This window comes from Vibrio paucivorans, from assembly GCF_054053395.1.
This window is the reverse complement of the sequence record NZ_CM133231.1, coordinates 1,209,593-1,324,935: the sequence shown is the minus strand read 5'-3', so window position 1 is coordinate 1,324,935 and position 115,343 is coordinate 1,209,593. Positions and strand designations below refer to the sequence as shown.

At 46.0% G+C, this 115,343-nt stretch carries 109 protein-coding genes and 3 pseudogenes (2 of these 112 running past the window's edge); 65 read left to right on the top strand and 47 right to left on the bottom strand.

The features are described from left to right. The 3 genes from ACXABW_RS21400 to ACXABW_RS21390 form a co-directional block, all read right to left on the bottom strand. Positions 1-952, bottom strand: the 5' portion of a protein-coding gene (locus ACXABW_RS21400; protein ID WP_457525465.1) for a FecCD family ABC transporter permease. Its footprint begins 65 nt before the window's first position; 952 of the gene's 1,017 nt are visible here — the first part of the coding sequence; the start codon lies at positions 950-952; the stop codon falls past the left edge of the window. 2 nt (positions 953-954) lie between these two features. Beyond that, on the bottom strand, positions 955-1,848 hold the full coding sequence (locus ACXABW_RS21395) for a Fe(3+) dicitrate ABC transporter substrate-binding protein (RefSeq protein ID WP_457525464.1): 894 nt from the start codon (positions 1,846-1,848) through the stop codon (positions 955-957). Positions 1,849-2,130: 282 nt separating this feature from the next. Then, the gene (locus ACXABW_RS21390; RefSeq protein ID WP_457525463.1) at positions 2,131-2,757 is read right to left on the bottom strand and encodes a LysE family translocator; all 627 of its coding nucleotides are present in this window, start codon (positions 2,755-2,757) and stop codon (positions 2,131-2,133) included. 120 nt (positions 2,758-2,877) lie between these two features. Here ACXABW_RS21390 and ACXABW_RS21385 point away from each other — a divergent pair, with 120 nt between their 5' ends. Further along, complete coding sequence (locus tag ACXABW_RS21385) at positions 2,878-3,807, top strand: LysR substrate-binding domain-containing protein (RefSeq protein ID WP_457525462.1); 930 nt, start codon at positions 2,878-2,880, stop codon at positions 3,805-3,807. A 55-nt stretch (positions 3,808-3,862) separates the two neighbouring features. Here ACXABW_RS21385 and ACXABW_RS21380 read toward each other — a convergent pair whose 3' ends face one another. The 15 genes from ACXABW_RS21380 to ACXABW_RS21310 form a co-directional block, all read right to left on the bottom strand. Further along, the gene (locus ACXABW_RS21380) at positions 3,863-5,557 is read right to left on the bottom strand and encodes an ATP-binding SpoIIE family protein phosphatase (protein WP_457525461.1); all 1,695 of its coding nucleotides are present in this window, start codon (positions 5,555-5,557) and stop codon (positions 3,863-3,865) included. Positions 5,558-5,574: 17 nt separating this feature from the next. Further along, complete coding sequence (locus ACXABW_RS21375; RefSeq protein WP_252032835.1) at positions 5,575-5,874, bottom strand: STAS domain-containing protein; 300 nt, start codon at positions 5,872-5,874, stop codon at positions 5,575-5,577. A 10-nt stretch (positions 5,875-5,884) separates the two neighbouring features. Further along, entirely contained in the window at positions 5,885-7,045 is a 1,161-nt protein-coding gene (locus ACXABW_RS21370; RefSeq protein WP_457525460.1) for a methyl-accepting chemotaxis protein, read from the bottom strand. A 28-nt stretch (positions 7,046-7,073) separates the two neighbouring features. Then, positions 7,074-8,108, bottom strand: a complete 1,035-nt coding sequence (locus tag ACXABW_RS21365) for a protein-glutamate methylesterase/protein-glutamine glutaminase (RefSeq protein ID WP_252032829.1) — start codon at positions 8,106-8,108, stop codon at positions 7,074-7,076. Next, positions 8,108-8,752, bottom strand: coding sequence for a chemotaxis protein CheD (locus ACXABW_RS21360; protein WP_265688819.1), 645 nt, complete (start codon positions 8,750-8,752; stop codon positions 8,108-8,110). Before ACXABW_RS21360 ends, ACXABW_RS21365 begins: the two co-directional genes overlap by 1 nt. Before the next feature lie 17 nt (positions 8,753-8,769). Further along, the gene (locus ACXABW_RS21355) at positions 8,770-9,630 is read right to left on the bottom strand and encodes a CheR family methyltransferase (RefSeq protein ID WP_457525459.1); all 861 of its coding nucleotides are present in this window, start codon (positions 9,628-9,630) and stop codon (positions 8,770-8,772) included. Beyond that, entirely contained in the window at positions 9,615-12,395 is a 2,781-nt protein-coding gene (gene aer2 / locus ACXABW_RS21350) for an aerotaxis transducer Aer2 (protein ID WP_457525458.1), read from the bottom strand. The genes ACXABW_RS21355 and aer2 overlap by 16 nt, the downstream gene beginning before the upstream one ends. 10 nt (positions 12,396-12,405) lie before the next feature. Beyond that, positions 12,406-12,870, bottom strand: coding sequence for a chemotaxis protein CheW (locus ACXABW_RS21345; RefSeq protein WP_252032820.1), 465 nt, complete (start codon positions 12,868-12,870; stop codon positions 12,406-12,408). A gap of 2 nt (positions 12,871-12,872) precedes the next feature. After that, positions 12,873-13,424, bottom strand: coding sequence for a chemotaxis protein CheW (locus tag ACXABW_RS21340; RefSeq protein WP_390903571.1), 552 nt, complete (start codon positions 13,422-13,424; stop codon positions 12,873-12,875). 3 nt (positions 13,425-13,427) lie between these two features. After that, positions 13,428-15,545 (bottom strand): chemotaxis protein CheA, encoded by a 2,118-nt coding sequence (locus tag ACXABW_RS21335; RefSeq protein ID WP_457525457.1) that lies wholly within the window; start codon positions 15,543-15,545, stop codon positions 13,428-13,430. Between the two features lie 48 nt (positions 15,546-15,593). Then, positions 15,594-15,953 (bottom strand): response regulator, encoded by a 360-nt coding sequence (locus ACXABW_RS21330; RefSeq protein ID WP_252032811.1) that lies wholly within the window; start codon positions 15,951-15,953, stop codon positions 15,594-15,596. An 11-nt stretch (positions 15,954-15,964) separates the two neighbouring features. Beyond that, positions 15,965-16,240 (bottom strand): STAS domain-containing protein, encoded by a 276-nt coding sequence (locus ACXABW_RS21325; RefSeq protein ID WP_457525456.1) that lies wholly within the window; start codon positions 16,238-16,240, stop codon positions 15,965-15,967. A 311-nt stretch (positions 16,241-16,551) separates the two neighbouring features. Next, positions 16,552-18,591, bottom strand: coding sequence for a tRNA(Met) cytidine acetyltransferase TmcA (locus tag ACXABW_RS21320; RefSeq protein ID WP_457525455.1), 2,040 nt, complete (start codon positions 18,589-18,591; stop codon positions 16,552-16,554). A gap of 100 nt (positions 18,592-18,691) precedes the next feature. Beyond that, positions 18,692-19,663, bottom strand: a complete 972-nt coding sequence (locus ACXABW_RS21315; protein WP_457525454.1) for a ParB/RepB/Spo0J family partition protein — start codon at positions 19,661-19,663, stop codon at positions 18,692-18,694. 7 nt (positions 19,664-19,670) lie between these two features. Continuing rightward, on the bottom strand, positions 19,671-20,888 hold the full coding sequence (locus ACXABW_RS21310) for a ParA family protein (RefSeq protein ID WP_457525453.1): 1,218 nt from the start codon (positions 20,886-20,888) through the stop codon (positions 19,671-19,673). Between the two features lie 1,223 nt (positions 20,889-22,111). Between ACXABW_RS21310 and ACXABW_RS21305 the strand changes: the two genes are divergently transcribed. Beyond that, positions 22,112-24,082: a replication initiator protein RctB domain-containing protein gene (locus tag ACXABW_RS21305; protein ID WP_252032795.1), complete on the top strand. Its 1,971-nt coding sequence runs from the start codon at positions 22,112-22,114 to the stop codon at positions 24,080-24,082. Between the two features lie 443 nt (positions 24,083-24,525). Beyond that, positions 24,526-24,849 carry a hypothetical protein gene (locus ACXABW_RS21300; protein ID WP_457525452.1) on the top strand — a complete coding sequence of 108 codons (324 nt, stop codon included), beginning with the start codon at positions 24,526-24,528 and terminating at the stop codon, positions 24,847-24,849. Positions 24,850-25,016: 167 nt separating this feature from the next. Here ACXABW_RS21300 and ACXABW_RS21295 read toward each other — a convergent pair whose 3' ends face one another. From ACXABW_RS21295 to ACXABW_RS21285, 3 genes are read right to left on the bottom strand one after another with little or no spacing between them, the layout of a single operon-like run. Further along, a complete protein-coding gene (locus ACXABW_RS21295) occupies positions 25,017-25,490 on the bottom strand; it encodes a transcriptional regulator (protein WP_457525451.1) in 474 nt (157 codons plus the stop codon). Then, the gene (locus ACXABW_RS21290; RefSeq protein WP_457525450.1) at positions 25,487-26,434 is read right to left on the bottom strand and encodes an ABC transporter ATP-binding protein; all 948 of its coding nucleotides are present in this window, start codon (positions 26,432-26,434) and stop codon (positions 25,487-25,489) included. The genes ACXABW_RS21295 and ACXABW_RS21290 overlap by 4 nt, the downstream gene beginning before the upstream one ends. Further along, positions 26,431-27,276: an ABC transporter ATP-binding protein gene (locus ACXABW_RS21285; protein ID WP_457525449.1), complete on the bottom strand. Its 846-nt coding sequence runs from the start codon at positions 27,274-27,276 to the stop codon at positions 26,431-26,433. Before ACXABW_RS21285 ends, ACXABW_RS21290 begins: the two co-directional genes overlap by 4 nt. Before the next feature lie 361 nt (positions 27,277-27,637). Here ACXABW_RS21285 and ACXABW_RS21280 point away from each other — a divergent pair, with 361 nt between their 5' ends. The 3 genes from ACXABW_RS21280 (at position 27,638) to ACXABW_RS21270 (ending at position 28,999) form a co-directional block, all read left to right on the top strand. Next, positions 27,638-27,835 carry a PA3496 family putative envelope integrity protein gene (locus ACXABW_RS21280; protein WP_252032781.1) on the top strand — a complete coding sequence of 66 codons (198 nt, stop codon included), beginning with the start codon at positions 27,638-27,640 and terminating at the stop codon, positions 27,833-27,835. Between the two features lie 141 nt (positions 27,836-27,976). After that, the gene (locus tag ACXABW_RS21275; RefSeq protein ID WP_252032778.1) at positions 27,977-28,186 is read left to right on the top strand and encodes a DUF3283 family protein; all 210 of its coding nucleotides are present in this window, start codon (positions 27,977-27,979) and stop codon (positions 28,184-28,186) included. Positions 28,187-28,282: 96 nt separating this feature from the next. Further along, positions 28,283-28,999, top strand: a complete 717-nt coding sequence (locus ACXABW_RS21270) for a YebC/PmpR family DNA-binding transcriptional regulator (RefSeq protein ID WP_252032775.1) — start codon at positions 28,283-28,285, stop codon at positions 28,997-28,999. A 111-nt stretch (positions 29,000-29,110) separates the two neighbouring features. On the opposite strand, the gene ACXABW_RS21265 is transcribed toward ACXABW_RS21270, so the two are convergent. Next, complete coding sequence (locus tag ACXABW_RS21265) at positions 29,111-29,413, bottom strand: DUF2798 domain-containing protein (protein ID WP_457525448.1); 303 nt, start codon at positions 29,411-29,413, stop codon at positions 29,111-29,113. A gap of 91 nt (positions 29,414-29,504) precedes the next feature. On the opposite strand from ACXABW_RS21265, the gene ACXABW_RS21260 reads away from it, so the two are divergent. The 4 genes from ACXABW_RS21260 (at position 29,505) to ACXABW_RS21245 (ending at position 32,654) form a co-directional block, all read left to right on the top strand. Continuing rightward, complete coding sequence (locus ACXABW_RS21260; RefSeq protein ID WP_252032770.1) at positions 29,505-30,407, top strand: LysR family transcriptional regulator; 903 nt, start codon at positions 29,505-29,507, stop codon at positions 30,405-30,407. Between the two features lie 11 nt (positions 30,408-30,418). Continuing rightward, positions 30,419-31,297 carry an NAD(P)-dependent oxidoreductase gene (locus ACXABW_RS21255; protein ID WP_457525447.1) on the top strand — a complete coding sequence of 293 codons (879 nt, stop codon included), beginning with the start codon at positions 30,419-30,421 and terminating at the stop codon, positions 31,295-31,297. A gap of 84 nt (positions 31,298-31,381) precedes the next feature. Next, entirely contained in the window at positions 31,382-31,870 is a 489-nt protein-coding gene (locus ACXABW_RS21250) for an AAA family ATPase (protein WP_457525446.1), read from the top strand. Further along, positions 31,863-32,654 carry a phosphotransferase enzyme family protein gene (locus ACXABW_RS21245; RefSeq protein ID WP_457525445.1) on the top strand — a complete coding sequence of 264 codons (792 nt, stop codon included), beginning with the start codon at positions 31,863-31,865 and terminating at the stop codon, positions 32,652-32,654. Before ACXABW_RS21250 ends, ACXABW_RS21245 begins: the two co-directional genes overlap by 8 nt. Here the strand turns inward: ACXABW_RS21245 and ACXABW_RS21240 are convergent. Beyond that, positions 32,620-33,630 (bottom strand): GlxA family transcriptional regulator, encoded by a 1,011-nt coding sequence (locus tag ACXABW_RS21240; protein ID WP_457525444.1) that lies wholly within the window; start codon positions 33,628-33,630, stop codon positions 32,620-32,622. The two genes, ACXABW_RS21245 and ACXABW_RS21240, sit on opposite strands and share 35 nt — an antisense overlap. Positions 33,631-33,753: 123 nt before the next feature. Between ACXABW_RS21240 and ACXABW_RS21235 the strand changes: the two genes are divergently transcribed. Then, positions 33,754-34,362 (top strand): LysE family translocator, encoded by a 609-nt coding sequence (locus tag ACXABW_RS21235; RefSeq protein ID WP_457525443.1) that lies wholly within the window; start codon positions 33,754-33,756, stop codon positions 34,360-34,362. Here the strand turns inward: ACXABW_RS21235 and ACXABW_RS21230 are convergent. Then, positions 34,328-35,230, bottom strand: a complete 903-nt coding sequence (locus ACXABW_RS21230; protein WP_457525442.1) for a LysR family transcriptional regulator — start codon at positions 35,228-35,230, stop codon at positions 34,328-34,330. The two genes, ACXABW_RS21235 and ACXABW_RS21230, sit on opposite strands and share 35 nt — an antisense overlap. A 261-nt stretch (positions 35,231-35,491) precedes the next feature. Here ACXABW_RS21230 and ACXABW_RS21225 point away from each other — a divergent pair, with 261 nt between their 5' ends. The 5 genes from ACXABW_RS21225 to ACXABW_RS21205 all read left to right on the top strand — a co-directional run bounded on the left by ACXABW_RS21225 (position 35,492) and on the right by ACXABW_RS21205 (position 39,318). Next, positions 35,492-36,118 carry a LysE family translocator gene (locus tag ACXABW_RS21225; protein ID WP_457525441.1) on the top strand — a complete coding sequence of 209 codons (627 nt, stop codon included), beginning with the start codon at positions 35,492-35,494 and terminating at the stop codon, positions 36,116-36,118. Positions 36,119-36,321: 203 nt separating this feature from the next. Continuing rightward, complete coding sequence (napG, locus tag ACXABW_RS21220; protein WP_457525440.1) at positions 36,322-37,092, top strand: ferredoxin-type protein NapG; 771 nt, start codon at positions 36,322-36,324, stop codon at positions 37,090-37,092. After that, on the top strand, positions 37,092-37,946 hold the full coding sequence (gene napH / locus ACXABW_RS21215) for a quinol dehydrogenase ferredoxin subunit NapH (protein ID WP_457525439.1): 855 nt from the start codon (positions 37,092-37,094) through the stop codon (positions 37,944-37,946). The genes napG and napH overlap by 1 nt, the downstream gene beginning before the upstream one ends. A gap of 145 nt (positions 37,947-38,091) precedes the next feature. After that, complete coding sequence (locus tag ACXABW_RS21210; protein ID WP_252032746.1) at positions 38,092-38,424, top strand: c-type cytochrome; 333 nt, start codon at positions 38,092-38,094, stop codon at positions 38,422-38,424. A 237-nt stretch (positions 38,425-38,661) separates the two neighbouring features. Beyond that, positions 38,662-39,318 carry a Qnr family pentapeptide repeat protein gene (locus tag ACXABW_RS21205; RefSeq protein ID WP_457525438.1) on the top strand — a complete coding sequence of 219 codons (657 nt, stop codon included), beginning with the start codon at positions 38,662-38,664 and terminating at the stop codon, positions 39,316-39,318. 48 nt (positions 39,319-39,366) lie between these two features. Here ACXABW_RS21205 and ggt read toward each other — a convergent pair whose 3' ends face one another. Both ggt and ACXABW_RS21195 read right to left on the bottom strand, forming a co-directional pair. After that, entirely contained in the window at positions 39,367-41,103 is a 1,737-nt protein-coding gene (gene ggt / locus ACXABW_RS21200; protein ID WP_457525437.1) for a gamma-glutamyltransferase, read from the bottom strand. A gap of 287 nt (positions 41,104-41,390) precedes the next feature. Next, positions 41,391-43,052 (bottom strand): methyl-accepting chemotaxis protein, encoded by a 1,662-nt coding sequence (locus tag ACXABW_RS21195; protein WP_457525436.1) that lies wholly within the window; start codon positions 43,050-43,052, stop codon positions 41,391-41,393. A gap of 524 nt (positions 43,053-43,576) precedes the next feature. On the opposite strand from ACXABW_RS21195, the gene ACXABW_RS21190 reads away from it, so the two are divergent. Together ACXABW_RS21190 and ACXABW_RS21185 are read left to right on the top strand one after the other, a co-directional pair. After that, the gene (locus ACXABW_RS21190; protein WP_457525435.1) at positions 43,577-44,251 is read left to right on the top strand and encodes a DUF1254 domain-containing protein; all 675 of its coding nucleotides are present in this window, start codon (positions 43,577-43,579) and stop codon (positions 44,249-44,251) included. Between the two features lie 24 nt (positions 44,252-44,275). Then, on the top strand, positions 44,276-44,605 hold the full coding sequence (locus ACXABW_RS21185; RefSeq protein ID WP_457527166.1) for a DUF1214 domain-containing protein: 330 nt from the start codon (positions 44,276-44,278) through the stop codon (positions 44,603-44,605). Positions 44,606-44,661: 56 nt separating this feature from the next. On the opposite strand, the gene ACXABW_RS21180 is transcribed toward ACXABW_RS21185, so the two are convergent. Then, positions 44,662-45,441 (bottom strand): DUF4344 domain-containing metallopeptidase, encoded by a 780-nt coding sequence (locus ACXABW_RS21180; RefSeq protein ID WP_457525434.1) that lies wholly within the window; start codon positions 45,439-45,441, stop codon positions 44,662-44,664. A 219-nt stretch (positions 45,442-45,660) separates the two neighbouring features. On the opposite strand from ACXABW_RS21180, the gene ACXABW_RS21175 reads away from it, so the two are divergent. The 11 genes and pseudogenes from ACXABW_RS21175 (at position 45,661) to ACXABW_RS21125 (ending at position 55,020) form a co-directional block, all read left to right on the top strand. Further along, entirely contained in the window at positions 45,661-46,290 is a 630-nt protein-coding gene (locus ACXABW_RS21175; RefSeq protein ID WP_457525433.1) for a CatB-related O-acetyltransferase, read from the top strand. Positions 46,291-46,364: 74 nt separating this feature from the next. Then, positions 46,365-46,721, top strand: coding sequence for a YibL family ribosome-associated protein (locus ACXABW_RS21170; protein ID WP_252032690.1), 357 nt, complete (start codon positions 46,365-46,367; stop codon positions 46,719-46,721). A gap of 240 nt (positions 46,722-46,961) precedes the next feature. Continuing rightward, the gene (locus ACXABW_RS21165; protein ID WP_252032687.1) at positions 46,962-47,453 is read left to right on the top strand and encodes a VOC family protein; all 492 of its coding nucleotides are present in this window, start codon (positions 46,962-46,964) and stop codon (positions 47,451-47,453) included. A 68-nt stretch (positions 47,454-47,521) separates the two neighbouring features. Further along, positions 47,522-48,751, top strand: a pseudogene (locus tag ACXABW_RS21160) (hypothetical protein); the annotation flags it as partial. 521 nt (positions 48,752-49,272) lie between these two features. Continuing rightward, positions 49,273-49,716 (top strand): PTS sugar transporter subunit IIA, encoded by a 444-nt coding sequence (locus ACXABW_RS21155; RefSeq protein ID WP_252032661.1) that lies wholly within the window; start codon positions 49,273-49,275, stop codon positions 49,714-49,716. A gap of 12 nt (positions 49,717-49,728) precedes the next feature. Continuing rightward, positions 49,729-51,153, top strand: a complete 1,425-nt coding sequence (locus ACXABW_RS21150) for a PTS mannitol transporter subunit IICB (protein ID WP_457525432.1) — start codon at positions 49,729-49,731, stop codon at positions 51,151-51,153. Positions 51,154-51,198: 45 nt separating this feature from the next. Further along, positions 51,199-52,470, top strand: coding sequence for a zinc-binding dehydrogenase (locus ACXABW_RS21145; protein WP_457525431.1), 1,272 nt, complete (start codon positions 51,199-51,201; stop codon positions 52,468-52,470). Positions 52,471-52,529: 59 nt separating this feature from the next. Beyond that, positions 52,530-53,048 carry an MltR family transcriptional regulator gene (locus ACXABW_RS21140; protein ID WP_457525430.1) on the top strand — a complete coding sequence of 173 codons (519 nt, stop codon included), beginning with the start codon at positions 52,530-52,532 and terminating at the stop codon, positions 53,046-53,048. 9 nt (positions 53,049-53,057) lie between these two features. Beyond that, on the top strand, positions 53,058-53,792 hold the full coding sequence (locus tag ACXABW_RS21135) for a nucleoside/nucleotide kinase family protein (protein ID WP_457525429.1): 735 nt from the start codon (positions 53,058-53,060) through the stop codon (positions 53,790-53,792). A 26-nt stretch (positions 53,793-53,818) separates the two neighbouring features. Then, positions 53,819-54,565, top strand: coding sequence for a PHP domain-containing protein (locus ACXABW_RS21130; RefSeq protein ID WP_457525428.1), 747 nt, complete (start codon positions 53,819-53,821; stop codon positions 54,563-54,565). Positions 54,566-54,756: 191 nt separating this feature from the next. Next, on the top strand, positions 54,757-55,020 hold the full coding sequence (locus tag ACXABW_RS21125) for a DUF2999 family protein (protein WP_252032648.1): 264 nt from the start codon (positions 54,757-54,759) through the stop codon (positions 55,018-55,020). A gap of 101 nt (positions 55,021-55,121) precedes the next feature. On the opposite strand, the gene ACXABW_RS21120 is transcribed toward ACXABW_RS21125, so the two are convergent. Together ACXABW_RS21120 and ACXABW_RS21115 are read right to left on the bottom strand one after the other, a co-directional pair. After that, positions 55,122-57,563 (bottom strand): CHASE3 domain-containing protein, encoded by a 2,442-nt coding sequence (locus ACXABW_RS21120; RefSeq protein WP_457527164.1) that lies wholly within the window; start codon positions 57,561-57,563, stop codon positions 55,122-55,124. A 135-nt stretch (positions 57,564-57,698) separates the two neighbouring features. Beyond that, the gene (locus tag ACXABW_RS21115; protein ID WP_457525427.1) at positions 57,699-58,445 is read right to left on the bottom strand and encodes a FadR/GntR family transcriptional regulator; all 747 of its coding nucleotides are present in this window, start codon (positions 58,443-58,445) and stop codon (positions 57,699-57,701) included. 237 nt (positions 58,446-58,682) lie between these two features. Here ACXABW_RS21115 and ACXABW_RS21110 point away from each other — a divergent pair, with 237 nt between their 5' ends. The 5 genes from ACXABW_RS21110 to ACXABW_RS21090 all read left to right on the top strand — a co-directional run bounded on the left by ACXABW_RS21110 (position 58,683) and on the right by ACXABW_RS21090 (position 63,913). Further along, positions 58,683-59,936, top strand: coding sequence for an allantoate amidohydrolase (locus ACXABW_RS21110; RefSeq protein WP_457525426.1), 1,254 nt, complete (start codon positions 58,683-58,685; stop codon positions 59,934-59,936). A gap of 112 nt (positions 59,937-60,048) precedes the next feature. Beyond that, entirely contained in the window at positions 60,049-61,440 is a 1,392-nt protein-coding gene (locus tag ACXABW_RS21105) for a YfcC family protein (RefSeq protein WP_457525425.1), read from the top strand. Positions 61,441-61,471: 31 nt separating this feature from the next. Further along, the gene (locus ACXABW_RS21100; protein ID WP_457525424.1) at positions 61,472-62,173 is read left to right on the top strand and encodes a DUF1028 domain-containing protein; all 702 of its coding nucleotides are present in this window, start codon (positions 61,472-61,474) and stop codon (positions 62,171-62,173) included. A 101-nt stretch (positions 62,174-62,274) separates the two neighbouring features. Further along, positions 62,275-63,186 (top strand): LysR family transcriptional regulator, encoded by a 912-nt coding sequence (locus ACXABW_RS21095; RefSeq protein ID WP_457525423.1) that lies wholly within the window; start codon positions 62,275-62,277, stop codon positions 63,184-63,186. A 112-nt stretch (positions 63,187-63,298) separates the two neighbouring features. Beyond that, a complete protein-coding gene (locus ACXABW_RS21090) occupies positions 63,299-63,913 on the top strand; it encodes a LysE family translocator (protein ID WP_252032630.1) in 615 nt (204 codons plus the stop codon). 64 nt (positions 63,914-63,977) lie between these two features. Here the strand turns inward: ACXABW_RS21090 and ACXABW_RS21085 are convergent, their stop codons facing one another. Together ACXABW_RS21085 and ACXABW_RS21080 are read right to left on the bottom strand one after the other, a co-directional pair. Further along, positions 63,978-65,348 (bottom strand): L-serine ammonia-lyase, encoded by a 1,371-nt coding sequence (locus ACXABW_RS21085; protein ID WP_457525422.1) that lies wholly within the window; start codon positions 65,346-65,348, stop codon positions 63,978-63,980. Positions 65,349-65,360: 12 nt separating this feature from the next. Beyond that, positions 65,361-66,902, bottom strand: a complete 1,542-nt coding sequence (locus tag ACXABW_RS21080) for a sodium:solute symporter family transporter (RefSeq protein ID WP_457525421.1) — start codon at positions 66,900-66,902, stop codon at positions 65,361-65,363. A gap of 338 nt (positions 66,903-67,240) precedes the next feature. On the opposite strand from ACXABW_RS21080, the gene ACXABW_RS21075 reads away from it, so the two are divergent. The 6 genes and pseudogenes from ACXABW_RS21075 (at position 67,241) to ACXABW_RS21050 (ending at position 73,055) form a co-directional block, all read left to right on the top strand. Next, entirely contained in the window at positions 67,241-68,536 is a 1,296-nt protein-coding gene (locus ACXABW_RS21075; protein WP_457525420.1) for an MFS transporter, read from the top strand. Between the two features lie 103 nt (positions 68,537-68,639). Next, positions 68,640-69,656, top strand: a complete 1,017-nt coding sequence (locus ACXABW_RS21070) for a nuclear transport factor 2 family protein (RefSeq protein ID WP_457525419.1) — start codon at positions 68,640-68,642, stop codon at positions 69,654-69,656. Positions 69,657-69,833: 177 nt separating this feature from the next. Then, a complete protein-coding gene (locus tag ACXABW_RS21065) occupies positions 69,834-70,910 on the top strand; it encodes a porin (protein ID WP_457525418.1) in 1,077 nt (358 codons plus the stop codon). A gap of 225 nt (positions 70,911-71,135) precedes the next feature. Further along, positions 71,136-72,146, top strand: coding sequence for a LacI family DNA-binding transcriptional regulator (locus ACXABW_RS21060; protein ID WP_252032616.1), 1,011 nt, complete (start codon positions 71,136-71,138; stop codon positions 72,144-72,146). A gap of 105 nt (positions 72,147-72,251) precedes the next feature. Continuing rightward, positions 72,252-72,497: a YdcH family protein gene (locus tag ACXABW_RS21055; RefSeq protein ID WP_252032613.1), complete on the top strand. Its 246-nt coding sequence runs from the start codon at positions 72,252-72,254 to the stop codon at positions 72,495-72,497. Positions 72,498-72,651: 154 nt separating this feature from the next. Continuing rightward, positions 72,652-73,055 (top strand): annotated as a pseudogene (locus tag ACXABW_RS21050) (GNAT family N-acetyltransferase). Positions 73,056-73,104: 49 nt separating this feature from the next. On the opposite strand, the gene ACXABW_RS21045 reads toward ACXABW_RS21050, so the two are convergent. After that, on the bottom strand, positions 73,105-73,908 hold the full coding sequence (locus ACXABW_RS21045) for an SDR family NAD(P)-dependent oxidoreductase (RefSeq protein WP_457525417.1): 804 nt from the start codon (positions 73,906-73,908) through the stop codon (positions 73,105-73,107). Positions 73,909-74,184: 276 nt separating this feature from the next. Between ACXABW_RS21045 and ACXABW_RS21040 the strand changes: the two genes are divergently transcribed. Next, positions 74,185-74,901, top strand: coding sequence for a GntR family transcriptional regulator (locus ACXABW_RS21040; RefSeq protein WP_252032605.1), 717 nt, complete (start codon positions 74,185-74,187; stop codon positions 74,899-74,901). A gap of 52 nt (positions 74,902-74,953) precedes the next feature. On the opposite strand, the gene ACXABW_RS21035 is transcribed toward ACXABW_RS21040, so the two are convergent. Continuing rightward, entirely contained in the window at positions 74,954-76,153 is a 1,200-nt protein-coding gene (locus ACXABW_RS21035; protein WP_457525416.1) for an enolase C-terminal domain-like protein, read from the bottom strand. A 287-nt stretch (positions 76,154-76,440) separates the two neighbouring features. Here ACXABW_RS21035 and ACXABW_RS21030 point away from each other — a divergent pair, with 287 nt between their 5' ends. The 7 genes from ACXABW_RS21030 to ACXABW_RS21000 all read left to right on the top strand — a co-directional run bounded on the left by ACXABW_RS21030 (position 76,441) and on the right by ACXABW_RS21000 (position 84,101). Continuing rightward, complete coding sequence (locus ACXABW_RS21030; RefSeq protein ID WP_457527162.1) at positions 76,441-77,847, top strand: PTS transporter subunit EIIC; 1,407 nt, start codon at positions 76,441-76,443, stop codon at positions 77,845-77,847. A 75-nt stretch (positions 77,848-77,922) separates the two neighbouring features. Then, complete coding sequence (locus ACXABW_RS21025; RefSeq protein ID WP_457525415.1) at positions 77,923-78,888, top strand: sugar kinase; 966 nt, start codon at positions 77,923-77,925, stop codon at positions 78,886-78,888. Positions 78,889-78,904: 16 nt separating this feature from the next. Then, positions 78,905-79,543, top strand: a complete 639-nt coding sequence (locus tag ACXABW_RS21020; protein ID WP_252032596.1) for a bifunctional 4-hydroxy-2-oxoglutarate aldolase/2-dehydro-3-deoxy-phosphogluconate aldolase — start codon at positions 78,905-78,907, stop codon at positions 79,541-79,543. Positions 79,544-79,706: 163 nt separating this feature from the next. Continuing rightward, positions 79,707-80,831, top strand: a complete 1,125-nt coding sequence (locus ACXABW_RS21015; RefSeq protein WP_252032593.1) for a carbohydrate porin — start codon at positions 79,707-79,709, stop codon at positions 80,829-80,831. 238 nt (positions 80,832-81,069) lie between these two features. Beyond that, complete coding sequence (locus tag ACXABW_RS21010; RefSeq protein ID WP_457525414.1) at positions 81,070-81,714, top strand: recombinase family protein; 645 nt, start codon at positions 81,070-81,072, stop codon at positions 81,712-81,714. Beyond that, positions 81,711-82,910, top strand: a complete 1,200-nt coding sequence (locus tag ACXABW_RS21005) for a multidrug effflux MFS transporter (RefSeq protein WP_457525413.1) — start codon at positions 81,711-81,713, stop codon at positions 82,908-82,910. The genes ACXABW_RS21010 and ACXABW_RS21005 overlap by 4 nt, the downstream gene beginning before the upstream one ends. Before the next feature lie 33 nt (positions 82,911-82,943). Next, positions 82,944-84,101 (top strand): winged helix-turn-helix domain-containing protein, encoded by a 1,158-nt coding sequence (locus ACXABW_RS21000; RefSeq protein ID WP_457525412.1) that lies wholly within the window; start codon positions 82,944-82,946, stop codon positions 84,099-84,101. 55 nt (positions 84,102-84,156) lie between these two features. On the opposite strand, the gene ACXABW_RS20995 is transcribed toward ACXABW_RS21000, so the two are convergent. Together ACXABW_RS20995 and ACXABW_RS20990 are read right to left on the bottom strand one after the other, a co-directional pair. Next, a complete protein-coding gene (locus ACXABW_RS20995) occupies positions 84,157-86,193 on the bottom strand; it encodes a TonB-dependent receptor domain-containing protein (protein ID WP_457525411.1) in 2,037 nt (678 codons plus the stop codon). A 130-nt stretch (positions 86,194-86,323) separates the two neighbouring features. Further along, complete coding sequence (locus ACXABW_RS20990) at positions 86,324-87,265, bottom strand: LysR family transcriptional regulator (RefSeq protein ID WP_457527160.1); 942 nt, start codon at positions 87,263-87,265, stop codon at positions 86,324-86,326. 177 nt (positions 87,266-87,442) lie between these two features. Here ACXABW_RS20990 and ACXABW_RS20985 point away from each other — a divergent pair, with 177 nt between their 5' ends. The 4 genes and pseudogenes from ACXABW_RS20985 to ACXABW_RS20970 all read left to right on the top strand — a co-directional run bounded on the left by ACXABW_RS20985 (position 87,443) and on the right by ACXABW_RS20970 (position 91,114). Beyond that, on the top strand, positions 87,443-88,363 hold the full coding sequence (locus ACXABW_RS20985) for a siderophore ABC transporter substrate-binding protein (RefSeq protein WP_457525410.1): 921 nt from the start codon (positions 87,443-87,445) through the stop codon (positions 88,361-88,363). 78 nt (positions 88,364-88,441) lie between these two features. Continuing rightward, entirely contained in the window at positions 88,442-89,398 is a 957-nt protein-coding gene (locus ACXABW_RS20980; RefSeq protein WP_457525409.1) for an ABC transporter permease, read from the top strand. Further along, positions 89,391-90,341: pseudogene (locus ACXABW_RS20975) on the top strand (iron chelate uptake ABC transporter family permease subunit). Before ACXABW_RS20980 ends, ACXABW_RS20975 begins: the two are co-directional and overlap by 8 nt. An 11-nt stretch (positions 90,342-90,352) precedes the next feature. After that, positions 90,353-91,114: an iron ABC transporter ATP-binding protein gene (locus ACXABW_RS20970; RefSeq protein WP_457525408.1), complete on the top strand. Its 762-nt coding sequence runs from the start codon at positions 90,353-90,355 to the stop codon at positions 91,112-91,114. A 40-nt stretch (positions 91,115-91,154) separates the two neighbouring features. Here the strand turns inward: ACXABW_RS20970 and ACXABW_RS20965 are convergent, their stop codons facing one another. Further along, positions 91,155-92,183, bottom strand: a complete 1,029-nt coding sequence (locus tag ACXABW_RS20965; RefSeq protein WP_457527158.1) for an alcohol dehydrogenase family protein — start codon at positions 92,181-92,183, stop codon at positions 91,155-91,157. 22 nt (positions 92,184-92,205) lie between these two features. Continuing rightward, the gene (locus ACXABW_RS20960; RefSeq protein WP_252032569.1) at positions 92,206-92,727 is read right to left on the bottom strand and encodes a TetR/AcrR family transcriptional regulator; all 522 of its coding nucleotides are present in this window, start codon (positions 92,725-92,727) and stop codon (positions 92,206-92,208) included. Between the two features lie 197 nt (positions 92,728-92,924). Between ACXABW_RS20960 and ACXABW_RS20955 the strand changes: the two genes are divergently transcribed. Continuing rightward, positions 92,925-93,815 (top strand): homocysteine S-methyltransferase family protein, encoded by an 891-nt coding sequence (locus tag ACXABW_RS20955; RefSeq protein WP_457525407.1) that lies wholly within the window; start codon positions 92,925-92,927, stop codon positions 93,813-93,815. A gap of 63 nt (positions 93,816-93,878) precedes the next feature. Here the strand turns inward: ACXABW_RS20955 and ACXABW_RS20950 are convergent, their stop codons facing one another. The 4 genes from ACXABW_RS20950 to ACXABW_RS20935 form a co-directional block, all read right to left on the bottom strand. Beyond that, positions 93,879-94,214: a NirD/YgiW/YdeI family stress tolerance protein gene (locus ACXABW_RS20950; RefSeq protein WP_457525406.1), complete on the bottom strand. Its 336-nt coding sequence runs from the start codon at positions 94,212-94,214 to the stop codon at positions 93,879-93,881. Positions 94,215-94,246: 32 nt separating this feature from the next. Further along, positions 94,247-94,900 (bottom strand): AcfA family outer membrane beta-barrel protein, encoded by a 654-nt coding sequence (locus ACXABW_RS20945; RefSeq protein WP_457525405.1) that lies wholly within the window; start codon positions 94,898-94,900, stop codon positions 94,247-94,249. 173 nt (positions 94,901-95,073) lie between these two features. Further along, positions 95,074-96,366, bottom strand: coding sequence for a histidine kinase dimerization/phospho-acceptor domain-containing protein (locus tag ACXABW_RS20940; protein ID WP_457525404.1), 1,293 nt, complete (start codon positions 96,364-96,366; stop codon positions 95,074-95,076). After that, positions 96,335-97,006 (bottom strand): response regulator transcription factor, encoded by a 672-nt coding sequence (locus ACXABW_RS20935; RefSeq protein WP_457525403.1) that lies wholly within the window; start codon positions 97,004-97,006, stop codon positions 96,335-96,337. The genes ACXABW_RS20940 and ACXABW_RS20935 overlap by 32 nt, the downstream gene beginning before the upstream one ends. A gap of 236 nt (positions 97,007-97,242) precedes the next feature. Here ACXABW_RS20935 and ACXABW_RS20930 point away from each other — a divergent pair, with 236 nt between their 5' ends. Next, positions 97,243-98,145: a LysR family transcriptional regulator gene (locus tag ACXABW_RS20930; RefSeq protein WP_457525402.1), complete on the top strand. Its 903-nt coding sequence runs from the start codon at positions 97,243-97,245 to the stop codon at positions 98,143-98,145. Positions 98,146-98,189: 44 nt separating this feature from the next. On the opposite strand, the gene ACXABW_RS20925 is transcribed toward ACXABW_RS20930, so the two are convergent. The 6 genes from ACXABW_RS20925 to ACXABW_RS20900 form a co-directional block, all read right to left on the bottom strand. Continuing rightward, positions 98,190-99,512 (bottom strand): hypothetical protein, encoded by a 1,323-nt coding sequence (locus tag ACXABW_RS20925; protein ID WP_457525401.1) that lies wholly within the window; start codon positions 99,510-99,512, stop codon positions 98,190-98,192. Positions 99,513-99,804: 292 nt separating this feature from the next. Next, positions 99,805-100,296, bottom strand: coding sequence for a DUF3299 domain-containing protein (locus ACXABW_RS20920; RefSeq protein WP_457527156.1), 492 nt, complete (start codon positions 100,294-100,296; stop codon positions 99,805-99,807). 72 nt (positions 100,297-100,368) lie between these two features. Further along, positions 100,369-100,860 (bottom strand): hypothetical protein, encoded by a 492-nt coding sequence (locus ACXABW_RS20915; RefSeq protein ID WP_252032549.1) that lies wholly within the window; start codon positions 100,858-100,860, stop codon positions 100,369-100,371. Positions 100,861-100,945: 85 nt separating this feature from the next. Continuing rightward, positions 100,946-103,015: an alkyl/aryl-sulfatase gene (locus tag ACXABW_RS20910; RefSeq protein WP_457525400.1), complete on the bottom strand. Its 2,070-nt coding sequence runs from the start codon at positions 103,013-103,015 to the stop codon at positions 100,946-100,948. Between the two features lie 214 nt (positions 103,016-103,229). Further along, complete coding sequence (locus tag ACXABW_RS20905) at positions 103,230-104,003, bottom strand: hypothetical protein (protein WP_457525399.1); 774 nt, start codon at positions 104,001-104,003, stop codon at positions 103,230-103,232. A 64-nt stretch (positions 104,004-104,067) separates the two neighbouring features. Then, entirely contained in the window at positions 104,068-104,754 is a 687-nt protein-coding gene (locus ACXABW_RS20900) for a hypothetical protein (protein WP_457525398.1), read from the bottom strand. A 365-nt stretch (positions 104,755-105,119) separates the two neighbouring features. Between ACXABW_RS20900 and ACXABW_RS20895 the strand changes: the two genes are divergently transcribed. The 11 genes from ACXABW_RS20895 to ACXABW_RS20845 form a co-directional block, all read left to right on the top strand. After that, entirely contained in the window at positions 105,120-106,403 is a 1,284-nt protein-coding gene (locus tag ACXABW_RS20895; protein ID WP_457525397.1) for a nucleoside permease, read from the top strand. Positions 106,404-106,476: 73 nt separating this feature from the next. Further along, positions 106,477-107,499, top strand: a complete 1,023-nt coding sequence (locus tag ACXABW_RS20890) for an ADP-ribosylglycohydrolase family protein (protein WP_457525396.1) — start codon at positions 106,477-106,479, stop codon at positions 107,497-107,499. Then, entirely contained in the window at positions 107,489-108,442 is a 954-nt protein-coding gene (locus ACXABW_RS20885) for a PfkB family carbohydrate kinase (protein WP_457525395.1), read from the top strand. The genes ACXABW_RS20890 and ACXABW_RS20885 overlap by 11 nt, the downstream gene beginning before the upstream one ends. Positions 108,443-108,512: 70 nt before the next feature. Next, on the top strand, positions 108,513-109,748 hold the full coding sequence (locus tag ACXABW_RS20880) for an L-lactate MFS transporter (RefSeq protein WP_457525394.1): 1,236 nt from the start codon (positions 108,513-108,515) through the stop codon (positions 109,746-109,748). Positions 109,749-109,845: 97 nt separating this feature from the next. Then, positions 109,846-110,592, top strand: a complete 747-nt coding sequence (locus tag ACXABW_RS20875; RefSeq protein WP_457525393.1) for a GntR family transcriptional regulator — start codon at positions 109,846-109,848, stop codon at positions 110,590-110,592. A gap of 343 nt (positions 110,593-110,935) precedes the next feature. Then, positions 110,936-111,889 carry an MBL fold metallo-hydrolase gene (locus ACXABW_RS20870; RefSeq protein WP_252032529.1) on the top strand — a complete coding sequence of 318 codons (954 nt, stop codon included), beginning with the start codon at positions 110,936-110,938 and terminating at the stop codon, positions 111,887-111,889. Continuing rightward, on the top strand, positions 111,882-112,196 hold the full coding sequence (locus ACXABW_RS20865) for a hypothetical protein (protein ID WP_252032527.1): 315 nt from the start codon (positions 111,882-111,884) through the stop codon (positions 112,194-112,196). The genes ACXABW_RS20870 and ACXABW_RS20865 overlap by 8 nt, the downstream gene beginning before the upstream one ends. After that, on the top strand, positions 112,184-113,050 hold the full coding sequence (locus tag ACXABW_RS20860; RefSeq protein ID WP_457525392.1) for a DUF692 domain-containing protein: 867 nt from the start codon (positions 112,184-112,186) through the stop codon (positions 113,048-113,050). The genes ACXABW_RS20865 and ACXABW_RS20860 overlap by 13 nt, the downstream gene beginning before the upstream one ends. Further along, positions 113,043-113,771, top strand: a complete 729-nt coding sequence (locus tag ACXABW_RS20855) for an HvfC/BufC family peptide modification chaperone (protein WP_457525391.1) — start codon at positions 113,043-113,045, stop codon at positions 113,769-113,771. Before ACXABW_RS20860 ends, ACXABW_RS20855 begins: the two co-directional genes overlap by 8 nt. Continuing rightward, complete coding sequence (locus ACXABW_RS20850) at positions 113,768-114,367, top strand: HvfX family Cu-binding RiPP maturation protein (protein WP_457525390.1); 600 nt, start codon at positions 113,768-113,770, stop codon at positions 114,365-114,367. The genes ACXABW_RS20855 and ACXABW_RS20850 overlap by 4 nt, the downstream gene beginning before the upstream one ends. 79 nt (positions 114,368-114,446) lie before the next feature. Continuing rightward, positions 114,447-115,343 carry the 5' portion of a cytochrome ubiquinol oxidase subunit I gene (locus ACXABW_RS20845; protein ID WP_252032519.1) on the top strand. 699 nt of this gene lie beyond the right edge of the window, so 897 of the gene's 1,596 nt are visible here — the first part of the coding sequence; it begins with the start codon at positions 114,447-114,449; the stop codon falls past the right edge of the window.

Here is a 115,343-nt window from a genome sequence, read left to right as displayed (position 1 = left end):
CGCCAACTGGGGTTTCAGCCGGAAAAGCCACCATGCGGGACATAACGTCAGACCACATTAATAGGCTCGCCCCTAGCAATGCCGACACAGGAATTAACACAAAGTGATTGCTGCCCACTAACTTACGGGCAATGTGTGGCACCAACAGCCCAACGAAAGCGATTGGGCCAGCGACAGCAACACTTGATGTCGTTAGTAAGAGGATCGCCACACAAGTGATGAGCCGCGTACGCGAAATATTTACGCCTAAGCCCACCGCGATATCATCGCCAAGCGCTAGTAAGTTAAGGCTGCGAGCCAAACTTAAGGTGATCAATATCCCCACTAAGCTCACCGGCCAAAATGCAGCCCAGTCTTGCCACGTGATATTGGCAATAGATCCTGCTAACCAGTTAAGTACGCTATAAGCCATGTCATCGGCAAGGATCAGCGCGCTGCGCGTTACCCCGACTAGCAAAGCATTAACAGCGATTCCCGCAAGTACCAATTTGATCGGGTGTTGTTTAGCCGAGAAGAATCCACCAAGAGAAAGCACCAACAAACCACTTAGTGTACCGCCAAGCAGCGCACTCACAGAAACTGACACTTCTGGTAAAAACACTAGGTTCATCGACGTAAGAGCAATAAAACATGAAGCGCCTGCATTAATACCGAGGATACTTGGCGAAGCGAGCGGGTTAGCCGTTAGCCCTTGCATCAATAGTCCGGCAACGGCCAAATTGACGCCTATCAGCATCGACGTCAGCACTCTTGGTGCTCTTAGCGTCGCCAATATTTGTTGTTCCATGCTTGCGCTATCAAAATTCAATAAGTAGTCAGCCAAGTCACCCATCGTTAAGTTGAATGACGAATAACTGGTCATTGAAAATGCAGCACCCACTATTAATACGCAGGCAGCAGTTAAGCACCCCAGCAGCGTTTGCCACTGAGGTGTTGAGTTTGGAGGGGTCATAATTAGTTTAGGATTTCATCCAAGTTTTGAGCGATTTCTTCCGCCGCATACATACCGCGGTTTAGCGACCACACTTGTGGAGATACTTTGATGATTTGTTGGTTCTTTTGAGAATTAAGTAGGTTAAATAGTGGGTTCTTTTGCCATGAGTCAGCAATCGTTTCTTCGCTGTAAGGGCCAATCAACAACCAGTCAGGGTTTACTTTTAGCAGTTGCTCAAGGCTTACCTCAACATACGCTTTCTCTGTTTCTTCTGGCATTGGGCTTTGGATACCAAGACTTGTTAGCACGCTGCCTGCGTATGATTCTGGCCCATGCATCCACATCCCTTTTTGTGTCGCAACAGCAAACTGCATGGTTTGCTCACTAGAGAACTTGGTTTTGTACTCCCCCATCGTGGCTTTGTGCTGCTCGATTCGCGCTTTCATTTGCGCTTCTTTGTTTAGCACTATGCCTATCTTCATTGCAGCTTCTAGGTTTTCTTCATAGTTTTCACCACGGCTTTTTAAGATCAGCGTTGGCGCAATTCGTGATAGATCGTCGTAGGCTGGAGAGTGGCGTTGAACGTCCGCAATAATAAGGTCGGGCTTTAGCTGAGCAATAATTTCTAAGCTCGGTTGAGGGCGCATCCCTACCGATGTCCAAGGAGACACTTGGTCACGAATGGTCTTAAGAATGCGGTTCACGTCTTTGTCATCCGCAACACCAACTGGCGAAACCCCCACAGATGCTAACGCATCAACGAACGAGTATTCCAACGCTACCACACGAGTCGGTGTACCACTGATGGTGAAAGTGCCTTTCTCATCTTTTACCGAACGTTGCTCCTGAGCAAAAGCCGAAAAAGAGACAATAGCGCTAAGAACTAGAGCCGATATTTTTGTTATTAATTTCATTGCGAAGTCCATTAAGAAGCAAGTGAAATAGCATTAGATTCCATGCTACTTTCGAAAACACATAACCCTCACAAATGGTTTTATAGAGGAGTATTTTGTATCAAAATATTAATAACAAATGATAATTTAAACGATAATGATTCGCAACTGATATGAAAACCAATAAGCTAATAATGAAGTCCAATATCTCGCTTCGAAAACCCTATTGTATTTTCATAAGTCATTCACACTTATAAAGAATCCTTATCTGTAGATACGGAATAAATCGTCGATGAATTTTATTCAGCTGAGCACATTTCCCGTCACCGCAAGTGCTCCAGCAGCCACCAACAGAGCAGAGCCGCCTGCTCGATTAAGAAGCTGAGGGCGTGATTGCATGAAACCAAGAAACCGACGAGCAGAAAAGGCGTAAATCATCACCCAAGTAAAATCCAGCAGCGCCATAGTCGGACACATGATCAGCATCTGCCCTAACAACGGCTGAGTCGGGTCAATGAATTGTGGGAAGAAGGCGCTAAAAAATACGATCGCTTTGGGATTACCTGCTGCGACCAGAAAACCGCTGCAATAAAGCCGAATCGGTGAGACAGATTCACCATTAGAATCGACCACTTTAATCGGCTTAGGGCATTGCAGGAGCATCTTCCCCCCCATGTACAGCAAGGTGACAACACCAAACCACTTGATGGCATTAAACGCCACCTCAGAAGTCGCTATAACCACACCTAGACCAACCACTACAATCACCATCTGAATAAAATTGGCAGAGATATCTCCCAATGCGGTGAAAACCGTTTTTCTTACTCCATATTGCATAGAGTGCACCACCCCCAGCAAAATGCTCGGCCCTGGGGTCATCGTTAAGATTAAAGATGCGGTCACAAACGCCAACCATGTTTCGATACTCATTCCATTCCTCTTGGTTTGATAGTCATTACGCCAATCACAGGCAAGGCGGGTGCCAGTTGATGAAACCAAATTCTGCTGGAATACTAGTGAATATCAAAATAACCTGAGGTTATACTCTCGATGATAGATCAACTCGATGCCATTCCATCTATTGTGCCGAAGTTGTTAGTGCAGCTGGAAAAAATGGGCAGCGTCTCACTCGCGGCAAATGTGCTCAGTGTTAGCCAACCTGCCGCCAGCAAAGCTCTGCAACGCGCAGAAGCTGTGTTGGGGCTGTCGTTGGTCAATCGAGATACCCGCCCACTGTCACTCTCTGCTGAGGGGGCGTTGATTGCTGAATACTCAAAACAGCAACAGCATCGCGAACAAGCATTGCTTCGCCAGTTGAGGATGATTCAGAAAGGGGCAGGAGTGGTTAAGATCGCTTCATTTGGCGCTTCAGCAACTACGCATATATTGCCAAGTATCATCCATAAACTACGCCAACACGCCCCAAATATCACCATCGAGATTAGCGAGCACAGCGATGAAGATGCCCTAGCCGCAGTACGAGATGGCCGTGTGGATTTTGCTATTGTCGTCGATACCCAAGAGCTCGACCTCGACATCATCCCAGTGTTTACCGACCGGCTGATGGCGTTAGTCCACCAAGATGATCCTTTTGCTCAGCACTCCGTTCTCTGCGCGCAAGACATCGCTTCACAAGATTTTATCTTAACTAAAGGGGGCAGCGAGCGACTGATCAGAAATTGGTTTCACTCGGCGGGCGTGGAGCCTAATGTTAAGCATTCCGCACTGCAACTCACATCAATCCTCGCTTTGATTCGGGCTCAGCTTGGAATAACGGTTGTGGCGGAGCTAGCCATTCCAGAATCTCACCCCAACGTAAAGGTCGTTCCACTGACACCTGAATACCCTAGGCGGATCTGCCTAGCGAGACGACACGGCAGCTTTTCTTCTCACGCGGCAAAATCCACATGGCAGTACCTAGAGAAAAACATGACGTTTAAACACCTAACCAGCCTACCAACAAAAAGTAGATTCAAGTAAAAAGCGGCTCGAATCAGAGCCGCTCAATTAAGTTAGTTAACACTTACAAACCCTATCATGCAGAGCTTGGAAAGTGATGTTTAGCCCCAAAACTGTAGACGGCGGATACTCGTTTGCCCTCTTTAGAATAGGTTAATGAGTCACATAGCTCAGACGCGAGCACGATACCGCGTCCATGTGTTTGGTCTGAGTTCGCCATATTAAGCTTGTGGTAATCGAACCCTTCTCCGTTATGTTCAAGGTCCATTGTCAAACGCTTTGCGTCGGGCTCGTAGTTGAGATCTAACTTAACCCAAGCGTCATTCGTCAACTCCTTCAGGCGCTCTTCACGCAATTGATAGAATTCGAAGAATCCATCTGGGTCTTCTTTTAACGAAGACTTAAGGTGTAATAAACCATGCTCAATCGCATTAGCAAACAGCTCGGACAGCACAGAACACACTAAATCCAGATGCTGACCTCCATTAAGCGTGCCCGACAGATACTGGCGAACTTCACTCATCACACTGACTTCCTTAAGTATCGGCGCGGGGAAGTTAAGTGTCGTCTGCATCGGTACACTACTGAAGTAAGTATCTTCAGAAGGCTTAGTCGCATCGTTACCATTAATAATTGGAAACGTCATCGACAGTATCGATAGATCATCGCCCGCTTTCATGTTCGAAAACTGTCTCACTGCATCATAGATAGTAGGAATATGCGTCTGGCCAGTTTTGAACACCTCTTCCAAGCGCTCTTGGCCAAACTGCTCACCTTGCTCGTTCATGGCTTCGATAATGCCGTCGGTATAGCAAAGAATTTGCTGATCCGGCTCAAGCTTAAAGTGAACAATGTCGTTTTCAAATTCATGGGAGTCCAATACCCCAAGCGGCATATGGTTCGATACCATACGCTTAATGATATTCCCCTCTTTATCCAATAAGTAACTGTCTGGTAAGCCGCCGCCCCACCAAGAGACTTCGAAGCCGTTCGCTCTTATCTCGAACACGCTTGCGGCTAGCATCATGCCAAGTGGCAAAAACTTACATAGGGAGTCGTTGATCTCGTGGACAATCTCGCCCAGCGACAAACCCTTTGCCGCCATACTGAAAAACGCCCGAGTCGCAGGTATCGCTGAAATCGCCGCAGGTAAACCATGCCCGGTTGCGTCTGCGACCATCACGTATGCCCCACCGTGCGGGCGATTGGCAACCACAATCAAGTCACCATTAAAGACTGTTGAAGGGGTGGAAATGTAGTTAACACCATAGATGTGGCTGACTTGTGAGCTCATTTCTTCCATCAAGTTGGTAAAAATAGACTCAGAAATTGAGTAGTCATACTGAACTTGTTCATGAAAATGGCTCAATTCATCTCTTTGCTGAATCACCTCTTTATGCATTTTCACGATGCGGTAGTGCGCTTGCACTTTCGACACCAAAATACTGCGTTCAACAGGCTTTAAAATGAAATCATCCCCCAGCGACAAACAACGTTCAAAGGAGTCGTGATCATCTAATACTGTTAAAAAGATGATAGGGATATGGTGGTTAGGGAACGCTTCACGAATTTCTGTCACCGTAGTGAAACCGTCTTTTATCGGCATCATGACATCGAGTAAAATGACGTCGGGTAAATGCTCCATTCCTTGCATGGCTTCCACCACGCCTTCCCCATTTTCAAACGTGTCGATATGCTCAACCAAATGTGAAAGCATGAAGCGGCAAAGCTCTCGATTGGTGGCATGATCGTCGACTATCATTACTCGCATGATCGGCTCCTTAACCTTTACTCTATTTGGAATTTTTTATCGAATCGGGAGATCAATAAAATCTTCTTCACTTGCGGTAAGGTGTTGGTAATGGTGACCGAGCCATCAGGCTGACCTAGGTAGTTCTGCATATTGAGCAACATGCCTAACCCTGCACTATCGATGTAATCGACTTTTCGTAGGTCGATGGTAAAACGGTAATCCCGTTTATCGGTGTAACTGCGCCTAAACTCTTGCACAAGGTTAAAGCCAAATGCCCCCTCAATTGCAACAGTTACGTGCTTTGCTCCTGAATCTATTTGTGTTTCTACGCTCATAACACTCTCCTCAGAACAGTTCGACTTCACCTTCGTCGATACTCGATTGGTTGGCTGCTGGCCCGCTACGATTTTTTGAGCGCCCCAGAATATCTTGTAGTTGTTCGATCAATTCATCACTCGACAATGCCTCTCGGCTGTGCTCTTCAAGTGCGTCGGCTACTTCCATTAAGTAACCAATTGACAATCTTGCATAATCACCCTGCTGGACGACGATATCGGCAAACTGAAGCGCCCGAATACCATCCCCGACATGAACATGAAGCCGATCCCCCAGCGAACGGATTTTCTGCACTTCTTGCTCAATCTCGATATTGACTTGATGCACACCACTTAGCATATGGTCTACCTGCTCTTTAGACTCGATCGCGGAGGTCATATCAATTGACGCCATCTCACCGACGGTGTCGTTGGCTTCTTTGACCGTCTGCTGCGCTACATTGATCTCACGTTCAATTTCCGAGTTAAGCTCCGCAGCTTTTAGCGATAGGTTCCTGACCTCTTGGGCAACCACAGCAAACCCCCGCCCCGCTTCACCAGCACGAGCCGCCTCAATGGCAGCATTCAGAGCCAATAAATTGGTTTGTTCAGACAAACCTTTTACTTGGTCGAGTAGCCTAAAGACAGAATCCAGTTTGTCCGACATGTCGTGAATACTGTGCACCGCAGAAATACTCTTTTCCGAAATATTGACCAGGGTGTTTACGAATTCAGAAATAATCCTTTCAACTTTAGGCAGCACCGAGGTTAGGTCGTATTCGCTGTCTTTGTTGGCGAGTAGGCCATCCACTAAGTTAGTGGAAATAGCGCTTTGGTCTTCCCCTACTTTTTGCAGGCTAAAAAAGCTGTTGTTGAGGGTTTCAACCGATTCCTCAATAATTTGATGCTGTTTATCTAGTGGGTCTGAAACGCCCGGCAGCGCTTCTTTCATCACGCTATGAACTTGATCTATTGGCGTACTTTTGGTGGTTTGTGTGAAAGACGAAGCGGCATTTTCTGGCTCACTAGTCGGCTTACGATAAGACATCGCAAACCAAGGTATCGCAGCAACCAAAACCATCACTACCAAATGAGAAATAGAGGGTAAGAAATACATTCCATACGCAAGCAAAAGCACCTGAGCTGCCAGCGCGATAGTCCGTTTGGTTTTGGGTGTCATTGTTGTTGTCATAAGCCAGTCCCTGACGTAATTCTTTTAATTATTGATATACAAAGTGACAAATCAGCTGAGGGATCTTCTTTAAATCCGCTATTTTGTGCGCCGCACCGACTTCAACCGCAACTCTAGGCATCCCCCAAACCACCGACGATTTTTCATCTTGTGCGATAGTCATAGCTCCACGCTCTCGCATCTTCAGCATGCCTTGCGCGCCGTCTTGGCCCATTCCGGTAAGTATCACTCCAACAGCCTTTTCGCCCACTGTTTCCGCTACCGCATCAAACATCACATCAACAGATGGTTTGTGTCGATTGACCGGAGGCCGATCATCCAACTGGCAATACAAGTGTTTACCACGGCGAACCACCACCATGTGCTTATCTCCTGGAGCTAAATAGGCGCACCCGTTAACCAATGGCGCTTTTGAGGCGGTCAGCTCTTTGACTTCAATGGCGCTGGCTGCGTTCAAACGCTCAGCAAAGGAAGCAGTAAACATAGCGCTAATATGTTGTGTGATGATGACAGGAGGTAAACCACTTGGCAGAGCAGAAAGCACATTTTTCACCGCTTCCGTGCCACCAGTAGAAGCACCAATGGCAATAATTTCAAAGTCCGTTGGTTTGTGGCTTGGTGCAATAGGAGCAAAATCATCAACGGGGTGGCTTTGCACATTCGCCCCCGCTGCCATTTTGATTTTGTTGTTCACTTCATCTTTGTAATTCACCATTTCAGCGGTGTTCTCGACCGCAGGTTTTGGAAAGTAATCCACTGCACCCAGCTCAAGCGCGGCTAATGTCGGTTCCGCACCGTGCTGAGTTAAGGTCGAAATCATCACCACAGGCATAGGGCGTAAACGCATCAAATTCTTAAGAAACTGCACGCCATTCATTTTCGGCATTTCAATGTCTAGGGTGAGGACATCTGGGTTGTGTTTTTTAATAAGCTCCCTTGCTTCAAATGGGTTCTCTGCCGCCGCTACCACTTCCAGCATGGGATCAGAATTAATCAGCTGTGAAAGAAGTGCTCGAAATACAGGAGAGTCATCTACGACCAGAACTTTAATTTTTTTATTCATTAAAACAGCTCCACATCATCGTCATGCGAACGGTGGCTCTCTTTATCCAATTGAGAGGCATATTGTTCTTCTTGGTGTTTCACTTGATGTACTTCGGTAAATGGAATTCTTTTCAACCACGCTTTACCCGACAGCGGATCAAACATGACTTTCCGAGGTTCAAGCCCGCCAAGATCCAAGGCATCGACGGTGAGGTTTTCTTGCTTCACATAGTTAAGAATAAATTCGATGTTCTTTTCTCCGATCATCGAATGCTTACCCAACATTTGTGCGCCACCAAATAATTTGGTGTGAAGGCATTCTCGATGCGCACCTAACCCAATCAGTTGGTTAATCAACATTTCCATCGCATGACTGCCGTAGCGAGAAGCTGTTGTCACCGCGTCGCTAGGATGCCAATGACGCAATTGATCTTTACTGTCAAACGGTAGCAGAAAGTGGTTCATTCCCCCGACATGCGCTTCAGGATCCCAAACACACGCAGCGATACAAGATCCTAATCCGGTACAAATCACTTCCTTGGTATTGGTGCAATACACTCCACCTGGCATGACCTTCACCATATGGTGCTGATGCTTGCGGTGAAAGAATCGGCTTATGTGCGTATTGTCTGAGTCTGATCTTGGGGTATGTAACGCCATCATATTGATTGCCTATATCATTATTGTTTTACGTAAATGGTTTGCCCAAGGTGGTGAAATAGTTCGCTACAAGCTCCTACACTTTCAGAATGGCCGATAAACAAAATGCCATTAGGCTTTAATGCCTGATGAAACCGCTTCAATAGCGCTTCCTGAGTAGGCTTATCAAAATAGATCATCACATTTCGACAAGAAATAAGATCAAACTTAGGCTTAGTGGGCCACGAATCCAAAAGATTGAGTCGCGAAAAATGAACGTATTTCTGCAACCCTTTCGCGATTTTGATCTTTCCTTCTTGCTGCTGTTTACCTTTAACAAAACAAGGTTTGAGATACTTGCTCGGAATACTCTCAACGCTGTCTGCGCTGTAGATCCCTGCTTTTGCGTGCGCCAACACTTTTGTGTCTAGGTCAGTGGCGCGAATACTGACCTCATCAAACATCTCCATCGCCCCAGAAACATACAGCGATGAAATAAGGCTATAGGGCTCCTGACCTGTCGAACAACCTGCCGACCATATATTGATCGAATCTCGCTTATTGGTTTGCCATTCATTGAGCATCACTTTTTCTAAAAACTCGAAATGGTGGTACTCACGAAAAAATTCAGTTTTGTTGGTAGTGAGTGAATTGATGAACAGGATGCGTTCCTGTTCATCGGTTTCAATTAACATTCGATAGTCGGCAAAACGTTGCAATCCACGCTGCCTCATCTGCCGACTCAATCGCCCGTAAACCATGGCTCTTTTACGGTCGGAAAGATAGATTCCGACCGTTTTATGTAAGAACCATTGGATGAACTCGAAGTCCTTTTCTGTTAACTCAAACTCGTTATCTTGCAAAGTAAAGTCACTTTCCGAACGAGTTAGAACTCTTCCCATTCGTCGCCATCCTCATTCAAATCGATACCTGAGTTCGCTACTTTGTTGGTGCGGATCTCACTGATGTTGCTAGGCTTGGGCGCTCTGGCCGGCGTTTTCTTGCTCTCGAAAGTGGCGACATTGCTGTCGGTGCTAAAGAAGTTCATGAGATGCAGCAGCTCTTTACCTTCATCTTTAAGCGATTGACTCGCCGCTGATGTTTCTTCCACCAAGGATGCATTTTGTTGTGTCATCTCGTCCATAGTGGATATGGCGCGGTTGATTTCATCGATACCGGTAGACTGCTCAATACTCGACGATGCAATTTGAGCAATGAGCTCGGTCACTCGCGCCACCGCATCGACAATTTCATTCAGTGTTTCACCGGATTCGTCCACCAAACGTGAACCTTCATCGACTTTTTCAACGCTATCGTTGATAAGACCTTTAATCTCTTTAGCCGCCGCCGCACTGCGCTGTGCTAGGTTACGGACTTCTCCCGCTACAACCGCAAAACCACGGCCTTGCTCACCGGCTCTCGCCGCCTCAACGGCTGCGTTCAGTGCCAGTAGGTTAGTTTGGAATGCAATCTCATCAATCACGCCGATGATGTCAGCAATCTTCTTACTCGCACTGTTGATTTCAGACATCGCCGATACTGCTTGGCCTACCACAGAACCGCCTTTGCTGGCTTTCTTCGCCGCATCGTCTGCCAATTCGTTAGCGCCTTTCGCGTTGTCAGCATTCTGACGAACCGTTGCGGTCATCTCTTCCATACTTGCGGCAGTCTCTTCCAAGTTAGATGCCTGTGCTTCAACACGTTGGCTGAGATCGTTGTTACCATCTGCAATTTCGGTAGATGCCGTCGCCACTCTCGCCGATGAGGTGGTGATTTTATCAACCATGTTACGTAGATTAAGAATTGAGGTATTGACCGCTTCAGCTAAGCGGCCAAACTCGCCTTGGTACTCATCCGACATATTGGAATTAAGGTCACCATCAGCCACATTACTCATGACATCAATACATTGCCCTAGCGGGTCGACAAGCGTATCGAGTAAGCTGTTAATCCCATCACCCAACTCTTTCATAAAGCCGCTGTACACCGTGGTATCAATACGTTCATCAAGCTCACCATTGATGGCTTTTTGAATCAAAGACTCCACTTGGCGCTGACCATCTTGTTGCTCGGTAATATCAACCCACTGCAAGGCAGGCCCTATGTATTCGCCTGCTGAGTCGCGCATCGCAATACACGTTAAATTGAACTCTAGTCCGCCTACAGCAATATTGGATGAGAACGGTAAGCGATCTGGGTTATTGATGATATTGCGCTGGTGGCCTGGATTTTTATGGAATACATCGATGTTTTTACCCACCAAATTATCGGCATCAAAGCCTGGTAGGACACGTTGTAAATCGCTTTCGCGGCTCTTAAGCAGTGTGGCAAGCGATGGGTTCAGATACTGAATGATGCCGTCTTTATCAGCCATCATAAGGTTCGTTGTCATACCGTTAACGGCCGAAGCAAGGCGACCAATCTCTTGCTCTTTGGCACGCTCTTCCGTCACATCGCGCCATTCGAGAGTATTACCAATATAGTGGCCCGCCGCATCCTTGATGGCAGCGACGTTTAGCTCGATCTTCAAATCAGCAATGGTAATGTCTGTTTTATATGGGAGGTTGTTTGGATCAGAAAGCAGTTGTCGCTGGTGAGCAGGGTTGCGGTGGAATTCATCGATACAGCGCCCCATTAACCACTCTTCGGAGGCGGTGAAACCACTCCAAACGGTACGAAGCGTTGCTTCATGTTTGCCAAACAACGCTATAGTTTCGTGGTTGGCGTAGGTGATATTAAAGTCACGGTCAATCATCACCATCGCCGTTTGTGCTTGGTCGACGGCCGCTTGAAGGCGAGCAACATCGTCTTCTTGCTCACGTGCTGCGGTTACATCTGCCCATTCTAGGGTATTACCGATGTAATTGCCTTGTAGATCTAAAATCGCTGCAACGTTCAGCTCGATCTTAATGTCTGCGACTTGGATATCGGTTTTGAATGGTAGGTTGCTAGGGTCGGACAATAACTGACGTTGATGAGCCGGATTTTTGTGGAACTCATCGATACAACGCCCCATCAGCCACTCTTCGGATGCCGTGAAACCATTCCAAACTGAGCGGAATTTGGCCTCATGCTTACTGAACAACGCCAAAGTTTCTTGGTTGGCATAGGTGATATTAAAATCACGGTCAATCATCACCATTGCAGTTTGCGCTTGGTCGACCGCCGCTTGTAGTCGAGCAACATCGTGATCTTTCGCTAACTTGCTGGTGATGTCATCCCACTCTAGTGTGTTACCGACATAGTCTCCATTGTTATCAATAATAGCGCCAACATTAAGTTCTATCTTAACGCCCTTGACATCGATAACGGTGGTATACGGCAGATTATTCGGAGTAGAAAGAAGCTGTCTTTGATGTGCAGGATTAGCATGGAACCCGTCAATACAGTAGCCCATAAGGCACTCTTCATCGGCTTTGAAGCCAGGCCATACCGATTGGAATAATGTTTCGTGCGTTCGCAGCAGGTCTATCGACTTCTGGTTCACGTAGGTGATTTTAAAATCCCTATCGATCATCATCAGCGCGGTTTGCGCTCCGTTTAATGCCGAGAGCAACTGCTCTTTAGAAATACCAGACTCTTCCTCTTCGTATTCTGTCATTAATGTGTCTTGTGAGGTAGCGACAAACTGCGACGACGCTGCTTCCTTTCTGTTCCAAAATCCCATGAGTCACCTCTTAAATTAACGCTTCTTCTACTGACGTTTTATTTAGCTCATCTACATCAAACAGAGCCTCTAAGTTAATTAGAATCAAATGGCCACTCGCCACAGAGGCGATCCCTTTGATATAGCTATCGTCCACAGTGACAGAGATATCAGGGGCTGGTTTGATCTCATCTGGCGACAAGTCATACACTTCCGACACTCCATCAACAATAATTCCAAGTGGATGCTTTTCTTCGTCGTTAAGGACAATCACCACCGTAGTGGCATTGATTTGCGCTGGCGCTAAGTTAAAGCGCATTCTCAAGTCGACGATAGGTACATACTCTCCACGAATCTCTAACACCCCCTTCATGTAATCTGGGGAGTTAGGCACTACTCTCACATCGCTCCAGCCGCGTACTTCACGTACATCTAAAATAGGAACGGCATACTCTTCTTTTTCCAGTACAAAACTTAAAAATTCTTGCTTAACCATGCTCACCCCACCTTGAGAATCTTATCGATATTGAGCAGCTCTTCGGTATCAAAAAGAGACATCACTTGATCGCCTACATTAAGAAGTCCTTGTAAATAGCCACTAACCGCTGAGTCTCCTATCGCAGGGTAGAGTTCACTGCTACCTTGACCGACAACATCACTCACAGCATCCACCACCAAGCCCATTAAGCGTTCACTTTCTTCAACGTAACTGCGCAGCACTAACACTACTGTGGTCGGTAAGTAGTCGTTGCTGCCAATCCCGAAACGCAAACGCAGATCGACCACAGGCACAACCATGCCACGCAAGTTGATCACGCCCTTTACGTAATCAGGAGAGCGGGGAATAGGCGTCGGCCTTTCCCACACGCGGATTTCTTCAACATCTTTGATCTCTACGCCATACAGCTCATTGGCCAAACAGAAACTTAAAAAATCGGCATTTTCATTAGCATCTTCTGAAGTGCTGGCTAAGCCTTGCGCAGTGGAAGCCGGAGGAGCAACGCTCTCGCTGGCTACATCATTTTGAGTGGTTTGACTTTCCATATTCACTCCCTAAGCTGCGATGCCTTTGCCCGAATCAGTATTCTTACGCAAATAACCAGTGATGAGCCCCTGAACATCTAAGATCAACGAAACAGAGCCGTCTCCTAAGATGGTTGCGCCAGAGATCCCCAGAACTTTGCTGTAATTTGACTCAAGGCTTTTAATCACTACTTGTTGTTGATCGAGCAGTTCATCTAGCAACAAACCAACGCGCGTTCCCGCCGCTTCTACAAAGCACAAAATTCGATTATTGAGCGAGCCGCTTTCTCCCATTTCAAGCTCTTCTTGTAGACGAAGAATTGGTATGTTTTCTTCACGAAGGCGGTACAACTCCGTACCACCAGAGGCATATTTAATACACTCTGGGTCGATTTGAATGGATTCGATAATGGTGAGAAGTGGAATGATGTACACCTCGCCCGCGACTTTCACCAACTGGCCATCCAGAATCGCTAGCGTCAGCGGTAGGCTAATCGTAAAGTGGCTGCCCTCACCCAATTTGGAGTCCACTTCAATATGGCCTCCCAACTCTTCGATGTTTCGTTTAACTACATCCATACCGACGCCACGGCCTGAAATGTCAGACACCTCATCCGCCGTCGAAAAGCCCGGAGCAAAAATCAGGTTAATGACTTGCTTATCGCTCATTTCTTCGCGCTTAGCATCTGCAGGAAGCACGTTTTTCTCTAGGGCTTTATGCCAAAGTTTGTCGCAATCAATGCCAGCACCGTCATCTTTGATTTCAATAACAATCGAACCACCTTGATGGTAAGCATTCAGCGCAATGACACCCATTTCAGGTTTTCCCGCTTCTAATCGCTCTTGGGGAATTTCAATGCCATGGTCAATCCCGTTTCTTACCAAGTGAACCAATGGATCGACTATTCGTTCTAGAACGGTTTTATCCAGTTCGGTATTTTCACCTTGGATTTGAAGGTCTACTTGCTTATCAAGTCGGCTGGACAGATCACGTACTAGCCTTGGGAAACGGCTGAATGCAAAACTCATTGGCAGCATACGAATATTGAGTACGTTCTCTTGCAAATCGCGGCTGTTCTGTAGAAGTTGATCGAGACCCGCTTTGAGCTTTTCGAGTTTATCTATGGTGAAGTCATTGCCAATCTCATTGAGCATGGATTGAGTGATCACCAACTCACCCACCAAATTGATCAGGCTATCGACTTTGTCGATATCAACACGGATAGAACTGACACTGGATTCCGGCTTGTTGCTTTTTGCGACCGCTTTATTTGAGTCGGTGGCGGTTGGTGCAGGCGCAGATGCCGCTGGTGGAGTTTGCTCAGTTTGAGGCTCAGCAGAAATAGGACCTTGATCTACAACGTCCTCAGAGGGCTGTTCATTTACTTCTTCAGCTTGTTCCACTGGCGCAGAATCAAGTAACACAGATTCAATTGATAAATCACATTCGTCTTCAACCCACTCAAACACTTCGATAATATCGTGCTTGGTGACGTCGCCATTCAGAGTCATTTGCCAGCTCAGATAGCATAACTCTGATTCCATCTCCCCTACTTCGGGCAGTTTGTCTAGGTTCGCTTCAATCACACACGCTTCATCAAGCTCTACAATTTCACGCAGAATTCTTAACGGGTCATTACCGCTGAAAAACATCTCTTGATGGGGGGTGAATGTGACTTTCCATTCAGAAGAGACAGAGGCGTTATCGAAACTTGGTAAGTCTTCGCAGGCGACATCACTTGATGGGATATCTTCCTGCTCGTCACCTAATAGGCCTTGAAGCTGAAGGCTAACTGTCTGTTTAAGGTCTTCATCAACGTCAGTGCCACTTTCATGGCCAGCCAACATACTCGCGATGCAATCGCCACTTTTAAGAAGTATGTCAACGCTTTCTTTGGTGAGGGTTTTCTCGTCGTTACGAACCAAATCGAGGTAAGCCTCGACGGAATGGGTGAATTCACTAATATCGAAAAGATTAAAGGTTGCGGCTCCTCCTTTAATTGAGTGAGCCGCACGAAAGATAGTGTTGATGGTTTCTTTTTCAACACTGTTCGGGTCTATGTTAAGTAATACATCTTCGAGCACTTCAAGATTTTCACGACACTCTTCGTAAAACATCTTACGAAGTTGCTCCATATCTAAAGCCATACTCTTCCCTGCCGTTTGACGTTGTTATTATTTTCTTATTGGCCGTTTTTAGATAACACGCTTCAGCGTTTTAAGAAGCGTCTCTGGATTAAACGGCTTAACCAACCACCCTGTTGCGCCTGCCGATTTCCCCTCTTGTTTCTTCTCTGTGCTGGTTTCCGTTGTCAGCATCAAGATAGGGATAAATTTATATTGAGGCTTACCACGAATAGCCCTAACCAAGTCAAAACCGCCCATGATCGGCATATTAACGTCCGATATCACAACATCGAATTTGGTGACCTGAGCCTTTTTCAGCGCATCACTGCCATCATTGGCAGTTTCAACTTCGTAGCCAGCATCTTTGAGGGTATGACTGACCATCTGACGAATGGAGATCGAATCGTCTACGGCTAAAATCTTTGTCATATTTAGTTTCCTTACTCTTCCCTGTGGGGTTCAAACACGTGTTGTAATGCAAGTAGGTCGATACCTTCTTGCAAAACGTCTGAAGCGCTATTGAGGGTAATGTCTAAATTGGTGTTACGAGCACTGACAAACAGTGACGCTAAAAGCTGCAAACCGGCAGCGTCCACGCGGCCAACTTGAGAGGCATCGATATTCAAAGGTGAAGGTTGTTTAAGCCATTCTTCGTATTGAACCTTTGCATCCATTACGGTAGAAATTTCTAATGACTCACCTAGCAAGCAGTCCATACTATTACCCAATTCATTGTTGTTATTAGTAAATTGTCTTAGTTAGTATTTTTGTGATCTGACGTCATTTTTGAGTTTAGAAAGGATTAGCAAATACGCAAATACAAGTAGAGGTTTTCCCCTACGACAACAAAGGGTTAAACTCTATTCACGCTGTATTTTCTTTATCTTTTAATGACTTAAGATAGGAATCGAGATGCACAAAAAAGTCCTACATTTTTATTAGAAATTAATAGGACTTTTTCATGATTTTGTACTATGGGAGTTGGTTCACTAACAAACTTTACACTGTAAATTGTCACCGGCACAGTTCAGAGAGAAGTGGGTTTACAGTGTAAATTCTGCACGATTTCAGCTAAGTCTTGCTTTAGCCTTTGTTCACATTGCTTACGACCAATCAACTCGAACTCGCCAACGCAGCTAGCCCAAGTTTTTTGTTGTAGCACTTTAGCGACAATCAAATCGCTAACAGGTGAAAGCTTCGTCTTATCAAGTGACAACAGTAACTGTTTTATCAGAAAAGCGACACTCTCATAGCTTGCACCACCTTTTACATACTGCGTGATAAGGGGCATCGACAAGGTAAATTCAGGAGTCAGCTTTCGTGAAGCTAGCAACGCCTTCACCATCGGTGGTTCCATTTGGTTGAGTGAATCAGTGAACTGGTAATCTAGGCTAGCGCTAAATAACAGATGCGCTTGTTGCTGCCATTGTTGCTGAGGTTCGGAAACCATTATCACCGAATAGCTTCCACTCGCTTGGTCACGGCTCGATCCTACTTTCACCGCAACAAACCCGTTATTAGACCAAAATGAAAGCAAATCAGGCGTCGCCCCAAAACTGGTACTGAGGAAACTCGCGCTAGTTTGTTCAGCAAGACTTGTCAGCATCATGCTGCCGATCCCTCGCTGTTGAAGCTGTGGGTGAACCGCAATACGCATAATACGTAGGCTGGTTTGAGTGGCTGCTTGCGTGATACCAAGATGATTGGCAATACCCGCAGAAACTAATTGTCCTTTCGGACGACGCAAGCCAAGCTGAATATCCTTCACCAATTCGTCGTCTAAGCCCCCTTCCTCAACAACGAGCATGCACCCCACACAAGCCTCATGACAGTACGCGGCATAAACAGAAATGGCATCATCCTGCAGAGCAAGAAACAAATCATTGGGAGAGGTTTGATAATGCGCATTCACCAATAGCGCAAAGTATTGGCCAAACTTCTGCGGGTCTTCGACCAAATCCGTTTTATCTAATTTGACCAGCTTAGTCATTCCTGTATCGAGCTGTTCCTCGTCTAATACCGGGAGTTCAGCATCTAGGAGAAAGGTTTGATAATGCCAGCTCTCTAGCGGGTCGCCGCCTTGCCAGCGGATTGGCTGATCTATGTGGCAAGTCTGCATACCAGGGCGCTGCTCTTTCAGCCACTCGATAAACTTCAAACTAAAACCGCGACCAGAGCCCTCATAGCCATGTATTGTGCTGGAAAACACACAACGGTGATACCTAGCAACCATCGCTTGCAACATAGGCAGAGGAATCGCTGCAGCTTCATCAACCAACAGCGCATCACACTCAATCTTCTCACGCAATAACTCATCTGGCGCGATAAATCTTAGCGTCGAATTAGCGTAACGAACTGTTCCTTTTTCTATCACAGCTTGCGGTAAACCCTGCTCGGCATGTTGCAAAACAGGTGCTATAGAAGATGCCTGAGGAGCGGTAACAACAATATTAATATCCCGTTTTTGCATCAGCTGCGCAGCTGCGATACCCAGAGCACTGCTCTTTCCTCTTCCGCGATCTGCGGTCATGACCAGAGGACGTTTGCGGTGCCCTTCTACTACACGGCAGATCTTCTCTATTGCGAGTTGCTGCTGCTCATAAGGTTGATAGCCGACAGCTTTGCTCTCTACCTGAACAGGCAAACTGGGAATGCTAGAGCCGGAAGCCTCTAACTGGATAAGCTGATGTAATCCCTTGTCCAACCAAGCTCGCGCATGCTCATTTAGCTGGTTTGCTTTACCTATAACCAGTAACAACCCACCACCCACTAAGGTACCTAATGCAGCGCTAAAGCTATTAGCATCAAAACCAGTTGATAAATCGCATACCAACAACTGACATTCGTCGCCAAGTAACCTCTGGCCTTTGCTGTACGCCACGTGTCTCAACTTAGAATCAGCTTCACCACCGACTTGAAAGCAGACAGGTTCATCGTACTGGGAAAGAATCGTATCGATAATTTGCGTGCAATCTTCGTGATTGCCAGACAATGCAATGCCATAGCGATGACGCTGTTTTTTTGCCTGTAGAATCAATTGGGTCAGGAAATGCGTAAGAGTAGCCATACAAGAAGAAGCATCAGTTGGAATAGCGCCATCTTATCATAAGAGACAAAAAAAGCCGCTTTGCGCGGCTTTTGTCGATAAGAATAAGGAAACGCTGGGACTAGCCGAGCTTCTTCTCAATAAAGTTTAGGATGTCTTGCATGGTTTCATCATCCACTTTCTTAAGATTGAGCGCCAAGTTAGCGCCTTTGCGAGTGTAACTTGCGCGGCCTTTTACTAGGTCTACTTTATTGTTGATAGCTTTTTTAGGAGGTGAAAGCTCTAGAATCCAATTTTCAATCGTTTCCGATACTTCCTTGGTTAAACGTGCAACACCTTGAGCTTGACTGCGCTGCCATACAAAGCCTTCGTTAGAAGCACACATTTCCAGTAATTTCACTTGGTGATCAGACGATAATTCGCTGTATTGCTTATGCAGTTTAACGATTGTAGGACGACCTAGGTCACCCACATTAGGGTAAGCTTGTAGCAGCTCTAGAGGCAACGACGCTGCTTTGAGTGCACCACTAACTAGCGCTTCACTGCACTGGAAGATTTTTGCCAACGCTTTTTGGTCTTCCGCTTCACCGCTTTCCAGCTTAGCTTGCATTTCTTTGCCCTTTTCATACAAAGACAAAGGCTTATGCGCGTTGGCTACGTCGGAGAGGAACTTAGCATGCTCTGAGTTAATGTCGTCGGCTACATAGATAAGAAACTCTTTCTCGGCCAGAATACAAGACATACGACGACGGCTTCCATCTAGCACTTCAATTTTGCCGTCTCTGCCCTTACGCCCTACTGCTGGGTACTGCTGGCCGCGCTCACGTAATGTGGTCAGGACATCAGACAGTGCGTGCTCATTCAAAAATGACTGTTCACGAGCATTATCAGCAAACACAACGGTTTTCGTCGCGACTTCATTTGCCGGAATACGTACTAACTCGAAGGACACCATGTCTTCACCCGCCACAGACAACTCAATCACTTGAGCCTGTTCTTTAGCAGCAGTTTGCGCTTCTTGAGGAGTAGTCGCACGGCGCTTATTGGCTTTGCCAAATAGTTTTGCGTTGAGATCAGATGTTTTAATTGCCATTTTCTACTTACCCCTGATTGAGTGAAGACCAGTTACTGTGAAGCACTCGTTCCAGCTCAAGTGCACTTTTTTGTACCGCGTCTTGTGCGGTCGCTAATGTTTTCTTGCCACCTTCAAAGTCACTTACTGTCAAGTCAAATACGGTGCTGTATGTATCCGCACACGTTTCGAATGCACGACTGCGTGGAATCGTCGCCATCATCACTTGATCGCCTAACAAGTAATTCATTTCAGTGAGTACAGAAACCTGCTTCTTGTTGTCGTCTTCAAACATTGTCGGCATCAGGCGAACAAACTCTAAGCCTTTCCAGTCTTCAGGGAACATCTCGTACACCGTTGGCAGGTGCTGGAAGAAGTTTACTGTTGAAGCCCAGTCTAGACGCTTAGCAGCACAAGGGATGAGGAGCGCGTTTGAAGCGTACATTGCATTCCAAACCAAAGGGTCAACGTGAGGGCCGGTATCGATCATAATGATGTCGAATTCATAGGAAATCTTGTCGATAAGCTTTTCTTTTAACAGCTTAACAATATCCAAAGACTGGTTTTGCGAAAGATGCTGCCAAGCCTCTGCGTTAAACATAGCGTCTTCAGGGAACGCCGACACCGTTTTCAGGTTGGGATACTGCGTTGGTAGTAATACGTTCTTGTTCAAAAACTCTTTATCGACTTCTACCCCCTCTGGCACGTTATCAAGCATAACATCCACTGCAGAGTAAATATTCTCGTGCTCAGAAATACTGATTTGCGGGTTTAAGAACAAACGTAGTGACCCTTGAGGGTCTAAGTCGATAAGACAGATACGGTAACGCTTATCTAAATTTAGTGCTAAACAAGCCGCTAAGTGCACAGCAGTCATCGACTTACCAGTGCCACCCTTTTGGTTCTGTACGTTGATGATCCACGGTTTATTGTCGCCATTTTTCTTGCGCTGGTGGAATTTATCGACACCTGCCGCATCCATCAGCATGTGTGCTTCTTGTAGCGAAATAGAGTAATGATTGGCGTTGTTCTTAGTAAATTGATGCCCAGCTTCTTCAAGCTTGTTGATTGCATCATCTAACTTACGGCGCGTTAATCCAGAACGCGTTTCCATCAATGCTTTAGACATTGGAGGGAAATGCTCGTCACTGCGCTCTTCCAAAACAATTTCAATACGGTCAGCTTGTACTTGCTGCGTTTGTTCAGCGAGCTGGTAGAGATTTTCTATCGTTTGTTCTCTTTTCATTGCCAAATTCCGTTATTAGGGTCTAACGACAGATTGTACAGCAATATCAAACCAAAACAATAAAAAGGTGAACAAACACTTTTAGATAGCTATCACATTAAATACAAAATTAACCTGGTATTTAATGATTGCTGACAAAAGTGCTACTAAAAAACCCGTCTAAAGAAGCAAAACTTAGCCTCAATAACAAGACTACTTTTAAAATGTTACAGCGTTACTTATTTACATTGTAAACCCAAAAGAGCGAAAGAACTTACGGAACGATTATAAAGAGCTTGCAAATTACGGGAGGTGTCATTTCAATTCAGTCTCGCCTAAATAACGCGCGAATTAGTGATGGCAAAAACTACGATTCATAGCTTAGTGAACCAACTCTTAATACAACGGAACAATGATCAAGGTAGTTATCATGATCATTGTTCCGTGTGAATATGCCAATATAGGAACGATGATCAAGAGTAACTAGGACTATATTACGAACAAACATCCCCTGGGCGTAAATGATCTTTTTCTGGATCAATGATCAAGAAACAGAAAACCTCGGAAGCATGTAAATTGAACTCTGAATTACGGAAGAGTGCAGATAGAATGGGGCTTGAGCATAAAACCTTAATCAGTAAGGCGTTGTGGAGCGCATACGTCCATTCAATCGAACTCACAATATAAACCTTGATCATGCTTTCGATTGTAATCCGAATTGACGAAACAAGCAGAGCGATAACCGAGTGGTGTCATTTCAATTACAATAAAACGAATTTTGTATAAAAAAACAGCATGAATCGCATTGCCTTGATCATCGTTTCGGGAAAAAATGAAAACGCAATTGACCAAACTTGCCTTTCAACATCGAATAGAATTCAGGCCTCTGTGGATAACATGTGTAATGGTGATGATCATGCTTTCAGATGTTCGTTGATCATGCGTACGAAGTTTATATGATCATGCTTCTAGCTAAGTTTGATCATGCTTTCTGCTCTACGTTGATCATCGTTTCAATCACACTATGATCATGCTTCTGAACGTGATGTTTTTTTGTCCTTTAAAAACATCACGTTACAAGCAAACCTTCGCTCGGATCAATAGATCATATAATCAATTAAGATCAGAATAATCAAATAGATCAGTTATTTAAAAGCAGCAATTTTTTCTTTATTTATGATCTTTTTTTCTTTATTCTCTTGGAACTATAGCGATATTACGGCTAGTGTGACACGGATCTAATAATGAGCTCAGAAGAAAAACTACTGATCAAAGCCCCAAGAAGCCACAAAGACGGACATTTATTCGAAGTATCTGAAACGGCCGTAGACTGGATTGAGCAATACCAACATTTTAAAGGCGTCACGAAGAGTATCGTGGAATTGCTGAATCTTATTTCATTGCAAGGCTTTCGCAGTAAGGACGGCTATGTCTCAACCACAGAGCTTATTGATGCAACCGATGGTCAATTGACCCGTGCGGCTATCCAACAACGCCTAAGAGCGGCAGTAAATATTGGTTTGTTTAAGCAAGTCCCTGTTCGATTTGAAGAAGGGCTAGCGGGAAAAACCATGCTACATCGCTTTATCAATCCGAATCAGTTGATCTCCGTTCTTGGCTCCACCAGCTTAGTGACCGAATCAGTTAAACAAAATGAGAAGCAAAAACGCTCCAAAGCGCTGGCGCAGACTCAGGTCAATAAACGCTTACTGAATGAACACGGGCTTAATACGCCACCAGCGATGAAAGATGAAGCGGATCAATTTGTCGTTTCGCCAACTAACTGGGCAGGGATCATTGATCAAGCTCTCGCTCCACCAAGAACACGTAAGAACTACCAAAAGTCCATGGTGTCGATCTCTGGAACTCGAGCTGTAATCGAAACTCGATCTTCAAAAAACATCATGACGGTCGACGATCTTATGACGTTGTTCGCGTTGTTCACGCTGACAGTACAATACCATGATCATCATCGTGAAGATTACCACTTAGAAGCAACTCAAGCGCCTAACAAGACACCGCTCTACATCACCGATATTTTGTCTCTACGTGGCAAAAAGGACAGTGGTCCGGCGCGTGATTCGATTCGTGACAGTATTGATCGAATCGAGTTTACTGATTTCCAGCTGCACGAGCTGACCGGCCGATGGCTTAGTGAGAACATGCCAGAAGGCTTTAAGAGCGATCGTTTCCGATTTTTGGCTCGTACCATCACTGCATCAGAAGAAGCGCCTACAGAGGGCGCTGACGGCGAAATTCGCATTAAGCCAAACTTGTATATCCTTGTGTGGGAACCTTCGTTCTACGAAGAGCTGATGACGCGAGATTATTTCTTCTTGTTCCCGCCGGAGATCCTAAGACAGCATACGCTGGTCTTCCAACTGTATTCTTATTTCCGTAGCCGCATGTCGCGTCGTCATACTGACGTGATGCTCCTGACTGAGCTCAACCAAAAGCTGGCGAGAAACATCGAGTGGCGCCGTTTTTCGATGGATCTGATTCGTGAGTTGAAGAAACTATCGGAAGGAAAGGGGACCGATGATCTGTTTGTGGTGAACTTGTGGGGTTACCACTTGACCCTGACCGCAATGAGCGAAAAAGGTAAGATCACGGATTACCAGGTGGACATCAAGTGTGATGCAGAAGAAGTACTGCGTTATTCTCGCGCTCGCACCACCAATGCAGGTAAGCGTAATATGGCGCCGACTTTGCCAAACCCACTGCGTAACGAAATGGTGTCTAAGCAGAAGCTGGATGAGTTGTCAGAGATCATTGATGGGGAATTCGAGCCGATCCAGCGTAAAGCGCCGTCACCACGCGGTAAACTGGGCCGCCGAGTGAAGCTCAGAAAGCACTTAGTTGAGATCAATGCTGATGAGATCACCATTACCTTGTCTAAATATACCTCTCCAGAGGCCCTAGAACGCAGTATAACGGCGTTAGCTGCAATGACAGGACATTCACACTCCTCAATCAAAGATGAGTGCTCAGAGCTCATAGACAAGCTCGATTGGCTGAGAGTAGGGCAAGAGCCTCTACCATACGAAACACTAAGTAAGTTAGTTGAGCTGTATAACCAACAGAGCGAAAACAAGCATTTGTCTATCGAAAGGCTGATTTCTGGATTGGCGGTACGCCGAAAAGTGTGCAAACAAGTATTCGAAGGCCACCTTGATGAAACCGTATTTAGGGCGTTAGATGAAGTTGCAGTGTAAAGCTGCAACTAAGTTTCGGTGAGTGCTGGTAGCACTTTGTTACGTTTGCTAAGCCACTGATACAGATATTCGCAATTGTTTATAAATTAAACGAATCTACGACATTACCCTGACAATGAGCTGACATTAGGAGCGCGTCGGTTGTTAATATTTATCCCGAATAGACAACCTTTTGTCCTTTCTGATGAATTAATAGATTGGCTCATATTGTTACATTCATTCTGAATTGTTTGCGAGTTCTGTAAAGAACTCGCTTTTTTTCGTTGGTACTTTTTACTGCCGCTGCCAACGAAAGCATGATCAAGTGACTCCTCTTGATCATTGTTCCGTGATTACGCTTCTTCCGTTTGTATCTCGGATTGTTCAGATGATGTTTAAGCTTGTAGAGAATCAGTTACAGAGACAAATCCCATCATGATATCGAATCGGAATGTAATGACTTGATGATGAAGAAACACTCTTTAGTTGCTCTAGTGGCTTTGTTTACGTCATGCGGTGTATATGCTCAATCGCATACGGCCTTTAACAGTGAAACTATGTGCAAGCGGCAGTACGCAGATGCGGTTTTCTTGCTCCAAGTAGAATACAGCAACCATGAAAACAGCGACCAAGTGCGCAGAACGGCGGAACGTACCATTGATCGTTCACGTGATATTTATGCCAGCTCAGACAGCTTCTGTTCTGCGCTGAACTACCTTGTGAATGATGCGCCTGAGACGCTCGTCGAAGACTTTGAACGTCCAAGACGAGGCGAAGCTCTGCTTTAGTCGGGCATAAGGCCAGCAGGCTCTCATATAAAAAGAAATCCGCCGCTAATGGTCACCTTAGCGGCGGATTTGTATTTGCGCTTCCGAAACTGAATGAGAGCAGTCCCCTCAATTCTAACCCACCACAAATAGGCTTAAGAGCGGCGGTTATTATATACAGTGAACGGTTAATGCAGTGAAGGCGTATTTGCTGTTTTGCCTTGATCATCGTTCCAGTGCTGTGAAGCCATAAAGCTTACGTGTGCTTCCACCAGCGCTTGGGATTGCTTGTGCCAAGAATGAGGCTGCTGTTGATTACAGAACTCAAGTGATAGTACCGTCAGGTGCTGCATCCGCTTCATACACCAGTCTTTTAGTTCTAGCTCCGACAATGGCTGACAAACACAGTGTTGGAGTTTGCTGTAGGCTAACTGGAGATACTGAAACGCCTTATCTGGCTGAGTGTGTCTATGGTGATGAAAGATACGTAGGCAGCCATCTAACCAACAGGCGATCGCTTTGCTTTGCAGATCGGTAATGCTTGGCCCCCAAACCGTATCAGGTGCGGATAGGATCAATGATTCAAGATCGGAGACTTGATCATGCTTCCGCTGTTGATACCAGTCACTGATGTGACTTACCCAAGTATCTAATTGCATCATGCGACGTTTTTTCCTTTGCTTTCAAAATGATGTTTAACAAAGTGGTTCGGTCCGACTTGATCAAACTCAGTTTCAAATTGTGAACTTTTACTGCGGATATTGTCGGCGTCTATCGAATAGTTTGGTTCACTCTCAACCAAATTACCAAATGGTAAGTCGGGATCTGGCACTGCTGAAATCAACAGCTTAGTGTAAGGGTGCTGTGGGTTGGTCAGTATCGATTGAGTGTCGCCCCATTCTACGATCTGGCCTTTATACATTACGGCCGTCTCCTCGGCGATGTAATGAGCGGTGGCTAAATCATGGGTGATATACAAAAAGCCAATTCCTAGCTCTTTTTTCATTCGCTGCATCAGATTGAGCACGCCCAAACGAATCGACACATCCAGCATTGATGTCGGCTCATCAGCCAGAATGACTTCTGCACCAACCGCGAGGGCGCGTGCTAGGTTGACCCTTTGCCTTTGGCCGCCGCTGAGCTGATGAGGAAATTTTTCCAAGGTATCGGGAGCAAGTTCCACCATCTCAAGAAGCTCATTGAGTTTAGCTGGGATGTCTTTGTTTGACGCTACCTGCTTGTGAATCTTCAACGGACGAGTCAGGTGATGGGCGATCGTGTGGGTTGGGTTTAGGGAACCAAACGGGTCTTGGAAGACCATTTGAACCTTGCTTCGGTAATCCAACAGTTCTTTTCGGCTGGTGATGTCATTGATGTTTTTGCCATTGAATAGGATTTCTCCTTCCGTAGCGGGGTAGACTTTCGTCATCAACCGAGCGCAGGTACTCTTGCCACAGCCAGACTCGCCAACCAGCGCCAGCGTTTTACCAGCATGAAGGTTGAAGCTGATGCCCTGCAGTGCCTTGAAACGTTCTTGCTTGGCAAACCCACCACCAATAGTGAACTCTTTGACTACGTTTTTGACTTCGATGATTGGTTTGCTCATGCCGGTTCTCCTTGCGCATGTTTCGCTTCATGAATGTTTGGAAAAGAGGCCCACAGCTTTTGGGTATAGGCATGTTGAGGTTGGTTGCGGATCTTTTTCGACGCGTTAACTTCCACGATCTCGCCATTTCGCATGATCGCTATGCGATCGCAAAGTTGACTCATAAGGGCAAGATCGTGAGTGATGAACAGTACCGAGAAACCAAATTCGTCACGCAGTTGATAAATTTGCTGCAAGATCTCGCGCTGTACCACGACATCCAAAGCGGTGGTGGGCTCATCCATGACGATCAGTTTTGGGTTGAGTGAAAGCGCAATGGCAATCACCAAACGTTGGCGCATACCGCCGCTAAACTGGTGCGGATATTCAGATAGACGTTCCCGAGGTATATTGACCAAGTCCAGTAGCTTTTCTGCTCTGTCTTTGGCTTGCTGGTCGGTCATGCCTTTATGATGCCTGAGTACATCGGCAAATTGTTCCTGAATAGTCAGAACAGGATTGAGGGAGTTCATGGCGCTTTGGAAGACCATTGCGATTTCACTCCAACGCAGCGTGTTAATCGCTTTGTCTGATAGTTTCAGCAAGTCTTGACCATTAAAATGAATCTGGCCACCTGAGATGAATGCCGGCGGCTTATGTAAGCGATTAATCGCAAATGCGATGGTGCTCTTTCCGCAACCGGACTCACCCGCTAGGCCAAAGATTTCTCCTTTGCCAATATCAAAGCTGACGGAATTGACGGCATTAAAATCTCCGTTGTCCGTGATGTAGTCGACACACAGCTCTCTCACTTGGAGGACTGGGTCGGGGTGGAAGGCATGCTCAAGCTCTGGTTTACTCATAACGACTCTCATTAAATACAAAAGATAATGATTATCATTAACTGTTATTTTGTTTCGTAAAACAACCACGCTCTTGAAAGGTGAAGTCACTCGAAAAAACGGCTGGAACAAAGGTGAAACGGTGAGGGAAGAACCACTGAACCTCAGTCTGAAAATGAGACCCAGATCAGCTTACTTTTTACAGGGGTAATCCCTTAAATGTACGTCTACAATTTAAGGGGTGCAAAGGTTTAATGAGCGAAATATTAATTGGCTTTCTGAACCTATACTTTCATCACATTCTAAACCAAATTTTCTTAACAAGAATTTGGGGCTTTGCTACAGATTACCTGTCCCTTACATGGTTCGTTCGGAGGTAACAATGTCCATTAATTCTATAGACCATGACGAAATGACTAACATTGCAAATAAGTGGGACTTCACGGAAGAAGTAGAAACTCAAAAGCCTGTGAAACAGGTTAAGTCAGCCGAAGCTCGTCGTCGCATTGAAGCATTAAGAGAGATTCGTGAAAGTGGCTTATCCATCGAAGAAGCGCGGGAGTTGGGTTTGCTCCACTAGAAGTGATTGCAACTAACAATAGTAAGGGTGACAGCTGATGTCACCCTTCTTATTTTCAGCGTTTATTGATCTAAAATCCCTTATTTTTCCCTTTCACTATGCTATATTTCGTGCCCACGTATTTATTGAATTGTATGCACCATGTCGATCAATCTTTCACTATTACCTGCTGACGAAAAGAACAAAGTAGAGCTAGATAAGCAAGCCTCGTTCTTGGTTTGGAAGCTCAGAGAAGCGAAAGCTGGCCCTGAAGAAATCATCGAGCAGCGCGACAAGATTGTTGATGAGCAAGAAAAAGCATGGTTCGATCAATCCATTGAAAAGTACAAACGAGTGATGGGCGTCGCTTAGCGCAGAATGCTCATGTCTCAGCAGAGTAGGAAATTGAAAAGGTCCTACATTTTGCTAAAATCCTTCGCATTAAATTGAATTAGAGAGAAGATCCCGATGGGAAGAAGTTTTGAAGTGCGCAAAGCCTCAATGGCGAAAACTGCAGGCGCAAAAATTAAAGTTTATTCCAAATACGGTAAAGAAATTTACATGTGCGCGAAAAACGGTGGCGCAGATCCAGACATGAACTTGTCTCTGAAGCACCTGATCGCTAAAGCTAAAAAAGACCAAGTACCAGCGCACGTTATCGACAAGGCGCTTGATAAAGCAACAGGTGGCGGCGGTGAAGACTATGTACCAGCACGCTACGAAGGTTTTGGTCCTGGCGGCACAAGTGTGATTGTTGACTGTCTGACTGACAACGGTAACCGTACTTTCCAAGATGTACGCCAGTGCTTTGTGAAAACAGGCGCGAAAATCGGTGTTGAAGGTTCTGTTTCTCACATGTTCGATCACCAAGCGGTATTCCAGTTCAAAGGCGACGATGATGAGATCATCCTAGAAACGCTAATGATGGACGACGTAGACGTAACAGACGTAGAGCTAGAAGAGGGGGTAATTACTGTATTTGCTCCTCACACTGAGTTCTTCAAAACCAAGACTGCGCTAAACGGTGCATTCCCAGATCTGACTATCGACGTTGAAGAAATCACATTTGTTCCTCAAACGCACACTCCTGTATCGGGTGAAGATGCTGAGAAGTTCCAGAAGTTCCTAGACATGCTGGATGACTGTGATGATGTGCAGCAGGTTTACCACAACGCTGAATTGTAATCAGCGAATGTGAACAAACGAAAAAGCCGGGCAATATGCCCGGCTTTTGTGTTTTTAGCCAACACCATCGGTTGGCCTATATTTTTCCTAATGATTAATGGACGCGGCACATTAACGAACTTGCTGCTCCACTCGTAGTTGTGTCCCTTGTAGCTGAGCTATCTCTAGCGAGTCTGGTAATCTTTTGTCTTGTTTTCTTGGCTTTGTTGCCCATTCTGAAAACTTCCTAATGAGAGGCAAAACAGTAAGCCCTAACATCAACGCGATTGGCCAAGATAACGTAAAACTTTGTAGCCAAATCGGCGGCCACTCAGGGCTGAACTCCATACGCATTCCTGAAATGATTCCAGACATGATGGCTGCCATTACCAAGGAAGACAAAACCGTGTTTAACCACATCTGTTTTTTATTCATAGTCATTTACCCTTGAGTTGTGGTTGGTTGAACTTTGATGTAGAAAGGTTATAACTATCCATTAATGAAAAAAATAGGAAGATCTAGAACTATGAATTCCATATTTGGAAATATTGATGATCTGTTCTTGTTTTGTGCTGTCGTCGAAGAAGGCTCATTGCTGTCGGCATCCAAAAAGCTTCAGCTGCCGGTATCGACGATGTCACGCCGTTTAACTGCACTGGAAGCCCGACTCAATGTTCGTTTATTGGAGAAGCAGGGTAGGGAACTTGTCCCGACTTTAGCGGGTGAGGAAGCCTTTCAGGCGCTCAGTAGCGGCATGGAATCGGTTCAAGCCGCATTTACGGAGATTCTAACCGATAGAGAGGCCATTCAAGGGCGGATCAAACTGGCGATTCCGCATAACTTTTATGATGGCTTTGTTGGGAAAATCATAGAGAGCTTTCTGGCACAGTATCCTAAAGTGCAACTCGATCTGGTGCTCAGCCAAGAGCAGGCAGTGCCGCAAACTGATCGCGATCTACTGATGACTTTTGACATCAGTAATTTAGAAGGGATGATCGCTCGTCCTCTATTCAAAGCTCAACATGGCTTTTTTGCCAGCCCTGAATATTTGCGGTCTCATCCCGAGATTACGCAGCCTGATGATCTCGAAAAACATGAGTGGATCTGTGTCGACCACCTACTACAAATACCTGTCTACAAAGAGGAAGATCTGATCCAAATGGTGTCCATTCGCCCCAAGTTAACTGTGAATGATATCCATGCTGTAGTACAGGCCACAGAGAAAGGAATTGGAATCGCTTCCTTACCCTATAGGCATGTATCATCTCAGATGAATCTAGTGCAAATATTGCCGCAATATCACCGCAGCGACAGGCAGGCATATTTGGTTTACAAAGAAAGAAAATATCAACCCAAGGCACTGACATTACTCATCGATGCTTTGATTGAAGGGGTTCAACTGGCGCAGAAATCGCAACCCGTCAAATAATGGAGAACAACATGAAAGTAAGTTTTATTGGTTTAGGTGTGATGGGCTTTCCAATGGCAGGGCATCTAACGAAAGCAGGATTTGACGTCACGGTATTCAATCGTACTCATCATAAAGCGCTGGATTGGGCTGAACAGTACCAAGGCCATGCGGCGAGCACTGTAGCCGAATGTGTTAAAGAGGCCGATGTGGTATTGGTTTGCGTGGGTAATGATGACGATGTGCGTAGCATGACAACCAGTGAAACTGGCGCCATTGCAGCGATGAAAGCTGGAGCCATTCTTGTTGACCACACCACAACGTCGGCATTATTAGCGGAAGAACTGGAACAGGCGACTCTTGCCGCTGGTGTGCGCTTCATGGACGCACCAGTGTCTGGTGGTCAAGCGGGCGCTGAGAATGGCGTATTAACTATCATGTGCGGCGGTGAACAAAGCGTGTTTGATGAGCTGCAACCTGTGTTTGATGCTTACGGTAAGTCATCGGTATTGATGGGGCGTGTAGGTCAAGGGCAGCGCGCGAAAATGGTCAATCAGATCTGTGTCACGGGTGTATTAGCTGGGTTGGCGGAAGGGCTTATTTTAGCCGAGAAATCTGGCTTAGAGATCCCTGCTCTTATTGATTGCCTGAAAAATGGTGCAGCGGGTTCATGGCAAATGGAAAACCGAGCCAATACGATGGCACAAGATAAGTTTGATTTTGGCTTTGCTATCGATTGGATGATCAAAGATTTGGGCTTCTGTTTAGACGAAGCTGAGCGCCAAAATATCACTTTGCCATTAACCCAAAAATCGGTTGAGCAATACAAGCAATTAAGTGCCGCAGGTGATGGCCGCATGGATACATCGGTGCTGATGCGCGCTATTAAAGCCGAGGCGCAAGCTAAGTAAAACACGTAAGTTAGATTTACAGTGTAAACAACACTCTATCGATCTCTGAGGCGATAGAGTGCTGTGATTGAATGAGGCAGTGAGATGGCGAAAGTGATATTTATCTGTGGCTTTATCGGCAGCGGTAAAACCACCTATGCAAAACAATTGGCGGACACTGAGCCGGCTTTTCGTTATTCGATTGATGAATGGATGATCCCGCTTTACGGTGAACACATGGAGCGAGAAGTGTTTGACGCTCGTCTTGCCACTCTTACTGAGCTTTTTCAGCGCTCCGCGTTGGAGATGATTGAACTGAATGTTTCGGTGATTTTTGACTATGGTTTGTGGCGCCGTAGCGATCGCGTGGCCATGCTGGCGTGGGCAAATCAGCATAACCTTGAAGCGGAGCTGCATTATCTGGATGTGGACTTCGAAACCTGCCAACAACGAGCCTTGTCACGTAATAGCCAGCGAGAAAACAAGGCCTACGAAATGACACCAGAGATGCTCGATATGTTTTGGACGTGGTTTGAAACGCCTGATTCCGATGAACACGTTATCTCTATTAAAAGTGGGATAATAGATGGATAAGCAGGAACTTAGTGGCGGCCGAAAAGGCGCAATTTTTAAGCACGGAGAGACGGTGATTCGTCCACTTACACAGTGGTCCAAAAGTGTTCACTGCTTTTTGGATTATCTTGCCAGAAATGGCTTTGATGCCGGCCCGAAGGTTATCGAGGCAACGGATTCCAGCGAAACACTCAGCTATGTGGTGGGTGATGTCTACAATTACCCACTTGTCGGGGCTATCGCTAGCGATCAAGCACTAACCTCAGCAGGTCAGCTGTTACGCCGTTTTCATGATGTGAGCGCTTTATTTGTTTCAGAAAATCGTGCCCAGAATCTAGAGTGGATGTTGCCAAGCCGAACACCCGAAGAGGTGATAGTTCACGGAGACTTTTCGCCTTACAACGTGGCATTGAAAGAAAACCAAGTCACCGGTGTGTTTGATTTTGATACAGCACATCCCGCTCCGAGATTATGGGATCTCGCCTACGCCGTTTATTGCTGGGCGCCATTCAAAACGGGCTCTAATGACTCTTTGGGAAACATTGATAGCCAATCACACAGAGCCAAGCTGTTTTGCGATGCCTATGGCGCAACACCACAGCAGTGCGAGGGGCTGGTTGAAGCTATGAAGGAGAGGCTAGATGCGCTGGTGGGGTACATGCATAGCCAAGCAGAGCAGGGTAATACCGCGTTCATAGATAACCTCGCAGATGGCCATCACCTGAGCTACCTTCGTGATATTGAGTACTTGAGCACCCATGCTGAGTACATTACATCTGTGTTGGTTTCTCCAAGCCGTTCTTAATGCGGATCTGGTTGGGCGTTTGACCAAAACGTTTCATTAGCAGCTTAGAAAGGTAACTGGCGTCACTGACATTTATTTCATCGGCTATCGTAGAGAGAGTTAGCGTCGAGTTGACTAATCGCCATTTCGCGTAATCTAGCCTCATATCGAGCCAGTAGTGGTGAGCGGTTTGCTGGGTGAAAGCGTGGAATTTACGATCCAGCTGTCGGCGGCTTATTCCTATTCGTTGTGCAATTTCTTCGAGGCTAGTAGCGTCTGCTAGATGGAGCCGCATAAGTCGGATGGCGGAATTGAGAATGGAGTCCTGCTGATATTCGTCTTTAGTTGAACGCAGAATATGGACCGGTTCACGAGTCTCATCGACCAGCATATCAGCCAAGCCTTTAAGCGCTCGTGGTTGGTCAAAGTGCTTGGCTAAGATTTCCGCCGCGAGATCGATACTGGCGCTTCCACCCGCGCAGGTGATGCGCTTACCGTCGAATTGGTACAGTTTGTCGCTGGTGACGCGCAGCTTGGGGAACATAGAGCGAAATTCCTGTTCGTGACGCCAATGGATTGCAACTTCGTGGTTGGACAAAAGCCCTAACTTCGCTAATAAAAAGCTGCCATTGTCTAAGGTGACCAAAGGTGTTCCGTTAGCCGCTGCTCGTTTAATCCAATCGCCATATTGGTTGGATTGTTCGATGGCTTGTTTAGCGGTGCGGCTGCCAAAGATCACGAGGTAATCGATTTTGGTCAATTCAATGTCGTCAACGTGCTGATCAATATTCAACAACACTCCAGAGCTGGATCGTACTTGCTGTTGGTGTCCTACCACTTTCCAACTGCATAGCCTTTGCTGACTACTGTCTGCTTCATCTGCGGTAAATCTTAGCTTATCGATGAAACCACCAAATGGCAGCATGGCGAAATCTTCTAGAAGTAACAGCGCAAAACGTAGCGTAGGGAAGTGTGTGGGAAGTTGTGTGGCAACCATGAATCAAAAGCCAATATCAATTTGAATGTCTAAATATTACCTATATGTGTCCATTTTATACCAAGGGGAAACTCGATTTGTTCGTAGACTTGTGACTTATCCCAATAGTTATTGAGAATAGAGATGCAGTTCGAAGTTTGGTTGATTTATTTGGTTGCCGTTGTTGGCGTGAGTTTAGTTCCCGGGCCGAACGGCTTATTGGCGCTGACACATGGGCTAACGTATGGCCGGCAACAAGCAAAATATACTGTGTTAGGCGGTGTGGTGGGTTTTAGCTTGTTGATCACTCTAGCGTTGAGTGGAATAGGCGTGCTTTTAAGCCTTTCTGAATCGATCTTAATCGTGATGAAAGTGCTCGGTGGCGGTTACTTGATTTGGCTCGGCTACAAGTTGTTGAAACAAAGAGCTGAGGGAATGGACATTGAGACAAAGACCAGTGCAACCAGCCGTTATACTCTGTTTAAAACTGGTTTCATGACCGCGATCGCCAACCCCAAAGTACTACTGTTTTTTGCTTCATTTCTGCCCCAGTTCCTCAACCCTAATATCGGTTTTATTCAGCAGTGGTTAGTCCTGGCGGCAACGTTTGTGGCGGTGGAATATTGCGTCGAATATCTATTAGTTGCCAGTGCCCACACCATGCGTGGTCATCTACAAAGTAAGGCTGCGTTGTTGAATAAAATCAGCGGAGGTCTGTTTATTGGTTTTGGAGTGTTACTTCCCGTTGTGTAATTAATGCCTGGATGGTCTGGTAGCGTTTCGCCAGATCGCGGTTTTTCTTGTGTACCAAGTAGAGCGTTTCATTCACCGCTGAAACAGGCTGGTGGATGACCAACTGGTGTTTGTCTGGGAAGGCATCGATGGCACTCTGCGGAAGTACGGTGAAGCCAATGCCTTGCGAAACAGGCAATAGAATTTGGCTGAGCTGGTTGATGTAACTGCTTACTTCAATACTTTCAACCTCCAAGCCTTGCAGCTCTGGTGAGTGACAACGTTCGTTGTACATCGCAAGGTAATGTTTGGCATCGGGGTGAGCGATCATACCCAGTTCTTTCAGTAGATCGGACGTGACAGGTTTGCTCTTATGCTGCTTGCCAATCACTAAGCATAGTGGTTCTTCCCCAACGGCTTGGTAGCTAAAAAGGTGGCTGTGAGCGGTGTCGGTGACGATACCTAAGTCGGTGAAACCGTTTTGGATGTTGTCCAAAATTCGCTGGTTTGGTGCGACTTCCAGTTGGAAGGAAAGATCGCAATGCTGGTGTTGTAGAGTGAGTAGTTGTGGATATAGCCATAGGGCAAAAGAACCTGAGCACGAAATAGTACATTGCCCAGCGTAGGGAGAGTCTTCACTCAGGCTATGCAAAAGCTGTTGTTCTCGCTCGGCTGACTGAAGTGCGTAGTCGTAAACTTGCTTACCTTGCTCAGTCAGTTCAAAGCTCTTGTTTATCCGTTTGATCAGGGCATGGCCGCATGCTTGTTCAAGCTTTTTGATATGTTGGCTTACACCGGGTTGAGTCATAAATAACGTGTCAGCCGTTTGAGTAAAATGGCCAACTTCAACCAGAGTTTTAAAGGTCTTTAACCAAATTGGGTTGAGCATATCGGGGTGCCTTTGCCAGTAATAGGAACGCTTTCTCTTTACGTTATTTGGATATAACAAAATATTATTATATGGCTTGTTAATGATAATATCTAATTTGGTCAATGCACTTAGCGTTTGGCTAATATCGAGAGGCTACCTCACCCTCTATTCGGAATGTGGAGTAGCGATATCTTGTGGGCAAAACGGATTATTGTGTATTGGCTTTATGCTAATTCAGAGTACACTTCCGCAGTTTTTAATCTTGTAGGTGAATCGTAAATGGGTGTGGAAAGCATTCTAGCGTTTGTTGTCATCGTATTCTTTATTGCTGTCATTCCCGGTCCTAACGCTTTGCTAGTGTTAAGCACTGCGTTAACCCAACGCAAGCTGTTCGCGGTGGTGAACATATTGGGGGTGTCGCTTGGCTTTTTGTTCCATGCATTTATTTCCGCCAATGGGATGAGTCTGGTGTTGTCCCAGACACCATGGGCATTCCAAGGCCTAAAGTGGATTGGTGTCGGTTACTTAATCTGGCTTGGCTACAACCATTTTAAAGTGGCGCTGAAAGCGGAAGATGGCACGTTAGTGATCCCACAAGCCGCGAAACGGAAAATGAAACAGCACTTTGTTAAAGGCCTGCTCACCAACTTACTCAATCCGAAAATAGTGTTGTTTTATTTGTCGATCTTCCCTCAATTTGTCGACAAACAAGCCGTAATGCGCGATAGCTTGATGCTTGGTGCGTTGCAAGCCGCTGTCGTGGCGAGCTGGTTTATGGTGGTCATTTTGATGGCGGGCACATTGAAGCAATGGCTAACACAAAAGCGCACAGCGAAATGGATGAACTTTACCTGCGGTATCATCTTTGTTGGCTTTAGCCTACAACTTGCTTTGTTCCAGCTTTAAACCGAATTTTTGTCAATTTTTGAGCTCAACCACTCTGCTGTCTTGATCTGACTCAATCAAATCTTGGATTACTCTTTTGGGGTAGTAGATCTGTTGCGTTATTCGCATACATTGCCGGTGATCCTCCTACAATTATTAGAGCAATGACAACTAGCATGCCGATGACTTGCACTGAGTCTATTGGGTGTGTAAGGGATAGTGTGATGAGCAATCCTCGAGCGAAAACTTCAGAAAGTCGTCGCCGTTTTTTACGCGATGCAGCGCGTACAGCTGCGGGTGTTGGTGCGGTGGCGACTGTATTTGGCTTGCAATCGGTGCAGAGCCAAGCAAGAGATGGCAGCGGTGTGCCCGTCCGTCCGCCGGGAGCGTTAGAGAAAGGCGACTTTGAAAAAGCGTGCACCCGTTGTGGGTTGTGTGTTCAAGCCTGTCCTTACGACACGCTTAAACTTGCGACATTGCTCTCTTCAGTCGAGTCGGGCACGCCTTATTTTAATGCTCGTGAGATCCCCTGCGAAATGTGTGAAGACATACCGTGTGTCGTGGCATGCCCAAGTGGCGCACTTGATCACTCACTGACGAACATAGATGACGCTCGCATGGGAACAGCGGTATTGATTGACCACGAGTCGTGTCTTAACTGGCAGGGGTTAAGGTGCGATGTGTGTTATCGCGTGTGTCCACTGGTCGATGAAGCTATCACGCTTGAGCACATTCGCAATGAACGTACTGGCTATCATGCCAAGTTAATCCCAACTGTACATTCCGATAAATGCACTGGCTGTGGTAAATGCGAGCAGGCGTGTGTCACCGAAGTGGCTGCAATCAAAATCATTCCAACTGAGTTAGCCAAAGGGAAAATGGGCGCGCATTACCAATTGGGTTGGGAGGAGATTAATAAGCCCTTAGGCAACAGTCGCCCAGACAGTAGTGCCATTCCTTCCGGTGCGCTTGAAACACTCGGAGGAAGCAAATAATGGCGAAAAATCTTGCGAAAGATGCGGGTAAAGAAGCGCGGCAAAAACTTGGCTGGTGGCATGCTCATCGGTTTCTCATTTTGCGCCGAGCCTGCCAGTTCACGGTAATGGGGCTGTTTCTTCTGGGGCCAACAGTTGGAATTCTCAAAGGCAATCTGTCATCTAGCTTATTGCTAGACACAGTACCGATGACCGACCCACTGATGTTTTTGCAAGTGGTAGCGAGTGGACATGTCCCAGAGCTCAATGCAATATTGGGCTTTTCTCTGGTGGTCGTTTTTTATGCCCTTTTGAGCCCAAGGGCATTTTGTGGCTGGGTGTGTCCGATGAATGTTGTTACGGACACAGCTGCGTGGTTGAAGAGAAAACTGGAAATCAAAGCAAGCTTTCGCTGGAATGCTCAATTGCGCTACTGGTTATTGTTTGCAGTGCTCATTGGCAGCGCGGTATCTGGCACTATGATATGGAGCTGGCTCGATCCGGTTGCTGCATTGCATCGTGGGATATTGTTTGGCATGGGGGCTGGGTGGGTTCTTATCCTTCTGGTGTTTATCGTCGACTTGCTATTGGTTGACCATGGCTGGTGTGGGCATTTATGTCCCCTAGGTGCGACCTATGGTGTGATAGGCCGTAAGAGCATGCTACGCATTACCGCAACCAACCGAGAGGCGTGTACCAAGTGTATGGACTGCTACAACGTGTGCCCTGAGCCAGATGTTCTACGTCAACCATTAAAAGAGGGAGACCGACGTGTGATGGATCAAAACTGTATGAGCTGTGGCCGCTGCATCGACGTATGCCCTGAAAATGTGCTCGAGTACAAAACGATTTTCCGCACTAAACCGCACGACTAGCCTTACATAGTGCCGACGTTTCCCTAGCGTCGGCACTTTCTTCATCGTATCACTGCTGTGCCCTGCCTATTTACCCTTTCACATTACTTCCACATGCTTCCCCTTAAGATATCGCACAGTATGTTATTAGATGAGGCTGTGAACGATGAAAAAGGCGATGGGTAGAATCACGATGGTGTTGGCGTTGGTAATGTCCGGTCAGGTGTTAAGCGCCGACCTTGCTAACGGAGAACAGCAGTTTACTTCGTTATGCGTGTCTTGCCATGGTGAAAAAGGGCATGGTGATGGTGTGGCAGGTAAAGCGTTAAGTGAAGCACCATCAAACATCTATGACGGCCTGACTTCGTTTTGGGAGTCGGAGGCAGAGCTGATGGATACAGTACTCAACGGCAATGAAGGGATGCCCGCTTGGAAAAGTGTGCTGAGCGAAAACGATGTAAAAGATATTTTTGCCTATATACGTCAAATCAACCAGTAATGGTTGGTTAACCCATGGCCAAAATGAAAAGTGGACTGTGAAGCTCTGTACTGAATAAAACTTTTTTCATCTCTGTAGCGGCTCTAGAAAACAAAATAGGGCCATCTCCGAGCTTGTTTGGTGCCTTAAAATCGCGATTTCGCATGCTTTTAAATGACTGTTTTCACAGGTTTTATTTTTGATGATTCGAATAAGTTGAGGTGATAGCCTTACCGACATCAGATACAGGAGCACGTTATGAACAGAGTGGATCACGTTTATCAGCACCACGATTTTTCGAAGCAGGATTTGAGTTATGCGACCTTCAAGCGCTGCAAGTTCTATCAGTGTGACTTTAGCCGAGCGGACTTGCGTGAAGCGCAATTTGAAGATTGTAGCTTTATCGAGCCGGGTATGATTGAAGGCTGCCAGTTCACTTACGCTAACCTCAAAGAAGCGAGCTTCAAAGATTGCCAATTATCTATGGCGAATTTTTCTGGGGCAGATTGTTTTGCCATTGAGTTGAGAGATTGCGATCTTAAAGGTGCCAATTTTTCTAAGGCTCTGTTTTCCAATCAAATCAGTCATCAGGTTTACTTCTGTAGTGCGTATATCAGCGGGTGCAATTTGTCCTACGCAAACTTGGAGCGATTGTGCCTAGAGAAAGTAGAACTGTTTGAAAATCGTTGGACGGAAGCTAACTTGTTCGGAGCCTCCTTCAAAGGATCTGACTTGAGCCGTGGGACTTTTTCACCTGAAAGTTGGGGGCAGTTTAATATGCAGGGTTGCGATTTAACTCACGCCGACCTAGAGGGACTCGATGTGAGGCGCGTTGATCTGACAGGGGTGAAAATTTGTGAATGGCAGCAGCAACAGTTGCTTGAGCCGCTGGGCTTAGTTGTTATGCCGGGATAAATAAAGGGTGCCTTATGGCACCCTTTTTATTGCTTAGCGCTTAATGCGTTATTCACCCAAAGATGTGGAAGCGCGGCGGCGATCGGTTGCGCCGTAAATCTTGCCGTCTTTCAGTTCAATCGCATTTAGCCCACTGACTACAGGAATGACATGTACTGGGTAACCAAGCTCTTGGAAGTCTGGTACAAACATCTCTGCAAAGGTGCGTTTTTCAACCAGTAGCCCAGTCGGGTTGTATGGCTTGGTACGATCTATTTTGATGCCGTACTGAATGTTAGGTAAATCAATCGCGTCCTGAGCAGATAGATCCCAATCTAAAACACCAACCAGTGTTTTTAGTACATAGCCAGGGATTTGCGCACTGCCCGGAGAGCCTACAACCAGTCTGAGATTGTCGTCTTTATCTGTCACCATGGTTGGCGTAATCGCAGAGCGAGGGCGTTTACCAGGTTCAATGGCATTTTGTGCTGGTTTGCCATTAAATTCTGGTGCGCTGGAGAAGTTGGCCATTTGGGCGTTGAGGATTACACCGTCAACCATCACCCCTGAACCCATCCCCGTGCCAACGGTACTGGTCATTGCGATCGCATTGCCTTCGCTATCAACAATTGAGATATGGCCAGTATCGTTACTTTCATAACCCTGATGTTGAGCGGGCTTCTCACCAGAGAGCTTTACGTCACCTGCTGGAGGGTTTTTCTCCATTGCACCGTTTTCTGGGACCAGCTCACCTCTGTCATCAAGATACTCCTCACCGAGCAACGCTTGTGTTGGGGTTTCCACGTAATCTGGATCGCCGGCATAGCTTACGCGGTCGGCTTTGGTCACGCGCATGGCTTCTACCATTAGTCGCCACGGTTCAGCATCGGTCATCGACATGCTGCCCATATCGTAATCTTCCAGAATCTCTAAAGTTTGGCTTACCATCAAACCGCCCGAAGCAGGGTAACCGAACGAATAGATGTGGTTACCACGATAGTCGCTTTGTACCACTTCACGCTGCTTAACCTGGTAATTCTTGAAATCTTCTAAAGATAGTTTAGCGTCGCTTTCACCGAGGCGACTGTTCACTTCTTTAACGATGTGCTGGCCAAACTCACCGCCGTACAGGTAGCTGTCACCATATTTAGCAATATTGGTGAGGGTGGCGGCGATTTTCGGGTTTTTCATTAACGTACCCGTTGGCTTGATGGTGTCGCCTTGCCAATACATCGCTTTGATCTCTGGGTCTTTGATCATTCGGTCTTGTTCACGCACCACAATGTCGTAGCTGTAGCTATTCATCGCGTAGCCTTTGGTCGCAAGAACAATGGCTGGAGCAAGTAGCTCTTGCCACGGCAACTTACCGTATTGCTGGTGGGTTTGGTACATCAAACGCAAGGTGCCAGGTACGGCTACAGAGCGTGGGCCGAGGATTTCATTACGCTCGATAGGCGCGCCATTTTCCATAAACATATCTGGACTGGCGCTGGATGGCGCTTCTTCGCGGCCATCAAAAGCGTGGAACTTATCTTGTTTGGCATCGTAATACAGTGCGAAAGTACCGCCACCAATACCGGTCATATCATGCTCGACTACCGACATCACCATTTGCATGGCGACCATGGCGTCTATTGCGTTACCGCCGCGCTTTAGAATCTGGTAACCCGTACTGGTCACATATGGGTTGGTTGCGCTGACCATAAAGTTGTCACCGACATCATTCGGCTGAGTTGGGAAAGGCTCCGGTTTTGCCGCTGCTACGCTCGTACTAAGGATTGTTAAAGAAAGTGCCAAATAGCGCATTTCTATCTCCGCTTTATTATTGGATATGTCACGAGTGAGGCGTGTGTGCTCACCCGTTATGGATAAATTGAAAATTTATAGACTAACGTACGTATAAATAATTCCGTCGGTTAACCTTATCTTTACAAAAGTATTGGTTTTTAACCGAGTCTTTGCATAAGAGTTATAAATATAGGCAAGGCTGGCGAAAGAGGGGGGAATGAAGTGCCAATCTTCTAAGGGGCGGAAACAGCGAAAACAAAAAGAGCGCCCTAAAGGCGCTCTTTTTACACTGTAAACTCGGTGGTTTAGACGGTGAAACGGTCGACTAAGTGGTACAGTTCCTTGGCTCGGTCGTTGAGCTCTTGGCTGCCAGCACGGTTTTGGTTGGCAAGTTCAGCTGATTGACTGCTTTGATCTGAAATTACCACGATACGCTGGGAAATCTCTTGCCCCACAATGCTTTGCTCTTCAGTTGCAGTCGCAATCAAGGAGTTCATATCCATGATGGTGCCAATTGAGTTCTGGATTTTCACCAATGCTTCCGCAGCCGCGTTGGCTTCATTGACAGTGCTGTCGCCTCTTGCTCGACTCGCATCCATTGCTTTTACCGCATCATCGGACGCAGATTTGAGCTTTTCAATCATCTCATGAATTTCGCCAGTACTATCTTGAGTGCGGCTAGCTAATTGGCGAACTTCGTCGGCAACCACTGCGAAACCGCGGCCTTGTTCACCTGCACGCGCCGCCTCTATAGCCGCATTTAGTGCGAGTAAGTTGGTTTGTTCAGCAATACCTTGAATCACTTCTAGTGAAGATGAAATGTTTTGAACGTCGCCTTCTAGTCGAGAAATAACGTCACTTGCTTTGGACACTTCTCCTGCCAAGTCTTGCACAGAATTCGCTGCCGAGTTAACGATATCTTGTGCTTCCTTAGCATTGTCGTCCGCTTGTTTTGCTGACTCCGCTGCTTGGCTAGCATTGTTGGAAATCTCAGTAGCTGTGGTTGTCATTTCTGTCATCGCGGTTGCGACTTGCTCGGTTTCTTCGCGTTGACCAGATGCGAGCTCATCGACTTGTGCCGCTCGACTCGACATGTTGCCTGTTTCTTCCAGTACTTGCTGGCCGACATTACCAACGTTACTAATGATCGATTGAAGGCTTTCCACAAACTGATTGAAGTTGCCGCTTAGGCTAGCGAACTCTGGAATCTTCGATGGTTGCATGCGTGCGGTGAGATCGGCATCGCCACTTGCAAAGGATTGAATCGATTGATCAAACTGCTCGATCGGCTGCATGATGCTGCGGTTAATGATGACAGCAAATGCACCAACTGCTGCTGCGATAACAAGGCAGAATAGGGCAATAGCGCTGAGAGTTTGCTCTAGCTCCGCGTTAGCGGCCTGCTCCATGGACTCTATGATGGCATCAATATCGTCGGTGTAGAAACCAGTACCTATCATCACGTCCCATTGCAGGATGAATATTGAATAGCTCAGCTTAGGTAGCGCTTCAGTTTGACCCAGCTTAGGGAAATAATAGGTAGTGAAGTCGCCGGTTTTGGCATTTTTAAGCAAATCTTGGATTAAGTAATTGCCTTGTTTATCTTGCAGGTTATAGAAATTGTCGCCAATGCCTTTGTCACTTTGTCCAACAGAGACGCGCACACCTTGAGCGTCGTACACAAAAATATAACCAGATTCCCCATATTCCAGTTCACGCAGCACTGGTAACGCTTCTTCGATAGTGGCTCCGCGTTGCAGCAGAGGTTCAATCGCAGAACGCGCCATCTGCATGTAGTTTTTGAGTTCCTCTTTCTTCATGTTCATCATGTTAGAGCGGGTAAGCTCAACCTGACTTTCATTAAAGCTGGTGGTTTTCATATAGGTAAACCACATCATCCCGGATGTAATCACGAGTAGAGGGATCAGCGACAGCACGTAAAGTCTTTTTCTAATAGATAGGCCCATAGTTACTTCCTGTTTTAATTAGCCATGGTTTGTAAGATGTTATTGTTTTTATAAACTTTAAGACTAACGAATTTCGTATTACAGGAATGTGAATGTTGATAGTTTTAGTGATAAATAGACTAAGGTCTAAGTGATGTAACTCACTAAACTAATATCTGTCTTTTCAACGTATTAGCTAAGCATATTGTTTTTTAAATCGCTCCATCTGAATCATTCTTCTACCAAACTATTCTTATCCCTTTTAGCTCAGATCTTCCCTTGTGCATTTCTACAGATCGGCCAGAGGGCCGTATCGGCTCAAACGTGAGCCTATCCGTTGTTAACAATGCGACTGATGTTTTTTTATTCTATGTGCAAAGAGGGAGAGCGAGACGAAGCGTAACTTTTGAACTCACCGCAATTCACCTCACTGAGTGAACTGCGGATATACGGTTCACCGCTAGTAGCCTTTACCAACTTAAACACAAGTCGACTGCCATGGAGGGAAGTTACGTACGAAGTTACCCTAATTGAGAGGAAACACTATGAAAAAATTGACGATTGCAACGGCTATTTTGACCACTCTATGTATTGGTTCAGCAACGGCAGCTGGAGGAACCCGTGAGAACTTTGTTCAAATGGAAACGTCAAAATACTTCTCCGTCACGATTGCTAAATCTGAACTCGGAAAACAGAATTCATGGCGTCACTTCCGTACTACTCCCAAAACAGAAGAACAGCCAATAGTCAGAATGAACCGTGACACGATTTATTCAACTGCAGTCGTTGATACCGAAGGTGGGGCAAGCATTACTCTTCCTGATATGGATGGGCGCTTTGCGATGGTTCAGTTCACTGATGAGAATCACCAAACTTTCGACTTAGTTTACACCGATGGTGATGAAACCATAACGGTGCCAGATTCAACCAAATACATGTTTGTAGTGGTTCGCATCTACTTGCCTGACCTTAACGATCAAGCTGAAATCTCCCGTTTGAATAAGTTGCAAGATCAGTTTGTGATCAATGCGTCGTCTGACGATAAGTATGTAAGTTTTGACAATATGCCTTTGCCTGAGCTGGCCGCTCAAACTGAAGGCGTGAAAAGAGAGTTACTGCTAGAGATTGCCGATATTGGTATTGAAGACTCTGAAGGCATGTTTGGTATGGACAGCTATACGAGCGAAGAGAGTAAACTGCAAGGTACCGCCTACGGTTGAGGTGGTGCAACTTACAAAGACAACATTTATCAGTACTCGCCAGAGTTTTCTAGCACAGAGTGTCACCAAACAACGTTCAAAGATCCGAAGAACAAAGGTTTCTGGTCATTCACTGTTTACAACACAGATGGCTTTATGTTCAACGACAAAGCGTCGATAAACTCGGGTATTGCTAAGCCAAATGCCGATGGGACTTACACCGTGAGCTTTGGTTGTGGCGAGAACGCTATCAACAATATTCCACTAGACGGATTAAAGCCAACTGATACTTGGAACGTACTGGTTCGCCAGTATGCACCGTCTGAAGCGGCAAAATCAATTGACCCAAGTAAGACTATCCAACGCGTAAACTAATACAAAGCATGGCCAAGGAAGGCCATGGTTAGTACTTTGGTATTTCTGCAAACTCTCTAATTTATCTCGCGCTCGGTTTTTAAGTACACACTCCAATTCTGATCGAGTGACTGATAATGATATTCACAAAAATCTTTCCGCTCGGTTAAATAGTCTTTTTCGATTTCATCTAACAGTGTTGGATGCGCTTCTGGGTCGTAACCGTAGACAAGGCATAATGTCGAAAAGTAGCGTTGTAGATCGAAACTGTGCTCGTCAATGTACTCATCAAACTCGTAGTATTCTGGTTTGTGTTCCGATTCAAAGGCAAACATATCGGCGGCATTAATCGCGATGCTATCCCCACCTTCAACGTAATTGAGCAGTAGCAAAGTGGCAAAGTTGTCTACGGCGTCTTCTTCTTTACCCAAGATAGGAATATTCTGGTCGGCGATGTAAGCATGGCCGGCTTCGTGCAGCAAGGTGTGCAGTAACGTTGCATTCGCTCCTTCTTGTGCCGATTCCGCAGAACTTTGCGTCAGGTTTTTGTCGAAGTACTGCTCAGATTGTAGGTAGAACTCATAAGGAATATGGACTTGATGCGATTCAGGGTCGTAGAGCGGGCCATCATCGCTGCCGTATTTTATCGTAAGTGGGTTATTGAATGGAAAGTAGAGATCGGCGAGCGACATCAGAGTTTCGTCTACGCCGCTGTCTTTAATGGCTTTGAGGATTTGCTGCTCTTGGTCATTGACTGGAGAAAGATATTGAACCGCGACGCTCGACTCTTTGGCCAGCAATGGCGAGGTGAGTGCTAACATCGAAATAGACGCAAGTGCGCATATTGCTCTCTTCATAGCGAATTTCCACTTATAGTTAATCTGAATGAGTTTACGTCATACTGACACACAAGTTGATGGTTTGCGTTACTGTCTGACCGTTTTCAGGAGTCCTATCATGCAAGTTAATCCGCTGCTAAAGCAGCCTCGCATCCAGTAAGCGTAGCTTAGTTGAACGTATAAGTTACGCCGCGAAAATCGTTCCGTGGCAACTCAATTCATTTGAAGGAATTTGTCATGACACAGAAACACTGGTCTCAATTTCAGTTACTGCATCAAGTGGTGCAGAACAAAAATATCCATATTAAAGGCACACACAGTTATTACAGCGATTGCTGGGATAACGGCTTTGAACATTCTGTGGTGCGCTATTTATTGGGTGATTCACACACGCAACATCATCAGCCCAAGTGGTCCGTCGATAAACTTTATATTGGCGACTACGTCTGTATCGCTGCTGAAGTGGTGATCCTTATGGGTGGGAATCATAATCACCGAGCCGATTGGTTTTGCCTGTATCCGTTTTTAGATGATGTCGAGCACTCATACCAAGGTAAGGGAGATACCGTGATTGGCGATGGGGCTTGGATCGGCATGCGCGCTATGATCATGCCGGGTGTGAGAATAGGTGAAGGTGCAGTGATTGCTGCCAATAGTGTGGTCACCAAAGACGTCGAGCCGTACGCGGTGGTGGCGGGATCTCCAGCTAAGAAAGTGAAGTATCGATTCTCTTCCGCTGCGATAGAAAAGCTACTGTCGTTCAAGATATACGATTGGCCGGCGGAAAAATTTGAGGCGTTGAGGCCGCATCTTTGTAGCCAAGATATGACGGCGCTGGAGCGTGCCATAGAGGACTATCAATCGTAAGCTAACCAAACTAGGGCGTGGAGAAAGTCTATGATATACTCCGCGCCCACTTAATATCAGAGAGCTGAATTACCATGAGCGCAAAAAAAGAAATCCAGCAGCTAAATAATCGCTTGGACACTTGTCGTCATAAGCTGAACGCCGCGAAGTCTCGTGGTGATCAATCAATGATTACACATTTTACTGATGAAATTGAAAAGCTGACTAAGAAAGTGAGCCAGCTTAAGCACAAGCAAAGTTACGATCTTAATAAAGAACGTAAAGCTCTACTTGATATGCCGTTCTCTCGTGAAATCACAAAAGCAGAGCAAGCAGATATGGGTAAGTTGAAGAAGTCGGTAAAAGGCTTAGTTGTGGTGCACCCAATGACCAAAATTGGTAAAGAGCTACGTTTGAAAGTGATGACAGGTTACGCACCGAAGAAGTTCTAATTCGAGTAGATAATGATATTCAAACGCCCAGCACTGTGTGCTGGGCGTTTTTTATTGCCAGCGGCTGGCGGCCGAGAACTACTACAGAGATGTAATAACAAAAAATTATCATATTTATAATTATCAATAATTTTACGTAATTCTTAATTCTACCTATACTCTCCTCATCGAAACAAGACACACAAACAACAATGTTGAAGTCGCACTGACTTCGAATAATTAAATAATTTGGAGAAAGTTATGAAAATGAATCACGTAGGTATCATGGTTGGCGACATGGACAAAGCGGTTGAGTTCTACACTAAAGCGCTTGGTCTACGTATTGTAATGAATAACACTAAGGTTATTGAAGAGCGTGAAAGTGCAATCGGCCGCATGTGTATTGCAGTATTCGGTGAAGGCTTTAAAGGCTTCAACATCGCTCACCTAGTGACATCAGATGGTATCGGTGTTGAGCTGTTTGAAATGAAAGAGCGCCAAGAGCGTCACGAAGTTGATTTTTCTCGCCTAGGCATCTTCCATTTCTGTCTTCAGCTGCCAAAAGAGCAATTTGATACTGCTATTAAGCGTGTTGAAGAATTTGGCGGTAAAGTGCGTATGGATATCCACCGTTACCACCCAGAAGATGAGCTAAAGCAGGCACAAATGGTTTACCTAGAAGACCCGTTTGGCAACCTATTCGAGTTCTACTCGCACAGCTACGAAGATACATACGCTTCAGACTACGAGTAAGCTGATATCGCATAAACAAAAAAGGCTGACATTGCGTCAGCCTTTTTTATCACAATGTATAACGCGTGCTTAAGCGCCTCGAAATCGATGAGAGCGGTGATTGGAAAGTATCCTTTAGCGGTAACATCAAAGCGGCATTGGATAATCGTTGGAATCATATGTATGACGGTGACGATCGTAAAAAGAACGAACTGAGAACGCGCATGCTGTTTGCAACTGACGTGACTTACCAAGATTGGATACGCCTATTTGGTGAAATTCGTACTAACTACACCAACCTAGACAACCCAGGCCCTGTCGATGATGCAGGTACCGACTTCCATCAATTATTTGCTGAGTTCAAGTTGATTGATGACGGCGAGCAGTATCTAAGTACCCGTTTAGGCCGCCAAGAGATCTACTTAAACGAATGGCAAATGATGAACCGCGAACCGACACCAGTACAGTCTAGCTGGAATGCGGCTAGCGCTAAGTACTCGGTAAGTGGTATCAACTTTGATGTCTACTACGGTGAGGAAGTCTTCCCTGTCTATGAAAATGGCGGCTTCGGTGGCAACTGGGACGATAAAACCAATGGCAAAAAATCGACCGGTTTGTTTGCTAACTGGCGTACTGATTTTGGTGCGATGCAAGCCTACGTGATGAGCAACCAGCTTATCAACGAAAGCTTTGTTAACGCGCCAGATGGTGACATTGATATTCAAGTATTGGGCTTGCATGCCCATGACTTTGTCAGTGAAGGCTTTGGCTACATGGTCGATGGTATTTACCAGTTCGGTGATCATGCAGGTAAGGACATCTCCGCGTACATGGCTTATGCCGACTTTAACTATAACTGGAAAGCCGACTGGAACTACCGTTTAGGGATGAACTTACACTATGCGTCTGGTTCGGACAAAGACAGCGATAAAGTGACGACCTTCAACCCATTGTGGACCGGCGACCCGCTAGGCTTCGCTCATGATGGTGCCTACGGTAACGCCATGCAGCTAGGTGGCTATTCAGTGATTGAGTATGCGCCGAAGCAAACGATAATTACTGGTTTTATGTCGACATGGCGTGCAAACACCGACGACGCAATATACACGCTTAACCAAGATGTACTCTTTGGTGAAAACTCAGATGAGAAATATGCGTACACCCAGTTCTATCTGCAGTTCCACAATTACATCACCGGCAACCTGAAAACCGAAGTGAATACCTACTACGCATTGGCAAGCGACTACACGGATGATGTTGTTGGTCCAGACAGTAAAGATATCGCGCGTGTGGAATTGGCGCTTATCTATAACTTCTAAGATTTAAGTCCTATTAGATTACCAGCGACGTAATCGAACTGCCGTCTTGCCCAGCCTTTTGGCTGGGCTTTTTTATTGTTGGATGCTGAGTCAGATGGGGAGCGGAGAACCAAGGCGCAAAGAGTTGCCTATGTAATTTCATGACAAATCGCTTTTATGATTCATTCACATGTGATGGTGATCGCTGCTTCTTATTCTTAAGACGCCAAATAGCCTTAAATTAACTTTGAGATTTATCACGATAAACGCTTAGTCAATGGGCTTATTGTGATCTACTTTGAATATTATGAATTTCAAAAAAAATCTAGAAGTTTTGATTGGATCAAATTTTGTCTATTGACTTGTGTCTAATGAGAAAAATGTAATTAAATTTCTTGGCAGAATTTTGAGGGAAGCCCATTAAAACAGATTGACACCCAATTAAGTGAGGTGTGTATCACAAAAACAGCTCAGTTGCGTGGTGACTGGGCTGTTATTGATAATGACCCCATCGGATGACGATATGTTGATAGGGTAAAAAAATGCTGTATGAGTTAATCGACCACGAACTAGTAGATGTTATTAATGACCGTGCTTACCAATGGCAAGAAGCGGTTAAGAAGACGACTCAGTATCTAGAAGATAAAGGTTACGTCTCTCAGCACTATGCTGATGCCATTATTCAGTCTACCGAAGACAATGGCCCTTACTATGTTCTATGCCCTGGACTTGCCATGCCCCACGCTCGCCCTGAAACCGGCGTACTAAAAACGGGCTTAGGCATTCATGTCTTCCCATCTCCAGTTGATTTCGGCTCGGACCTAGGCCCAGCCAATGTCCTAATTACTTTAGCGGCAAAAGACTCAGATACCCACATTGAGGTGATTCAAGCGTTAAGCGAGATGTTTGTGGACGAAGAGAATATTGCCAAGTTGGCACAAGCTTCATCCAAGCAACAAGTGCTAGACATAATAAAAGCATACTAAAAGGAACATCACGTGAAAGCAAACATGCGAGCCAATGTGCAAGCCTTTGGTGGTCATTTGACTGCCATGGTGCTGCCAAATATCGGAGCCTTTATCGCTTGGGGCTTTATAACTGCACTCTTTATTCCAACGGGCTGGATGCCAAACGAAGCATTTGGTGAACTTGTTGGCCCAATGATCACCTACTTACTGCCATTACTGATTGGTTATACCGGTGGTCAGATTGTCGGTGATAAACGCGGTGCGGTGGCAGGTGCCATCGGTACTATGGGTGTGATTGTGGGTGCAGACATTCCAATGTTTGTCGGCGCAATGATTATGGGCCCACTGAGTGCTTGGGTTGTGGTGCAAATGGATAAGCGTATCCAACACCGCATTCCGTCAGGCTTTGAGATGGTGGTGAACAACTTCTCATTGGGCATCGTTGGCATGATCTTGTGTCTGTTTGCCTACGAAATTGTTGGTCCAGCGGTGACTGCCGCGAACTTGTTTGTGAAATCAGGCATCGAAGCGCTGGTGGCGACTGGATTCCTACCTTTGCTGGCGATCATCAACGAACCAGCAAAAATTCTGTTCCTGAACAACGCGATTGACCAAGGGATTTATTACCCATTGGGTCTGCAAGCGGCAGCAGAATCAGGCAAGTCGATCTTCTTTATGGTGGCGTCTAACCCTGGCCCTGGTTTGGGTATGCTGCTGGCTTACGCGAAGTTTGGTCAAGGTTTGTCTAAGCGCTCTGCACCAAGTGCCATCATCATTCACTTCTTCGGTGGTATTCACGAGCTGTACTTCCCGTACGTACTGATGAAGCCAATCATGATTGTGGCAATGATTGCAGGCGCTGCGACAGGTATTGCGACCTTCAACTTACTGGATGCTGGTTTGGTAGCGGGTCCAAGTCCGGGTTCTATCTTCTCTTACCTAGCACTTACGCCTAAAGGCAGCTTCATCGCCACTATCGCTGGTGTAACAACAGCAACGATTGTGTCTTTCTTAGTGGCTAGCGCGATTTTGAAGATGAGCAAGTCAGAAAACAAAGAAGACGAGTTTGAGCAATCTGTATCAGATATGAAAGACATGAAAGCGGAAGGTACAGTTAAACCTACTGCTGCAGCAACCGCTCAAGAAACAGCGAAACCAATTTCATTTGTCGCATTCGCATGTGATGCGGGTATGGGCTCTAGCGCCATGGGTGCCTCGACCTTTAAACGTAAACTGACTCAAGCCGGAATTGATATTGAAGTGAAAAACTTCGCTATCGAAAAGGTACCAAGTGAGGCCGACATTGTGGTCACACATGAAAGCTTAGAAAGCCGAGCGGTCAATGCAACAGGACTACCTGTCATCACAATTAAGAACTTCCTCAATGATCCAGCGCTTGATGAGCTGATGGATAAGATTAAGCAACAAACGGTCGCGACTGAGCAACCAGCCTAACAATGCAGTATGGGGTGGCATACCACCCCGTTTTGGAGAGAAATCATGGTACAAACAACAGCAGCGGTTATCTGTGGTGAGAAAGACGTTCAACTAAGAACCTTTGATTTGCCAAGTATTTCAGCCGATGAGCTTCTGGTTAAAAACATCTCAAACAGTATCTGTTTGTCGACTTACAAAGCGGCATTGCTAGGCAGTAAACACAAACGTGTGCCAGAGAACATTGATGAGGTCCCAGTGATGACAGGGCACGAATACGCAGGTGTCATTGTCGAAGTGGGCGACAACCTAAAAGACCAATTCAAAGCGGGCGATTCATTTGTTCTTCAGCCAGCAATGGGTCTGCCTTCTGGGTACTCCGCAGGCTACAGCTATGAAACGTTCGGCGGTAACGCGACGTATTCCATCATTCCTAAAATTGCGATTGATTTAGGCTGTGTACTGCCATACGAAGGAAGCTACTTCGCTGATGCGTCTCTTGCTGAGCCGATGTCGTGCATCATTGGTGCGTACCACGCAAGCTACCACACGAAACCGTATGTGTATGAACACGATATGGGCATCAAGGAGGGCGGATCGCTGGCTCTATTGGCTTGTGCTGGCCCTATGGGTATCGGTGCTATTGACTACGCCATCAATGGCCCTGTAAAGCCTAAGTTGATTGTAGTGACAGATATCGATGCTGCTCGCCTTGATAGAGCTGAGTGCTTAATTCCAGTAGCTAAAGCGAAAGAGCAGGGCATTGAGCTGCACTATGTGAATACTGCGCAAGTGGACGACCCTGTAGAGTACTTAAAGCAGCTCAACGGCGGCCAAGGTTACGACGACGTAATGGTCTACGCGGCAGTAGCACAAGTATTGGAACAGGCAGACGAGCTGTTAGGTAATGATGGCTGTTTAAACTTCTTTGCCGGTCCGACCGACAAGCAGTTTAAAGTGCCGTTTAACTTCTACAACGTTCACTACGAAGCAACACATATTGTCGGTACGTCGGGTGGTTCAACGGGCGATATGATTGAGTCGATTGAAATGTCTTCTCAGGGGCGTTTGAACCCATCATTCATGATTACTCACGTTGGTGGCCTGCAGGCTGCACCACATACGATTTTGAATCAGCTGGATATTCCAGGTGGTAAGAAACTGATTTACCCACATATTGATTTGCCATTAACACCGATAGATGAGTTTTTATCGCTGGCAGACCAAGACCCGTTCTTCGTTGAACTAGACGCGATTTTGAGTGCAAACAACTATGTATGGAATGCACATGCAGAAAAAGCGTTACTCGAGTTTTACGACGTGAGCTTAACGGTTTAGTTGCAACGAATTTGTGTGGTAGCCTTTGCGCTGCCACATAATGGAGAGGTCATCAGACGTTGTCACGTGAAGACGAATTGCTGGAGGAATTGGATGAGTGCGAAAGTGCTACCGCTTTTCTTCAGGTTTCAAACCAAATAATCAACCTCAAGCTAAAAGCATTACTTCCGAGAGTGTTCGTGCAAGACGACCTAGTGAAGGAGTATGCGGTGGATCCGTTGCTGAAAGACGATGGCCCGCTGGTGACGACGGATGTCATGTCGAAGTTGATGTTTGCGATGGGGAAAATCTCCCTAGAAACGTACGCCGATATCGGTCTTTACGACCAAGTATTGGAGTATGCGGCATCGCAGCCAGAGAGCGTCGAATTTGTTGATGATGTGATATACGACTTTATAAACAATCAGGCCATCTTATCGTCACAGCAAGACAGCTTTTACCTTGAGTCCATTAATCAGCTTAAGTTCTCTTCGTTTGAGTCCTTTTCGCAAATGAGATACGAATCTCTGATCAAAACAGTACTGAAACTGTCGTGCGAAATGTTGTTGGAAAGAATCGAAGAGGAGATCAATCAATAAGGGTTCACCATGAAAGTGAATTTAAATGTCAGTGGCTTTGAAACGGAAGCCGTATTTCCAGACAACGATGTTAAAAAAATCCATCAACCTCTTATCGAAAAATTCACTCGCTTGTACCAAGAAAAAGAGGAGCGAGTCGTTATTTTCCTTTGTGCTCCTCCGGGTAGCGGTAAATCCACATTAGCGGCATTTTGGGAACACCTTTCCGAACAGCATCAACAGCTAGAACCCTTGCAGGTACTGCCTTTTGACGGTTTTCACTATCCCAATGAGATCTTAGACACCAATACCATTGAGCGTAATGGAGAGATTGTGCCATTGCGAAGCATCAAAGGTTCCTACGAAACTTTTAATCTCACCGAGCTGATCGACAAACTAAAACAGCTCAAAGTCAAAGATTCAAAGTGGCCTTACTACGACCGAAATTTACATGACCCAGTTGATGATGCCATTTCTGTACAGCGCAATGTTGTTGTCGTTGAGGGTAACTGGCTGCTGCTAAACGAACCCGTCTGGAATGAGCTGCATCGACTGGCCGACTTTACTGTGTTTATTGATACTCAGCCGGAGTTTCTACAAGAGCGTTTAGTTGGGCGTAAGGTCCGAGGGGGAACGTCACCAGAAGAGGCACTGGAGTTCTATTTACGCTCCGATGCCGTTAATGTCGATAAGGTGCTTAACCACTCGGTAGAAGCCGACTTGAACCTGTTCTTAAACCAAGACGGCTCGTTTGAGATCCGTTAATTAGTCCACCTAGCGAGGAGATTGCTATGGATATCGTTATTGATAGCCACACCCACACGATTGCCAGTGGACACGCCTACAGCACCATTATAGAAAATGCTCAAGCTGCTAAGAATAAGGGGCTAAAACTTCTTTGTGCGACCGATCATGCTCCAGAAATGCCAGGCGCCCCCCATTACTGGTATTTCAATAATCAAAGAATTTTGCCCCGCTTCCTTCATGAGGTGGGTATTCTGCGTGGCGTTGAAGCTAACACGCTTAACGTAGCAGGAGAGATAGATTTACCACCGTCTTCCGACCAACATCTCGATTGGGTTATTGCTAGCTTTCACGAGCCTGTATTTAAGCCCTCAACTGAAGCGGAACATACACGTGCATTGATCAACGCGATAAAGAGTGGCCGAGTTGACGTACTGGGCCACCTTGGCAATCCAAACTACCCGTTTGATATGGAACAGGTGCTGCGTTGTGCGAAAGAACATAACGTTGCGATTGAAGTGAACAACACGTCGTTAACCGGAAAAAGCCGTAAAGGCAGCGATACCCGTTGTGACCAAATTGTGGCGATGGGTAAAGAGATTGGCGTGTTTTTTAGTACCGGATCGGATGCTCATTTTTGTGAGGAAATCTCTAAACTAGACTTAGCGATTGCACTGCTGGAAAAGCACGGCGTGGATGAAGAAAAAATACTCACCACTTCGACCAGCCGATTTTTGAACTTCCTGCTGCTTCGAGGCAAACCAAGAATTGCGGAGTTTGAATTGTTGTATTAAGCCAGCCTATCTCAATTCACATTAAAGCCCAGCTCTTTCGCTGGGCTTTTTACACTGTAAATACGTGTAGCAGTTATCAGCGTTGCACGTGAATTGGTGAGAGTGAAAGGTTTGCTGTTCAACACGAACTGCGCTGATGCTAGACTGGGACCCTAGTTATTAAACAAGTAAGTCATTTAAAAGGTAATCGAATGAACCCAATTCTAGCAATGCTGAAAGAGAACAACATCAGTGACGAGCAAATCAACGAGCTTTTTCAGACGCTGACGCAAAACCCTTTGGCTGCAATGGCGACTATTGGCCAACTTGGCTTGCCGCAAGAACAGCTACAAATGCTAATGGGCCAAGTGATGCAAAACCCTGCGCTGATTAAAGAAGCGGTAGAAGAACTAGGCCTAGATTTCTCGAAAGTAGAAGCGGCGAAAGCGCAGCTGGATCAGTCTCAAAACCAGTAAATTGCTGCTACTCAATTAGCAATATACTTCGCAAACGAATAGGCCGTTAATCCATCATAAATAATGGGTTAACGGCCTTTTTGTACCAGCTTGTTTTGGGGCTATCCAGCGTATTGAGAACTGCTTGGTGGTGGGGCATATTGTTCAATCATTCGGTGGCCTTGATGAATGTTGATTTGCATTCGATTGACCAACTTTTGCAACTGTTCGATGCTCGGTGGCTGTTGTTGCTTAAGCTGACGCTCTAGCTCAAGCGCTTGATTGGCCATTATTGGTAGTCCAAGACTAAGCGCCATTCCTTTAGTCGCATGCAAAGTGCGTTGTAACGATGGCCAGTCTTTCGCAAGACACAGCGAAATCAACTCATCGACCGATGAATCGAAGCTGCTGATCATGCTATCAAGGATTTCTAATAGAGCGGCGTTATCCTCGATCAAACTTGCCACTACTTCCGACTCGCTCAGTTCTTCTTCTGTTAAGCTCAAGGCCTCTACGGGTTGGCGGTGGAGTGGTACAACGTTTGGTGAAGGTTCTGGTTGTGCGTCGGCATTAGGAAGGCGCGAGGCAAATTTATTGAGCGCGTCAGCAAAACTTTCTTGTTGCAGGGGTTTTGTAAGAACTTGGTCGGCACCAGCGGCGATAAAGCCGTCATGCGCTTCTCTGAACACATCGGCGGTGTAGGCAAATAGCAGGGTATTGATGCCCAGTTCTTTTCTGATATAGCGCGTGGCCTCTATGCCGTTCATTTCGGGCATATGGTTGTCCATCAAAATTAAATCGTATTGGTTGTGTTGAACCTTCTCAACAGCTACACGGCCATTTTCTGCAACATCAACGCTAAAACCCTGCTGCTCACAGAAGTTACGCGCTACAATGGCATTAACACGGTTATCTTCGACCAGTAGCACCCGTAAGTGTGCTTGGCAGGCTGTGGCGGTTTCTACAGAGGCTTCGACTGGCGATGCTACGCTCGATTCTGTCCAAGAGATGGGAAGTTCTACGCGAAAGTGCGACCCCATCCCCTCAGTGCTGGTTAATGTGATTTTCCCGCCCATGAGATCTACCAACTTTTTCACAATCGCAAGCCCCAGACCTGTACCGCCAAATTTTCGGGTGGTCGAGGTATCGGCCTGCTCAAACGAGTTGAAAATGTTCACTTGTTGATCCTTTGTGATACCTATACCCGTATCCTTTACATCAAAAATCAGCTGATTATGTTGCTTGTCGAAGTGACTACGAATAAGAACCTGCCCTTGCTTAGTAAACTTGACTGCATTGCCACCTAGGTTGAACAAGATTTGGCGTATACGGGCGCAGTCACCAGTGAATTCAATCGAGCTAGGTATATTGTTCTCGTTCACCAATTGGATGTTCTTTTCTTCGACTAAAGGTTCAAGTGCGCCGTACACAGGAGAAATCACTTGGCTGATGTTAAAAGGGTTTGCCTCTAGTTCGAGTTTGTTTTCTTCGACTTTAGAGAAGTCGAGAATGTCGTTGAGAATCGTCATCAGGTGCTGACCGGAATCTAGGATCACCTTGATGTATTCCCTAGTTTTTGGCTCTTTGGTTTCATTGGCAATGATCTGCGACATGCCCAACACGCCATTCATCGGTGTGCGGATCTCATGACTCATGGTTGAGAGGAACTCACTTTTCGCTTTGGCGGCGGCTTCTGCTTTCTTGCGCTCTTGCTCTAGCCTTTCATTAGAGTTTCGCATTGATTCAACGTTTTTGACTAGGTTGTTAGTCATATCTTTGAAGCTGTTAGTCAACTGAGCGACTTCATCATGGCCGGTCAAATCATATTTGTGGTTCAGGGTCGAGGCGCCTTCCTCTAAGTGCCCTGCTGCAACCTTTCTTGTGGCTTCAACCAGCAATTGAATCCGCTGTTTAACTCGAATCGAAGACCACAACGCCACAATCATGGAAATGGCGGCAGAAAGTAATGTACCGATGAGCAATACCATACTGGTGCGTTCAGCCGAACTATCGGATTTGACCACTCGAATATCGATAAGCTCTTGCTCTATTTCGATAAACCGAGCGATTTCGAGACGGATTTGGTCGATGATTTGTTTGCCGGTTTGCTGTTGAATCAGCTCAACAACGCTGGCCATTTCTGCTTTTCCCTCGACGACCAGTTTTCGCTGATTGATTGCGTTTGTACCAGCTTCCGCTAGCCATTGCTTGTGCAGGCTGTCAACTACGGCGAGACGTTCGACTTGAGGCGGGTTATCGCTGACTTGGTGGGAAAGGGTTTGGAGTTTTTGATCCCACACTTGAAGTGCTTGGTTGTAGGGTTCAAGAAAGACTTCATCACCAGTGATGAGGTAACCACGTTGGCCTGTCTCCATATCCACGACTAGGCTCAGCAGTTCTTGAGCGCGAGCGATGGCCTTATGGGTGTGGGTAACCCAATGGCTGTCTTCCACCATCGATTGAGTGTTGTTGTACACGGATATGGAGACAAGCAGCATGAGTAAAACAGGGATCGAGAAACAAACCAGCGTGTGACCAACGACATGACAAATTCCATTTATAATTTTATTAGTAGTGTAGGCTATTTAGCCTGATTTTGCGCCGTACAACGGAAAGTTGTGATCTGTAAATAGGCTATCGCGAGATTGGCTGACGAGAGTGCGACATGCCGAGTGAGGAGGGTTGGAGTCAGAGGGGGGTTAACCCTCTGTTATAAAGCGATTTGCGACTTTGGCTTCTTGTTTTTTCATCAGTTGATGAGCCGTCAGCATATGCTGTTCCATGACTTGCTTGGCTTTGACTGCATCACCTTTACGCAGGGCTTCTACAAGCGCACGTTGGCTTTGTACCCCAGTATTCCAAAGTTTGTGGTTACCCGGTTCGTAGAGTTTTTTATAGATCGTTAGTTCTGTCAGCATTTGGGCGGTAAAGCGCACCATAAATTTGAGCAGTTCATTATCTGAATAACTGGCTAATAAACCATGGAATTCCAGAGAGGCAATATGGTGCTCGCGCTCTTGGTACACATCTTCAGGTGGAGTTTGGTATTTGTCGATCTGTTGATCGAGCGCTGCGAGTTGCTGGTCGCTTAGCCTTCCGGCTAATGACGCGGTGATCTCAGGTTCAAGAGAGAGGCGAATTTGGTAGAGGTCGGAAATGGAAATGTCTTTGAAGAACAGGTAGTTACTCAGTAGCGCCTGAGCTTTCTTTTCACTCATCTCGGTGACAAACACTCCACCTTTGGGCCCTGTCTTAGTTTTTAAGATCCCTTGAGCTTCTAGGATGCGCATGCTTTCACGAACCGTGCTTTTAGACGCATCAAACTGCTCCATGACTTGCAGTTCATTGGGTAAACGATCTCCGGGCTGAAGCGCTTGATCTACAATCCATGCTTTGATGGATTCTGCCAATTGTTGGGTTCTTCTTTGCTTTGCGCTGCCTGCCACCGTCAATCACCTTCTATTCCGTGCGCTACCGATTGAATTTTGAAGCATTTCTGCCAGATGTCACCTGTTTTCTGCTTTTGCTTCATCACGCCACGCATATCTTTTGGCTATGAAACCATCCGATTATCGATCGAATCACACTCACAAAAAAAGCTATTTATCATGATAAATAGCTTTCATTTGGTATTTATCATGATAAATTAAAGTAAGATATGGTCAAAAATAGAACGATTCATCATGGAAAAATTCGTAGAAACAGCCAGCTTGGCGTGGGAATGGTTAGAAAGCATCGCGTTTTGTAGCCAAACCAAAGATCCAGACAGTGAAGGGGTAACCCGTTTGTGTGCCAGTGAAGAGCACGCGGCGGCAAACCAGAAACTCCGCGAGTGGATGCAACAATCTGGGATGGAAGTTCGCCTAGATAACGCTGCAAACTTAATTGGCCGTTACAAGAGTGAAAACCCGAATGCGAAAACGCTGATTTTTGGCTCACACCAAGATACGGTGCCAAACGGTGGTAAATACGACGGCATTTTAGGTGTGATTTTACCGCTTGCACTAGTGCATCATTTCCACCAAAACCAAATTGCGTTTCCGTTCCACATTGATGTTATTGCATTCAGTGATGAAGAAGGCACGCGCTTTCAATCGACATTGCTCGGCTCAAAAGCGATTTCAGGGACGTTTGACCCAAGTATGCTAGAGGCTGTAGACACTCATGGCGTGAGCATGAAAGACGCCTTGATTCAGTTTGGCTGCCAGCCAGAGAAGATTGCGCAAGATGCCTACGATAGAGACTCGGTATTAGGCTTTTTGGAAGTGCATATCGAACAAGGCCCTCAGCTTGAACAAGCGAACCTGCCAGTAGGCGTAGTGACTGCAATGACGGGTATCGAGCGCCACACGCTTTCGATTCTTGGAAAGGCCGGCCATGCTGGCACAGTACCTATGAACCTACGTCAAGATGCCCTAGTAGGCGCGGCACAAATCATTCATATGTTCGATCAGCTGTGTAAGCGTGAAGACGATCTAGTCGGCGTGGTGGGTAAGATTGCCAACTATCCGAACGGCGTGAATGTGATCCCTCAGCAAACGGATTTTACTATTGAACTTCGTTCACCAAATGATGCTTCACGTATTGCTGCCCGCGAGGAAATGTTGGCAGACATCCACTCTTTGATGGCTCAGTACAATCTGCAATATCGCCACGAGCAAACTTATGAGCAAGCCGCTGTGACTTGTTCTGATGCGCTGTCTGCCACGCTTGCTGAAGCGATTGGGCAAGCTGGTATTGAAGCTAAACACTTATTCAGCGGAGCAGGCCACGATGGGTTAGCCGTGAGCAAGCTAACTGACATTGCGATGCTGTTTATGCGTTGTACCGATGGCATTAGCCATCACCCAGACGAAGCGATTTTGCAGCAAGACCTGCGAGCGGGCATTGAAGTCCTAAATCACTTCTGTTTGCGAATGAAACAACAACACACATAAGGTAGGTAAACCTGCCTCCCGTTAAGCACTTTAAACCTTATTTGAGGTCGCTTGTGAATTTGGGTGTTCAAACGATTGGGCATCCATTCCTATACTAAGGAGAGACTATGCTATGGATATGACAAATAAAATGGAGACGACAGAAAAGAAGGTTTGGTATAAAAACATGCCAGATCCTATGGTGCTGATCTTCATGATTCTCGTCGCCACTTACTTGCTAACTTTCATTGTGCCAGCAGGTGAGTTTGAACGAGTCGTTGTCGATGATAAAACCACCGTAGTGGCAGATTCATTCGCGTATTTAAGCGATGTTCCATCTGTGCATTTCTTCGATATTTTCGTAGCGATCCCGAAAGGTCTTATTAGCGCTGCGCCTTACTTGTTCATCGTATTTATTGCGGGTGGTTTGTTCCACATTCTGCAACGCACCGGTGCGCTTGAAAATGCCATTGGTGTTGCCGTCAACAAAGCTGGCGTGCAAAACCGTAATCTGATCATCACGGTAGGTACGTTTATTTACGGTTTCTTTGGTGTTGCGGTCGGCTTTGAAAATAACATTGCCTTAGTCCCAGTGGCGGTGCTGATTTCTGCCGCTGTTGGCTACTCAAGTTTAGTGGGCACTGTTATGGCGGTGGGCGGTATCGGTGTGGGCTTTGCTCTTTCTCCGATTAACCCATACACAGTGGGCGTTGCACAAGGTATTGCTGAGTTGCCAACCTTCTCGGGTGCTTGGCTGCGTGCCGCAATGGTAGTGTCTTCACTTGCGCTGCTTTCTTACTACATCTGTACTCGCGTTGCGAAAATGGACTTTAAAGAGCCAGATTCAGCAGAAGGGCTAAGCAAAGACCTATCTGAGTACACGCTAGGGAAAAAAGACAAACTGACGTTAGGCGTTTTCTTAGCTGGCCTAGGTATCATGCTGTACGGTGTGTTCGCTAATGGTTGGTACATCAACGAAATCGCCGGTCTGTTCCTATTGATGGCGATTGTGATTGGTGCGGTTAACGGCCTTAACGCGAACAACATTGTAAAGCAGATGATGGAAGGCGCATCTGGCGTGACAGCCGGTGCGCTGGTTATTGGTGTCGCGGCATCGATTCAGATCATTCTCGACCAAGCGCAAATCATCGACACCATTGTCAGTGCGTTAAGCTCATTGATCCAAGATATGCCTATTGCAGTATCTGCGATTGTGGCGAGTGTGGTGCAAGGGGTAATCAACCTATTCGTACCGTCTGGTTCTGGCCAAGCGATGGTGACGATGCCGATTCTTATCCCAGTTGCTGACCTAGTTGGCATGAGCCGTCAGCTAATGATCACAGCATTCCAAGTGGGTGATGGCCTAACTAACCTGATTGTTCCAACTTCTGGCGGTACGCTGGCCATGCTGGCACTTGGTCGTGTGTCTTACGAGCAGTGGTTGAAAGCGATTTTGCCATTCATGCTGTTTGTGTACGCACTGTGTTGGGTTGCTCTGTTTATCGGGCAAATGGTGGGTTACTAGTCACTCATTAGAGTAGCTGTATTGAGAATCTATGACGATTTCACTTATTCATGTTAACCCTGAAACTGGGTTATCTGCTTCTATTACGGCAACCGGAGGGGTTGCCGTTGGTGGCTACGTTAATCACAGCTGGCGTGGTGTCGGCGCATGTGCCACTCAAGGGTTATTCACTAACCCTTGGTATGCCGATTACGCAAAAAAGGCACTGCAACAAGGCTTGAACTGCCAGCAAGTGATCGAGCAATTGAAGCGTAATGATGCTGAATTTGCCAAACGCCAATGTATGGTGATGGATAAAGAAGGCAACAGTGCGTTTATTAACGGCGAGGAGAATATTGCTTACGTGGGTTCGTTGTCGCTGCCTCACATCGCGGTTGCAGGCAATATGCTAGAGAGTGGTGCGGTCATCACTGCATTTGCTCAAGCCTTTATTGAAGCCGTAACCGTTAACTCTGAGCTAGTGCTACAGGGAGAGGTGCCGGCTTATAAGCCTGATTATGAGCAGCAGCTACCTGAGGCTTTAATTGCTGCGCTGGAAAGCGCTCTAGCGGCAGGGGGCGATAAGCGCGGTACCTACTCGGCTTCATTGCGCATTGAGAGCTTGACTCAAGCGCCGATTGATATTCGGGTCGATTGGTCCGACGATAACTTAATTGCTGACTTGCGTAAGGTGCTTAGCCGAGTGCAAGAAGCCGGCTTCCAAGACTTTCTTCGTCAGCTGCCAAACCAATAACTCTAGCCTAATACGAGAAGCTAGGTGGCGACGGCTAGTTTCTCTCCTTTCTGTTTTACGGTAACTTGAACACCGTGTGTTTCAATCATCTCAGGTTCATCGTGCTAAATAACATTAATCTGAACTTACTTCGTTCGCTGCATGTGCTGTTAGAAGAGTGCCATGTTAGCCGCGCTGCTCAGCGTTTGCATATTACTCAGTCGGCAGTGAGTAGGCAGTTGGCCCAATTGCGGGAGCTGTGCGGTGACCCACTTTTAGTGCGTGAAGGGAACAGCTTAATTCCGACTCCACGGGCTCTGGTACTGAAACAGAAATTGGAAGCATTGCTGGGCGAGTTTGATCACTTGTTGAGCGACAAACCCTTTGAACCTAAAGACTGGCAAGGTGAGTTAGTGCTCGCTTCCAGTGACTATGTTGCTCAGTACTTGCTGCCCAATATTACTCAATATCTTAACCAAGCGGCGCCGAAAATCGACGTTGCCTATCGTTTATGGCAACCCGATTTTTTAGAGAAAATGCACGATTTAGGCATTCACCTCGCGACCTCCATGTTTGCAGAGCAACCAAAAGGTGTGTCGAGTATTAAGATTGGTGAAGACAACTCGGTGTGTTTAATGAAAGACACCCATCCACTTGCAAGCAAAAATTCATTATCTGTTGAAGACCTGACGGCTTACTCACACATTAAAGTGACCGGTGGGGGCGATAAAGACTCCAGTACTGATGTGGTACTGAAACAGCAGGGCATTGAGCGTCGAATTGCGTTGAAAGTCCCATTTTTCTCAGCCGCGATTAACACATTAGTATCGAGTGAACACTTGATGGTGGTGCCTAGGCATATTGCGGTAAACCTTGCTCGTCATTGGCCCATCGCTCACAAAGAACTGCCATTTGCCACGCAAGCTCACCAGTACTGGCTGATGTGGCACCCGAAATATGACAGCGACCCCGCACATCGCTGGGCGAGAGAGCAAATCGCAGTGTTAATGCAGGACTCTGACTATTCAATCTAAGTAAATCGACTTACGTAATAGGGGATGATCTGAAATCATGACCTTTATGAGAATGTTTGATTTCAATTTATAGCTTGGCCTTTGTTACAGTGACCACAAAGAGGAGAGCATTATGACGTTCACAGTGTGGTTATCACTTTTCACCATTTGTATTCTTGGCGCAATGTCGCCAGGGCCGAGCTTAGCGGTTGTGGCTAAGCACTCACTTGCGGGCGGCAGGCTAAACGGACTGGCAACAGCATGGGCGCACGCGTTAGGTATTGGTATTTACGCCTTTATTACGCTGATTGGTTTGGCTGTGGTGCTTCAGCAAAGCCCGCTGCTGTTTAAAACCATTAGCGTTGCAGGTGCCGGATACTTGGCGTACTTAGGCTTTAATGCACTGCGTTCAAAAGGTGGTGTTGCTGCTAAATTGGAGTCGGGCGAGAAAGTCAGTGTGTGGCAATCGGCGCGAGAAGGGTTTTTCATTTCGATTCTTAGTCCCAAGATCGCATTGTTCTTCATCGCATTGTTTAGCCAGTTTGTCGCGCTGGGAAATGAACTGAGCAATCAAATGATCATTGTGGCAACGCCGCTGATTACTGATGGCTTGTGGTATACCTTCATCACGCTGATCTTATCCAACTCGAAAGTCATTGATAAAATCCGTTCTAAAGCGGTACTCATTGATAGGTTATCTGGCCTAGTACTTATTGGCCTTGCGGTTCGAGTGGTCGTGACGCTTTAACTTACCGCTTAACTTGAAAGAAAGAGCCCAGTCATCGACTGGGCTTTTTAACTTTCAATTGGTGCTATTCACAAGGATGTGCAAGATGAATAAGGGCTAAGCCACCTTGAGATGTTTCACGGTACTTCTTATTCATGTCCTTGCCCGTTTGGTACATGGTCTCAATCACTTTGTCGAGCGAGATTAAACACTTACTGGTACGTTTAAGTGCCATTCGTGATGCATTGATGGCTTTCATCGCTCCCATTGCATTGCGTTCGATACATGGCACTTGAACCAACCCGCCGATTGGGTCGCATGTCATACCTAACGAGTGCTCCATTGCTATTTCTGCGGCAATACAGATTTGCTCGTTACTGCCACCACGAAGGGCGGTAAGGCCTGCTGCAGCCATTGAAGACGATACGCCGACTTCGCCTTGGCAGCCAACCTCAGCACCGGATATGGAAGCGTTGGTTTTGTATAAGATGCCAATCGCGCCAGAGACGGCAAGGAAATCCTTTAACTGCTTGGTATCTAAAGGTTTGATAAAGCGATGGTAGTACATCAACACTGCAGGTATCACACCGGCTGCGCCATTGGTTGGCGAGGTAACCACTTGGCCGCCAGCGGCGTTTTCTTCGCTAACGGCAAAGGCAAACAAGTTAATCCAATCCATGATTTCCATTGGATCACTTTCTACCGCAGCATTGGCTTCCAGTTTCTTCAGTAGGTTTGGCGCGCGGCGAGTGACATTCAGGCCACCATCCAAAATACCTTCTGTCTCAAATCCTCGTTCCATACAGCGTGTCATGACCCGCCAGATTTGATCGGCTTTATTGTCGATGACTTCGCTATCTTGGAATGCGGTTTCGTTGGCTAGGATCATACCGCCAAGGCTAAGGCCATGTTTCTCTGCTTGGGCGAGCATCTCGTCTGCGCTGGTAAATGGGTAAGTCACGGACGTAGGCGCTGCAGTTGTTCCGTTTTCTAGCTCTTGCGCTGTGGCGATAAAACCGCCGCCAATGGAATAGTAGGTCTCAAAACCAATGATATTGCCCTGCGTATCAAAGGCCGTGATGGTCATTCCATTTTCGTGCAGTGGCAAGTTGTCTTGGTGGAACAGCATATCGGTTTGGTAGTTGAACGCGATGTTATGCTCGCCAGCAACGAGCAATTGGCCTTGATCTATGGCGTTACGCATTGCCTGATTTGCGCTGGTGATTTTGATGCTGTCGGGCGTATTACCCAGTAACCCAAGTAAGGTAGCGCGATCGGTATGGTGGCCAATTCCGGTAAGCGATAGGGAACCGTATAAATCGATTTGGATACGGGCGACTTGTTTTAAATGCGTTTTGATCGCCTGGGTAAACTGAAAACCCGCGATCATTGGACCATTGGTATGGGAGCTAGACGGTCCCACCCCAATTTTGTAGATATCGAAAATAGAAAGCATAGTGTTAACTCGTTAAGACAGGGCAGCGAACAACCAATCGGGTAACACGATACTTGCGACGATAGTCAGCACCGCAAATACCAGTAGCCCATAATGGCTGGTGGTTGGCTTAGAAAAAAGGTGTTTTTGGTTAGCAATAAAATCTTGCTGTTGTGGAGTTAGCGTGCCGGTGTGTCGACTCACGATGACACCGAACAGCAGAAAGACAAAGGTGCCAAGTGGGGCAAACCACGGCCAGGCAATGCCTGCCGACATAGCGCTAAATACCGCGATAATGCTGGTAATGCTGCCAGCGATGACACCACGTTCGTTAGACTTTGCCCACGCTAGGCCAAGTACAAACGAGCCCAAGCGGATACCCACAAAAATTGAGGTCAAACTGGCAATGGTTTTAAGCACAGATTCGTTCGAAACGGCGAATAGCGCAGGTACAACAACAAACCCCGCAGCCAATAAACTCAGCTTACGTGCGACCCTCTCATAATGTTTGTCTTTGGCGCCAGTGCGAATAAAGCGCTTATAGATATCGAACGTCGCCACCGTTGCCATTGAATTGTAGGTAGAGTCGAGCGTCGACATTGCGGCTGCAGCTAATGCTGAGATAATCAACCCCACCACAATTGGATTGGTATGGTTGAAGACGAAATCTAAAATCACTTCGTTGCTGTTTGCGAAATGTTGATCCTGATAAAAGATGCTAAGTAATACACCAATCAGCGCAAAGAATAGGTAGATGAAGAACGCTCCGTAGCCACAAAGCAGCATGGATTTTTGTGCTGTCTTCACGTCTTTGGTTGCAAGCGTTCTTTGAATGATCAGTTGGTTGGTGGCGTACACACTCAAGTGAAGAAAAGTCACCGCTACCACACCCGCCCATAGCGTGGTGTCCACGCCAAGATCGAAGTCGAAATTGACGATTTCGAGATGCTCGCGAGAGAGGTGCTCGCCGGTATTAATGTCGATAAGAAGAATGGCAAAGATAGCGATACTACCGATCACGAGCACAGCAGACTGCAGCATATCTGTCCAGATGACGGTCGAGATCCCACCCGCATAGGTGTAGCAGGCGGTGAATAGACTGATATAGATGATCGCTTCGGAAATACTAATGGGCAGAACTTGAACCAGTATTAGAGCCACAGCATAGAGAATTACCCCCGCCGATATGCACTGAACGATAATAAACAGCACTGAGTTGATGGTTCTTGCGACGACACCAAAGCGCAGCTCAAGGTATTCGTAAATCGAAGTGAGTCCCAGCTTATAGAAGACGGGAACAAAGAAGACCACTGCAAAAAAGATCACGATAGGATAGTTGAGGTGTACGCTCATCGCTTCCATACCTGAGCTGTAGACCCAACCAGGCATGCCAACAAAAGTCATGGCACTAATGTAGGTAGCTAAAATGGATATCCCAGCGGTAAACCAGCCAAACTGCTTTCCACCAGTGGAAAAGTCACCACCAGATTTATAGCGCTTATTTACTAAGTAGCTGATTAATATGGTTATAGACACGTAAAGTGCGATTACCATAAGGCTTGAGTACGTAACCATTTAGGCATTTCCCCTTGGTGCTTAGAAACTATTTTCCTTACGTATGAGTGCCAACGGTTGGCTATTCCTATCCAAAATCCACTCTAAATGCGAATTTTGTCACCAATATAGATGAATCCTTGCACAAAATATGCAAATCAGGCTCACAGCGAGACTTAGATCACCAAAAACGCCAAAATGGGTGCGTATTCATTTTAAAATTGACCTTGATCACGGAACAATAGGTAGAAAAAAAACTATGATCCTCCCCGACATCAACGCAGGAAAGATCTTAAAGTGATGCTTTCTTGTTTGAGAAAATACTAAAAAATCCTAAGTGAAATAGAGGTTTATCGGTCATGACCACCAAGAAACACATGAGCGAAGTTCCTATGATTCAAAGAGTAGCGGCCTATTTGGCAATTCTGGTTGGCTACTTTTTCTATTGTTACAACTTTGTAATTATTGATTACGTACGCCCTTATATTGTTGAAGCGTACGACGGGATCAGCCTATCGGATACGGCTCAGTTCTATACATGGCAGTCGGTTGGTGCACTTATTGGTGCCCTCAGCTGTGCATGGTTTGCAACAAAGTTTGGTAAAAAATCAACGCTAATTGCGATTACAGCCTTAAATGGCGGCGCCACTATCATCAATATGATGTTTACTGACTACGCGACTTGGGCCGCAATGCGTTTCATCATTGGTCTTTCGCTAGGCGGTTACTTCACCGTGGCAGTGAGCTTGATGATAGGCCTATTTACTCCAACGGTACGCGGCAAGCTGACCGCATTTGCTTCATCTATGTTCTCTGTAGCACTGATGGTAATGGGTGCGTATGCAGCATTCATCTCAAGCATTGATGCTCCATGGGAAAGCCTAATGTGGGTTGGTGGTGTGCCACCTCTAGCAGCGGCGGTTGTGATGCTATTTGTTCTACCGAGTGACAAGAAAGTCATCGCTTACGGTGAAGAAGAGCAAGCAGAAGCAGAGAAAACCGACGCGTCAGTGAAACAAGGTTCTTGGGGTGAAATGCTTAGCAAGCAACACCGTACCATTACCATCACGTGTCTATTGCTGGCTGGCCTGAACTTCTATGGTTTCCAATTCTTCGGTGGCTTTGTAACGACTTACTTACGTGAAGTGCGTATGTTTGATGGTGCCACTATTGGTCTTATCTTCTCAATTTCAGCCTTTGGCTCACTATTTGGTGCATGGTTCTGGGGTTGGGCGGCAGATAAATTCGGCCGTAAATTCAATGCACTAGGCTTTATTCTAGCGGGCATCATGGTATCGGTATTCTTTGTTGCTCCTGGTGACGTGATGATCGGTAGCCTAAACATGCTGGCTATTTTAGGTCTTATCTACAACTTCGGTTTGTCTTCTTCAGCTGTGTGGGGTGGGTATTTCTCAGAACTGTTCCCAGCGCATCTTCGCAGCTACGGCGCGGCACTGTTCCACGGTGGTCGTATCTTGGGTATGTGGGCACCAATGGTTCTTATCTTCATTCAAGAGCGTACCGATCTTCAAACTGCGATGTGGGGTTCACCAATCGTATGGATCGTTGCTGGTCTACTATGGTTCACGCTACCTGAAACACTCAAAGGCGGCTTGTTCGACAAGAACAAAGACAAGCAAACCGCTAACGCTTAATCAATACGAATTTCCCAGCTGAACCATATGGGCTCAGCTGGCAACTAAACACTTTATCGAGTCCTGTTCCAATGCTGGCTCGGCAGCAAAAAGAGAGATGATTATGTCTAAATATCAAGAAGCAAAACGTGTAGTACGTGATTACTTCGATGCGATGGAAAATGCCACTCACGAGAACGTGGCTGAAGTACTAAAAGCACACACTTCAGAAGACTACCTATGGCGTGGTGTTTACCCATTCCGTGAGCAAGAAGGTGCGCAAGCCGCAGCAGACGTTTTCTGGTCTCCACTAATGAAGTCAATGACTCGCATGCAGCGTCGTCAAGACATCTTCATCGGTGGTGAGAATGAAGTCACTGAAGGTGAAATTTGGGTAATGAGCATGGGCCATTTCATGGGCCTGTTCGATGCTGAGTATCTAGGCATGCGCCCTACTGGCAAAATCATGAACATCCGTTACGCAGAATTTAACTGTGTTGAAAACGGCAAGATCACTAAGACTGGACTATTCCTAGACCTTCTTGGCGCGATGGATCAAGCGGGTTGTTACCCACTGCCACCATCAACAGGTAAGCATTTCGTTTACCCTGGCCCACGTAACCACGACGGCCTATTGTTCGAAGATGCAGCTCCAGAAGAAGGTGTGGCAACACTAGCACTTGTGAACAAGATGGTTGATGACCTTTCTGCACTTAACGACAGTGGCGCGATGGGTTGCCCACCAGAAGTGCTAGAGAAGAGCTGGTCTAAAGACATGATCTGGTACGGTCCATGTGGTATCGGTGCGTCTTACACAATTCCTCGTTACCAACAGCAGCACCAATTGCCGTTCCGTAACAACCTGAAAGACAAGAATTTTAACGGCCACGTATGTCGCTTCGCAGAAGGTAACTTCTCTTGTTTCTTCGGCTGGCCAAACCTATCAAACACGCCAATTGGTGGTTTCCTAGGTATGACTGGTGGTGAAATCCGCGCAGACATGCAAGTGGTTGACGTGTACTACCGTGACGGCGACAAGCTATCTGAAAACTGGGTATTGATCGACCTACCTTACTGGCTAAAACAGCAAGGCCTAGACGTATTCGAGCGTACTCAGCAGATCCTAAATCCATCTCTATAAAGAGATTGTAGAGGCGGTTCGTTCATCCGCCTCGGTGTTGCCTAAGCATTCCTTCTCGGCTTAGGCACATGCTCCCAACTAGTGCCTCAAGGATGGGGCACGCTCTTTCCTAATTATTATTCATAACGGGCCTAAAAAGCACGGTGGCTTTTCTCGGCCTGAATAACGAGAGACAAAATGAAAAAGTCGATAGTTTCAGCAGTGGTTTTGGCTGCACTGACAACCAGCTCTGCTTTTGCCGCACATACTTTTGTAAACGATGCGGGCGATAGCCTGACCTTAGATGGTCGTTTCGATGTTCGTTACCACGATAAAGGCGGCGACCATCAAGGTGAGTGGAATAGCGGCAGTTCGCGTTTTGGCCTAAAAGGTCAAATGGGCCTAGACGATGGCTGGACCGGTTTTGGCCATGCAGAGTGGGGTTATAACTCGGGTGCCAATGGCGATAACATCTACGACCGCCTACTTTACGCGGGTGTTGAGCACGAGAAATACGGCAAGATTGCAGCTGGTACTAAGCAATGGTCTACCTTCTACGATGTCGCTTGGTTTACTGATATGGGCCGACTGTTCGGTTCACGTGGCTCGGGTTACTACAATCTATCTGACTGGGGTATTGCATCGGGTACGGGCCGTGCAGAAAACTCAATCACCTACCGCAACAGCATCAATGAAAAGTGGAAATACGGTTTCACTTACCAAACGACGCGTGAAGACGTGGGTTTGGCTGATGGCAAAACAGCCACACTTAAGAATGGTATGGGTGTTTCAACTCTGTACACGGTTGCTGATGGCCTGACGGTAGGTCTGGCGTACCACCAGAATGAATTTGACGACATTGATGCTGGCGTTAAAAACATCCAAGATGGCGATACTCAACGCATCGGATTACTAGGTGTTAACTACGTCAATAATGGCCTATTTGTCGGCTTAACCTACAGCCAAGGTTCGAACTGGGAAACAAACACACTTGCGGAATTCTATGATCACCGCGGTGTTGAGTTCTTCACTCATTACCACTTTGACAACGGCTTCCGTCCGACCTTTAACTACAACTACTTAACGGACACAGACGGCAACGCAAATGGCTACGAGCGTCAGTACGTTGTACCTGGTTTAGAGTACCACTTCCAAACCAACAAGTTGTTAGTCTGGACAGAGTACCAGTTTGACTTAGGTAACGAGCAAGCAGTAGGGAACTCATTTGAAAATAATGATGACCAGTTTGCTGCGGGTATCCGTTACTACTTCTAGTCATCAAAAACGAGAGGCTGACTGGGTTACTTAGCCCCTCTAATTGTTTGGGAACCGAACCAAAGCCTTACTTGTGAGTAAGGCTTTTTTTGTGGGTACAACCCAAAACTTATGTAAAGATGCAATTTGACCTAATAATAACAAGGTTCGAAGATAATCTTCTTATGAATACGTACCTACATATGTTACTCTGTGCACAGTCAATCGGCTTAGACATTTATACTGATGAATATTGAAAAACAAACGGTTACTTCTAAAGATGTAGCAAAGCTTGCTGGGGTTTCTCAGTCGACCGTATCGCGCGTATTTGTGCCGGGTAGTTCAGTTGCAGAAAAGACCAAGCAAAAGGTTTTTGAAGCCGCGAAAGCATTAAATTACCGACCAAATGCCTTTGCTCGCAGTCTCACTACCAATGAATCTAAGTTGATTGGATTGGTCTTCCCAGATGCCGATTATCCTATTCACATGAAAACGCTACAACTCATCTCTAGTGAGTTGCAAAAGCAAGGTTACTCGGCTGTGCTTATCCCTTGGCAGTTTGATGGCCAAGATTCGCATTCGATCCCGAACATATTCCAGTATCGTGTCGATGGTGTGATTGCCGCGTCGGCGACGTTTAATAAATCGTTGTATGAAGAGTGTGCTGAGTTCAATATTCCTGTCGTGCAATATGCTCGTGTCGTGGAAGGGACCAAAAGTAGCTATGTGATCAGTGATAACTATGAAGCAGGCCAGCAGGCTGCGCAGCACTTGCATGAAAAAGGCGTCAAAAGCTCAGTGTACTTAACTGGTGAAGTACCCACCTTTACTAATGGCGAGCGTGAAAACGGTTTTTGTTCTGAATTTGAAGAGCTGACAGGCAACCTACCGCGAGTGATCGAGGCAAGCTATGACTACGATGGAGCGTTAGAGGAAATTCGCAAATTAATGGCCGATCCTTCGCGTCCTGAATCTGTTTTCTGTGCGACCGACAACCTTGCCATGGCGGTGATGGACGTGGCTCGATTAGAGTTTGGCCTACGAATCCCAGAAGATCTCAAAGTGCTCGGGTTTGATAATATTCCTCAGGCAGAATGGTTAAGTTATCAGTTAACGACCTTTAGGCAGGATTTCAAGCGCTTAGCGCGCGAGTCGGTCAAAGTAATCGTCGACCAAATCAACGATAAGAACAGCAGTGTGGTGAAAATGATGGTTCCCGCCAAAATTGTTGAGCGTAAAACCACGCAGTCTAATTAAGTGATGTTTTTGTTTAGTAGCTAAAAAACGTGAGTGGACTCCAAATACTCAGCGTCGAATTGCGCTAGGTTGTAGTGGTTAGTAACGGATAACCAAGGAGCAGCTATGTTGGGTGAGAACCACTCTCTACTGAACGAATTTTCGGACTACACAGACACGATTAAAGCGTTGGCAAAAGCCGATGAAGTGTTTCTAAAAGACATGAAAGCTTACGACGCATTAGATAAAGACATTCGCACTTTAGAATTGCGAGACTCTCCAATCAGTGATGAGGAGATGCATCGGATGAAGCATGACCGAGCGATGCAGAAAGACGACTTGTATCAACGGATTTTACAAGCGCACCAGTAGCGCAAAGCATATTAAAAAGGCGGGTTTCCCGCCTTTTTTCGTTTAATGCAGAATGATACCCTGAACCTCTTTGAGGTAAACGGATAAGTGGAGGTACCCGTTGGATATACATTTTCGCACTGCAACCAGTGACGACTTAGCAAGTTTAGTGAACATGCTCGCCAGTGACCCGCTTGGTGCGCAGCGAGAAGACACCACCACTCCCCTGAATACAAGTTACTTATCTGCGTTTCAAGCCATCGATTCTGATCCCAATAATCAACTGATTGTGGCTGAACATGAGCATAAAGTAATTGGAATGCTGCAGCTCACCTATATATTCCCTATTTGACGCATATTGGCAGCTGGAGAGCTCTGATAGAGGGTGTCCGAATTCATCAGGATGTTCGCGGGTTAGGGATTGGGGAGCAGATGTTTGAATACGCGATTCAGCAGGCTAAGCAGAAAGGCTGCAGCATGGTGCAGTTAACAAGCGACAAACTACGCCCTGATGCCATTCGCTTCTATCAAAAGCTGGGTTTTGTGGCGAGCCACGAAGGGTTTAAGCTAGCGTTATAAGCAGAACCTAAGGTTCTGCTTACTCGCTGCGAATGGATGATTTACAGCTCTAGCATTTCTTCATCTTGGTATTAAATGTTTCCAGCGCTTCAATGACGGCTTCCACTTTAGCATCGTCGAGGGCATCGGAGTGAGGCTGACTAAAACGCTCGATGTCGTTATCAAAATACAGCCCGTTCGCCTGACTAAACTCCTCGGATAGGGCTGCACGGATCAAAATATCTGCCCCAAGCTTTATGTCCCCTCCGGCAATGCCATACGCATCTTTAACCATTTTACTGCCAAGTAAAGATTTAGGGTTCACAGAGACAATCACCGGCCCCTGAGTTTTGTTCATTTCCCCTAACCAGCGCGACCACATCGTTAGAGCCAGCTTACTCTGAGCGTAAGCTTCACCATCGCCAAGTTGTTTTTCCCCCATTAGGGCTGGGATGTTCACTGGCGCTTGCGCAGCGGAAGATAGGTTAACGACTCGGCCGTCTTTCTCTATCAAAGGCAGCAGGGCTTTGGTTAGCTGATAAGGTGCAATGGTGTTGACCACAAAGCGAACATCTAGCCCTTCAGGTGTCACTGGTGAAGGCGTACTAAACACACCAGCGTTATTGATAAGCACATCCAAAGTACCAAAACGCTGTTGAACCTCATAAGCCATATTAGCGACTGCGTCTAAGTTGGAAAGATCGGCCAATACAGATTCCACTTTCCCAAACACAGAGAGTTGATTGGTTACCGTATCTAGCTTGGATTGGCTGCGACCATGAACAATGACATGGTGACCTAATTCGACCAGTGCTTTAGCGGTTTCGTAGCCGATACCATCGGTAGCACCTGTAATAAGAATTCGCTTTTGCATGAGAATACCTCTGAAATTCAACGTGTTTAAAGTTTACTTATGAGTAGAGGCTAGACCAAGTAGTGCCTACTTGAAGGAATTTCAAAAAATCTTTGAAAGTGCAGTCTAATTGACGGTATAGAAAATTTAGCGATAAGGACTAAAAGCTCTTGGATTGACGCGAGCTTAAAAGAGTTGAATGCAATGCATGAATTTCAGCGATAGGCACTGAGTTGGATTATATTTAACGGTGAAAAATGGTATAAGTTACTTATGGTCGAAAATAGCTGAGTGCTTATGAAGAAATACGAAGAATTAGTCCAAGATATCATCAGCAAAATCTGTCAAAACATGATTGATGTGAAACTACCATCAGAGCGAGAACTGGCTGAAAAGTATGATCTTTCTCGTTTTTCTGTACGTAAAGCACTGTCTAAACTAGAAGCAATTGGTATTGTAAAATCAAAAGTTGGGTCTGGGTATTTTGTTAATACATCTATTATTGGGTCACCACTTATATATAACTCTGTCACTGAAAATAAATTCGGTGAGATTTCTTACAAGAAAATAAAACTCAATAAACGTTTGCCAACTACGCATGAAATGCAAGTTTTTTCTATCGAAGAAGATGAATACCTTTGGAATATTAAGCGACTAAGACTAATTCAGGGTAAGGTGACTCAAATTGAGGAAACTAAATTACCTGTAAGTATGTTTCCAAAAATAACAGAAGAGATTATTGAAAGCTCTCTACAGAAGCACGTATTATCTTTAGGGCTAGAAATAGATAGTTATTTAACCAGTTATCAAGCCATCAATGTTTCAAAAGAAGATTCAGAATTATTAGATTGTAAACGTAATAGTTCTGCAATGAATATCACGAACCGTGGTTTCTTAAAAACGGGAGAGGTATTTGTGGTGAGCGATATTATTGATATTAATTACCAATGTACCTATCACACCAAATTTAACCCCGAAAGCCTCAATTATCGAGACCAAAACGACCGCGATTAGCGGTCGTTTTTTTAGGTTTGCATATAAAACCGTCGCTAGGACAAACGAGGCTTTAAGGCGTGTGAATACTGCCGTCTGGCAAACGGCTCTGTGTCCATTCGTGTGGGCGATATTCAACAGGGAAGTCTTGCGCTGCTTCGCGATCCATCTCCACACCGATACCCGCAATTTCAGATGCGTATAGGTAACCGTTGACTGGCTCTGCTGCGTTCGGGAAGACGCGCTGTGTATTGGCTTTGTATTCTACATGCTCTTGAATCGCAGCATTGTGTAAGTGCACATTTAAGTGAGTGTTCACCGCGGCGCCAATCGGCGTCATATCTGGTGGGCAGTGCCAAGCAATACGAACGCCAAAGCTCTCACAGAAGTGACCGAGTTTCAGTGCTGGCGTGATGCCACCGATTTGCGAGACGTGGCAACGAATGAAGTCGACACGACGATTGATGATCAGTGCTTTCCACTCTTCTGGGTTGTTGAATAGCTCACCCAGCGCTAGAGAAACACTCGATTGGTTACGAATGTTGTCTAGCCATTCTGTTTGGCTTGGTGGCAAAATATCTTCGATAAAGAATGGGTTGTACTTCTCAACTTCTTTCGCAAATTGAATTGCTTGATTTGGGAACAAACGCTCGTGTACATCGTGAAGAATATGGAACTTCTTGCCGTATTTCTCACGTAAGTTTTTGAACATTTCCACAGTGTTTTCAATATACTGGTCTTGATCGTAGTACGAGCCTTGCGTTGGATTTTTTGCTGTTTGAATATTTTCAGGCACGCCTCCATAGAAGCCTAGTTGACAACGAATATGTTGATAGCCCTGCTCTAAATATTTATCGACTTGCTCATAGAGGCCTTCCATCGTATCGCTAGTGGCATGTGTATATACTTGAATAGCATCACGAGACTTACCACCAAATAATTGATGAAGCGGCATGTTAGCCAGTTTTGCCTTTATATCCCAAAGTGCCATGTCTACACCGGAAATAGCATTGTTGATCACTGGGCCATTTCGCCAATATGCATTGACCATCATCATTTGCCACAGATCTTCAATATTATTGGCGTCTTTACCAATTAATAATGGCTTAAGGTATTCATCAACCATGGTTTTTACTGCCAATGGTCGTTGTTGAAAAGTTGCACAACCGTAACCCGTGATGCCTGATTCTGTTTCTACAATTACAGTGATCAGATTGTGCCGATCCGGTTTACTAATGATGCACTCAATGCTGGATATGGTGTTTTTATTCACTTCAAACTATCTCTAATCTAATAGGATTTATTTTATATAAGCGTGAAAAAATACAAATTACAAGCGGTAAATTGTGCTTAAATTTAACTGGTTCGCTCTTGTTTAGAATTTGGAAAGAAAAACGAACCAATTGGCAAAAAAAGCTCAAAAATTAATTTTTAGCCGTCTTATTGTGAGTTTAATCACTAATTTGTCGATTGGATAAATACTGCCAGTAGCTAAGATGAGCGCAGTAAATGAGCAGACTAAGCACATAGGAAAGTATGATGCAATTGACACAAACAAACATGGCAGCTGGCGATACACCGTCAGGTAAGGCAGGCAGCTTTAGCATGAAACTACAAGAATTGGTCGCGGCACTTGGCGGCAACGAAAACATTGCAAACATCACCCACTGCATGACTCGCTTGCGTTTTAAATTGGTGGATGAGTCAAAAGCCGACAAAGAAAAGCTAGAAGCGATTCAAGGCGTAAAAGGTGTGGTTCTTGGGCAAGGTCAGACCCAGGTGATTATTGGTGTCGACGTAGAAAAGTGGTACCTAGCGCTGTCTGGAGCAAGCGCCGCGCCAGAAGATGTAGAAACCGAGCAAGAGAAAGGTAAGCTATTTCAAAACGCGATGCGCATCGTGGCAGGAATCTTTGGTCCTGTTGTTCCTGCTATTGCGGGAGCAGGTATGTTAATGGGGCTGCTATCTGGCCTGATTGCGACTAACGTTATCTCTGAGTCTTCCGACACTGTTTTCTTCTTCCGCTCTATTTCTGTTGCAGTGTTCTTCTTTCTACCAATGCTAGTGTCTTTCTCTGCTGCAAAGGTGTTTAAAGTCAATGAATACATTGCGTTAGCGGTTGCTGCGGCGATGATGTCGCCAAAGTTGTTGGAAAAAGCCACACTGTTGAGCCAAGCTGGAAATGCTCCAGAACTTAGCGTATTCGGTGTGATTCCAATCGAGCTGCTGAACTATGGTGGCGCAATTGTCCCTGCAATTTTAGCGGTTTGGGTGCTATCTAAAATCACCCCTATGGTAGACAAGTTAGTTCCTGCTTCTGCCAAACCAGTATTCACTCCGCTACTTGCTTTCACTGTGACTTCAACGGTCGTACTTTCTGTCGTTGCGCCTGCTGGGATGTGGGTAAGTAACGGTGCTGGCTGGGTTGTAAGCTCGCTACTGGAGGTTTCACCAACACTGACTGGTTTTGTGTTCGGTTTGACCCGTCCAATCACCATTGTATTTGGTATTCACCACAGCATGACACCAATCAGTTTGAACAATTTTGCTCTTTACGGAAAAGATCTACTGATGCCAATTATGTGTCTAGGAAACTTGGCTATTGCAGGCGCAACCATGGCGATTTGGTACAAGCAACGTAAACACGCCAGCAAAGAGCAATCGTCTATCACAGTCGGTTCGGGTATTACCGCTATCCTTGGTATCACTGAGCCTGCTCTGTTTGGTGTGTTGACTAAGTACACCAAAGCACTGTTTATGGCGAGCTTGGCGACAGGTATTGTTGGTGCAATTTCGGTCACAATCGATACCCACTTAACCAGCTACATTCTTTCTTCTGTGTTCAGTCTGCCAGCTTACTTGGCAAGTGGTACACAAAACTTTGTTCAAGCCGTACTGGGCGTGATTGGTGTGTTTGCGTTGTCATTCGCAATGACCATGATGTTCGTACGTATCGATAACAAATAATTCTCTCCTCTCTCTATGTAGACCTGTTGTATCTAATGTCGACAGGTCTATTCAGCATGCTTAAAAAGAACTGACATGAAGACAATCGCAATACTTGGGGAATGCATGATCGAGTTGAACGGCAAGCCGTTTGGCAGCATGCAGCAGACGTTTGGTGGCGACACATTGAATGCTGCGGTTTACCTTAGCCGTTGTAGCCAAGCTCTAAGAGCATCAACGCCGGCGCAAGTGCAATATGTCACTGCAATGGGCACCGACCCTCTGAGCAATGGCATGGTGGAGCGTTGGCAGCAAGAAGGTGTCGGCACGGATTTCGTTTTGCGAGATGAAACACGCACGCCGGGTTTGTACCTGATCCAACTGGATGACCAAGGTGAACGCACCTTCCTTTATTGGCGTAATCAATCAGCCGCGCGCTACTTACTGCAACATACTGACTTTGCTCGCGTAGCGGAGTCTCTGACTCAGGCTGATATGGTGTTTATCAGCGGTATTAGCTTAGCCATTTTGCCTGAACAAGATCGTATCCAACTGCTTGAGCTTTTGAGCCGCTTGCGAGCTACGGGTGTTGAGATCGCTTTTGATAGCAACTTTCGCCCAGCACTTTGGCCGCAAGATCTGATGAAGACTGTTCGAGCATGTTATCAAGCCATGTATCAAACCACAGATTTGGCTTTGGTTACTTTCGATGATGAGCAGCTGATTTGGGGGGATACAACGGCATACGACACAATCACACGCTTGCAAGAACAAGGGGTGAAAAATGTGGTGGTTAAGCTCGGTGCTGAAGGTTGTTTAGTCGCTGATTCAAATGCATCTGAACCTTACTCTGTGGCGACGACACCGGTAGACAATGTCATTGATACCACGTCGGCAGGTGATTCATTTAATGGCGGCTTTCTCGCGACTTACTTATCGGGTGGCAACATCAAACAAGCGTGTATGAATGGTAATACCCTCGCTGGCACCGTTATTCAGCACAAAGGCGCAATTATCCCAAAACTGGCAACTGATGCGGTTACCGCACAGTTCAAAAAATAGATTCATAGGAAACAACATGTCGAATTTAAAAGCTCAACTCAAAGCGCTCAGAGTTATCCCAGTGATTGCGATTGATCGCGCAGAAGACATCATCCCATTGGGTAAAGTGCTGGTGGAAAATGGATTACCAGCGGCGGAAATTACTTTTCGTTCCGATGCTGCAGCTGAAGCCATCCGTCTATTGCGTGAAGCACAGCCAGGTATGCTGATTGGTGCTGGCACCGTGCTTAATCGCGAGCAGGCTATCGCAGCGAAAGAAGCGGGGGCAACCTTTGTGGTTTCTCCGGGATTTAACCCTAACACCGTTAAAGCTTGCCAAGAGATTGGCATTGATATCGTGCCTGGTGTTAACAACCCAAGTGCGGTCGAAGCGGCGTTAGAAATGGGGCTCACGACACTCAAGTTCTTCCCGGCAGAAGCATCGGGGGGCGTCAATATGGTGAAAGCGCTGTTGGCACCTTATGGTGACGTTGAAATCATGCCAACAGGCGGTATCAATCCTACCAATATCAGAGACTACCTAGCCGTACCGCGAGTGTTGGCATGCGGTGGTACGTGGATGGTCGACAAAAAGCTCATCGAAGCGGGTGATTGGGAAGAACTGGCAAAGCAGACCCGTGAAGCGGTCGAGCTTGTCGCTGAGTCTTCTTCATAACTCTTGAAATCCACTCTTAATCGCGACTTTTTCTGCGGTTAGGGGCTAACCAAATAACAACAATAAATTCTAGTAAGTCTTTCTTTTTATAAGAAGGGACGGGGCTTGCTGTTTCTAAAATCAGAACTTTTAAAACCATAAATCTAAAATATATAGGGTAATTATGAACAAAGCACTGACACTATCTCTGGGCGCAATCGGCGTGTTTTCGGCCTTATCTGCCAATGCTGGTATTAGTATTGTCGATAATGATGAGGGTAACTTTTCCATCGGCGGTGATGTCGAATTGAACTTCAACTACCAAGATCGTGAGTCGAATGATTCTGGCGAACAAGAGTTTAACCAAGATGGCCGTGTACTGATCGAATTCGCGGGTGAAAAATTCACTAGCAACGGTCACTACGTTGGCGTCAAAGCGCAGCCACTGTTTGAAAGCACTGGTGACGTTAACCTTGATGATGCTTACTTCGAATTTGGTAAAAAAGACAGCTGGGCAATCAAAGCTGGCCGTTTTGAAGCGTATGATATGTTCCCTGTTGGTTTGGATGTGTTCCTAGAGTACTCCGGTGATACCTCTAACGAACTTTACACCGACGGTTCGGCATACACCTATCAGATGAAAGAAGCACGTGGTCGCGGCTCAGATGGTCAACTGATGTATAGTCAAACGTTCGGCAACCTGTACGTTGAACTCAGCTCAATGATTGGCGATCGTTCTGACTTATTCCACAACGGCACTGATGGTGGTTCTTATCATGGTCAAACCATTGCAAGCAGCAAGGACTCGTTTTTAATTCGCCCTGTTGTTGCTTATCAAATGGGTGATTTTAGTGTGGCAGCATCGATGGAAACTAACTTGATTTCTGATGCTGTAGTTACTGATCAAGGTGTCGACATTTCAGATCGCACAGGCTATGGTCTAACGGGTAACTGGACCAGTGGTGATTGGTCGGTGAACGCAAATGTGGCTTACCTTGATGCTGTCGACGAGAACAACTTCTCTGCTGGGGCTAACGCTCTTTGGAAAGGATTTGGCGTTGGTTATGTATACGCTAATAACGAATACGAAAACAAAGAAATAGCGGGTTGGGCTGAGGGAGAGGTGTCATCGTCTACGCTATATGCTTCTTACGAATTCACTGATGTGCTTGAAGTGGAGAACTTTTCCGTACTATTGGGCTCTTACTACACCACAATTGCAAATGACTTGAGCCAAACTGTTTCTTCCGATCACTTTGCTGAAGAAGATGACTTCGGTGCACGTGTTCGATTGTTCTATGAGTTCTAATCGTTAAAAGAAAAATCTGTCCATCAAAGGGTGCTTGTTCAGCACCCTTTTTTTCGTTAGGGCGCCTGTGTTTATTGACGCGGAAGTGGTGAGCAAAGTAAAGAGTGGTTCATTTGGTGTTGACCCAAATAATGAACCAAAATATATTGTGGTCCAATACACCAAATGAGCTAGTGCGCCAAATAAACCAAGGAGCTATTAATGCCATTTGGTTCTCCATCTAAGCTAAGGTGATGCGATGACTTCATACATCTATACCCGATTTTCTCCGAAGAATAGAGCCCATCCAGAACAACTTTCAGCACTCAAGCAACTGTCACCAGGCAGTGAAGTGATTGAGGACCAAGTGCGAGGTAACATCCCTCCATTTGAGAGGCCGGCGTTTAAACAGTTATTTGATAATTTGAGTAGCGGTGATTGTCTATTTGTTTGGTGGTTGACGGCATTTGGGCGCGATTTTTCTCAGGCCAAACAGACATTAGAATCCTTATTAGAGCGCGGTGTGATGATTGTTACAGCCTGTGAAGCGATGACGCTCAAACCCGATTGCCCACAGACCAAAGTTATCATGACGCTGCTATCTGGTTACGCCAAAGTGCAAATTCAGCATCGGTTGTTTGCCGCCGAGTTAGGCCGAGAAGAACTGAAAGGTGATCCTGAGCTATGGAAATCCAAGTTTCGCGGTCGCCCCGCCGATAAGCAGAAGCATCAACAAGTAAAAGCGATGCTGCTGGAAGGAAATACAATTCAAAGTGTCGCAGACCAATGTGGGGTCAGCGTATCGACCGTGAAACGAGTAAAAGCTAAGCTAAATCAGATGGATGATGAAGGCTGCCTAAGACGCAGGGGGCGTGCAACCGAATCCTCTGGTGATCCTGAATGAGTAAACCGATTCAATTTCGTACCATATTATTGGCCTGCTTAATTATCAGCGTTGGTCAACTAAGCATGGGGCTGGTGTTCCCATCCTTACCTTGGATAGCGAAAGACTTTGCCATTTCTCTCGACCAAGCTCAACTGCTGGTCAGTGTCTACCTGCTTGGTTTTGGCCCATCTCAATTTATTTATGGCCCAATATCCGATGCTTTGGGGCGCAAGAAGGTATTGCTTAGCGGCTTACTATTGGCGTTAGCCGGATTGGTCACCATCATTGTGTTTAGCGATTCTTTCTCGGGTATGGTCATTGGACGATTTTTGCAAGGGTTAGGGACGGGCTGCTGTGCGGTGTTGGCTCGAGCGTCGACTCGAGACAGATACAGCGGTGCTCAGTTGCCAGTTGCCTTATCTTATATTGCGATGGCGGCTTCGATTACGCCGTTAGTTGCTCCGGTGATTGGTGGATTCATTAACTTCCATTTTGGCTGGACCATGGTGTTTGTGTCTTTGCTGGGTTACGTTGCGCTGGCATGGGTAATGATAGCGTTGAAATTTGATGAAACACTTAGCCAAACCAGTGCGATACCATCGGCGAAAAACATGCTGAAGCAGTATAAATCATTGCTGAATTCGCGTTATTTCATGAGCTTTGCCAGCATCGGTTGGCTGAATTTTAGTTTGATGATCACAACGGTATCGGTGATGCCGTTTATCATGCAAAACCAAATCGGCATGACATCCGATGAATACGCGATGTGGGCTATCATTCCTGCATTGGGCATGATCATGGGGACCAGCCTTTGTAATCGTGTTCGGCCGATGATTGGCAGTCGAAATATGCTGCTGTTCACGCCAGTGCTTCATGTGGCTTCTGCGTTGTGGTTTTTCTTTTGCCCGCTAGAGCCGCTGTACTTGATGATTGGTCAATTGCTGATGATTCTCGGAAACGGGATCGCACTTCCTTGTGCTCAAGCTTTGGTGATGCAACCATACAAAAAACAGGCAGGCGCAGCTGCGGCGATGTCGGGTGGCGGCCAAATGGTGGTGTCGTCCATTGTGAGTATGGGGCTAGTTCAATTGGGTCTCAGCCAAGCGTGGCACTTATCATTGGTCATTGTTGTGTTTACCGCAATTACACTGGCGAATATTGTTCGTGGCTTTAACACCGAGCAGGCAATGACGTTGCAAGGAAGCAATCAATAACCGATAACCAATAACAAGGGATATTCTGTTCGAATGGAATCATTATCTTTGGCTCAAGCGCAGAAACTTGCGCTTTTGTCACAAGGGCTGCCCACTGGCAGTGTGAAAGGGACAAGTTACGCTAAGACTCAATCTGCGATTGAGCAACTGGGCTACATCCAGATCGATACTATTTCGGTGGTGCAGCGGGCTCATCACCACACATTGTGGAGCCGTAACCCAAGCTACCAACCAGAGCTTCTCGACCAGTTGGTCGCAGACGGTAAAGTGTTTGAATACTGGTCGCATGCAGCGGCCTACTTACCGATGGAAAACTACCGCTTTTCATTGCCTCGTAAAGCCGCCATTAAATCTGGCGCACAGACTCATTGGTATCGCAAAGATCATCAACTGATGGAAAGTGTGCTTAAGCGAATCGAAGCAGAAGGGCCACTGATGGCCAAAGATTTTGAATCTGCCGAGCATAAAACCGACGGCTGGCACACCAAACCGACCAAGCGCGCATTAGAAAACTTGTTTATGCAGGGGGATCTGATGATCTCTGAACGGCGCGGGTTTCATAAGGTGTATGACCTCACTGAACGAGTATTGCCGCAAAGTGTGGACACTCGAATGCCAACTCAGCAAGAGCAGGGGCATTTTCTGGTACTCAGTTACCTGCAAGCTCACGGCTTAGGTACTCTGCCTGAGATGGTGTATCAGTTGAAAAGCGTTAAAGGGTTAGTACAACAATCCATTTCTGAATTGCTCGAATCAGGCCGAATCCAGAGTGTTGAAGTGAATAAACAGCCGTTTTATGTTTGCCCGAATGCATTGGCTTTACTTGATAAACGAGTGAATCGTAAACGCGCAAAAATCCTCTCACCTTTTGATAACTTAATCATTCAGCGTAAGCGCGCAAAAGCCTTGTTTAATTTTGAGTATCTACTGGAATGTTACGTGCCACAAGCAAAACGCCAATTTGGGTACTTCTGCTTGCCGATAGTGTGGGACGGGAAATTAGTCGCTAGAGCAGACTGTAAAGTAGATAAGAAGAGCGCTACCTTGAATGTGCTGCACTTAGTTGTCGAACCAAGCGTACATAACCATTATGAGTTTATGACCGCATTGGAGCCTGAACTGCAGTTGTTTGCGCAGTTCAATCAATGTCAGGAGGTTTATATTCAAAAAGTCTCTAGGTCGAACCAGTAAAAAGGCGCTCCCTGACAAGAGCGCCTTTGATCGTTATAAGGACTTTATGGAAAGCTTAGAAATCGGCAGTCATGCCTACATAGTAAGTGCGAGGTGCTTCTACGTAGCCTAGGTTTTCGAGCTCTTGAGATACTCGTTCATCTGTGATGTTGGTGATGCCTGCACGTAAGCGAAGTGAGTCGTTTACATTGTAAACTGTGCCGAAATCAAATGTGGTGTACGCATCTTGTTCCAGTTGGGAGTCAATTCGACGGTCACCTCGGTAACGCGTGCTCACAAACGTATTTAGGCTGCTAGTTGGGTACCAGTTCAAGCGCATGAATGCCGAGTGCTTGTATCGGCCATCTAACTCTTCACCGGTACTTTTGTCTTCGGTATCGAGGTAGGTGTAGTTGCCTGATAGGCCCCAGTTGTCTGACAGCTGGACATTACCTGACATCTCAAGGCCTTGAATCACCGCTTTTGAAACATTTTGGTAAGACTTATAAGGGTCGGAAATGTCGCGGTCAATGAGATTGCCATCTTCGTCGATACAGCTCATGACACCGCTAGACCAAGAGCCTTCCTCACAGTAAATATCGGTTTGCTCGATAAGGTTCTCAATTTCATTTCTAAATAGCGCGCCCTCGAGACTCCAATTGCGAGCACTGTATAATGCGGATAACTCGTAGTTAATGTTGGTTTCCGCTTCTAAATCTTCATTGCCCACAATGTAACAGTTGCCTTTACAGCTGTTCATTGAAAAGTCAGGGTGGTTTTGCGTCATGGTTGGCGCTTTGAACGCTTTACCAACACCGCCTTTCAGCACTAATTGTTCCGTGGTTTGGTGGACCAAATAAACACGAGGGCTGAACTCTTCCCCGTAGTGTTCATGCTTATCAAGACGACCACCAATGGTTGCGGTGAGAGTGTCGGTCATTTCCCATTGGTCTTGAACGAATACTGCGCCTTGATAGGCTTCTGCTTTGTTACCAACAATATGCTCTGGGTTGGTTAACTGACTCGTTTGGTAGTCTAAGCCGAACGTGACGGTATGGCTGTTACCTAAGTACGTTGTTGCGGAAGCTTCAATGATTTGTGTGAGCTCTTCTATTGAATCAGATCCATCATTTGCGGCTTCGATATTCTCGACATTTTCACGTGAGTATCGTACTTGAGTATCACCCCAACCCCAGAACCCAGAGTGAGTGAGTGCTTGGCTGTTGCGTTTTACACGTGCATCGGAATATAAAACAGTGGTGCCACTTTCTGCGGCTGTATCACGTTGATCGTCGCTGTAACCTAAATCCAGATCTAAGGTTTGGTCGCTGGTCATATGCCATGAAAGAGTACCGAACATCGCAATGCTGTCTCTCTCTTCGAGAGCCGTGATGTCGGAACGATCAAACTCGTTGCTACCAGAAACTTTTGTCCCAGTATAAGGCTGCCAAGCATTGCGACTGGTTTGAGACAAAGAGAAACGGGCAAATAAAGTGTCATCAATAAGTGCACCAGATGTGGTTAATCCAATGTTGTACTCTTGACCACCATTTCCATCATTTGGTGTCGAGTTATCGAGGCTAAGCTGAGAGTTCCAGTCGTTTTCTGGTGCTTTAGTAATGATGTTGATGGTACCGCCCATACCGTCTGAGCCGTACAGAGCAGACATAGGGCCGCGAATGATTTCTACACGTTCAATGGAGTTCATTGGGATAGCTGAAAGGTCAAAATCATTGCCGCGTACTATTGCGCTGGCAGAGCTCATACGACGCCCATTCACCATGATTAGAGTGTATTTCGAGTCCATACCACGTATCGATATCATCTGGCGACCAGCTCGAGTCGCATCGTAGTCTGATTCCACGCTGGTGGCATTAGCGACTATGTCAGCAAGGGTGATACCTGGGTTGTTTTCGATTTCCTCTGCGCTGATCACCGACATAGAAGCTGGAGCGTTTTTTAGCTCCATTTCTGTACGTGTAGCGGTGACAACCATTTGTTCGTCAGTTGTCATGCTTGAATCTGTTGTGTCTGCGAAAACAGACAAAGAAGCACAAAGTGCACTGGTTGCCACTGCTAAGGGCTTTAATGCAAAAGGTGTCGTTTTTGACATGGTTACAGCCTATTTAATACGATTTATAATGATAATGGTTCGCATTAAATAGCTAAAAATAAGTCAACTCAAGTAATCCTACATTTGTGGATTAGATTATCACTATTCAAAATGTGAATAATTTAATTTTCTATAATTCAGTCTCTATTGAGCCATAAATTTCTTTGAATAGAGATTTAACCCATTGGCACATTGGGTCGTTGTTGTAACGTTTATGCCAATACAAATAGACGTTTTGTGCATCAATCCGAACGGCTTTAGGCATCTCTTTCATTACCAGTTTTCTTCCTTGGCAAGCGGCTTCTGCAAAAGGTGTTGGTAAGTGAAAAATCACATCTGTTTCTTCCGCAATAGCAGGGGCTGCATTGAAGTTTGAAAGTTGCACTGGAATAGAGAGTCGACGGTGTTTATCAACGACTCCTAGCTCAACGAAGCGGTGCTCAATCGATAGGCGTTTATCACCCTGAAGTGAAATCTGACCAAACTGGCAGTCGAGTAACATTTCGACGGTTAGCTCATCTAAATGCGCTAGCGGATGATTTTCACTCATCAGCAATCTATAGTCTCGATTGGCGACAATCATGCGATACAGGTTTTGCTCTGAGCTCGGTGGCTCCTTGGTTGAGAGCACAAAGTGAACATCACCAGCGATTAACGCATCAAAGTGACGTTTAGGCACAGAGTCGATGTCGACCACCATGTTTGGAGTTTCCTGACGAATCCTAGAGATGACAGATGGAAGTAGCATGACAACCTGGGGAACTAAACCAAAAAAACGAATCGTACCGGTACTATTTTCTGGCTGGAAGGATTGGTCGTACATTAACCTCTCCAGCCCCCCAAGAACGGCATTTAAGTCTTGTTTAATGATTTCTGCTTTAGGGGTTAGCTCGTACCCATGTCCTGCTCGAACAAGTAGATCATCTTTAAATAATTTACGCACTTTTTGTAGGCTACGGCTGACCGATGGCTGGCTCATGTTGAGAGCTAATGCTGTATTCGAAACATGCTTCTCTTCCAGCAGGTGTTTGAGCACCATTAACAAATTGAGGTCGAACTGAGCTAAATTCATTTTTTGAATACTCACTATTCAGTTAATTCTTTTGACGTATAGTGCCTGTCTGATAATGTGCATGCAATCAAGAATGATTCGTATTTGATTTAGATCAAATGCGCGTGTTCACGTTTAACCTATGTATTTAGCTTGTATATCAGCAATACGGTTTAGATACGCACCTTTGGAATCACTATGCTTAATAAACACTTTCTCCGTATTGTTATGGGCGCTTCTCTACTTGCTTTAGCGCCTATTGCTGCAATGGCAAAAACGTATCAGCACAGTTTAGGCAGTGTTGAAATCAACCAAGTGCCTCAGCGCGTAGTCGTGCTGGGTTATGGCAGTTTAGATTACGTTGACGCATTGGGTATAACACCAGTTGGTATGCCGAAGACGCTGCTTCCAGCATCACTACACAAGTTCCAAGCTGAGACTTTCATCAATACCGGCAGTGTTAAAGAAGTGAACTACGAAACCTTGTTCACGCTAAAACCTGACTTAATTATTGCTGAAGGTCGTATGGCAAGCATTTACAAAGACTTAAGCGATATTGCACCAACTTACATGTTCCGTGTTGATACCTCTGATTATTGGAAGACAACGCAGCAGCATTGGCGAGCATTGGGCGAAATTTTTGATAAGGAAGATCGTGCTCAGCAACTTATCTCCGATGTACAACAACGTATTGATGCGTTAAAGAACAAGGTTGGTGAAGAAGCACCTAAAGCACTGACTGTCTCTAATAGCGGGAACAGCTTAGCGATGTTTGGCCCAAATAGCCGCTTTTCATTCGTGTACCAAGAAGCGGGCTTTGCGACTTCTCACTCAGATAATGTTGCCTCTACACCGCGTACCCACGGTAACTTGATTTCATTTGAGTATATCGCGGATGCACAACCTGAAGTGTTGTTGATTTTGGACCGAGAGCAAGCGATTGGACAAAGTAGTGGCAAAGCGAAACAACTGTTTGATAACGACCTTGTTAGCTCTACGCCAGCGGCTAAGCAAAATAAAGTGTTATTCATGGATCCAGCGGCATGGTACTTAATGGCGGGTGGTTATCAATCTACACAAACCATGATTAACGAGCTAGATCAGCTGATTAGCCAATAAACAAACTTTCCAATTTGATATTGAATTGCGGCCTTTTGGACAACTTGGTTCGAAAGGCCTCCTAAGTCGTTTTCTGATATGAAATTATCCCACCTGTTGGCTTTGCTACTGCTGCTTGTTCTAGCCTCGGCCTCCCTTTTAGTTGGCGTTGCCAACCTATCTCTTTCTCAAGTGCTCTCTGGCGACAGTCATAGCTTAAATATCCTTTTAGTGAGCAGACTGCCTCGATTATTGGCCATCGTGCTAGCTGGAGCGGGGCTCAGTGTTGCAGGCTTGATTATGCAGCAAATCGTTCAAAACCGATTCGCAGCGCCATCGACAACAGGTACGGTCGATTGGGCCATGCTTGGTTATATCGTTGCGTTAATCCTTTTTGCTGATATGAGCAGTTGGGTTCACCTCGTCACCATTTTTGCTTTTTCGGTTATCGGTACGGTTCTGTTTGTTCGATTCCTACAACGCTTAAAATTTAAGAATACGGTATTGGTGCCACTGATTGGCATTATGTACGGCAATGTTGTCTCGTCGATGACGACTTTCATTGCTTACAAGTACGATTTAGTTCAAACGCTGGGCTCGTGGACTGTGGCTAACTTTGCATCTGTACTACGGGGTAATTACGAATTTTTGTATCTGGCTGTGCCAGTATCTTTACTGGCTTACGCTTATGCCAATCGGTTTAGTGCAGCGAGCGTAGGGGAGAGCTTTGCCAAGAACATTGGTTTGAACTACCAGCGTATCGTGCTAATTGGCGTCGTTTTAGTGGCTGTTTTGTCATCCTTGGTGGTGATGATAGTCGGTATGATTCCTTTCTTGGGCCTGATTGTTCCCAACTTAGTTTCGCTCGCGATTGGTGACAATATGCGCCGTAATTTACCTTGGACGGCTTATTCTGGGGTGATTCTGGTTCTGAGCTGCGACATCATCGGTCGTTTGATTATCTTCCCTTACGAGATCCCAATCTCAATGATCATTAGCATCTTAGGCGGTTCAATCTTTATTTATCTTGTGTTGAGAGACAAAGCCAATGCGTGATTCCATCAAAATAGTTCTGCTTGCGGTAGCTGCATTGTGTATCTGCGCATTGTTTATTGGTAAAGGCCTTACCGTCGATAACTATTAGTTCTTCTTGTCTCGTCGTATCCCGAAAGTGCTGGCTATTGTGCTTGCAGCTATCGCTATTGCGTCGTCTTCGCTTGTTTTTCAAACCATCACCAACAACCGAATACTGACGCCTTCGGTTCTCGGGTTTGATTCTCTTTATGTCATGATTCAAGTTTTGTTGGTGGCGGCGTTTGGTGGGTTCAGTGTGCTGGTGATCAACAGTCAATTGAACTTTGTGTTGTCTACCGTAATCATGATTGTCTGTGCGATGACACTGTTCAGCTTTTACTTCCGAGGGCGTCAGCGCAATATCTTTACCTTACTGTTAATTGGCATTGTATTGAGCAGTCTGTTTAGCAGTGTAACTGGCTTCTTTACCATGGTGACAGATCCAGATGAATTTACTTTTATTCAGGGTTCAATGTTCGCCAGCTTTAATAACATTAACAACGAGTTAGTCTACTGGTGTGTCATTCCTTTGCTCCTGTGTGGCAGTTTTCTTATTAGGTTGTCTTCCAAATTAGATGTTATGTGGCTAGGAATCGATAATGCCAAAAGTCTTGGAATAAATACTCATAAGCTGATCATGCAAGTGATGTTTGTGATTACTTTAATGGTGTCCATTTCAACTGCATTGGTTGGTCCTATTCTGTTTTTTGGCTTGATCGTCGTGGCTTTAACACGCCAAATCTTTACCGGTTATCAGCATCGCCTGTTAATTGTTGCCAGTTCTCTGTTAGCTGTGGTTTTGCTGTCTGGAGGGCAGTGGGTGGTAGAAAATCTATTCGACTTTGATACCACCATTAGCGTAATAATCAACTTCGTTGGTGGCGGATACTTCCTCCTGCTATTGATGAATAATAAATTCGATTAAGGTTTACTCCCATGATTCGTATCCAAGGCTTAAGTAAAAAATACAACGATAAATACGTTGTAAAGAATGCGGATGCTCTGTTCCCGTTAGGTAAAGTGACCAGTATTATTGGCCCAAATGGAGCGGGAAAAAGTACACTGCTTTCAATGGCAAGTCGCCTAACGGATAGTGATGCAGGAACGGTATTGATTGGTGAGCAACCTCTTGAACAGTGGAGCAGTGAAGCACTCGCTAAGCGCTTGTCTGTACTGAGGCAATCCAACAACCTCAATATGCGATTTACTGTGCGAGATCTAGTAGCATTTGGCCGGTTTCCCTATTCCCAAGGGAGATTGACTGAGGAAGATCATCGTATTATCGATGAATCAATGCAGCACCTTGAGATCGGGCATTTGCAAGACCGCTTTATTGATCAGCTGTCTGGTGGTCAGCGTCAAATGGCGTTTATTGCGATGGTTGTCGCTCAAGACACCGACTATATCTTTCTTGATGAACCACTGAATAATCTAGATATTAAACATTCAGTCGACATTATGGCGACGCTGCAAAAATTGGCGGAAGAAAAGAATAAGGCAGTTGTTATCGTCATTCATGACATTAATTTTGCGTCATGCTATTCCGATCATATTGTCGCAATGAAGTTGGGTGAAGTGATTAAGTCGGGTACGGTTGATGAAGTGATTGATGCCCAAGTGCTTGGTTCTATCTACGAAATTCCTTTTATTGTGCAAGAGATTGAAGGAAATCGAATTTCATTGTACTACCGTCGTTAATAGGTAGGGCTGCTTCAATACAAAGCCGCCCTACAGTCCTTTACTCGACGGTTAATACCACCTTACCCACGTGGCTCTTAGCTAGGAAGAACTCTTGAGCTGCTTGAATCTCTGTGAGCGCGAAAGTACGTGCGACGATCGGCTTGATATGATTGCTTTCAATGCGTTTAACAAGATTTTGGAATACTTCGGGTTCTAGAACGGTACATCCGAAAAAGCTTAAGTCCTTGAGGTACAAGGTTCTCACATCTAAGTTGACCATAGCGCCACCTATCGCGCCAGAAACGGCATAGCGGCCTTTGTGTCTAAGAACATCCAGAAACTGAGGCCAAGCGTCGCCTGCGACTAAATCGATGACGACGTCGATACTATTGTGACCTAATACTTCAGGGAGTAAGTCTGTTCGGCTAACGGTTTGGTCAGCGCCCAACGCTTTTACTTGGTCACTTTTGCTTGGGCTGGTTATTGCAATCACATACGCACCGCGAGCTTTGGCTAGTTGGATGGCCGCAGAACCAACTCCACCTGAAGCACCAGAAATAAGCACTCGATCGCCTTGGCTTACTCTTGCTCGGGTGAGCATGTTTTCTGCTGTGGAATAGGAGCAAGGGAAGGACGCTAATTCAACATCGGATAAAGACGAGTTGATGTGATAAGCGTGGACCGAATCCATCACCGCATACTGCGCAAATCCGCCGTCACATTCTGAACCGATATACCAAGGAATCTCCGGTCGCGAACCTTCGACTTGGGATAGACAAGGCTCCACCAACACTCGTTGTCCGATACGGTTTGCATCAATTTTGCCGCCAACAGCAACGATCTCACCGCAAATGTCTGCTCCTTGAATTCTAGGTAACTTAAGTGCTTCACCGCTCCAGCTGGCATCTTCGGCTTGATTGTCGCCTTTCGAATACCAACCGATACGTGTATTGATATCGGTATTGTTTACTCCAGCCGCGTTTACTCTAATAAGCACTTGGTCTGGTTTCGGGCTTGGGATCGCGACAGTCTCTGAATACTGCAACATTTCATATCCACCATGCCCTATCATTTGTACGGCATGCATTGTGTTGGGTAGTTTGCTCACGTTATACCTCGACTAATTCAGTGATCATTGCTTTTGCGATATCGATGGACTGTGAACCCAATACTGGCCAAGTCGCGGATATCCCCTCATGAATTAAAAACAGTGAATTTCCTGTGTCTGTGTTCCCCGTCAACTCGATTAAATGGCGACGAACTGCCTGTTTGTGCTCTGAGACGACACTGGCAATGGTGGCGTTTTCCGGAAAAGAGGCGATAGCCAAACTCGACATACAGCCATTAGGAGCATGATTTTTCATCCAGTCTTCGAGCTGTTCTATACAGTGATTAATTGCAGCTAAGCCACTCATGGAAGGTTCACTAACGAGTCTCGCTAAGTATCTTTGATGGCGAAATTCAAGAGCTGCCGCGATCATATCTTCTTTCGATGGATAGTATTTGTACAAGGTACGAAGGCTCACATCACACGATTTCTGCAGTTTAGACACACTGGGTTCGGCGAAGCCATATTGGCTAAACGCGATCTCCAGCTTCTGTGCAATCTGTTGTTTTAGCTCGGTGCTCATTACATTGGCTCTCTTTTCTGCCACATAAAATGGTTGGCGATTTGTTTGGTGAAGAGTGGGTAGAACGTTTGTTCTACTTTTGCAATGGTAGAATAAACGTTCTACCTTTGTCAAAATGTTTGCCGAGATAACCATTTGACCCGAATCATGAGATGGTTGAGTATTCTTACTAATTGAATCATGGAATGAAGGTTAGTATGAAAGCAGTCACTATCCTAGACGGTGGAATGGGCCGTGAGCTCAAGCGAATGGGGGCGCCGTTTTCGCAACCCCTATGGAGTGCGCAAGCTCTGATTGAGTCGCCACATTTTGTGACTCAGGCGCATCAGCATTTTGTCGATGCGGGAGCGCAAATTATTATCGCCAACAGTTACGCGTGTGTACCGTTTCACTTGGGTGACGATCTGTATCAATCAGACGGCAAGAAGCTAGCTGCACAAGCGGCTCAGATTGCTCGAAACGTTGCAGATAACAGCGATCACAAGGTTGTAGTAGCTGGCGCTATTCCCCCTGCGTTTGGCAGTTATCGCCCAGACTTGTTTCAGCCACAGCGAGGCGTAGAGATTTTTACAGACCTTTTTGCCGCGCAAGATCCTTTTGTTGATATTTGGCTGGCTGAAACCATTTCTTCCCTTGAAGAACTTCACGCGATCCATTCTGTGCTCCAAGCATCGAGCAAAGATTGTTACTACGCGTTCTCACTGGAAGATACGGTTTCTCCTCAGGCGTTATTGCGTTCGGGGGAAGCGGTGACTTCAGCCATCGAGGGGCTGTGCAACACTAATGCTGCTGGCGTGATGTTTAACTGTTCTGTGCCAGAGGTAATGGCGCAAGCGATCAAAGATTCTAAGGCAGTGATGAAGCAAAAAGGTATGGCATTAGAAATTGGTGTGTATGCCAACAATTTCACTCCCATTGGAGCGGAACATGAAGCCAACGATACCATGCAATCAATGCGAGAGTTGAGCTGCGAAGAGTTTGTGGATTACGCCAGCCAGTGGCATCAACTGGGTGCGACGGTCATAGGCGGTTGCTGCGGGATTGGCCCTGAGTATATTCAGGCGCTTAAAGACTGGAAAGAGTCGTAGGAGTCTGCAAATTAGGGCGATAAAAATCATGTCCGTATGACTTTTATCTTTATGACGTTGAGATTACAGCTTCTTGATGGCGTCAACGTCGATTTGGCTGGTTGTCCACTCTGAATCGACTTCACCACGAATAACCACGGTATCTTCTGGCGCGACGTCTTGACCCATCCAGTCTTCGTGGTCGATTTCGATTTGGATCTCGCCTGTTTGGTCTTTGAACAGGTAAGTTTCATTGCCAAGTGATTCTACAATGTTACCTGTAAGTTCTACGTAGCTGTCGTCTTTTGCTTCAAGTGCGGAAGAAACTGTGTTGATGCCTTGTGCTTGTGGGCCATTAAACGCAGCGAATGCAGTGTTTGAAATTAGAAATAGTGCAGAAGCGAACAATACTTTTTTCATGTTTGGATTCTCTTATTATTAAAACTAAAAATTTAGAAGTAGTAAGTGATTGAAACGTTGAGCGACGCCGTATTGGCAAAGCTGTCGAGCTGATATTTGGCGTTTGCACCCAAGGTCAACTGCGGCAAAATAGCATACTCGGCACCCACAGCTACTACCCCTCCAACCTCATTGAAATCTTTTTTCTCATGCACCAGCGTATTAGTGAATTCATTATCATCATTGGTGACTAACTCGAATTCTTCTTCCTTGCTTTGGCTGGTGGTGTATTGGGTGTAAGTGAGGCCCGCTTTGACCTTCATGGTCCATTTATCGTTGAATGCGTGGGTATAGACAGGCGCGAGGGTGAATTGTTTAGCTTTTACCGATGCATCCCATTCTGTCTCTTGGTGATATTCTCCGCCCGGAAGTGGGACGGTACCGTTATATTGTGAGCGACCATCGTCGAGCTCGTATTGGTTATAGCCAAACTCTATTGCCCACTTTTCATTGAATGAGTAACCAGCGAACGCGCCGAAAACACCCTCTTCATTACTTGGATCTAACGCTATGTTATCAGACGCAAAGTTTGCGTTGTAATCATGATTTGTTGTGCCATAACCGTATTCCAAACCTAAGTATGGAGAAGCCACGACGGCACTCGAGAATGCGCTTGCAAGTAAGAAAGAAATCAGTGTTTTGTTCATTGTGATGCTGCCTCATTAATTATCATGCGGCTACTATGCGGTATCGAGTGTGAAGCGATCGTGAAGAAACGTGAAAATGTGGAATTAATTTTAGAAATTGGAGCGGAAGCTAAATTAAGCCCCACACGTTAAAAAGTGATTCAACGTGTGGAGGTTAGGTTACGATTTGATCGCTAGGTGCTTTTTTCTGAAAGGGATTTGTCTGAAATGGATTGAAAATCGACGCGGGCAACAAATTGAATGCCATCGTCGAGTGTGTCGAAATTCCACTCCATTCGCTGACAAATTCGCTCTACAATAGCCAGCCCACAGCCGTACCCTGCGTTGTAGGTATCTTGGCCTTCATGGCGATTGGTTATTTGCAGCTGGGTGCCGTCTAACTCAATGTTGATATCGCCGATGCTGTAGCTAAAGGCATTCTTTATCAAATTATTGATCACCACAGTAATGAAGCTTTCTGGTGCGTTTATTGTGGCTGATTCCAAGATCTTTATTTGGTAACTCGCGCCTTGTTTGGCAAACAAAGGCTCAAGCTGAACCACCTGCTGCTCAAGAACGGTTTCTAAGTTTTGATGATCAAAATAGTTCGCGTCGATGCTCTCTTTGCCGAGCAGCAGAAAAGTTTCGGTCAGCACTTTCATTTCTTCACCGGCTACTTGAATCCGCTTTACGGCTTTGTTTGCGACATTCGGCATGTCGGGTACTTTTTCTAGCAGTTCTGAAGAACCCTGAATTACCATGATTGGAGTGCGAAGCTCATGTGAAGCAAAGCGGCTGAACTCTTTTTCACGCTGAAAGTAACCAGCAATATCCTGCTTGCTATCAAGAAGCGCTTGCTCAATTTTGCGTGATTCAGAAAAGCGGGTATCGACGGTGAAGTCTTGTTTATCGGGAGACATCATCGAAATCTTTTGCTCGATCTGTAACAAGGGCTTTGAAATAGAGCGAACCATGTAGACGCCATAAGCGAAGATTAATAGTGAAACAATGGTTCCCATCATGAAGATAGAGTTGTGCAGATTGTCTTCATACGCATCTAGGTAATCATCGGCGTCATCTTCAAACAGTAGATACATGAGCCCTTCTCCCGAAGGATGTTGAATGACGATAAAATGCTTGTCTTCTTCTCCCAATAAGTGCTCATAGAACCCTGGTTGGTTGTATTGCTTGAGCCAGTCGGGCAACGCTTGTTTGCTCCAATAACTGGTAAATTCGCTTTGATTTGGCAGAGGGGTGTCTTCACCATATTTGATGTAATTGGTGGTGTAGGTGGAGGCTTCGGTATCAAGCCAGTGATGTAGGCTGATGACCTCCAACTGATTTTCAGCCATGTAGATCACTCCCCAAAACAGCCCAAACATGGTGAGAGTGACAATGCCAAAACTCCAGCGAATGGTGCGGTAAATACTGGGGTAGTACTTTTTGCTACTGCTGTTACTGCTGTTTAAGTCGATAGCCTTGGCCATGTATGGTCTCCAACCTTGTTTCTTCAAACCCTTTGTCCAAAGCGGTGCGCAGGCCATAGATGTGGCTGCGCAGTGCATCGCTGTTCGGTGCGTCTTCTCCCCAAACGGACTCAATCACTTGTTGGCGACTGACAATAGCAGGCGCCTGCTTGAGTAGTACCTTGAGTATTTGTAATTGAATGCGGCTGAGCTTGATCACTGAGCCTGATCGGGTCACGTGCTCGGTTTGAGTATCGTAGGTAATGTCGGCAAAAGTGAGCTTTCCTGTATCGAGCCTTGGGCCACGTACTGCTAAGGCTTTCAGGCGCATGACCAGCTCTTCCATCGCAAAAGGCTTGAGCAAGTAGTCATCGCCACCTGCGCCGAATGCCGCGACTTTGTCTTCTAGCGTGTCTTTGGCGGTCAGAAACAAGATTGGCGTATTACAGAACAGTTCTTCGCGTAACTTTTTAACCGCCGAAATGCCATCTAGCTTGGGCATCATGACGTCCATGATAATGACATCGTAGTGATTTTCTTGTACCAAGCGTAAGGCCGACTCACCATGGTAAGCGCAGTCTATCGTCATGCCCATTAATTCGAGGTAGTCGGCAATGGTTTCAGCAACGCTGTGGCTGTCGTCGACAATCAGTATCTTCATTGTGGGTTCTTTTGTTTAGGGCGAGAGGAAGTTCGCCGAGAAATTAAACAGGTGCTTTCAAAGTGTATGTAGAAAATAGATTAATGCAAATGGCGTGCGGAAAAATTGCGTGAACTTGTCATTTTTTATTGAGGAGGATAAGAAAATAGATACGGCCAAGAAATGACATAAATTAACTTGAGAATTACTATTAATTCTCGATACTTAAACTACCGCGATTCCTTAACGAGAGTGTGATGTCCCAGCCTAACAAGTTCGATCTTAATCTATTGCGTGTGTTTATTTCTGCCTATGAGCAGGAATCGGTAACACGTGCTGCCGAGCAATTGGATTTAACTCAATCTGCTGTCAGTAATGCACTCAATCGCCTCAAAGACAGCGTTGGGCACGAACTGTTTGCTCGTACGGGCCGAGGCATAAAGCCGACTCGATTCGCCCAAGACTTTTATCTGAGTTTGCAAGGCCCGCTTCTGGATATTGAAGGGGTGATGGAAGGTATTCAGGAGTTCGATCCTGCGACCACTAGGCGGAGATTCGTGATTTATTGCCATGAAGCCTTGATTCATGACTTGCGGCAAAAAATCGATAAAGTCTTAAAAGACAGTTCAATTGAGGTTGTGTTGATTGATTTGCCGGCTAACGAAGAGCAAATCAGTGAAGATCTGACAGCGGAAAAAGTGGATGTTGTGGTCGATGTGAATGCACCCAATAGCCGAGTATTTCGATCGCAGATCATTATGCGCGACAGCCTATGCTGCATTACTCACAAAGATCACCCAAGGCTTAACGCCGATACCATCAGTAAAGAAGCGTATCTGGCGGAACGTCATGCCCTGTTTGATATGACTCGATTTAACCTGAAATTTGTTGACTGGATAACCGAGGGCGTATTGCCGCAACGTAAGGTTTACAGCGAGCACAAATCGCTGCTTGGGATGATGGCAGCAGTGTCATACAGCGATGCGGTTGGGGTAGTACCTCATACCATTGCCAATCAATATAAAGAGGTGTTCAACCTCGTTATTCTCGACTTTCCGTTTGAAACCAAAACCTTCGATTCTCATTTGGTGTACTTGTCGAAAATGAACGCTAACCCAGCCAATCGCTGGGTTAGAGAGTTAATTATGGCGCAGGTTTAGTTAGGCGGATACAACAAGCAGAGTTTGCCCTGAAGAGACGTGAGCTAGTTTGCTTCTGCATCAGGGTCTTTTACTAGCACATGTGCTGTCATCATTTCTGTTAACAATGAGTTATTGTAGCTTTGTATCTGTGTGTCGGTTGCATGTGTCCAGTCAAGCATTACATTGCTGGTAGACATAATAGTTGGACGACTCAGTTGGTCATCTCTTATCTCGGAAGCTGAGAAAGCAATAAAGTTGGCCTCAAAATCCCAGTGTTCTGGGAGAGCGACTTTTATGCTTTGGTTTGCCTTGGTCACCTGAGTGATGTTGTGCTCATATGTGGTTTCTTCAGTATCAGTTTCAAACGAATAATCATAGTGTGAATCGAATAGAGAGTGATCTAACTGTTCAGACTCAAAAACAATGGCATTGTTTTCATCAACATATACGCCATAAATTGCCGAAGAGTCGAGAAAGTCGATGTCAAATTGCCCATCATTAAGTGTTGTACGGTGCTCTACAGAAAATGCACCCGGAAGACTGTCATTATAGAACTCGCTTAAAAATTCGGCGGACATTGTCGCAAAGGTTTCTTCAGATGGGGCATATAAGTAACCTAACTCAGGGTTGTCGCTTTCCGATAAGTTGTAAACAACGCCATTAGGTTGTTTGATTACTGGATTTTCAATTTCGTCGATAAAGCTAAAATCACCATTAATTAGATAGCTGGTAATAGTGGTGTCTATGGTGACTTCATTAGAGTTGCTGACGCCGTACATAGTATGTGGTGTGAGGTCATAGTCTGTGAATGCGAAGCGATTGTAATCATCGCCAATTGCATTTGCTGGTGCGCCTTCAAATTCAGGTACATATGCAGAACCCGTGTATGATTCGTCGATAGATACGTCGGGTTTGGTTTGAACATCAAAACACTCTCCAATGTCTCCCTCATAGGTCTCACTGTCTACAACTATAATCGCATTGTAATAAAGGGCTTCCTTCTGAATGCTTGAATACTCGATGTCCAAGGTTATTTGTTGGTTGTATTCACTGTAATAGTATTGCTCTTTTGTTGTGATGAATCCGAATTCAGGCACATCTTTTAGCTCCAATACTGCGTTATCTAACAGCGTTGCTCTTTCGAGTAGGGTTCCATCAGCGTTATTGATATACACTTCAGCATCTAAAGCTTCACAATACTGCGTCGACTCGTTAGATATCGTACCTTTCACCATAAAACGAACTTGAGTTGCCTCAATGTCTTCTAGGCCTTCAAACGGGTTTTCAGGCGTTGGCTCTGGATTATCGGTTGCTTCGTCAGAGTCACTGCACCCAACAATTAGACCAGTGAGAATCAGTGCTAGTAATGCTTTATTGCTTGTCATATCAGTATTGCTCTACAAACCTTGAAAAATTCGAGAGCAAAATACCAAATTGTGAAATGTGTCAAAAATTACTTCTTGGGCTATCAGATATAAACCCAACGCATATCATTGATGATTACAGCCCTGAAGCAGTAGTGTGGGCAGAAAAGACAAAATGATTAGTACAAGCGCCTTATCTAGAGTGAGCGTCTTGCCATTAATATTTGGGTTATGAAGAAGCTGGATGCACCCAAAGTTTGCATCCAGCCAGCAATAAAAATCCCCGCAAGGCGTCCTAAATGCGGGGGCGAACCTAAATGGTATCCGGGTCACCGTAGGGTTCGACTTGAATATCCTGCATTGAGTAGCCCACTTGGGCTAAATCGTGACTGACAGAATTGGTGGTTATGGTGCCGCTCACAGTCACCACATCCCACAGTTGAGTGATCGACACGCCTTTTTTATCTGTGACGTAAATAATCTGATTTTGAGGAGGCGGTGGTACGTGAATGCAAGCGCCGAAGTAGGGTACCAGTAAAAACTCAGTCACGACTTCGCTGTCGCCTTCTAATGGGATGACAAAGCCAGAAATGGCAATTTGTTGGTTGTTTAAATCGTCTCTAAGTTTTGCATCCGCAAGCGGTTGTGCGGTGACGGAGTCGTGGTTGATTTCAATGTCGATAGCCGCTTGTTGAGCGGCTCTAACTTCTTGTGGGATCAAATCGACCCACTCAAGCAGTTGGGAGGAATCTGCCCACGATATGACTGGAGTGAACAACAGCAGAACTAGGAATTTACGCAGTATTTTCAACATAAGAGTGCTCTCTCTTTTAGGCTTTCCATGGCTCGGCTTTCAGTAATTTTTAGTCAGCAGACGTTATACAAACTGGATAGTGTCTGGGATATGGAATACCCCCAATGCAATAGCGTCTTGTAGGGTGATTTGTTGGCTGACGATAGCCCCTAATGCGTCGATGTCGGTGACAATCGCATCTTGTAAGCTTTCGCCTTTAGGTACTTCGTGAGGCAGGATTTTTGCGCTGCCTTGATTAACCACCATTTTGAAGTAGTGGCCTTTACTGGATTCGAAAAAGAAAAATTCGCCATCTTGCGTGAACATATCTTGGTTCTTAGCCACAAGGTGTTGCAGCTGGTACATCAAGACGGCGAACTTTTGATCGTAGTTGTTGCTTGGAATCGATGTAATTTTATTAGTATCCAAGGCTTGGTACATAGCTAACTGGACGTTGTATGTTTGGGGTGGAACTGAGGTTAACGCGCCGCTACCAATGCCATCCATGACACAAGCCTGAGCCACTGAAGTGGTAGTGAGTGCGGTGCAAAGTAAAACAAAGGTAGTGCGTTTCATGTTAGATCTTCAATATCAGCAGAATACGAACGTTAGAGGATAGAGCCACTAACGTGGCCCTATCGCGGGTCTATGGATTATTGGCTTATCGGTTGATTGGCGATTCACCTGTTTTAGATTGTCCATAGCTGTAGCCTGAGTGGTCTTGTGGCTCAATGATGTTGAAGTACATCTCGAAGTTATCAAGGTACTGAGTCAGCTCTGCTAGTTTGTCTAACTTGCCGTCAGCCTTGATATCGCCACTCTTGATCAACTCTTGCAGTGTTGCTTGTTGAGTTAAGATCTTGTCGAATGTTGTGCGTGCCATGGTGAGCGAGAAGTTCGGGTTACGTACATCGTATCCTTCGATTGAGCTCATGCGGCCATTCTTCACTTCAATCGCAAACTTCTGTTTCTCGTCAGTGAACACTAGGTTTGCACGCATTTCAAACCCATCTTCCGCTGCTTTCGGGCCGTTTAGACGCACGCCCATGTAGTTGAGGAAGTCTTCAGTTGGCATGTTCTGAATCATGTCTGCTGATGCCGTTTTGGTTGAAGCGCCTTTCACGATTCCGCGACGCAGTTCATCTGCACCGACTAGGAACACATTGCGCTCACCCGACGATTCGCTTTGGTAGCCTAGCTGTTCTAAACAGTCTGCTTGTAGGTATCGAGCCTGCTTGTTTTCTGGATCGGTGAATACCACCTTGTTTACGATCTCTGCACACCAGCGGTAGTCGCCGCGCTCAAATGCTCTAAAGCCTGCGCTCATGATGCTTTCTGTACCAAAATCTTCTACGTAACGCTTCGCCGACTCTTTCGAGCTGTGTGGAATCAAGTTCGCAGGGTTCATATCGAAGTAACCAAGATACTTGTTCAGTACCGCTTTCGCGTTGCGGTGGTAAGAGCCGTGATAGCCGCGTAGGTACCACTCTTTTGACAAGGCATCTGGTACATAGAACTCGTCTTGAATGTCGTTGATGCTTACACCGTGGTTAGCAAGACGCAGTGACTCGTCGTGCAAGTAGCCGTACATGTCACGCTGTTTCTCAAGGAAATCGACGACATTATCGTTGCCCCAACGTGGCCATGAGTGAGAGGCGATTAAGGTTTCTGCTTTGAAACCAAATTCGTATAGCGCTTCGTTGATAACGTCTGCCCACTGTAGTGAGTCACGTACAAATGCACCGCGTAGTGTGTACAGGTTGTGCAGGCCGCCAACGGTTGTCTCAGCACCCCAGTATGTTTTGTACTCTGGGATGTAGGTGTTCATTTCCGATGGTGCTTCGGTTTCTGGTGCGTTTTGCATCACCATTTCTAAGCCATCCACGGTGATAGTTTGGATGTCTTCTTCTACTTCAAGTGTTGGAACAATCAAAGACAGTTCACCTGAAGCAACCGACTTACCTATCGCAGCATCCACTTGGCCTTGAGCACCTTTCTCTAGCGATGTGCCGTATTGGAACAACACGCGGCGAGACATGGCAGTACCTGCAAGTACGTTTTCAGAAATCGAGTGTTTAGTGAATCCACGAGGTGCGATGATTTGCACTTTGCCAGAATCGACATCTTGTTGAGATACGATGCCTTTTACGCCACCAAAGTGATCCGCATGAGAGTGTGAGTATACTACTGCTTTGATTGGCAAGTCGCCTTCTGGCGCGTGTTGCTTGAATAGCTCATATGCCGCTTCTGCTGTCTCTGGAATCGTTAGTGGGTCAAAGACAATCCAGCCGTTTTCAGAGCGAATGAAGGTGATGTTGGCCAAGTCATAGCCGCGTACTTGGTAGATGCCGTCACGCACTTGGTAAAGGCCGTGTTTCATGTTTGGCACTGCCTGACGCTGCATGCTTGGGTGAATACTATCGAAGTCTTTGCCTTGTAGGAGGAAATCGTAGCTACCGAGCTCCCACGCGACTTTTTTACCATCCTTGCTCATGATTTTTAGGTTGTCTTGGCGAGCGATGAATCCTTTGTCAGCAAGTTCGAAGTCTACTGAGTTCGCGAAGTTAAGCGACGTGCGCAGTGAGTCGTTGAAGTCTTTGGTTACTGCGGTCGCCTGCTTAGATTCTGGTGAAAAAGTAGGTAGCTCGCTGTTGATAGAGTCAGTGCTGGTGGACGCCATTGCAAAGCTGCTGATGATAGCGAGGGAAATCGGAAGAATTTGAGTTTTCATAACAGTTCCTACAGATTTATTGTTTATGGACCGTGTGGTCTGCACAAGTCATCTGTAGTTAACTTTAAAGGCTTAAGCTATTTCTATCATTAATCCAAAGGCTAAATCAGATATTTATGATGTGAATATCATGGGTGTTATCAAGGCTAGGAGACAAGCCTTAGCTGATGGAGAGCCAGAGCAAATTAGTCACTCGTGAACAAGCAATAACCCACTAAAAATTAAAGTAAATACCGATCTCGGCATAACTCTCGCTTGGGACTGGTTGTTGTGGCCTTGCGCGATATTCACCGTGTGTGTATTTAATATAAGGAGTGACATACGGAAGGTTGAAAGATGCAGAAACATCCACGCTGTCGCGTAGGCTATCTTCATAGTGGTGCTCAGTGAGTAACACATCGAAGTTATAGCTCATGCCTAAACTCAGCCAATCTACTGGAGTGTAATCTATGGCTATGCTGTTTTTCCATTCGATTTGATTGTCGTAAAGTTGGGAGATTGGTCGATCGGTGTCTTCGGGGTTGTCACCACTTAGCGGTGGAATGTTGAAGTCCGCTTTAGGTGAACGCAGTTGTAAATAGGAATCCCAATAGACAAACGTTTGATGAGACAGCGCTTTGCCTGCTAGTCCACCTAAATCGTAGATATCGATTGTGTCGTCAAAACCAAAACGGCCGTAGCCCTCGAAATACTTATCACCAACGACTTTACCGTAACTCAGCCCTAGCTCGGTATACAGGTCCGAATCTAGGCTCACACTGCCCTGCAGGTTATTGGTGAACCCATAGTTCACGCCAACCGTCCCCACGTACTGATCTTCATACTGTGAGAGTTGGACATCAAAATCGATGTTGTCGAGAGAGGCGAAAGCCAATGGCGAAGCCAGTGCTGTCAGTGCAAACAAACTAGCCCAATCGCGAGGAATACGCATAGCAAGATCTCCGGTGGATACCAAAAGATAGGGCTTTAACGCGATGTTAAAGCCCATGATATGACGTCCTATTTCAGTGAGTCACTTTATCCATGAAGTAATGTTTAGCGGCTGATATGGATTAGCCTTTTAGGCGGTTGGCTTTGATCTTTTGTTTGGCTTGTTGCACTTTAAGCTTCACTTGGTTTCGATCGATAGAAGCATTTCGAATGCGCTCGCCGTCAATGATAATGACTTCACCATCAGGTTTTTGAGCAATGATGGCTTCGTCGCCGTTGATGCCATCGATGTAGTACACATTGTAATCTTCAACTTGTTCAATGGTTGCTAGTGGTGCATCTGGCCCATGTTCAGAAGTAGTGATAAAGCCGCTGCCATCTTTCATCTCGATTTCGGCCACTCGTACTCCATTGACGTAAATACCATAGATCTCCGTTGGTTTATCCTTCAGGCCTTCACGTTCAGTTCGTTCATGCTCCACTTCCCAATCAAGCTTATGGTTTGGGTTGTCTGGCATTACAGGGTTTGCTGGATCGACACTAAAGCCATAATCGAGGTCCAAGCTCTTTACGTAGTCTTTAATGGCATCAATCGTTTCGGTGTCGCGAATTGGGTTGTCTGGGTGAACCTCGCCAGGGGCTTGCTTACCGTACAAAGGGTCGAAACCATACTCTTCTACGTGTTCTTGAATCTGAGCAATGATTTCTTCTTTACGTGTCGGTGGTTCTTGGTCTGCAGAGTCCGTTGATGAGCAGCCTGTCACAAGTACGATCGAAGAAAGAGCGAGTGTCAGTAGTGATTTTTTCATGTGTCATTCCTGTTAAGGCGTTTGTTTAACATGCTGCCATCTTGCCCTGTCTTTATTGGATGAAAAATGCACTGAGCAATATAGGTGATATTTTTATTGTAAATATCAACTGTGTCCTTTGAGTGATTAATGTGATATTGCAGGCCGTGAAAAACAAACTATTTCTGCGTTTATGTCGATGGTGGTGAGTGGGAAGGAAGGGCTTGATATGACTATGAATTCTTGAAACAGGGTTATACTTTGAGTTAAGAAGCAAAGATCAAACAGTGAAGGTTAGATCACAAAACAATCACGATGGTATTGTTTTGGTATTATCAAATAAAATACCATTCTTTGCGTACCCTACAGTACCAAAGGATTAAAAAATGAAATCAACAAATATGAAACTATCATTCATGATGTTCATTGAATGGTTTATCTGGGGAGCGTGGTTCGTTCCTCTATGGCAAATACTCAATACTCATGGGTTTACGCCAACGGAAATAGCATGGTCGTATGCGTGTACGGCGATTGCCGCTATTTTGTCGCCAATCTTGGTAGGTTCAATTACCGACCGTTTCTTCCCTGCACAAAAAGTTTTATCTGTCATGTTGTTAGCAGGGGCTGGCCTAATGTACTTGGCGGCGCAAGCCACTGAGTTTTCTACCTTCTTCCCGCTATTGCTGGCCTACTCGTTAACCTATATGCCAACAATCGCGCTAACCAACAGCATTGCGTTTTCTAATGTCGATGACGTAGAACGTGATTTCCCGCGTATTCGAGTGATGGGGACTATTGGCTGGATCGCTTCTGGTATTGCTATCGGCTTTGCTCCGGGTTGGTTAGGTTATGGTGATATCTCTTCAAGCAATATCCCACTGATTATTACGGCACTAAGCTCGGCTGCATTGGGTCTGTTTGCTCTAACGCTGCCAAATACGCCACCGAAAAGTACCGGTAAATTGAACCTGAAAGTCATGCTTGGCCTTGATGCTCTTGTGCTTTTGAAAGATAAAAACTTCCTAGCGTTTTTCGTTTGTTCTTTCATGTTCAGCATGCCTTTGGCGTTCTACTACATCTTTGCCAATGGCTTCTTAACCGAAGTGGGTATGAGCAATGCCACAGGCTGGATGACGCTCGGCCAGTTCTCTGAAATCTTCTTTATGTTAGCACTGCCATTCTTTACTAAACGATTTGGTATTAATAAGGTTCTATTGCTTGGTCTTGCAACTGCCGCAATTCGTTACGGTTTCTTTGTCTACGGTAGTGTCGAAACTTGGTATCTATATTCATTGTTGTTCGCGGGTATCTTGCTGCACGGTGTGAGCTACGACTTCTACTTCGTAACGGCTTACATCTATGTTGATAAGAAAGCACCTGCTCACATGAGAACTGCTGCTCAAGGCCTTATCACTCTTGGCTGTCAGGGTATTGGTAGCTTGTTGGGTTACCGCATCGGCGGTGAGCTGATGGAACGAATGTTTGCTTATGACGAACCACAAAATGGCCTAACGTTTGACTGGGCTGGTATGTGGGGATTCGGCGGCATCATGATCGCAGTGATTCTGGTTATCTTTATGTACTTCTTCCGTGAGCCTAATGGCGAAATCAAAGAGATCAATATCGATAAGCAAAACGACGTGTCTAACTCAGAAAAAGCACAAGCATAACTCTATTTGCCTGCTCGGCATCTGGAGTAACGGGGCTGAGCGGGTTTTCGAAACGTATTTTTGGTGAAGTAAGATGAATATAAGTAAGCAAGATAAAATTCTCGGTGCATTCTATGGTCAAGCACTTGGCGACTCGATGGGCATGCCCTCAGAGCTATGGCCAAGAAGCCGCGTAAAAGCCCACTTTGGCTGGATCGATCGTTTTTTGCCTGGGCCAAAAGAGAATAACGCAGCCTGCTATTTTGATGCTTGCCAGTTCACGGATGACACTTCAATGGCACTCGCCTTAGCGGATGCAATCATTGAATGTGATGGTGACATTGTTCCTGAAGTGATTGCTCGTAATGTACTGAGCTGGGCGGAGGGCTTTGACGCATTTAACAAGAATATTTTTGGTCCAAGCTCCAAAGCAGCGATGCGCTCTATCAAAGAAGGAGTGGCAATCAGTGAGCTTGAAAACAATGGGGTAACCAATGGCGCAGCAATGCGTGTGTCTCCAATGGGGTGCTTGGTTCCAACCAACAACCTAGACGACTTTATTGATTTAGTCGCGTTAGCGTCTAGCCCGACGCATAAATCCGATGTGGCGATTTCAGGTGCGGTTGCGATCGCTTGGGCCGTATCAAAAGCTATCGAAGGTCATAGCTGGCAAGAGATCAAAGACCAGCTCCCAGCGATTGCGATTGCGGCGCAGAACAAAAACATTACAACGTTCAGTGCGTCTATGGGGGCGCGTATTGAACTGGCGCTGAGTGTGGCTTCTGAAAACAGCGGTACGGAAGAGCGTATGGAGAAAATTTATAACTTAGTCGGTGCGGGTGTAAGCACGATTGAGTCTGTCCCTGCTGCGATAGCGATGGTAGAGCTGGCACAAACGGATCCAAATCGCTGTGCGATTCTGTGTGCTAACTTAGGAGGTGACACGGATACAATTGGTGCAATGGCGGCGGCAATTTGTGGTGCGTTAAATGGCATCCAATCGATCGACACTCAGCTCAAGCAGCAGTTGGATGATGAGAACAAACTCGATTTCTACGGTTACGCCAAAACGTTCCTAAGACTGCGTGAGATTAAGGAGCAAGCCTATGCCTCATAACGCGTTAGTAAAGCTTATTCCCACGTTAAGCAACCAACGTCAGCTGTGCTTAATTGGCGCTGCTGTGGTTGATATCGTGACGGAAACGCCAGCATTGCCAGAGCGTGGTGGCGACATTGAGATGCAAGAAAAAGGCATTCACGTTGGTGGCTGCGCATTGAACATCGCGATTGCTATCAAAAAGCTGGGGCTTGAGTCTGTCAATGCGTTGCCAATTGGCCGCGGAAAATGGGCTGATATTGTTTCTGAAGCCATGGCAGAAAAAGGCTTAACCAGCAGTCTAGACGATCCAAGTGGGGATAACGGCTGGTGTTTAGCCTTAGTTGAGCCTGATGGTGAGCGCACGTTTTTGTCGGTAAGTGGCGTAGAGAACAACTGGAGCCATGAGATCTTGTCTCAGTTGCCGTTAGCTGACGATGCTGTGATTTATCTATCGGGCTACCAGTTAGCGTCTCAAAGTGGTGAAGTACTGGTATCTTGGCTGGAAACTTTACCGAAAAGTACGGATATCTTCGTCGATTTTGGGCCTAGAATTGCGGACATTACGCCGAACACGTTTAAACGTTTGATCGCGCTGCAACCGATAGTGTCGCTCAACCGTCAAGAAGCGCAAACCTTGGGTATGGAAGACAGTTCAGAGTTTGTTAGAACTTGGTACGCTCATTACCAGTGTCCGCTGATTCTACGTATCGACAGTGACGGTGCACTATTTAGCGTACAAGACGGTCACGGCACGGTTTCGCCATTTAAGGCTGATGTGGTCGATACCATTGGTGCCGGTGATACTCATGCTGGTGGTGTGTTGGCTGGCCTATGTTCTGGTTGGGAGCTGGCTGATGCTGTATTACTTGGCAATGCAGTTGCCTCTTATGTGGTCAGCCATGTGGGTGGTGATTGTGCGCCAAGTGTTGAGCAGATCACGGACTATCTTCAGCAGTACTAACCCTATTTACCAAGCCTAGTTCTTAGGCTTGGTTACTTTTCTTTAGCTTTTTCAACTCGACGATATCCCCATGAATAATCGTGCATTATCTATCCTTGCAGCGGGCTGCGGGATTAACCTCTGTATTGGCGTTCTCTATACATGGAGCGTGTTTAAAAACACGTTGCTGGAATTGGGCTGGGATAATACCCAAGCGTCAATGCCATACACTATTACCATTATCACGCTGTCTATTGCGCTGCTGGTCGCTGGTCGCATTCAAGATAAGATTGGCCCAAACAAAGTATTAATGGTGGGTACGTTCACTGCGGGATTAGGGATGTTGTTGTCGAGCCTTTCGCTAACACCTTGGAATCTTAACCTTAGCTTTGGAGTATTAACCGGAGCCGGAATTGGATTTGCGTATGCATGTTTGAATCCGACTGCGATGAAGTGGTTTCACTCTTCACGCAAAGGCATGGTAAACGGCATGCTGGCTACCGCATTTGGCTTAGCGGCGATTTACCTCGCGCCATTAACCAGCTATTTGATTGTTGAGTTTGGCTTAACCACAAGCCTACAAGTGCTTGGGGTAGGGCTAGTTGCGATTGCTTTCCCATTGGCGTGTACCATCAAAAATCCCCCTCAAGGCTATGTTCCTACTGGGGCGAATTCCTCTGCTAAGCAAGCGGCTAATCTTGTGGCCGCGCGTCAATTTGAGTGGCGTGACATGTTGGCGACTAAGCAATTTTACCTATTGTGGATTACTTACGCGTTTGGCGCGGCGGCAGGGCTGATGATCATTGCGAACATTACCTCTATCGCGGTGGAACAAGCCAATATCATGCAAGGTGCGTACTTGGTAGTGACGCTCTCTATCTTTAACTCGGCTGGGCGCTTGGTTTCAGGGTTACTTAGCGATCGCATTGGTGCGCTGAAAACGCTCGGTATCGCTTTAGCTTTACAGGTCTTGAACATGGCACTGTTTAGTCAGTTTGTCAGTTCATCAAGCTTAATGGTCGGCGCAGCGTTAGCTGGAATAGGTTACGGTACGTTACTGGCGGTTTTCCCTTCCATTATGGCCGATTTATATGGTTTGAAGCACTTTGGCACCAACTATGGGATTTTGTATACCGCGTGGGGCATTGGTGGGTTTATTGGCCCTATTCTGGCGGCTTGGTCGGTCGATAACCGTGGCAGTTATGCGCTTGCTTATATAATTTGCGCTGTATTAGTTGCAGTGGCGGCGGCGTTAACACTGGCCGTGAAACCGATATCGTCTCAAGCAACGGAACCCATGCCGGAATTGGCAAAAACAAATGCATAGAGCTTTAAAGTAAATGAATAGAAGCGAAAGCTACGTTGTTTGAGGTCGACATACGATAAGGTATACTTCTCAAATACTTGGCAATAACAAGAACGCTATGACTACCTACCAGCCGCTGATAGAACTGATTCAAACTCGTATCCAGAATAAGGATAAGTCGCCGCTGTATCTCAAGATTTCAGATTCAGTAAAATTGGCGACTGAGCAGCAAATTCTCAAAGGCGGGGATTTTATCCCCACAGAGCGAGAGCTGAGCGAGGTGCTGAAAGTATCACGCATTACGGTGCGAAAAGCGCTGGATGTACTTGATAAAGAAGGCGTAATTGTTCGCTCGCGCGGTCTAGGAACCATGATCAGTGAAACGGTCGAGTATTCTGGTAAGGAAGCGACGGGCTTTTCCCAGCAAGTGGTGTTGAAAGGTAAAAAGCCCGACACTCTTTGGATTAAAAAAGACGTTGTGCCTTGCTCGGCTGAGATCGCCAAAACACTCAATATTGCCGAAAACGATCAAGTGTTCCTGCTTAAGCGCGTACGATACATTGATGAGCAAGCGGTGTCGATTGAAGAATCTTATGTCCCTGCTGAGTTGATTAAAGATCCGGATGAAATCCAGTTATCACTGTACGACTACTTCCGCAGCCAAGATATTTCGCCAACCCGAACTCAAAGTCGAGTATCAGCGAAAATGCCCACGGAAGAGTTTCTGCAAAAGCTGAATATTGAAGAAAGTGTACCAGTGTTACTCATCGAAAAAACAGCGTTTGATAAAAGTGGCAAACCTATCGAATACAGTATCAATCGCTGTCGCGGTGATATGTATGTATTCGTCAGCGAAGACTCATAAGTCTTTAGCTCAATTGATAAAAACGGCCCTCAGTATGAGGGCCGTTTTTGTTTATGTCTCTGCGATAGTGGCAGTACGTGTATCTATTATCATCTAATCACATCACCATTTTAACCGCTGAAACATACTCATAGCGGAATCGAAATTCTTCTCTTTCTCTATCGTTCAGTTTAGTTGAACGAATCTTTAAAATTACTGGATATATTTAACTTCCCTTATTGGATATCTTAGCCCCGTGCTTTGACGGACATCAAAAACAGATCGTTTTTCCTGCCCTCTCGTCACTTCTTTGGACGCTCACCCAAAGAAAAATATAACAAAATCAAACTAATAGGTGTTCAATATGAAAAAGCCTTTAAAAGCGCTAGTGCTTGCTCTTGGGTTATCCCTTGGTGCGGCCAACAGTTATGCGCTGTCTCTCGAACCGCTAGAGAAAGACTTCACTTTACAGCTTCTTGGCTCCGGTGGGCCAATCTCAGATGATTTGCGATCGTCGTCTGGCGAGCTGATTTGGTGGAAAGGAAAGTCGCGCGTGATGATTGATGCTGGTGGTGGTGTGTATCTGCGATTTGGGCAAGCGGGCGGAAAACTGGAAGATTTAGACTTCCTTGGTTTGACTCACTTCCATACCGACCATGTGGCTGACGTACCGGCTCTGTTAAAAGGCGGCTACTTCTTTGACCGTCAAGATCCACTTGATATCGCTGGCCCAGAAGCAGGCTCTGCATTTCCAAGTCTAACGGGTTACATGAAAGCCTTATTCGATGGAGACAAGGGTGCGTATGCCTACTTGAATGGCCTGTTCGATGGCAGCGATGGCTTATTCCCTGTCACGATCACTGATGTGCCATACACCAGCTCACACGGTATCACCGTCTACCAACAAGATGGCTTGACCATCTCCGCGTTGGGGATCCCCCATGGTGATGTGCCGGCTTTGGCTTATCGAGTAGAAAGCGACGAAGGCGTGATAGTGATTTCTGCGGATCAAAACGGCAGCAACCCAGACTTTATCGATTTTGCTAAAGGGGCTGACATCTTATTGATGCCTTTAGCGATTCATGAAGAAGCGGGTGAAGTTTCGACATTTATGCATGCTAAACCATCGATTGTCGGCAAGATCGCGGCAGAAGTGAATCCAAAAATCTTAGTGCTTAACCACTGGATGGGGCTTGGCCTCAAGCTCAAACCGGAATCGATCAAGATCGTTAAAGAGTACTACCACGGTCAAGTGATCGCTGGCCATGACTTATCAAGCTACCCAATCAGTGCAGCGAAGGAGATTTCCCATGAATAATAAGCTCGCTCTTTCTATCGCGATGACATCGGTCATCACGCTTAACTCAGGTATGGCGTTTGCCGATACGCCAACAGAAGCGCCAGTGGAAGCTCAGTCGAGCTCTCAACATGGCGGTAAATGTGCCGCGGGTAAATGTGGTACAGAAAAACGCTTTGAGAAACAAGAACTCAAGAGCGATCCACAAGGTCGTTTAGTTCGTGCTCGTGACGGAAAATGTGGCGTGACAGGCGAAGGCATCAACCCGTCAGAAGAAACACTTCGACTCACCAAAAGCAAAGTAACAGGTGGAGTATGCGGACAATAACCAATACATCAAAAGGCATTGGACTGCGCAGCGAACATGTCGACTTGCTGTGTCAGTTGCCAGAGCACCCAGATATTGATTTTCTAGAGTTAGCGCCGGAAAACTGGATGAACATGGGCGGTCTCAAGCGCGAACAGCTTCAAGAGATTGCTAAACGTTACCCGCTCGTGGCGCACGGTTTGAGCTTATCCATTGGCGATTGCCAACCGCTGAACGAGTCCTTTGTAAGAGAGGTTGCACGCTTTCTCGATGAATTGAATATCGACATCTATAGCGAACACCTGAGTTTCTCGCGTGATCATCAAGGCTATTTGCATGAACTGCTTCCGATCCCTCGACACAAAGAAAACATCCCGTATCTGGTAGAGCGTATTCAAAGGGTGCAAGACATCATCCAACGCCCAATCGCATTGGAGAATATCTCTTACTACCACAATTACGGGGATGAAATGCCAGAAGGCGAGTTTATCGCAGAGATCGGTGAGCGTAGTGGCTGTGAACTGCTTATCGACATCAATAACGTGTTTGTGAATAGCCGCAATCACCGCTATTGCCCATACGACATGATCAACACTCTGCCTAGTGATGCGATTCGCTACTACCACATAGCAGGCCATTTGAAAGAGCAGGATAACTTCTTGCTTGATACTCATGGCAAACCAGTACCCAGTGAAGTGGTCGACCTGGCTCGTTATACCTATTCCGTGCATGGCAGTAAGCCACTACTGCTAGAGCGTGACCATAACGTGCCACCGTTGTTGGCGTTGGCTGAAGAATTGCGAGGTGTCCATGACGATATCCTCGACTTTAGCCAAACCATTACCACTTTGTGTGAGGAGGTGTTGAATGATTAACCCTCCCAACAAGATGCTTGAGCAAACGGAATCGTTGACGGCGTTGATCCGGTCGCCAAATGAGCAACTGGCAAGGTGCCGATATAGCGAATTTATCCGCGACAACATTCTAGGTGTGGTTGCGAATACATTCCCTCTGTTTTCGTCGCAATTTACCGATGCTCAACTGATGCAGATGGCCGAAGAGTTTGTTGCTGTGCATGTCTCATCCTTGCCGGAGTTTCACCATATCGCCACTGAGTTTGTTCAATTTCTGCAGTGCAGCCGTGACGGTGACAAGCTGCCCGTATTTGCAGACCAACTGGCCTTGCTGGAATACGAGTGGGTAGCATTTAATGCAGAAATAGACCCATTAGATGCGGCATTTTTTGATGAAGAAAAACAGGAAATACAGCAAGACGATAGCGTGTGGCTCAACCCAACGCTTAGGCTGGTTGAAGTGCCGTTTTTGCTCCATCAAGACACGGTGACGTTCTTAACTCGCCGGCGACACCCGGTGTTTTATGCCGTGTTTCGCAACTCGCATCATCACGTGATATCGCAAAAACTCCGAGAAGTGGATGTCGCGTTGATTCAATTACTACAACAGCAAAACCTGACTCTGGCACAACTACAACACATTGCTGCTCAGCACCTCGCCAGATTCAGTTTCATGGAGTGGGCACAACACTTCAATGAAATCGGGCTGCTTTCAGTCCAACCTTTAGGAGAAAAATTATGATTAAGTCAGCTCTCAACTGGTTCGACGCTGTCGTCGAAAAATGCAAAAAATACGATTACTTGGCGTTACTCTCAATTCGCCTCTACTTGATTCCGGTGGTTTTTGTCGGTGCCCGATCTAAGGTGCTGGGCTTTTCTGGTACGGTCGCGTGGTTTGGCGCATCAACGGCCGATGGTGGCTTGAACTTACCTTTTCCTGAACTACTGGCGTTTTTAGCGGCGGGAACTGAAGTGCTGGGGTGCATTTGTATCGCTTTGGGCTTGTTTACCCGAGTGATGTCGATTCCGATGATCTTTTTAATGAGTGTGGCAAGTGCGATGGTGCATTGGAAACATGGTTGGGATGCCATTGCGACCAGCGGAATGGAATCTACAGTACGTTTGAATGGCTTCATTGAGTGGCTGGCGGTGAACTTCCCTGGTCGATACAACTACATCACAGAACTGGGCGACCCGGTGATGCTCAACAACGGGATGGAGTTCGCAGCAACTTACTTTGTGATGCTACTGGTGCTGTTCTTCTATGGTGGTGGCCGTTACGTGAGCCTAGACTACTGGTTGAGAAAACCATTCTCCAACTCTACAGACAAAGCGTAAATCCACTCTTAACGCTTTATTAAACAGTTATACATTTCTCTTATCTAACCCGCTACATCAGTAGCGGGAAGGAGTTCTTATGCTTACAGATGTCGTTGATCTGTCGCGGTTTCAGTTCGCGAGTACCGCGCTTTATCACTTTATATTCGTTCCTCTGACCATAGGTTTGTCTTTCTTGCTGGCCGTGATGGAGTCTTTGTACGTCATGACGGGGAAAACCATATACAAAGATATGACCAAGTTTTGGGGCAAACTGTTCGGAATTAACTTTGCCGTTGGGGTTGCCACCGGCCTGACCATGGAGTTCCAATTTGGCACTAACTGGGCGTACTACTCCCATTACGTGGGCGATATTTTTGGTGCGCCGTTAGCCATTGAAGCCTTGATTGCGTTCTTCCTTGAGTCAACGTTAGTCGGGATGTTCTTTTTTGGTTGGGACCGCTTGTCTAAGCGCCAGCACTTATCGGTCACTTGGCTCACGGCTCTGGGATCTAACTTCTCTGGTTTGTGGATCTTGATGGCCAATGGCTGGATGCAAAACCCAGTGGGGGCGGAGTTCAATTATCAAACCATGCGAATGGAAATGACCAACTTTATTGAGGTGGTCTTCAACCCCGTAACACAGGTGAAGTTCGTGCATACCGTGGCGGCGGGCTACACCACAGGCGCGCTGTTTATTATGGGCATCAGTGCGTATTACTTATTAAAGGGCCGAGACATTGCCTTCGCGCGTCGTTCATTTGCCGTTGCCTCAGCGTTTGGTATGGCTGCTATCGTTTCAACACTAATGCTCGGAGACGAGTCAGGTTATGAACTGGGTGATGTGCAGCAAGTGAAATTGGCGGCAATAGAGTCGGAATGGCACACCGAAGAAGCACCGGCTTCATTCACGCTGTTTGGTTTCCCTAATCAAGAAACCATGGAAACGGATTACGCGATAAAAATCCCTTACGTTATGGGCATCATTGCCACCCGT

Excerpts from the sequence above, each read along its gene's own strand:
- ACXABW_RS21330 (WP_252032811.1), bottom strand. The coding sequence starts at position 15,953 with ATGACAAAGATTTTAGCCGTAGACGATTCGATCTCCATTCGTCAGATG.
- ACXABW_RS21295 (WP_457525451.1), bottom strand. The coding sequence starts at position 25,490 with ATGATGCAATTAGATACTTGGGTAAGTCACATCAGTGACTGGTATCAA.
- ACXABW_RS21265 (WP_457525448.1), bottom strand. The coding sequence starts at position 29,413 with ATGAATAAAAAACAGATGTGGTTAAACACGGTTTTGTCTTCCTTGGTA.
- ACXABW_RS20880 (WP_457525394.1), top strand. The coding sequence starts at position 108,513 with ATGAATAATCGTGCATTATCTATCCTTGCAGCGGGCTGCGGGATTAAC.
- ACXABW_RS20960 (WP_252032569.1), bottom strand. The coding sequence starts at position 92,727 with ATGAGCACCGAGCTAAAACAACAGATTGCACAGAAGCTGGAGATCGCG.
- ACXABW_RS20870 (WP_252032529.1), top strand. The coding sequence starts at position 110,936 with ATGAAAAAGCCTTTAAAAGCGCTAGTGCTTGCTCTTGGGTTATCCCTT.
- ACXABW_RS21250 (WP_457525446.1), top strand. The coding sequence starts at position 31,382 with ATGGCGAAAGTGATATTTATCTGTGGCTTTATCGGCAGCGGTAAAACC.
- ACXABW_RS20990 (WP_457527160.1), bottom strand. The coding sequence starts at position 87,265 with ATGAATTTAGCTCAGTTCGACCTCAATTTGTTAATGGTGCTCAAACAC.
- ACXABW_RS20970 (WP_457525408.1), top strand. The coding sequence starts at position 90,353 with ATGATTCGTATCCAAGGCTTAAGTAAAAAATACAACGATAAATACGTT.
- ACXABW_RS21205 (WP_457525438.1), top strand. The coding sequence starts at position 38,662 with ATGAACAGAGTGGATCACGTTTATCAGCACCACGATTTTTCGAAGCAG.
- ACXABW_RS21305 (WP_252032795.1), top strand. The coding sequence starts at position 22,112 with ATGAGCTCAGAAGAAAAACTACTGATCAAAGCCCCAAGAAGCCACAAA.
- ACXABW_RS20965 (WP_457527158.1), bottom strand. The coding sequence starts at position 92,183 with ATGCATGCCGTACAAATGATAGGGCATGGTGGATATGAAATGTTGCAG.
- ACXABW_RS21320 (WP_457525455.1), bottom strand. The coding sequence starts at position 18,591 with ATGGCTACTCTTACGCATTTCCTGACCCAATTGATTCTACAGGCAAAA.
- ACXABW_RS21190 (WP_457525435.1), top strand. The coding sequence starts at position 43,577 with ATGAAAAAATTGACGATTGCAACGGCTATTTTGACCACTCTATGTATT.
- ACXABW_RS21110 (WP_457525426.1), top strand. The coding sequence starts at position 58,683 with ATGGAAAAATTCGTAGAAACAGCCAGCTTGGCGTGGGAATGGTTAGAA.
- ACXABW_RS21280 (WP_252032781.1), top strand. The coding sequence starts at position 27,638 with ATGTCCATTAATTCTATAGACCATGACGAAATGACTAACATTGCAAAT.
- ACXABW_RS21230 (WP_457525442.1), bottom strand. The coding sequence starts at position 35,230 with ATGCTCAACCCAATTTGGTTAAAGACCTTTAAAACTCTGGTTGAAGTT.
- ACXABW_RS21000 (WP_457525412.1), top strand. The coding sequence starts at position 82,944 with ATGGAATCATTATCTTTGGCTCAAGCGCAGAAACTTGCGCTTTTGTCA.
- ACXABW_RS20910 (WP_457525400.1), bottom strand. The coding sequence starts at position 103,015 with ATGAAAACTCAAATTCTTCCGATTTCCCTCGCTATCATCAGCAGCTTT.
- ACXABW_RS21085 (WP_457525422.1), bottom strand. The coding sequence starts at position 65,348 with ATGCTTTCTATTTTCGATATCTACAAAATTGGGGTGGGACCGTCTAGC.
- ACXABW_RS21345 (WP_252032820.1), bottom strand. The coding sequence starts at position 12,870 with ATGGTTAAGCAAGAATTTTTAAGTTTTGTACTGGAAAAAGAAGAGTAT.
- ACXABW_RS21025 (WP_457525415.1), top strand. The coding sequence starts at position 77,923 with ATGAAGACAATCGCAATACTTGGGGAATGCATGATCGAGTTGAACGGC.
- ACXABW_RS20985 (WP_457525410.1), top strand. The coding sequence starts at position 87,443 with ATGCTTAATAAACACTTTCTCCGTATTGTTATGGGCGCTTCTCTACTT.
- ACXABW_RS20905 (WP_457525399.1), bottom strand. The coding sequence starts at position 104,003 with ATGGGCTTTAACATCGCGTTAAAGCCCTATCTTTTGGTATCCACCGGA.
- ACXABW_RS21165 (WP_252032687.1), top strand. The coding sequence starts at position 46,962 with ATGAAAATGAATCACGTAGGTATCATGGTTGGCGACATGGACAAAGCG.
- ACXABW_RS21260 (WP_252032770.1), top strand. The coding sequence starts at position 29,505 with ATGAATTCCATATTTGGAAATATTGATGATCTGTTCTTGTTTTGTGCT.
- ACXABW_RS20995 (WP_457525411.1), bottom strand. The coding sequence starts at position 86,193 with ATGTCAAAAACGACACCTTTTGCATTAAAGCCCTTAGCAGTGGCAACC.
- ACXABW_RS21180 (WP_457525434.1), bottom strand. The coding sequence starts at position 45,441 with ATGAAGAGAGCAATATGCGCACTTGCGTCTATTTCGATGTTAGCACTC.
- ACXABW_RS21080 (WP_457525421.1), bottom strand. The coding sequence starts at position 66,902 with ATGGTTACGTACTCAAGCCTTATGGTAATCGCACTTTACGTGTCTATA.
- ACXABW_RS21315 (WP_457525454.1), bottom strand. The coding sequence starts at position 19,663 with ATGGCAATTAAAACATCTGATCTCAACGCAAAACTATTTGGCAAAGCC.
- ACXABW_RS21325 (WP_457525456.1), bottom strand. The coding sequence starts at position 16,240 with ATGGACTGCTTGCTAGGTGAGTCATTAGAAATTTCTACCGTAATGGAT.
- ACXABW_RS21030 (WP_457527162.1), top strand. The coding sequence starts at position 76,441 with ATGGCAGCTGGCGATACACCGTCAGGTAAGGCAGGCAGCTTTAGCATG.
- ACXABW_RS20850 (WP_457525390.1), top strand. The coding sequence starts at position 113,768 with ATGATTAAGTCAGCTCTCAACTGGTTCGACGCTGTCGTCGAAAAATGC.
- ACXABW_RS21225 (WP_457525441.1), top strand. The coding sequence starts at position 35,492 with ATGGGTGTGGAAAGCATTCTAGCGTTTGTTGTCATCGTATTCTTTATT.
- ACXABW_RS20940 (WP_457525404.1), bottom strand. The coding sequence starts at position 96,366 with ATGGCCAAGGCTATCGACTTAAACAGCAGTAACAGCAGTAGCAAAAAG.
- ACXABW_RS21130 (WP_457525428.1), top strand. The coding sequence starts at position 53,819 with ATGGATATCGTTATTGATAGCCACACCCACACGATTGCCAGTGGACAC.
- ACXABW_RS20855 (WP_457525391.1), top strand. The coding sequence starts at position 113,043 with ATGATTAACCCTCCCAACAAGATGCTTGAGCAAACGGAATCGTTGACG.
- napG (WP_457525440.1), top strand. The coding sequence starts at position 36,322 with ATGAGCAATCCTCGAGCGAAAACTTCAGAAAGTCGTCGCCGTTTTTTA.
- ACXABW_RS20860 (WP_457525392.1), top strand. The coding sequence starts at position 112,184 with ATGCGGACAATAACCAATACATCAAAAGGCATTGGACTGCGCAGCGAA.
- ACXABW_RS21385 (WP_457525462.1), top strand. The coding sequence starts at position 2,878 with ATGATAGATCAACTCGATGCCATTCCATCTATTGTGCCGAAGTTGTTA.
- ACXABW_RS20935 (WP_457525403.1), bottom strand. The coding sequence starts at position 97,006 with ATGAAGATACTGATTGTCGACGACAGCCACAGCGTTGCTGAAACCATT.
- ACXABW_RS20950 (WP_457525406.1), bottom strand. The coding sequence starts at position 94,214 with ATGAAAAAAGTATTGTTCGCTTCTGCACTATTTCTAATTTCAAACACT.
- ACXABW_RS21195 (WP_457525436.1), bottom strand. The coding sequence starts at position 43,052 with ATGGGCCTATCTATTAGAAAAAGACTTTACGTGCTGTCGCTGATCCCT.
- ACXABW_RS20865 (WP_252032527.1), top strand. The coding sequence starts at position 111,882 with ATGAATAATAAGCTCGCTCTTTCTATCGCGATGACATCGGTCATCACG.
- ACXABW_RS21175 (WP_457525433.1), top strand. The coding sequence starts at position 45,661 with ATGACACAGAAACACTGGTCTCAATTTCAGTTACTGCATCAAGTGGTG.
- ACXABW_RS21275 (WP_252032778.1), top strand. The coding sequence starts at position 27,977 with ATGTCGATCAATCTTTCACTATTACCTGCTGACGAAAAGAACAAAGTA.
- ACXABW_RS21145 (WP_457525431.1), top strand. The coding sequence starts at position 51,199 with ATGGTACAAACAACAGCAGCGGTTATCTGTGGTGAGAAAGACGTTCAA.
- ACXABW_RS21020 (WP_252032596.1), top strand. The coding sequence starts at position 78,905 with ATGTCGAATTTAAAAGCTCAACTCAAAGCGCTCAGAGTTATCCCAGTG.
- ACXABW_RS21105 (WP_457525425.1), top strand. The coding sequence starts at position 60,049 with ATGGATATGACAAATAAAATGGAGACGACAGAAAAGAAGGTTTGGTAT.
- ACXABW_RS21040 (WP_252032605.1), top strand. The coding sequence starts at position 74,185 with ATGAAGAAATACGAAGAATTAGTCCAAGATATCATCAGCAAAATCTGT.
- ACXABW_RS21010 (WP_457525414.1), top strand. The coding sequence starts at position 81,070 with ATGACTTCATACATCTATACCCGATTTTCTCCGAAGAATAGAGCCCAT.
- ACXABW_RS21090 (WP_252032630.1), top strand. The coding sequence starts at position 63,299 with ATGACGTTCACAGTGTGGTTATCACTTTTCACCATTTGTATTCTTGGC.
- ACXABW_RS21055 (WP_252032613.1), top strand. The coding sequence starts at position 72,252 with ATGTTGGGTGAGAACCACTCTCTACTGAACGAATTTTCGGACTACACA.
- ACXABW_RS20930 (WP_457525402.1), top strand. The coding sequence starts at position 97,243 with ATGTCCCAGCCTAACAAGTTCGATCTTAATCTATTGCGTGTGTTTATT.
- ACXABW_RS21210 (WP_252032746.1), top strand. The coding sequence starts at position 38,092 with ATGAAAAAGGCGATGGGTAGAATCACGATGGTGTTGGCGTTGGTAATG.
- ACXABW_RS20955 (WP_457525407.1), top strand. The coding sequence starts at position 92,925 with ATGAAAGCAGTCACTATCCTAGACGGTGGAATGGGCCGTGAGCTCAAG.
- ACXABW_RS21375 (WP_252032835.1), bottom strand. The coding sequence starts at position 5,874 with ATGAGCGTAGAAACACAAATAGATTCAGGAGCAAAGCACGTAACTGTT.
- ACXABW_RS21135 (WP_457525429.1), top strand. The coding sequence starts at position 53,058 with ATGAAAGTGAATTTAAATGTCAGTGGCTTTGAAACGGAAGCCGTATTT.
- ACXABW_RS21335 (WP_457525457.1), bottom strand. The coding sequence starts at position 15,545 with ATGGCTTTAGATATGGAGCAACTTCGTAAGATGTTTTACGAAGAGTGT.
- ACXABW_RS21015 (WP_252032593.1), top strand. The coding sequence starts at position 79,707 with ATGAACAAAGCACTGACACTATCTCTGGGCGCAATCGGCGTGTTTTCG.
- ACXABW_RS20890 (WP_457525396.1), top strand. The coding sequence starts at position 106,477 with ATGAATATAAGTAAGCAAGATAAAATTCTCGGTGCATTCTATGGTCAA.
- ggt (WP_457525437.1), bottom strand. The coding sequence starts at position 41,103 with ATGCGCTATTTGGCACTTTCTTTAACAATCCTTAGTACGAGCGTAGCA.
- ACXABW_RS20925 (WP_457525401.1), bottom strand. The coding sequence starts at position 99,512 with ATGACAAGCAATAAAGCATTACTAGCACTGATTCTCACTGGTCTAATT.
- ACXABW_RS21380 (WP_457525461.1), bottom strand. The coding sequence starts at position 5,557 with ATGCGAGTAATGATAGTCGACGATCATGCCACCAATCGAGAGCTTTGC.
- ACXABW_RS21075 (WP_457525420.1), top strand. The coding sequence starts at position 67,241 with ATGACCACCAAGAAACACATGAGCGAAGTTCCTATGATTCAAAGAGTA.
- ACXABW_RS21125 (WP_252032648.1), top strand. The coding sequence starts at position 54,757 with ATGAACCCAATTCTAGCAATGCTGAAAGAGAACAACATCAGTGACGAG.
- ACXABW_RS21355 (WP_457525459.1), bottom strand. The coding sequence starts at position 9,630 with ATGGGAAGAGTTCTAACTCGTTCGGAAAGTGACTTTACTTTGCAAGAT.
- ACXABW_RS20875 (WP_457525393.1), top strand. The coding sequence starts at position 109,846 with ATGACTACCTACCAGCCGCTGATAGAACTGATTCAAACTCGTATCCAG.
- ACXABW_RS21170 (WP_252032690.1), top strand. The coding sequence starts at position 46,365 with ATGAGCGCAAAAAAAGAAATCCAGCAGCTAAATAATCGCTTGGACACT.
- ACXABW_RS21070 (WP_457525419.1), top strand. The coding sequence starts at position 68,640 with ATGTCTAAATATCAAGAAGCAAAACGTGTAGTACGTGATTACTTCGAT.
- ACXABW_RS21235 (WP_457525443.1), top strand. The coding sequence starts at position 33,754 with ATGCAGTTCGAAGTTTGGTTGATTTATTTGGTTGCCGTTGTTGGCGTG.
- ACXABW_RS20900 (WP_457525398.1), bottom strand. The coding sequence starts at position 104,754 with ATGAAAAAATCACTACTGACACTCGCTCTTTCTTCGATCGTACTTGTG.
- aer2 (WP_457525458.1), bottom strand. The coding sequence starts at position 12,395 with ATGGGATTTTGGAACAGAAAGGAAGCAGCGTCGTCGCAGTTTGTCGCT.
- ACXABW_RS21360 (WP_265688819.1), bottom strand. The coding sequence starts at position 8,752 with ATGATGGCGTTACATACCCCAAGATCAGACTCAGACAATACGCACATA.
- ACXABW_RS21065 (WP_457525418.1), top strand. The coding sequence starts at position 69,834 with ATGAAAAAGTCGATAGTTTCAGCAGTGGTTTTGGCTGCACTGACAACC.
- ACXABW_RS21045 (WP_457525417.1), bottom strand. The coding sequence starts at position 73,908 with ATGCAAAAGCGAATTCTTATTACAGGTGCTACCGATGGTATCGGCTAC.
- ACXABW_RS21060 (WP_252032616.1), top strand. The coding sequence starts at position 71,136 with ATGAATATTGAAAAACAAACGGTTACTTCTAAAGATGTAGCAAAGCTT.
- ACXABW_RS21155 (WP_252032661.1), top strand. The coding sequence starts at position 49,273 with ATGCTGTATGAGTTAATCGACCACGAACTAGTAGATGTTATTAATGAC.
- ACXABW_RS21240 (WP_457525444.1), bottom strand. The coding sequence starts at position 33,630 with ATGGTTGCCACACAACTTCCCACACACTTCCCTACGCTACGTTTTGCG.
- ACXABW_RS21390 (WP_457525463.1), bottom strand. The coding sequence starts at position 2,757 with ATGAGTATCGAAACATGGTTGGCGTTTGTGACCGCATCTTTAATCTTA.
- ACXABW_RS20915 (WP_252032549.1), bottom strand. The coding sequence starts at position 100,860 with ATGAAACGCACTACCTTTGTTTTACTTTGCACCGCACTCACTACCACT.
- ACXABW_RS21365 (WP_252032829.1), bottom strand. The coding sequence starts at position 8,108 with ATGAATAAAAAAATTAAAGTTCTGGTCGTAGATGACTCTCCTGTATTT.
- ACXABW_RS21005 (WP_457525413.1), top strand. The coding sequence starts at position 81,711 with ATGAGTAAACCGATTCAATTTCGTACCATATTATTGGCCTGCTTAATT.
- ACXABW_RS21270 (WP_252032775.1), top strand. The coding sequence starts at position 28,283 with ATGGGAAGAAGTTTTGAAGTGCGCAAAGCCTCAATGGCGAAAACTGCA.
- ACXABW_RS21285 (WP_457525449.1), bottom strand. The coding sequence starts at position 27,276 with ATGAGTAAACCAGAGCTTGAGCATGCCTTCCACCCCGACCCAGTCCTC.
- ACXABW_RS20885 (WP_457525395.1), top strand. The coding sequence starts at position 107,489 with ATGCCTCATAACGCGTTAGTAAAGCTTATTCCCACGTTAAGCAACCAA.
- ACXABW_RS20945 (WP_457525405.1), bottom strand. The coding sequence starts at position 94,900 with ATGAACAAAACACTGATTTCTTTCTTACTTGCAAGCGCATTCTCGAGT.
- ACXABW_RS21290 (WP_457525450.1), bottom strand. The coding sequence starts at position 26,434 with ATGAGCAAACCAATCATCGAAGTCAAAAACGTAGTCAAAGAGTTCACT.
- ACXABW_RS21255 (WP_457525447.1), top strand. The coding sequence starts at position 30,419 with ATGAAAGTAAGTTTTATTGGTTTAGGTGTGATGGGCTTTCCAATGGCA.
- napH (WP_457525439.1), top strand. The coding sequence starts at position 37,092 with ATGGCGAAAAATCTTGCGAAAGATGCGGGTAAAGAAGCGCGGCAAAAA.
- ACXABW_RS21100 (WP_457525424.1), top strand. The coding sequence starts at position 61,472 with ATGACGATTTCACTTATTCATGTTAACCCTGAAACTGGGTTATCTGCT.
- ACXABW_RS21395 (WP_457525464.1), bottom strand. The coding sequence starts at position 1,848 with ATGAAATTAATAACAAAAATATCGGCTCTAGTTCTTAGCGCTATTGTC.
- ACXABW_RS20980 (WP_457525409.1), top strand. The coding sequence starts at position 88,442 with ATGAAATTATCCCACCTGTTGGCTTTGCTACTGCTGCTTGTTCTAGCC.
- ACXABW_RS21310 (WP_457525453.1), bottom strand. The coding sequence starts at position 20,888 with ATGAAAAGAGAACAAACGATAGAAAATCTCTACCAGCTCGCTGAACAA.
- ACXABW_RS21245 (WP_457525445.1), top strand. The coding sequence starts at position 31,863 with ATGGATAAGCAGGAACTTAGTGGCGGCCGAAAAGGCGCAATTTTTAAG.
- ACXABW_RS20895 (WP_457525397.1), top strand. The coding sequence starts at position 105,120 with ATGAAATCAACAAATATGAAACTATCATTCATGATGTTCATTGAATGG.
- ACXABW_RS21300 (WP_457525452.1), top strand. The coding sequence starts at position 24,526 with ATGATGAAGAAACACTCTTTAGTTGCTCTAGTGGCTTTGTTTACGTCA.
- ACXABW_RS21370 (WP_457525460.1), bottom strand. The coding sequence starts at position 7,045 with ATGACAACAACAATGACACCCAAAACCAAACGGACTATCGCGCTGGCA.